This is a genomic window from Paenibacillus aceris (assembly GCF_017874035.1).
GTDB classification, from domain to species: Bacteria; Bacillota; Bacilli; order Paenibacillales; family NBRC-103111; genus Paenibacillus_E; species Paenibacillus_E aceris.
The window spans coordinates 230,687-346,029 of record NZ_JAGGKV010000004.1 but is presented as its reverse complement, the minus strand read 5'-3'; the positions used below and the strand labels follow the sequence as shown (position 1 = coordinate 346,029).

The following is a 115,343-nucleotide window of genomic DNA, read 5'->3' as shown; positions in this document are numbered from 1 at the left end:
TCTGTGGGGGATCGCCGCCATGGTGGCTCCCGCTCTCGGGCCGACATTCGGGGGATATCTGATCCAGAATTTCAGCTGGCGGATTCTCTTTTTCATCAATGTGCCGATCGGGATTCTGGCTGTTGTATTAGGAAAGATTCTCATGAAAGAGTCGCCACGCACATCTGGACTAAAATTTGACACCCCTGGGGCCATTTTGTCCATGATTTTCTTCGGGAGCTTGCTGCTGGCTTTAAGCAAAGGGCAATCGCTAGGTTGGACATCGTTATTCATTGTCAGCCTGTTGTTTGTAGCTTTCTTCAGTTTAGTCCTGTTGATCTGGGTGGAGCTGGGAACGAAGCAGCCTGTCTTGGATCTGTACTTATTTAAAAATCTTAAATTTACAGTTAGCGTTATCGCGGGCAGCTTGGTCATGGTAGGGATGATGGGCGGCACGTTCTTAGCCCCGGTTTATCTGCAAAGTATTCAAGGGCTTACGGCCATGCAGACCGGAATGCTCTTGATGCCGCAATCTATCGCGATGGCGGTGATGATGGCCATTAGCGGGAAGCTGGCGGATCGATTCGGGATTGTTCCTATTTGCATTGCCGGTCTGACCATCCTCGGGGTAACGACCTTGCAATTGCATCAATTGACGGCGGATACGCCGACCGGTTGGTTCAATCTCATATTATCGATTCGAGGCATCGGAATAGGCGTTTGTATGATGCCGTTAACCTCAGCGGGAATGAACGCGGTGACTCCGCAGCAAGTAGGCAACGCCTCGCCGCTTTCAAACGTATGCCGTCAAGTGGCAGGTTCACTTGGGATTGCCATATTTACAGCGATTATGAGCAGTCGCCAGGTCATACATTATCAGCACATTTCAGAAAGTGTGCCGATTGATTCCTATATGGCGAACAGTACGATATCCTCACTTACCGGCGCCATCTATGCGTGGGCGGTAGATATGGCCACAGCCTCGGGTACAGCTACTTCCTACCTGGCCGGATTCATGCAAAAAGAAGCCTATGTCAGGTCAATTGCAGATACCTTTTTTATTTCCGCAATACCGGCTTTTGTATGTATTCCGTTCGTTCTCTTATTTATTACGAGGAAAAAGGCGCCGGTCGAAGTCAAAGAATAACGGCCACGCATGCGAGGCTTAAGATCGAATTATTTTGGGAGGCACAAGACTATGAAGAAGAGATTATCCGTTATCATCAGCGCGTCTATGGCCGCTGCCTTGTTTTCTTCGGTAGCGGCAGTGGCCGCTTCTACTAAATCCTCTTTAGATTTCAGCGATTTGAATCAGCTGGATGCAGGAACAAAAGCTAAATTTGATGCCATGATTTCAGAGGGTATTTTCGATGGCGTGAGCGACAAGGTGTTTGGCCTTCATGATAAAATGAACCGCGCCCAATTCGCGAAGGCAGCCGCTTTGATTTTCGGTTTGAAGGTGGATGCTTCACTAAGCGTCTCCAGCTTCAGCGATGTGAGCACATCTGATCCTGCCAATGGCTATGCGCTTCCTTATATCGAGGCACTGAAAGCTGCCAATCTTACAGATGGGTATGGCGAAAACACGTATAATCCGGCAGGCGAAGTAACCAAAGAACAACTGGCCGCATTCCTGATCCGCGGTTTGAATAAAGAGGCTGAAGTAAGATCGAATTCAGGGGGGAACGACAGTACGGTTTCCAGCTGGGCCAAGGGATATGCCGCTTTGGCTGTACAGCTGAATCTACTCGGGAATCAAAGTGACGGGAGGTTCGGAGGGATTTCGCCTGCAACCCGAGAGCTGTTGGTTACTTCTTCTTATGAAGCGAAGCGCCAGTATGTACCTGGGAGAACTGTTCAAAAAGAACTCCCGGTAGATGAATTGAAAACTTATTCCCTAACGGATCATGCGCAGGCTCAAATCAAAAGTGTTTTTCAAGAAAAAACACCCGAGGGCTGGCGAGTAGGAGCCGTCATCAAATTGAATAACACATCCGGATCTACGATTCGAATCCCGGATTATGAGCTTCGCATCAAAACGGCGGACGGTACGGTTTACACCCTTCAGGCGAGCGCAAGCAATTCTCGTTCCATTCTTCCACAGGGTAATGTCACACTAAGCTATATGACCGATATTGGTATCAAAACGGATGTTGGGTTGACGAATCTTCAATGGGTCGATGTCAATCAAGATGTATATCCTAAAAGGGAGACGCTTCTGGCAGATGCGGCTGTCGACTCCATCGTGTGGCGAGGCAAAGATGCGGAAATAAAAGATCCTGCCTTAATAGGCGATTGGGGAGTGCGGTTTGCCATCCCAGGCGAAACTTCCGCACTGAAGTATTCAGCCGTGAACATGTCCAAGCAGTTTACCGGACAAACTCCGACTTATATCGTGGAGGTTCAGGCGGAGAATCAAGGAAGCTATGCGGAAACCATTCCGGATTTTGTGCTAAGCGGGAAAGCGGGGAGCCAATCCTTTATCGGAAAACGGGTAGAAGAGACGCCGATTTCGATAAATGCGGGTGAGCATAAGTCGATTCATTTTGCGATCACCACCGATACGGATGCGCTGCTGGATGCCTTTTACGTTCTATCGACTGAAAGCTTCTTGAAGCAAGGACAGACTGCGCCGATTCAATATTACACAGGACGCATTGGATTCCGGCTTCCAGTGAACGATGGAGTTACCACAGGACCAGTCGGAAACTCCTACATTTTCGGTACGCCGATGGTATTCAAGCCAATGAATAATTTCATTAATCCGAATCTGAACGTTTCGCTTGAAGAGCTGCACGTAACGAATAATGGAGAAACCGGAAATAAAACGGGATTAGCTAAATTCATGCTGGTCAACAAAAGCGATAAGCCTATTCCGGTTCCAGCTTTCGGAGCGGAGTTAGCCGGTAAAGAGGGCAAAACGTATGCAGGAAGCCGTCAAACGGTCAGCGCACAAGAGATAGCTCCAGGAACGGGGATCGTCGTCAGCTATGGTTTCAACCTGCCATCCACGGAGCAAAATGAGCAATATCAATTGAATGTTCAAGAGCTGTTATCCAATTCTGCCTACAAGTCCACCATTGCCAGCTACAAGGTAAGTATTCAAAACGACAATGATCATAACAGCATTTCATTTTACCCATTCAAGCTAAATTTGAAAAGCTGGACATTGTCTCAGTTGACCACGATAGGTGCAACCGGATTTTCATATACATATAAATTAAATCTGGATATGGACATTGAACGCGATGCGGAAGTCGTGCTCGATACTAACTTTTCCAAGATGAAGTTTGAGCTAGTTGATTCTCTAGGACGTTCCTTGGGTTCGAGTTCTTTCCCTTTTACCGGGACAAATCGCCTGGTGAGCGGCACCCAGCAATTAAGCTTCAGCAATCTTACTCAAGATCAAACTCGAAACAATGTTTCCATTAAAGTGTACGAAACCGTAAGTACTCCAGCCGGTGACGTAGATAGGTTCATTACGGAATTGAAATAGGTTGAGAGATTGGCGTCTTCTATATGAGGGCGTCTTTTTTTGTTGGGGGGAGCTTGTCATTGAAAATGGTTTTGTAAAACCATTCACTCTGCAAAGTTCCTACCCCTAAGCTCATTTACAGCCCCAATAAGTTCCTTACCGATAAAGGTTTGAGCTTCGCGATAGACGGGTTCAAGCACCTGCTGCCATTCAGCACGTTCATCTTCAGTAAGGATGTGGATTTGTAGTTGGCTCATTCTTTTGAGTTCGTCCCATTGTTTTTGATTGATGGATATCGCATTCTGATTCGCCCATATTGTTGTTTCCTGCATGGCCTCCGTGAGGGCCTCTCTTTGTGCGGAGGTTAGTGAATTGTTCCAAAATGACCTGTTCATGAGGACGCCATAGCCTAAAAAAGCATGATTGCTAAGAGTCATATACTTTTGAACCTGGTACAGTTTCTTTGAGTATATGTTTGAAATGGAATTTTCACCGGAATCGACATCACCGGACTCCATGCTGCGATATACCTGATTAAATGGGATAGGGTAGGTTCTTGCTTTCAGCTGCCGGAACTGGGATTCAATGACTTTGCTGGGTAAAATCCTGAATTTCAAATCGTGAAAATCTTCAGGATGAATAAGCGGTCTTTGATTCGAAGTCATCTGCTGAAAGCCGTTTGCCCAAAATCCGAGGCCGACCATTCCATTTGACTCCAATTTTTTTTGCAAAATGGACCCTATTTTACCGCGAAATGCTTTCTCGACGTCTTCTTCATTGTGGAAGGCAAAAGGAAGGTCCATAACCATCCACTCCGGGACGACCTCGGATATATTGGAGAAGCTGGGTGCTATCATCTGTACGCTGCCTCGCTGCAAAGCCTCCATCTCATCGGTTTCATTATATAAGCTTCCATTAGGGAAAAGCTCTACTTTGATATGGTCATTCGTTTTCTCTTTCACGATTTGAGCGAATTTCTGCGCGGCGAGTCCTTTAGGTGTATTTTCGGCGACGACGAAGCTAAAACGGATAAGCGTTTGCTCGTTCAGTCCGGTTTGTTCATCGTCATAAGCATGGGGACCGCTATTAAATTGAGAAGAGAAGCCGATTCCTACTGCCGTTAGGAGGCCAGCTATAACAAATAAGGCGATTCCCGATATCGTTCTCATTCTTACCTCCGTTTGCCTCTGAAGTATAAAATCAGTTTAACATATTGTATGATGAACTTAGAAACAGCCTGTTTGAAGAAGGTGAAACGTGTTGCTGAAGATGAAGGCGCTTCGCATGAATTGGAAAATAACGATCCTGACTTTCGGCATCGTTTTGTTTGCGATATGTATTGGCGGCATTATTTTGATTGGACGGGTCGTGCACTTACAGGAGGAAGAATTGGGGCAAAGACTGCTTGTCACTGCTAGAACTGTAGCGCAGCTTCCCTCTATTATAAGCGGGGTGTCAACAGGAGGAAACCGCCAGGAAATTAATCCAATCGCTGAACGGATCCGAATTATTAATGATGTCGATTATATCGTTGTGATGGATATGGCGGGCATTCGTTGGTCGCACCCTGCAAGCAGTCGAATCGGAGAGGTGTCACAGGGAAGTGACGAACACTCGGCTTTTGCAGAGCATACGTATTTATCCAAAGCGAATGGGGAGCAGGGAACGGCGATCAGGGCTTTTGTCCCGGTGATGAATGAAGAGCATGAACAAGTTGGCGTCGTGCTTGTCGGAGAGTTGGTGCCTGGTCTTGCAGGCGTAATTCTGGCTATGAGAGGACAGATTTATGTAACCGTTTTGCTGTCTTTGCTGTTTGGAGTCTGGGGTTCATGGATGCTGTCGCGGCATATTAAAGAGCAGATGTTTCAATTGGAGCCAGAGGAAATCGCTCAGTTGTTAGTGGAACGTACGGCTACTTTTAACGCCATGCATGAAGGAGTCATTGCAATTGACCGCTGGGAGAACATTACGGTATTTAACGATAAAGCCAAAAGCATGCTGCAGATTGTCGGTGACGTTCTGGGACGACCTATCCGAGAAGTGCTTCCGGACACCAGACTCCCGGAAATTTTGCAGTTGAATCATCCTATCTTTAACCAAGAGATTTATGTCGGCGGTATGCAAATTTTTAGTAACCGTGTGCCTATTAAGCTGGGGCATCAAACGGTAGGCGCTGTGGCTATTTTTCAGGATCGGACGGAGGTTACGAAAATCGCAGAGGAACTTACCGGCGTCAAAGCCTTTGTCGATGCGCTTCGGGTACAGAATCATGAATATATGAATAAGCTTCATACGATAGGCGGACTGATTCAGCTCGATCACAAGCAGAAGGCGCTGGATTATTTGTTTCAAACGATGGAGGCGCAGTCTGAACTAAGCGGTTTTGTATCCAGTAAGATCGCAGATGAAAATGTGGCGGGATTATTAATCGGGAAAATCAGCCGCGGCAAGGAATTGGGAATCGAGGTGCGTCTGGATCGGGGCAGCCGCATGATGCGGTTTCCAAAGCATTTGGACCATCATGATGTCGTTGTTATCTTAGGGAATTTGATTGAGAACGCATTCGATGCCTTGAAGCATCAAGAAGAGACCAAAGAGGTTTTTATCAGCTTGGAGCAGGATGATGAGGTTCTGTCTATTCTGGTCGAGGATAACGGAAGCGGGATGGATGAGGAAACGAAGCAGCATATTTTTGAACGGGGATATTCAACGAAATCCGGCGGGAACAGAGGAATCGGTTTGTATTTGATATCGAACATAGTGAGTAAGTGCGGTGGGCATATGGGAGTGGAGTCAAAGCTCGGACAAGGGACAAGCATCATGTTGACTTTTCCGATGATCAGAGGAGAGAGGGATTCTAATGTTTAAAGTCGTGCTGGTTGAAGATGATCCGATGGTACTTGAGGTGAATAAACAATTTGTGGAGCGTGTTCCCGGCTTTGAGATTATTGGAACGGCATCGAATGGAACGGAAGGTGCGGAGCGGGTTCGTGAGCTGCAGCCGCATCTGGTGATTTTGGACATTTATATGCCCGGGCAGAGCGGAGTTGAACTTCTTCAGCAAATTAGGACTGAGCAGTTGGATGTGGATGCGATGATCATAACCGCTGCGAATGATATTCCAACCATTCAGCGCATGCTTCATCAAGGAGCGGTTGATTACATTATGAAGCCTTTTAAATTTGAGCGGGTCAAAGAGGCTTTGGAAAATTACCGGATGATGAAAGAAAGGCTTAATAAAGATGTGAAAATGTCGCAAGCGGATCTGGATCAACTGCTGCGCGTCAAACACCAAATGCCGACCGCTGGCATTCCGTTAGCAACGGGGGTAGACATGGAACTGCCGAAAGGTCTGCAGGAGCTGACCATGAAGCAGGTGATGCTGTTTCTCATCCAGAAGAAAAAGCCTCTGTCTGCCGAAGAAGTGGCAGAAGGGGTAGGATTAGCCAGAGTGACGGCGCGCCGGTACTTGGAGTATTTAGAAAAGAGCAAACGTGTCAAGCTTGATCTGGAATATGGCGGTATCGGGCGACCTGTGAACAGGTACGTGTGGGTGGCGGAAACATAAATAATGAAGACCAAAAAGACCATAAGTAACAATATGGTCAAATTCTTCACGTCCTGTATTGAAAGCGATATCATGAAACCTGTAAGCGATTCTATCGTTTAAATCTGGTTTTGAGGTGTAGCCCCATGTCGATTCCTTCGGGAGTGAATACAAGTATTATTTTGCGTCTAGAGCTGGATAAGGAGCTTGCTTCGTTCGGCAATATCGCGACTGCGATTAGTGACGCCGGTGGAGATATTATTGCCATTGATGTCGTTAGAACGGATAAAAATACGACGGTTCGGGATATTACGATTAATGTTTACGATAACAAACATACGGAACTGATCACCGCGGCCATTCATACGTTGGCCGGCGTGAAAGTTGTTCATGTATCGGACCAAACATTTCTCCTTCATTTGGGAGGGAAGATCGAGACAAGTCCGAAATATCCGATCAAGAACAGGGATGACCTTTCCAGGGTGTATACACCGGGTGTGGCCAAGGTCTGTATGGCTATTCATGAGAAGCCGTCGCTGGCGCACACACTGACGATCAAGCGGAACACTGTAGCGGTTGTATCGGACGGAACGGCTGTTTTGGGACTTGGCAATATAGGCCCGGAAGCGGCGATGCCTGTCATGGAAGGTAAGGCGATGTTGTTTAAGCAGTTGGCTGGGGTGGATGCTTTTCCAATCTGTCTGGCGACGCATGACACGGATGAAATTGTAAATATTGTGAAAGCGCTGTCTCCTACATTTGGCGGGATCAATCTGGAGGATATTTCGGCTCCTCGCTGCTTTGAAATTGAACAACGTTTAATTGAAGAACTGGACATACCTGTTTTTCATGATGACCAGCATGGAACAGCAGTTGTCCTGCTGGCTGGATTATATAATGCCGTAAAGCTTGTGAACAAACGTCTGGAGGATTGTAAAGTTGTGCTTTGCGGTGTCGGGGCGGCTGGAACGGCTTGCACCAAAATGCTAATGGCCGCAGGCGTGAAAAATATTATCGGTGTAGATCGCCAAGGCGCGATAACGAGAGACGGTGTATACGACAATCCGTTTTGGCGATGGTACGCGGAATCCACAAACCCCGAGCAAATCCGCGGATCATTGTCGGAGGTCATCGAGGGTGCGGATATCTTCATCGGTGTATCCGGTCCTGGTCTCCTAAAGAAAGAGGATGTTGCCAAAATGGCTAAAGACGCGATTGTCTTTGCAATGGCGAACCCTACGCCGGAAATTCTTCCTGAGGAAGCAGAGCCGCATGTTAGGGTGATGGCGACTGGCCGTTCTGACTATCCGAATCAGATCAACAACGTGTTATGCTTCCCAGGCTTATTCCGCGGGCTGCTGGATTGCAGAGCTTCAAGAGTGACGGAAAATATGAAGCTCGCCGCGGCGAAGGCCATTGCTTCTGTCGTAGGAGAAGACGAATTGAATGAATATTACATTATTCCAAGTGTTTTTAATCAGTCTGTTGCCGAGAAGGTTAGAGAAGCTGTCATTCAAGCCGCATATGAAGATGGCGTTGCGAGAAGGCGCAGGGAGAAAGTTCAAGCATCGCAATAAACAACCGAGGAGGTTTCGAATGGTATGAAACTTAGAAAAAACTTGACCTTGCAAGTACTGATCGCGATTGTGCTTGGCATTCTTGTTGGGCAATTCTTTCCTGGGCAAGCAGGGAATATGAAAATGCTCTCAGACGTTTTTGTCAAAATGATCAAAATGGTGATTGCCCCGATCGTGTTTTTCACTATCGTGATTGGTTTTGCCGGCATGGGGGACATGAAGAAAATCGGCCGTATTGGCGGTAAGGCGCTGCTCTATTTTGAAATTGTTACAACTTTTGCGATGGCGATTGGCATTGCGGTCATGTATATTTTTCATCCGGGTACAGGTATGAGCACTAGTGGCGTTAAGGTAGAAGACGTTGCCAAATATACCAAGGAGGCTGCAAGTACCAGTCACGGCTTTCTGGAATTTGTATTAGGCGTTGTTCCTGATAACGTGATGGCCGCTTTCTCGAAAGGCGAAATGCTGCCGGTTCTATTTTTCTCCGTGCTGTTTGGTCTGGCGATGGCCGGTCTTGGCGATAAGTCGAAGCCTATTTTGAACTTTTTCGAAAAAATGAATGAAATCTTCTTCCGTCTCGTTGCGATTATTATGAAGTTTTCTCCGATTGCGGCATTCGGTGCAATGTCGTACACGATCGGCAAGTTCGGCGTACATTCCTTGTTCTCACTGGGCAAAATGATGGGATCCGTCTATGTGACCATGGCTCTATTTATCTTTGTTGTGCTAGGTGCCATTTGTAAAATGTATGGGTTCAGCCTACTGAAGCTGCTAGCCTTTATTAAAGAAGAATTGCTGCTTGTATTAGGAACCTCTTCGTCTGAAAGTGCTCTGCCAAGGGTCATGGAGAAGCTGGAGCGGTTCGGTGCATCCAAGCCGGTTGTTGGGCTCGTCGTACCTACCGGTTACTCCTTCAATCTCGATGGGACTTCCATTTACTTATCAATGGCTGCCTTATTCATTGCTCAAGCTTATGGCGTTCACCTGGATTGGATACAGATCCTGACACTCCTCGGCGTATTGATGCTTACTTCTAAAGGTGCAGCAGGAATTACGGGTTCGGGCTTCGTTACTTTGGCCGCAACGCTGGCTGCCATACCGAATAACGTTATTCCGGTGGAAGGCATGGCGCTTCTTCTCGGGGTGGATCGTTTCATGTCGGAAGCTAGGGCGATTACGAACATTATCGGTAACAGTGTGGCGACGATTGTTATCGCCAAGAGTGAAAATCAATTTAATCCGGATGCCGCTCACCAAGAATCCCCTGAAATGGCCGTTGATGCCTTGGAGCTACCGGGAAAACCAGCATAATAACAGGATTACTCAAGCTATCCCACGGTCAAAAGTCGTTGACCATAGGGATGGCTTTTTCAATAAAAATGAATTTACCCCCTATCTATCATCAGATTAACTATCACATATAAAAGCTTTTATCCATTAAAATGGTGATAGGGTCAAAGGATTGAAAGGAGTGTTTGGATGTTTTGGACAGTGGAGAAATTGCATGCGCGCATTCATGAGCTGGAACCGTTTCGCTATCGGAATGAAATGGTTATAGATACTTTTCGAATTAAGCAGGATGCCGAAGGAATCATTGGAGCGTATCCGTCAGAAGATGGCGAGTGGAGCACCATTCGAATAGGAGACCGTTGGAAGGGCCGCGATGTTTACTATTGGCTGGCAGCCGATTTGTATATTCCCGCCGAGTGGAAAGGAAGAAAGGTGCTCGGCCGTTTCAGTCTTGGACAAACGGGGGGAGGAACGAACAGCGGTTTCGAATCGCTTCTGTTTTTGAACGGTGAGCCGTATCAGGGCGTGGACTCGAATCATGAGGAAGTATTTTTGCCCGAAGCGTTGATTGGTTCGAAGCTGCAGCTTCGTTTCCGATTGTGGTCTGGGTTAGGCGGTTACCAAAACTACCGTGAAATGGAAAGCCGGCTGGAATCGGCCTCCGTGTGCTGGCTGGATGAAGCATGCGACGATTTGTACTATACGGCCAAAGCTTTACTGGAAACGGTTCGCATTTTGGATGAAAACCGTCCAGAACGGCATGAACTGCTGACTATCCTGGATCAGGCATTTCTATTACTCGATTGGTCAAGGCCAGGGAGCGATGACTTTTACAGCTCAGTTGCCAGAGCTCAGGAACAGCTTCAAAAAGCATTGTCTGCGGTGCCAAAGCTGCACTCGGTAGTGGTTCAATGTATCGGGCACACACATATAGACGTCGCTTGGCTGTGGCAGTTGAAGCATACTCGGGAAAAGGCTGCCAGATCATTTTCCACCGTACTGCGCTTGATGGAGCAGTATCCGGAGTACATCTTTCTACAAACGCAGCCACAACTCTATGAGTACATCAAGTCAGATTATCCGCAAATTTACGAGCGAATCAAAGAGCGTGTCCATGAAGGAAGATGGGAAGCCGGAGGGGCAATGTGGCTGGAGGCTGACTGCAATCTAGCTTCCGGGGAATCGCTTGTCAGGCAGCTATTGTATGGAACCCGATTTTTCCGTGATGAATTCGGTGTTGAATGCAAGTATTTGTGGTTGCCGGACGTGTTCGGCTACAGCTGGGCGCTGCCGCAAATATTGCGCAAATCAGGCATTGAGTCATTTATGACGACAAAAATCAGCTGGAACCAATATAACCGGATGCCTCATGATACATTTAAGTGGCGGGGGATCGATGGAACGGAAATATTGACGCATTTCATAACGACACCGGATCCCGGTTCAAGCGAAGGAGCCTTCTACTATACGTATAACGGGCAAGTTACGCCATCATCGGTGCAGGGGATTTGGGACGCTTATCGCGATAAGGCTCTAAATTCTTCTTTACTGCTTGCTTATGGGTTCGGTGACGGCGGAGGCGGCGTCAATCGCGAAATGCTTGAGATGAGGCGCAGGTTGGATACAATACCTGGTATTCCTGCCGTGAAGACTGGGCGTGCAGACGACTATTTTGAACAATTGCAGCAGCGGGTTAGCAGCTCAAATTCCTACGTGCACACATGGGACGGCGAGTTGTACCTGGAATTACACCGTGGCACCTATACTAGCCAAGCTCACAACAAGCTTATGAACCGTAAGTTGGAGTTGTTGTATCGGGAAACGGAATGGTTACAGGTGATGAGCGGTATTTTGCGTGTTAGCGGCGACGCCGTGAATGGGGAGAGTACGCTTCCTCTGCATGAAGGCTGGAAAATCATTTTGCGAAACCAATTCCATGATATTATCCCTGGTTCCTCGATTCGAGAGGTCTATGAGGATAGCAGGGCTGAATACGCCGAAGCGCTTGCAATTGGTGAAAAAGCATGGAATCAATCCGCATCGTTATTGGCTGGGGAAGGACATGAGCGTGAAGTGCTTGTGTTCAACAGCTCTCCGTGGGAACAGACGGATATTGTATGCTTGCCCCAAGAAACAGGAATGAAAGTGAAAGAAGTGTGGTTGGATGCTTTAAATCGTCCGCTAGAGACTCAAGTTGTAGATGGAAAACGGTGGGTTAAGGTTGAACGAATTCCTTCGATGGGTTACGCCGTAATCCACCCCGTGGAATGCGTGGATACCCCAGTGCAGATGCTGGAGGAACATACATTCCTTAAGCTGGATCATGGTTTAATATCGCCTTTTTATGAAATCGAATGGAATGCCATTGGTCAGATTGAACGGCTCTATGATCGCATTGAGAACCGGGAAATACTCGCTGAAGGTCAAAAAGGCAACCGGTTTGACGTGTTCGAAGATAAGCCGAAAGGCCGGCATGAGGCGTGGGACATTGACATTTTTTATACGGAGAAAAAGCAGGAAGTAGACGGTTTGACCCGGATCGAAGTGACGGATATGGGTGTTTTGGCGGCGATCGTCCGTTTCGAATGGTCATATAAGGATTCTACCATTATGCAGGATATGATTGTCTATGCGCATAGCCGTAGAATAGATTTCCGGACCCGTGTCAATTGGAACGAACCGCGAAAACTGTTGAAGGTTGCATTTCCCGTGCAAATTCGCGCGACGGAGGCGACGTATGATATCCAATTCGGCAATGTAAAGCGACCTACGCATTGGAATACGAGTTGGGATTATGCGCGGTTTGAAACGGTCGGCCATCAATGGGCTGATTTGTCTGAACGTGGATACGGTGTCAGCCTCTTAAATGATTGCAAATACGGTTATGACATCAAAGACAATGTGATGAGACTTACGCTGATTAAGTCAGCTATGGTTCCTGACCCTACGGCTGATATAGGGGAACATACATTTACGTATTCGCTGTTTCCGCATGCCGGCGATTGGTACGATGGGAAAACGGTGCAATCCGCATGGTTGCTTAACAATCCGCTTACGCACGCGTATGGAAAGCCTGCTCAGAGCTCATTCAGCTTGTTCCGTCTTTCCCGTGATCATGTCATGATGGATGCGGTTAAAAAAGCCGAGGATCAAGATGCGGTCATTTTACGCATACACGAGTTCGCAAGCATCAACGGACAAGTGGAAATTTTGAGCGATGCGTCCATCAAAGCTTGGCAGGAATGCGATCTTCTGGAACGTCCTCAAGGAGACAAGCAGTACGGCTCTTTGATAGCCGTTCAGATGAAGCCTTATGAAATCAAGACATTTATCGTCCATTTTAAATAAGAGGAAATGTGAACAAGCCCACAACGATGTTGTGGGCTTGTTTGCGTTAGTCAAGTGTCCTTCCAGCTCCGCAGCAGACGCTGAATACAGTTGATTTGTCATACGGACATAGTTGAATTACCACTCTCGCATTCGAGCGCGGTTGTAATATGCTTAATCTACAATAAGCTTAAGGAGAAGATGTATGATGCGCAAAAGGAATTCCCTCTTCAATTCCGCTGCGCTTATCACTCGGATCTGCGTTTAGGGACCCTTTGAGGTAGTTCGATTAAGTAAGCTTAAGCACACTTTACTTGGCTATTCATCCAACCCTATGCAGGAAGAGGGGGTATACGTGGAAAAGAACCGTCAGGGTGGACTGACGGTTTAGGCGGGGGGAGCGCAGTGAAATGCGCCGCGCGAGAAGACGAAAAAGGCCCTCTCGTTAGCCGAGATGGCCAGGAATTGCTATGAGACGTCCGAAAAGGCCGTCTCGTGAATAAAACCCTGCCGCACAAAGATCTTTCGACAAACCATCCATAAATTGGATGGTTTTTTGTTTTTCTTCAGGCCTATTATCCTAGGAAGATTACGTGATCTTCCTGGTTTTCACATATTTTTCACATTTAGATCACACTTCTATCATCAATGTCAAATATGGTGAGAGAGAGTATTTGCCCAAATGAATTGAAGCAGACGGAGGTTTCCATCCCATGAGGAAGTACAGTTCACTCAAGAGTACCACAATCATCGCAGTCGTTACCGCGATAACCGTCACCATAGCGGGTTGCAGCGCACCAGCAAGCACCGCTAAACCAGGGGCAAACGGACGATCGGGAACACGTCAGATGACAGTAGAAACACAAGTTGTTAAATTGTCGGACATCGGTGGCGGGCAAGTATTTACTGGCTCGATCACGCCGGCTTTCACTACGAATCTTTCTTCCAAAGTGAATGGCCGCATTACTTCTCTTGATGTTAACATCGGGGATAAAGTGACAGTCGGACAGGCTTTAGCGCACATTGATACCACCGCGCTTCAGCAATCCGTCGAGCAGACCAAAAGCGATTTTGCTTTAAGTCAAGTGCAGTACAACAAAGTGGTGAATGATCAGGCGAACAGTCTGGCTTTAGCCCAGAAAACGCTAGCCGTTCAGCAAGCCGCTTATGAGAAAACAATTAATGATCAGAAGAATGCTGTAGCTCTAGCGCAAACGCAATTAAATAATGCGATTACGACACAGCAAAACTCTATTGAAACGGCTAAACAAGGGGTTTCTACTGCGCAGGTAGGGTTCAGTAAGGCACAAGCTGATGCGGCTACCGCAGTGACTGTCGCGCAGACGAACCTGAATTCACAGTTAGATAGCTTATTAACAACACAGAATAATAATATAGATACTTCTCAACTGAGCGTACAACAAGCTGTTGCTGCCTACAATACGGCTCTTCAGTCTGGAAAAGACGTAGACAGTGCCTTCGCCAAGCTGCAAACTACGCAGCTTGCCTTGCAGCAAGCGCAGCAGGCTCAATATAAAGATACACAGTCGGCGCAGCAATCGTTGACGAGCTTGCAAAATGCGTTGTTGACTGCACAAAGCTCGCAAGCTGTGCAAGTTGCGCAGGAATCCTTGAATTCAGCGCTATTATCACTTGCTAATACGCAAGCGACCGCTTCAGCTCAGCTTGATCTCAGCCGTACCCAGCTGGCACAAACACAATCCTCTCAGGATATTTCCAAAAATAGTGCGGAGGCTGCGCTCGAGCAATCTAAGCAACAGCTGAAATCAGCCCAATCTACGGATTCCTTGCAGGTAAGTGCTGCTCAGCTTCAGCAAGCTCAAACTAAGTTGAATATTTTAAGTGAACAGCTTCAAGATGGTGTGTTGACGAGCCCCGTTTCAGGGTTCGTAAGCGCAATTTTGGTGCCAGTCGGACAGAATGCGGGGCAGGCTGCCGTCATGTCTATTTCTACTGTAGATCCATTATTGGCAACCGTAAACGTATCCGAAGCATCCATTGGCAAAATCAAAACCGGCTCACCGATGTCGGTTAAAATTCCTACGTTGAATAAATCGTTTGATGGAACGGTGTATACGATTCATCCAACCATGGATCCTACTTCCAAATCTTTTCTGGTAGATATTAAAATTAAGGATGATAACCATGAAGTATTGCCGGGCATGTTTGCGGAATCCTCACTCAAAAGTGAAGGTAAACAATCCATTGTTGTACCTGCAGATGCCGTGCTCAGCCAACCAAGTGGTAATGCGGTATACATAGTAAAAGACGGGAAAGCGTCGAAAGTGCTTGTAAAAGTTGGTGTGATGACCAGTTCATCCTTCGAAATTACTAGCGGGCTGAAGGTTGGAGACGAGCTTGTGGTTAAAGGGCAAGAACTGCTTTCTGATAACGTTCCGGTTCAGATTAATCAACCAGGACAAGAAAATGGAGCAGGCAAAGGCCAGGGGCAAGCCGGTCAAGGCCAGGGCCAAGGCAAAGGAGGAGCCCAAGGGCAAGGTGGTCAGAATGGCCAGAATGGCCAGGGGCAAAGTCAGGGACAAAGTAGAACTGGCGGTCAAGGCGGTCAAGGTGGCCAAGGACAAAGCAGAAACGGCGGCCAAGGACAAAATGGGCAAGGCACCCAAGGTAAGGGAGCTGACCCAGCCGGGGCAAAGCCAAGCGGCAATGGCGCTGACGCAGCAGCTCCGAAAGCGGGGGCTGGACAGTGAAATTAGCTAATTTCTCCGTTCATCGTCCTGTCACCATCTTGATGATCATGATTTCGCTCGTGATCGTAGGCTCGATTGCGATTCCACTGTTACCCGTGGATCTTTACCCGAATCTGGAAATTCCATCGGCAACTGTATCGGTCTCTTGGAGCGGCGCATCGCCAGGACAGATTGAACAACAAATTACGAAGCCGATTGAGAATGCGATGGCTACCGTCACAGGAGTAACGAGTATATCCTCTAACTCTCGTACGGGTTCAAGTAACGTTACACTGCAATTTAATTACGGAACGAATATTGATCAGGCAACACTAACCATGAGGGACAAATTAGATCGTGTCCGAAGGCAGCTTCCTACGGATGCGGATGCACCGGTCGTTTCACGTGTTGATCCGAACAGTACACCGATCATGACATTAGCCTTGTATGGCAAGACCGATCTGGTCACATTGCGCGACATTGCTGACAATATTGTGAGTCCTGATGTTCAGCGTTCGGATGGCGTTGCATCGGTTGGCGTCACCGGCGGACGTGTCAGACAAATACAAATTCTTGTAGAACCAAGCCGATTGCAGCAATACAATATCTCTTTCAATACGTTGGTTTCAGCGCTCGGTAATGATAATTCTTCCACAGACGCCGGACTTGTCAATAAAGGTAGTCAGCTAGTGCCCTTGCATATTGACGGAGAGTTTAAGTCAACAGCTGATATCGGCAAAGTGCAAGTACAGCTGGGTCGTGGACAAACGATCGCTCTAAGCGAACTCGGCACCATTATAGATACTTATCAAGATGTTACGCTAGAAGCGCGTAAAGACGGAGAAGTCAGCGTTTCTCTCTCTGTCCTCAAGCAATCGGACGGCAACACGGTTTCCGTGTCGAGCAACATTCAGAAGTCGCTTCAAGATATTCAAGCCAAGCTTCCTGAAGGTATGCATATCGCGGTACTGAATGATTCTGCCAAGTTTATTCGCGATTCCTTACGTACCGTTGTTGAGCATACGTTGCTTGGAGGCGTGTTCTCAGTCATCATCTTGTTGTTCTTCTTGCGTAGTGCAAGAGCGACGCTAATTATCGGTGTCGTTATCCCGATTTCAATCATAAGCACATTTAGTATGATGTATTTCGGTCATCAAACGATTAACACCATCACGCTCGGCGGGTTGGCACTTGGTCTCGGTTCACTGGTAGACTTCGCCGTCGTTGTCTTGGAAAGTATTTTCCGTAAACGACATGAAGGCTTGTCTCCTGAAGAAGCCGCCAAAGTGGGAACGGCCGAGGTGGGTACAGCGGTTATGGCTTCGGCGTTAGCACAAATTGCGGTTTTTGCGCCGACTGCTTTCATCAGCGGCTTAGTCAAACAATTTTTCTGGCCGATGGCACTGGTTGTTTGTTTCTCTCATATAGCCGCATGGTTTGCAGCCGTTACTTTGGTGCCTATGCTGGCTGCGAAAATTTTGCGTCGCAAGGTCGATGAAGAGCTGCCAACTGGTAGAAGCTTTAATCCTTTCGTTTGGTTCGGCAGAGGTATGGAGTTTATCACAAAGGTATATGGCAGGCTGCTACGCTGGTCCATGCTTCATCGTTGGGTCATTATTTCCATTACAGTTCTACTATTTGCTGCCAGCGTATACTCGGTTCGTTTTGTAGGCAGTGAATTAACACCCAAAACCGATCAAGGGCAAGTCAATTTAAATATTAACCTCCCGCAGGGGACAGATTTCGCCGTGACGAATCAAGTGGCTGCTACGCTAGAGACGAGATTGAAAGATGTGCCGGAAATAGACACAGTCTTTACTTCAGTCGGATCGGCCGGCGGCGGAGCCTTCCAGTCAGCGGCAACGAATACGGGCAGCATTCAAATTAGGTTAAAACCGCTCAGTGAAAGAACGAAGAGTACCGATCAAGTTGCTGAACAAATCCGTACGCTCACAACGGGCTTTGCGGGAGCGCAAATTGGTGTGAGTGTTCCATCGGGTGTGCGTCTGCCAGGGCTTGGCGGAGGCGGTAACTTTGGTGGCGGTGACATTCAAGTTAATTTATCCGGACCGGATTTAGCAGTCTTACAAAAGCTGGGCGATCTCGTCGCACAGGAAATCACTTCCGTAGAAGGCACACGCAATGTGCAAAATACGTTAGACCGATCGATTCCGCAATTTAATTTAACGATCGATCGTGATGCAGCAGCCCATTATGGTGTTTCGTTAAGAGACGTGATGACTGCTTTGCGCACAGCTTATCAGGGAAGTGTGGCTACACAGTTTAAAACCGCCAGTTCGCAAATTTCTGTACTTGTGAAGTATCCAAATGATTTTACGAACAAGCTGGAAAATTTCAACAATGTGACGATTAATACGGCAAGTGGTACGATCGTCCCTGTCAGTCTCATTGCAAAGGTTGAACCGGGTACAGGTCCTGCGCAAATTCGCAGACAAGATCAAAACCGTGTGGCGACCGTGCAAGCTTCCATATTTGGGGCTTCCGTTGGTGAGGTATCGGCACTCGTCAAAGAGAAAATTGATGCGATTCAACCACCGGACGGTTATCAAGTTACGATGGGCGGCCAGCAGGCTAGTCAGAATGATTCTTTTAAAAGCTTATACTTAGTTCTTATTCTATCCGTTGCTTTGGTGTACATGGTTATGGCTAGTCAATTTGAATCGTTATATGGCCCGTTCATTATCATGTTCTCACTACCGCCAACTTTTATTGGCGCCATACTGGGACTTTTGGTCACACATCGAACGATTAATATGAATTCCATCATCGGGATGATTATGCTCGTGGGAATTGTCGTGAATAATGCCATTGTTTTAATTGATTATACGAATCAATTGCGAGCCAAAGGTATGCCGTTATTCGATGCCCTTATTGAAGCGGGTAAAGTACGCTTGCGGCCTATTCTGATGACTACAGCGACTACCGTCCTAGCGATGCTGCCGCTTGTTATCGGGTTTGGCGAAGGAGCGGAGACGCAGGCTTCCATGGCAACTGTTGTAGCATTTGGTTTGACCTTATCCACTCTAGTCACGCTAGTATTAATTCCTGTTGTTTACACATTGCTGGATAGTTGGAAAAATGGCATTACCAAAAGATTTAAACGCAAACCTGCAATTGCTCAGGAGCAAGGGACTACAGCTTAGGTATAGGGGTTTATGAAGATAGCTTCCTTATGGAAAGCTTTAAGGAGAAGGAACATGAAAACAGTGAAACGTAACGTTACTTTTTGGCTGCTAGGTTTTCTGCTTTTTAGTTCCTTTACAGCTTTCTCGGTATTTCCCGGGAAAGTTTTTGGGGAAACTAACAGCCCTATTACCGTCACTTCAGATATGAACCCTGCTTCGATTCAGCAAATTCGGGGCGGGAAAGGTTTTACGGTTATTTTGAAGAAAGACGGTACCGTTTGGACATGGGGAAATAATCTTCGCGGTAAGCTGGGCGGAGGTCTGAGCAATCGCAATCAAGCAACACCAATCAGCGGATTGTCCGGCATTACGGCAATTGCGGTTGGTTCGGCTCACTCCTTAGCACTCAAATCGGATGGCACCGTGTGGTCTTGGGGGGAGAACACATTTGGGCAGTTAGGCGACGGATCAACGCTTGATCGGTCAACACCTGTTCAGGTGGCAGATCTTACCCATGTTACTGCGATTTCCGCAGGTAATTTTCACTCTGTTGCGATCAAAGACGATGGAACGGCATGGAGCTGGGGAGACAATACGTACGGTCAACTTGGAGACGGTACGAATACTACCCAAAATAAACCCGTTCAAGTAAAAGGTAACATCGTTTCTGTGAAAGCGATAGCGAGCGGTGCTTACCATACTTTGGCCCTTGATCAAGACGGCGTTGTATGGGCTTGGGGCGATAATTTCTTTGGCGAGCTTGGTTATGGCTATGATCAGAACCGATTGAATACGCCTATTATGGCTACTAACTCCAACTGGCATATTACACAGATTGCTGCCGGGTTCGATTTTTCATTAGCTCTTAAGGATGACGGTACCGTGTTAACTTGGGGACTGATTGATTCGGACCCAAGCACGATGTATAGCGCTGTTACGACGAATACGCAGGATGAACATAAGTTCCCGGTACTTATAACGGGACTCGATCACGTGGCTCAAATAACGGCTGGAAGTTCGCATGCTGTTGCTTTAAAAGATGATGGCAGCGTCTATACGTGGGGGAACAATACCTCAGGTCAGCTGGGCATAGGAATCGGATTTGATGGAAAAACATGGAATCGTATATTCCCCGACCATGTCAATGATCTGCCCGAAATCACTGGAATAGGGGCAGGTTCCAATTTCACTTTTGCTATCGATAAAGAGAATAAGCTTTGGGCATGGGGGAACAACAGTTACAGCCAACTCGGCGACAAGACACTGAACAACCAGGCAACCCCAATTGAAACGCAGGTGAACGAATGGCTGAATCCTCCGGTGCTAAAGCCGGGTGAAGGAACGGTTTTGATGAAATCTCCTAAAGTACAAACCCTTACAGCGAGTGAAAGTGATACATTTATTATCAAAAATAATCAGCTGTACGGTTGGGGCAGCAATACGTTTGGTCAATTGGGAGACGGCACCCGTACCTCTGTCATTTCTCCCAAAGCTTTAAGTCTAGATGGGATCGCTGCTATTGAAGGCGGTGATGCGCACATGGTTGTCGTCAAGCAGGATGAAACCCTGTGGACGTGGGGACAGAACTTCTTCGGTCAATTAGGCGACGGAACGACGACACCAAGCACGGCACCTATTCAAGTGAAAGCATTGAACGGTGTTGTATCCGCAGCTGCGGGAAGCAACCATACGCTTGCGCTGCTTAATAATGGTTCCGTTTGGAGTTTTGGAGACAATACGTATGGGCAACTGGGTCATGACACAACAGCAGCATCAAATCAAATTGTCCAGCTATCTAATATTGTTGCTATCGCTTCAGGCGCTAATTTTAACTTGGCCTTAGAAAATACCGGGAAAATATGGGCCTGGGGAGATAATACGAATGGTCAGCTAGGAGATGGGACGCTTGCCAGTAAGCAGCAACCTGTACAAATATCTGATATTGCTGGTGTTATCGCGATTGCAGCCGGTAAAAACTTTGCACTTGCTCTAAAGGATGATGGCACTGTCTGGGCATGGGGATACAATGCCTTTGGACAATTAGGCAACGGAACAACGACCAACCAATCGAAGCCAGTCCAAGTGACTGCATTGCCTTCTGTAAAATCCATACATGCAGGCTCCTACCACAGTCTAGCGATTGCAAAAGACGGGAGTGTATGGGCTTGGGGCCAAAACCTTTTTGGTCAATTAGGCGATGGTACCAAGAGCAATCAAAATAAACCGGTACAAATTAAGGGAATAGTCAAAGCAGATGACGCTGCCGCAGGCGGGACTCATAGCGTGGTGAATGGAGTGGATGGCACTCTCTGGACATGGGGTGGCAACTACACGGGCCAACTTGGGAGCAATTCCTTAACCAATCGCAGTCTACCTGCAGTCGTTACTGGGCTAGGCGCTTCTTTCAACGACTTGGAAGGACACTGGGCGAAGGAAAATATTCTTCAAGCAGCGGAAAAAGGGATTGTGAATGGCTATAGCGACGGCAGCTTTCTTCCTGATCGCGTCATTACAAGAGGCGAATTTGTGAAGCTTGCCGTTACGGCTATGCATCTGCCTATTGCTTCAGATAACGCAGTCGGAGTCTGGTATCAACCCTATATCGATGCTGTCCAAAAGGCGGGAATTCTTCAAGCAGGGGACCTGCAGCAAGGCTGGGATCTTCCCATTACCCGTCAGGAAATTGCCGCAGTTGCCCTTCGTGCGGTAAGCCCGGATTTGCAAAAAGCTAATACCGCTATTGCTCCGGACTTTGTGATGAGCGAAGCAGTAAACAAAGGGATTTTACAAGGTTTAAGCGGCGGAAGGCTGGCGCCGGATGAGGCAACGACACGGGCGCAAGCGGTAGTTGTCATCGAGCGTATCGGTAACATTATGCAAGGCTTGACGCTGCCGGTTGATCCGCTAGCTGTCGGACATTAAGGAAAGAAGAACTAAATAAAATCAATGAGGCTGCCGCGGGATTCAACCGGCAGTCTTTTTTTATATGTTTGTAGGGGAACTACAAGCCCTATTTTGCCAAAAAGATCCTTCTGTGTGAGGGAGAGGGAACTAGGGACCGCTATTTCACCGTTTTGACCCGTATTTGGACGATGGTGGTTGAATAAGAGCCTGTAGTTCCCTCCAACCCATGCGATTACGCTATTTGCTTATATAAGGGAATGGAGTTCCCCTACGCACTCGAAACCATGAAATATCCAATAATGAATCGAAAAATGCCGATTTTCGTCGCTGAACTAGTCCGTTAGACGGATTTTGACGAACGCAGGGAGGGGAAAGGTCTCATAGGTAGAAAAAGGTAATTGACAAACTATTTTACACTAATGATGGAGGTGAAGCGCTTTGCTGCGACGCCCCGTGCCCATTTTTATCCAATTGCTGGCAGGGATGTTTTTGATTGCCGCGCTAGCTATAGCGCTTACAAATTTACTTAATTACCGGATGACCTCTCAGATCGTGCTCAACCGAACCGCAAGCTATACCCAAGAATCCGTGGAGCAGCTATCTGCCAAAATCGATGTCCTTTTGCGCCAGTATGACCAGGTCTCGCAAATGGTCGCGTTCGATGAGAAAGTGCAGGCTGCACTCAAAGCGGCGCCACCGCCGCAAGGAGTTGATATCGATGCTTCGATAGGCCTGAATCGCTATTTGGCTGAGAAAATACGCTACATTGCCGGGGATATGCTTCTTCATTTATTCGACCGCAATGGGCATGCGTATTCTTCGAATGAATCGCTGCAGCTGTTCTGGCGGCTGGCCGACGATGTAGCAGCGGTAAGCTGGTACAGTAAAATGGAAGCGCTTGACGGACATATGCTGTGGGTATACGGCCCCGCCTGGCGTGATGGGGAAATCCCGGCGATCATTGGTGCCCGAAGGCTGAAAGATCCCTCATCGCTGACACCGCTCGGGGATGAGTTTGTCGTATTTCCCGTGGACAAAATCAACCGCATAATCGGCGAAACGGGCCAACGCATCGAACGGAAGGTGCAGGTGATGGATTCCATCGGCAACATTGTGTATTCCACAGTTCCAAGAGAAATCGGTACGGCCGCAGATGTTGGGCTCTTCAGCAAATTCGGGAGGAATGCCCAGCCGTTCTTCGAATGGAAAACAAGGGAAGATCAGCGTCAGGTGCTCGTGACCTATGCCAAATCGCAGTACAGCGGCTGGACGACAATCGCCTATTTCAAGCCCGAAGCAGTGAACAGCGAGGCTTCCCAAATTTGGGCTCATGCCTTGCTCACCATGGGTGCGGGCATCCTCATTGCGTTAGTTTTTGTTACCTACTTTACTTGGACGCTAACGAAGCCTATCCGGCTGCTGGCCGAAGGGATGAACCGACTGCGCAAGGAGGGGGTTAAGCCGATTGCAAAGCCATTTGCCAGCCGTGAAATCACACGGTTATACGCCAATTACAATGCGTTGGTGGAAGAGCTGGAGGAGGTCGTAGAGCGGCTGTCGGAGCAGCAAATCACCGCCCAATGGGCGCAGTTGGTTGCCCTGAAAGCGCAGTTCCGGCCTCACTTTTTATACAATTCGTTAAATCTGATTTACTGGACCATCGAAGATGAACGGCCGGAACAGGCGCAGGCTATGACTCTGGCGCTTAGCGAGTTACTCCGTTATAGCGTCCACCCGTCTACGGATCTCGTGACGCTTGGAGAAGACTTGGAACAATTGGACAGGTATTTGCTCTTGCAGCGCGCGAGGTACGGCGAGAAGTTTCAAGTGAACATCGAGGTGGAAGAAGGATTGGAACAGCAGCGGGTTATTCGGCTCGTGCTGCAACCGCTGGTCGAAAATGCTTTCCATCATGGCTTGGAGCAGCAATCGGATGGCGGTTGGAAGGTGCGCGTGCGGATTTACCGGCAAGACGGCATGGTGCTTTGTTCCGTTGAGGACAACGGCGTAGGCATGACGCAAGAAGGGCTGCAGAAGCTGGAATTAGCCATTCATCAGGAGCAGGGCTTCGAGAAACAGGGACGGGGTATCGGGCTAAGCAACCTGCATAAGCAGTTGCAGGCGTTCTTCGGTCCGAACAGCGGCATCCGCCTCTCCAGAAGCCCGCTTGGCGGGCTGCAGGTCATGCTGTCGTTGCCGCTTCAGGCTACAGAGATGATGGCGGTTCCGCCGATACTGTCCAGGAAAGGAGGGGGCGGCGCTGCTTAATTCCCGACATGCAAGTCATCTTGCCATCCGGTTCTTAGCCGGGATTATGGTTCTCCTCTTGCTGACTTCATGCGTCCCCGAAACGGTTGTGCCCAGTTTGGGTGAAAGCTCGGCAAAAGTCGTTAAACTGCGGGTTTGGCTTTGGCCGGGCAGCGGGCTTGAACGGCTCATTAAGAAGTATTCAGCAGGGCATCCCGAAGTGGATGTGGAGGTCGTAACCTTTCAGTTCGACGATGTTTTGCCGGGTCTGATGACGTCTTTCGCCACCAAGGCGGATACGCCAGACTTGGTACTGCTTGAAGCGTCGCAGTTGAATCAAGTAAAACGCTTCAAAGGTGAATTCTATAATCTCTATGATTACGGAGACGAGAGAGAGCACTATTTGGATTGGAAATGGCGTCAGGGAGAGAGCAAGGACGGTGGCTTCCTATTTGCAATGCCGGTCGACATTGGTCCTGTCGCTTTAGCATACCGTCGTGACTTGTTCCAGAAGGCAGGGCTCCCGACGGAGCGGGAGGAGGTCGCGAAGGAGTTGGACAGCTGGGAGAAAATGGAGCAAGTTGGCTTAACCATCAAGAAGCAGACGGGAGCTTTCCTGTTCGATAATTTGGCCAATCTGTTTATGAGCTACTTGAACCAGTTCGACGGCCATTATTTGACGCCGGTAGATCACGAACTAGATCCGCATGTGAAAGAGGCATGGGACCGGGCTGTCCACTTCCATAAGATGGGGCTGAATGCTGGTCTCTTGTCGCAATCTACAGCATGGGCGGAGGCAGCCGTGAACGGCAAGTTTGCAGTCGTCTTGGCACCTTCTTGGCTTCACGGAGCGTTCAAGAAGGTTGCACCCGCTACGTCGGGAGCATGGGACCTTACCCGCGCGCCCGGTCTTCCCTCGAATTGGTCGGGCTCCTGTCTGGCGGTTCCCCGGACGAGCCGCAATGCCCAGGCGGCGTATGCGCTCGCACAGTGGTTGACGGCACCGCAGCAGCAGCTGGACAATTTCATCGGCAGCGGGAATTTCCCGTCCACACCGGAGTCATACTCGTCACGGGAGTTTCTGGAGGTGCGGGATCCCTTTTTCAACGGAGCGCCGGTTGGACAAATTTATTCCTACGCAGCACTTCGTTACAAAGCGGCCTACGATGATTTCGAATATGCAGGGATCGAACGAATAATCAAAGACGGATTGCGGCGGGTTGAGTCCGACGGGGCAGATCCGGAACGTACATGGGAACATATCGTCGGCCGAATCAGGCAGATGAATTCAGGAGGTTGATGTTGATGTTTACAGTGCTTGTAGTCGATGATGAAGCGAATGTGCGCCAGCCGGTTTGCCGAACCCTCTCCCGCTTCGATGGGGTCGGTGAGGTGCTGGATGCTTCAAACGGGCTTGAGGCGATGGCCGTATTAGAGCAGCGGAACGTCCAGCTCCTTATCACGGATATCCGGATGCCGGCGGCAGATGGTCTGCAGTTGGCGGAATATGCCCGGGAGAATTCTCCAGAGACAGATGTGTACGTGCTGACGGGACATGCGGAATTCGATTATGCTCAAAAGGCGATGCAGCATGGGGTTACTGCTTATTTGCTCAAACCATTATCCAAGGTAAAGCTCCAAGAGGTATACATTGCTTCGTATGAAAAACACCGCCGGCGGTTGGAATCTGAGCAAGTAAACGTTATCCGGGAAAGAGCGCTACTGGAGAAGCGTCTGCACGATCTGCTCCAAGGCGTGCCCGTTCCGACCTTCGACGAAGGTTTAATTCCTCCATACGAGAAGGTGATGCTGGTTTCCTTTTCGACGAAGGACTTAAGGTCGCTGGGTGAAGCTTCAGTACGGTATTTTATCCGGGAGTGCGCCCATGAGGCATTCAGCCGTTTGGGAACGGCTGCGGTATGTTTGGAGGACCGTCTTATTACCGTTGTGCTGTTTACGGAGCGATGCGATCAAGAGGCTTGGGAGAGGGAAGTGCAGGAGACATCGAAGTGGATGGCGGCCAAGCTGCGGATCGAGGTGAAGACAGGGTACGGGGGTGCGACGAGGGACATCGGGGACCTTAGCATGATGTATATCCGCAGCATGATGAGCCTTGGCTTCACGGAAATTACGCGCAAAGAAAGCAGTGGCGACTCGTTCCCGCCTATCATCCGAGCGCTTCTCGGATATATTCATAAAGAGTACGCTGGAGCGGCGAACCTATCCGATTTTGCCCAGCAGTACCAAATCAATGCCAACTATTTAAGTAATTTGTTTCATCAAGAAACGGGAATGACCTACACCCAGTATTTAACTCAACACCGGCTGACAGAAGCGAAAAAATGGCTGCGTGAAACGAATTTGAAGATTTATGAAGTATGCGAAAAGGTGGGCTACAAGGACCCTGCTTATTTCAGCCGGATCTTCAAAACGATCGAGGGTATCGCCCCAGGTGTTTATCGGTCCGCTGACGGAACTTTCCTAATTTAAGTCCAAGAAATCGAAGATGCGTTACCTATACGGTACGGCTACCCCTGTTTATACTAAATGTAAGGGCTTTCTTTAAAAGCTCGAATCGTGAAGGGAGCGTTAATCGATGAAAAACGTGTCGAAGAGTAAGGCCTTAGGACTGCTAATGGCTTCCGTCCTCCTTCTTAGTGCTTGCAGCAATAGCGGAGGAACGTCGGGAGCCGTAAAAACGGATGCAAAAGCAAGTGATGGCAAGAAGGTTCAACTGCAAATGTGGTTTTGGCAGGGGGCTACTTTCGAAAAAATCATACCTGAGTTCAACCGCACGCATCCGAACATCGAGATCATTCCACAAATTTACAAATGGGAAGACGCGCATAAAAAGCTTCTGACTGCCATGTCGGCCGGGTCAGGAGCTCCGGATATCGCGATGATCGATATTTCGCAGATGGACCAGTTCCTGAAATATCCGGATAAATTCAACGATTTGAATTCCTTTGGCGCCAAGGACTTGGCAAAAGACTACCTCGACTGGAAATGGAAACAATCGATGGTTGGCGATAAACAGCTCGGGCTGCCGACAGACATCGGCCCTATGGTGCTGTACTATCGGCAGGATTTGTTCCAGCAAGCCGGGCTGCCTTCCGAGCCGAACGACGTCGCAGCCAAAATCAAGACGTGGGACGATTTCCTAGCTGCAGGCAAAACGCTTAAGGAGAAAACCGGGGCCGATATTTTATCCAATCCGAACGAGCTATTCGGGGCCATCCGCGATCAGGGGGATGAATTATACTTCGATAAGGACGATAAGCTGATCATCGAAAATAATCCGCAAGTGAAGAAGGCGCTTGAGTATTTTAAAAAGGCACGCGATATGGGCATCGCTGGAACTTACGACCAGAAGAATGCGCTGCAGGAGTATTCCGCAGCCCTCAACTCCGGCAAAATTGCCACGTACATTTCTGCGGCTTGGGGCCGGGGACACGTCGAGACGCGGGCTCCTGATACGAAGGGCAAATGGCGTGCTGCCAAAATCCCGGAAGGCACAGGCAACATGGGCGGATCGTTCCTGCTCATTCCGAAGGAATCGAAATACCCGAAAGAAGCTTACACTGCTATCAGTTGGCTGAATTCACCACCGCAGCAGCTGGAGGTATTTAAACTTTCCGGTAACTTCCCGTCAACGCCTGCCGTCTACGGGGACAAGGCTTTCACGGAAACAGGATATGAATTTTGGGGCAACCAGAAGCTTGGCGTGCTGTACTCCGAGGTGGCTAAGAACGTAAAAGTGCAGCGTAAAGGTCCGAATTATCAAACCGTTGCGGATATTATTGGTGACGGCATGCAAGCCGTAGCGGTGGATAAAACAAAGGATCCGGATAAAGAGTTTTGGGCACTCGTCGAAAAGGCCAAAACGAAATTAAAGAATAAATAAAAGCCAGCAGGTGGTGGCGATCTCGTTTCCTTTAGCCCAGGATGGTGAAGGAAGCGGGAGTGCCACCCTGTAGGTATCATCTGATCAGGATAGGATGTGGAGCCGGTGAAAAGATTCAAAGCCCATCTGGCGCCCTACGTAATGATTTCTCCGTTTTATATTTTATTTATTGCGTTCAGCCTGTTTCCCATTCTGTTCTCGCTGTACCTGGCGTTTCACTCATGGGATGGGCTGGGACCAATGGAGTTTGTAGGGCTCCGCAATTTTCGGAATTTGCTGACCGACGATCCGGAATTTTGGAAATCGGTAGGCAACACCTTCGTGATTTGGTTTTTATCTACCGTACCGCAGCTATTTGCTGCGCTTGTGATCGCATTTCTGCTAAATGCAGCGTTTATGCGATTTAAGGATTTTTACCGTGCGGTTTATTTTCTCCCTAATATTACTTCGATCGTAGCGGTTGCGATTATTTTCGGCTCTTTTTTTGGAAGCCAATTTGGTCTCATCAACGGGCTGCTGCAGGCGGTCGGTCTACCCCGAATAGAATGGATCAACGATCCGTTCTGGGTTAAGGTAGCCATTTCACTCATGGTGATCTGGCGCTGGTCCGGCTATAACGCAATCATTTATTTGGCCGGTCTTCAGAGCATTCCCCATGATTTGTACGAGGCTGCTACGATAGACGGAGCTAGCCGGACGCAGCAGTTCATAAGCATTACGCTTCCGCTGCTCAGACCGATCATTCTGTTTACCGTCATCCTGTCAACGATCGGCGGCATGCAGCTATTCACAGAACCGCTCATTTTGGTCGGAAATACGGGTGGAGCAACGAAAGAAGGGTTGACGCTGGTGCTTTATCTGTATAATCAGGCATTCGGCAATCAAATGTTCGGTTATGCTTCCGCAGTGGCCTGGATGCTGTTCCTGATCATCGGTATTTTTTCGTTCGTGAACTGGAAGTTCGTTTCGAGAGGGGAGGGCGTTTGATGATTGAATCGTCTTCCAAGGTGTCTATAGGCCGGGTAATTACGGCTACTTCGGTGAAAAAGACGAGGGCGCCAGGTACGTTTTGGCTCCATTTTGTCATGGTGATCGGAGCAATTCTGTCTCTATTCCCTTTTTATTGGCTGCTTGTCATGTCCACAGCGACAACGGCGGATATGTTTCGCTTTCCGCCTCGGCTTCTGCCAGGGGACCAGCTGCTTGTTAATATTGGGAAGGTCCTCGAGCATGTAGGCTTTTTCCGATCATTCGGGAACAGTCTTCTCGTAGCGGGAACGCATACGCTGTTGGTTCTGTTCTTTTGCTCCTTAGCAGGGTTTGCGTTTGCAAAATTCCAGTTTCCCGGAAAGGCACCTCTGTTCTTTTTCCTTCTGGCCACGATGATGGTGCCTCAGCAGCTGGGCTTAATTCCGCAATTCATTATCATGCAAAAGCTGGGCTGGATCAATGATCTCAAGGCGCTCATTGTGCCTGGGGCGGCAAGTGCTTTCGGTATTTTCTGGATGCGGCAATATACGGCGTCCGTCGTGCATGACGAGCTGATCAATGCAGGCCGAATCGACGGCTGTAACTCCTTCAACCTCTATTGGCGTGTTGCACTTCCTGTGCTGCGGCCAGCTCTTGCGACACTAGGGATCATTACCTTTCTAGGTTCATGGAACGATTACTTGTGGCCGCTTGTCGTTATTTCGGTACAGGAAAAGTTCACGATCCAGATGTTGATTGCCTCGATGAACGGGGTGTACAGCACAGACTACTCAATGGTCATGGCCGCTACCCTGATGGCTACTATGCCGCTTATCCTTGTATTCTCGCTGTTCAGCCGACAATTTATAGCCGGGCTTATGCAGGGGTCGGTGAAGGATTAGAAGTAATATAGGTAAGTTAACAGCTCATATCAGATTAACTCGAATTATCAAGGCTCATCCTTCGGATGGGCTTGTTTGTATTCCTTTTGGCTGAATCAACTATAACAATGGCGGAATAGACAATGATAGTCGCTCGAATGTTCGATAAGATAGAACTGGAGGAGGAGAATAAGTGGATTGTCGAGAATAATTATGCTACCCCAGATAAGGAATGAGCCGAGCCGATGCTTAAGACAAAGATGTTTCTATCTTTCTCAATCGTTTCCCTATTTATTGTCGGGATTACATGCGGCATTTTCTACTACAAATATACGAACGATATCCAAGATCAAACCTTCTCGCTATCTTCCGTTATATCTAAGCAATTTTCCGAAATGGTCGATTTATATATGCAAAATATTGAAGAGCTCTCCTTGGCCGTATCGATCTCCCCTGCGGTACAGAATGGCCTCTTGGATTACAGAAGAGCGACAAGCTCGTTAGATAAGGAAATTATCGGCTATAAGCTTAATCCGTTTCTATTTGATTTTTCCTACCCCAAACCCTACGTGCAAAGCATTTCTATCCACACCCCAGACGCATACATGTATGATTACACGAAACTGGTAGAACAGAGACCCTATGAACCTTATTCAGCGGAACAGCTGCTGCAATTTAATCAATCGCTAGAAACGAAAAAGTTCCTACTTCGCCCCTCTATCGGTGGAGAGGGCATCGGAGAGCCTGAACAACGAATTGTTTCCTTTATTCGGCGCATTAACAGGATTCCGACACAGCAGGTGATTGGTTTTGTCAATATCAACATTAATGTCAATGCCATCAAAGCGCTCGAATTGGCCAAAAATAAAGATAATGAGTTCGACAGCAGCATGAGTATGTTATTGGTAGACGAGCAAGGCGAAATTATTTATGACAATAAAAACGGGATAAATGCCTCCGTCATTCAAAAGTTCGACTTGAATTTGTTTCAAAACGGGCTTTCGGAAGGTGAACTGGTGTGGAAAAACAAAAGGTATTTCTACTCCTACGAATTCTCGAACTATACAAGCTGGAAGACGGTCGTGCTATTTCCCAAGGACATCGTTTTACTTAAGCAAAAGCGAATTCAGGACATTATACTGGCAGTCGGTATGCTTACAATGCTGTTAATAGCTTTGGTTTCCTACATTTTATCGCATCAAATAACAGTGCCGCTGCGCAAGATGATGCTCAGAATGTCCAGCGTGGAGCTTGGCAATTTCAACGAACGGATGGATTATAAGGGGAAGAACGAGCTTGGGAAACTGAGTCGAATGTACAACCTGATGCTTGACAGCATTTCCCGGTTAATTCATGAGGTCTACGAATCCAAGCTGGCCGAGAAAAACGCACAGCTTTCCGCGCTGCATGCCCAAATTAATCCGCACTTTTTGTATAATACGTTGAACATTATGAAGTCGATTAGCCGCCTTAGAGGAATTGAGGAGGTTGCTGAGATCTCCGAGTCATTGGCCGGCTTGTTTCAGTACAGCATGAAGAATCTGCACCATCCCGTGACGCTGCAAAGGGAAATGGAGCATATCAGCAATTACTACAAAATTCAGCAGCACCGATTCGGTAAACGTTTAGGGCAGCTGGATGTAGATATCTCAGAATCGCTTCAGCAAGCTCAAATTCTAAAGCTGACGATCCAACCCCTCATTGAAAACGCAGTCGACCACGGCCTGCAAAAGATGAAATCAGGCGGTTGCATTCAGGTAAAGGCTGAAGAACATGAGGGAAATCTTCTTGTAAGCGTAACCGACAACGGGGCAGGGATTCAAGCGTCCAGGCTTCAATCTTTGCAAACGGCGCTTCATTCAACCAGTGCACTTCATGGCTTGCATGACGCTGTCGACGGGATTGGTTTGCTCAATATTCATCAGCGGCTACAGCTTTATTACGGCCCAGGCTCTGGACTTACGATTAGCAGCACGCTAGGAGGAGGTACCAAGGTAATCGTAACAATGCCTTTACGACTTGTCGAACAAGAGGAGGCCGATGGAACGAGATGAATATTTTTTTGGTAGAGGACGAATATTGGGCTCTGGCGGAGCTTGTGGAGCTTTTCAAGGTTTATGAACCGGAACATAAGGTATACGCCTTCGATAATGGGGAGGACGCAATGTTGGCTGCAGATACGATCCATCCCCATCTTGTTCTGACTGATATCAACATGCCCGGCATGGACGGGCTGTCGCTCGCAGAGAGGCTGAACCAAAAAGATGCATCCATTAAAAAAATTATTGTAAGTGTTCACGACCAATTTGAATACGCACGTAAAGGAATGATTTTCGGCGTCGCTGATTTTTTGGTTAAGCCTGTTAAGAAGGAAATGCTTTACAAGGCTGTTAATCAAATGTTGGAACAGTTGACACACGAAGCTAAGCAATCGGAAGAATGGCTTCATGGCTCATTGGCACAAATGCTTCTGACACCGGATCAACTCGTGCATCCTAAGCTGCGCCGGTTTTATTCCGAAGTCTATTATATGGTGTTGATTCACCTGGACGAGGGAGCAACCTGCAGGAGCTGGAAGGAAACGGGCTGGGATCTCGTAAAGCTAAAAAAAGCGTTGATCGAGGGCAGTGCCGCAGAAATTCACGGAGTGGAGCTGGATTGCCGACAACGGGTATTCCTAGTCGCGGAGACACAAATGCGGGAGGAAGACGTTCAAAAGCATGTGGTTTCCTTGTTCGAGCAATTACTGCATCCGGCACATCATGTACATATCGCTTTTACGAAAAAACCAGCCTCTCAATCGCTTTATGACTCCGTTAGCAGGCTTCATCAACAGCTGAAGGATTGGCGGTTGTTTGGAATGCCGAGCTTGGTTTTTTCCAAGGAAAGTAAAACAGATGCGGATCTAACCGGAGCTTGGGATCGCGTTAGAGTGCTTGAAACTCATTACAAAAAAGGGGAGCTGGCTAAGGGGAAAGCTGCTCTGCAGTGCCTCTTAAAGGAGCTTCGGCATAAGGAAGTCACCAGGCGTCAGCTCGCGCTGTTCGCAGGTGATATGCTTTTCTCCCTAAAATTCAATAAGTACGGCACCCGCAGCGGCAGCGTCGGTGTTCGCGATCTTTATGAGGAACCCGGTTTGCTGCAGCACATATCCGGCTATGAAGAACTGCTGACTTGTTTGCACGAAAAGATTGTAAGCCTCTACGGGGAGGATGAGCTGAAAGATATGAGCCCGAAAGGGCTCATTCCCGTGCTGTTGAAGATCATCCATCATCAGTATCAGAGTTCGCTCTCGCTTCAGCAGTTTGCTGCAGAACATCATGTAAGCTTAGGGTACTTATCCCGCATGTTTAAAGCGCAAACGGGCTTAACCTTCTCTGAGTACCTCACGGAATATCGCATCCGCAAGGCGAAAGAGCTGCTAAGCGGCGGGATCGAACGTCTGCAGGACGTCAGCCGCATGGTGGGGTACGAGGATCCGAAACATTTTAGCGCGCTATTTAAGAAGCAGGTTGGGGAAACACCGATGATGTTCGCGAAGAAAAGGACAGAGAAATAACTTTTTACACTGCATGCTATGTTAAAAAGCCGAAAGACTCCGGTCAGCTGGTCGCTTCTTTTGGCTATTGGTATTTGTAAGCGTTATCAATAGGAAAAATCACCCCCCTGTTTCAGTTAAATTCATCTGTATTCCAATAGGAGTGAATTTCTTACAATTAGTATGTAGCTCGGTGAAGGCGCTATCGTAAGCGGTCAGACCGAATTTAACACCGGAGCAACTTCCGGGGAACCCGGGCCCTGGGAGTAATAAGAGCATAGATAAATTGTACAAGTTTCGAGCTGTATCTCAAAGGGAGGTAATAAGAATGAATGGAAACAGGTTTCTTGCCTTACTTTCTTGTACCGCTTTACTGTCTGTTGTCGTAGCGGGGTGCTCCCAAGGTTCATCTTCAGGGGTAGCGGCTCCGACCTCAGGCGAGACCAAAACGTCTCAAACCGATACCAAACCCGCAGAGCTCAAAACGCTCACCCTGCTTACAGGAACGACAGGAACAGCTTATCCGGCGCTGCAGGTTGTTGCCGCTGAGGCCGAGAAGAAACTGAACATTAAAATCAAGTTCGATATTAAACCGGACGGCACGGAAGGCGATAACCTGGTGAAAACGCGACTGGCGACCGGAGAGATGTCGGATATTCTTTTTTACAACTCAGGGTCGTTGTTTCAGGCACTAAACCCGGAAGAGAATTTCGTGGATTTGACGAAAGAACCGTACATGGAGAAACTGTTGGATTCCTATAAGCAAACCGTCAGCGCGAACGGGAAAGTATTCGGCGTACCCGGCGGTTCCTCCAATGTAGGCGGTATTCTATATAATAAGCGCGTGTATAAGGAACTCGGACTATCCATTCCGAAAACTTGGGCGGAATTTATCGCGAACAGCGATAAGATCAAGGCGTCCGGTAAAACGGCGGTCATTGGTTCTTACAAAACGACATGGACTTCCCAATTGTACGTGCTAGCCAATCATTATAACGTCCAGGCGCAAAATCCAACCTTCGTTCAGGATTATACGGCCAATAAAGCCAAATACGCGACAACGCCGTCTGCGCTGCGTGGTTTCGAAATGACGGCCGAAACGTTTAAGAAAGGCTACATGAATAAGGATTTCCTTGCTACCACGTATGACAACGCTTTGAAAATGTTGGCGGAAGGTACAGGCGTCCAATACCCGATGCTCACCAGCGCCATTGATGCGCTAGCTCAAAATTATCCTGATAAGATCAAGGATATTGGCGTATTTCCGGTTCCAAGCGACAATGCCAGCATTAACGGCTTTACTGTATGGTTGCCGAATTCGTTGTACATCAACAAGAAGAGTAAAAACGTTGATGCAGCCAAGAAATTTCTGGACTTCCTCATCTCGCCGGAGGGCATGAAGCTGTATATGACTAAGAGTAAAGCGAACGGGCCTTATGTAATCAAAGGGATCAATGTACCTGATGACGCTTATGATGCAATCAAGGAAATGCAGAGCTATTTCGATGCCGGCACCACAGGGCCTGCCCTTGAGTTTGTGTCGCCGGTTAAGGGACCGAACTTGGAAAGCCTGTTGATTGAGGTTGGGACCGGTCAAAAATCAGCGGCGGACGGAGCCGCCGATTATGATAAGGACGTGAAGAAGCAGGCGCAGCAGTTGAACCTGCCAGGCTGGTAAGAACAGGATACCGATATCCCGGTCCTGCTGAATAAAGGCAGGGCCGGCTTTAAGGGAGAGAAGCGGATGACCTTATCACAGAAGAAAATGTATTCCATGCTGTTTCTGCTGCCGGCGTTCATCATTTATTTTGTCTTTTACTTGCTGCCGACTATTATGTCGCTGTTCTTCAGCATGACGCGCTGGACGTTGACGAAATGGACATATATTGGTTTTGAAAACTACCAGATGTTTTTCGAGGAAACCTCGCTTAAGATCGGCTTTAAGAACACTTTGATTTTTGCAGTTGTGACCTGCGGATTGAAGGTGATTCTTGCGCTGCTGCTGGCAACTTTGCTGACCTCGAGAATTTGGTTCAAGGATTATTTTCGTTCCATGGTGTTTTTCCCAACACTTCTCAGTACGATCGCTGTCGGGATCGCATTCAGTACCATGATGCATCCTACACAGGGGGTAATCAACAACGCACTGGCCCTGCTTGGTATTCAGGGGCCGGATTGGCTCGGAAATACGAAACTGGCTTTGTTTTCTGTCGCTTTCATCGACGTATGGAAAGGCGTAGGTATCGCAACCGTCATTTATATCGCAGGAATCATGTCGATCCCGCAGCATTATTACGAAGCTCTGAAGATTGACGGAGGCAATGCCTTCCGCAGTTTCTGGCATATCACGCTTCCACTCAGCAGACCGGCGATGAACTCGGTCATCATTTTATCTTTTATCGGCGGTTTGCGCACGTTCGATCTGATTTGGGCAACGACCCGGGGCGGTCCGGGATTCTCCACGGATTTGATCGCCTCGATCATTTACAAGCAATATCAAGCGGGCTTCTATGGATTGGCAACGGCGGGCAACGTAATCTTATTTATCGGGATTTCCGTACTGGCCTTCCCGCTGTATATGTTCTTGAACAAACGGGAGGTTGAGCTATGAACAGTGCGGTGGGTAAATCTGTGGCAGGTGCAGTCGAGCGTCGCGGCAGCGCGAGCACCATGGTAGGAAAATCGCTTGTGACCCTTATACTGCTTGTCCTTTCGACCGTAATTTTTTGGATTCCGTTCTACTTTGTTATCATCAATTCCTTCAAATCCGGCGCCCAAGCTGCGGACATGACGATGGCCTGGCCGGATACTTTTCACGTGATTGACAATTATTCCGCTGTTTTATTCGCTTCGGATCATATGCTCATCCGAGCTTTCTACAACAGTACTCTGCTTACGGTTTTATCTCTGGCAGGGTTGGTGTTCGTAAGTTCACTGGCGGGCTTCGTGCTGCAGCGGCGTGAGAAAAGCCGGGGGACGGCATGGCTGAACTTTCTGGTGCTCGCCGGACTCATGATTCCGCCGGCTGTTGTGCCTACGATTTGGGTACTGAATTCGATAGGCCTGTTCAAGACGCTGCCAGGCCTGACACTGGTGGAAATTGCTCTGCACTTTCCTTTTTGCGCTATTTTATATAAGGCGTTTACGGCTACGATACCGAGTGATATCGACGAGAGCGCATTTATTGACGGCTGCGGTGGCTTCAAGCTGTTTACACATATCGTTTTTCCGCTGCTGAAGCCGGTCTCCTCGACGATCATTATTATCACATCGGTCGGCATCTTCAACGATTTCGTCAATCCCTTATACTTTCTGCCGGGAGCTGAGAACGCAACTGTCCAGTTAACGCTTTACAATTTCATGAGTATGTACCTAACGAATTGGAATTTGCTTTTTGCAGACGTCGTGCTGATCTCGATTCCGCCACTCGTTCTGTTTTTGTTCTTCAATAAACGTATTATTGCAGGAATGACGGCAGGAGCGGTGAAGGGATAGAAAGATTCGATGGCGTCAAAGAAGCCATGTCACGGGTGATTAAATGCAAGATCTAATCACCTAATTCCTGAATTCTACTTGCTGTGCCCTCCCCCAAAGCGCTCCGTCTTTTATCACAAAAAGAGTATGATCTTCGCTGTTAATCGCTCTATTTGCCTGGTTTTTTGATTTTATTCGGGGACTTTAAATAAATGCTGTTGAGTATGGTAACTTCGACGGTAACTTCATGGTCTAAATTCAAATACCAATGTTGTTTCCAATCTTTTATCTGCTCATCGCTCATCTTTTTTCGAAAAAGTTGTCCAATGCCAAGCGTATCCGCCCCTTCCTTTTTCAGCTGAGTTATTAATTTATGGGCTCTTTTCTCAACCGTTTCTTTGAGCTTCGTTGCAATCTTTTCTTCAGATTCGGAATTTTTATTTTCTAAGATCTCTACTTTCAACTTAATATGACTCTTAATTTGGGGTCCTGAGGCAGTCCAAACGGTGTTATGCCTTATTTTCGCTTGCTTAATCATAACACTGCTCTGATCGGCAACTTCAATGGTACCGCCCGTATATTTTTCGTGAAATATATTGTCAATTAATACTTCTTCCCTGGAGATTTCACCGACCATTTTATCTACACGGATGATGGCTGAGCCTTCAAAATTATACAGGGTGTCCGTTCCTTTTGTAAGAATGGGAATCGACATATCTTGCGTATAAGATTTGATATCCCGGTATGCTTCCCATAAGCGCAATATCGTCGTTTCAGGTGTCCAGCCAGCCTGTTCACTGAAAAAATCATAGGACGAAAGTTCGGGATTAGCGTTTAATTGGTGATGGATAACTTCGTCGAAGTTCCCTTTAGCAATGGCTAACAGCCCTTTGATGGAAATATCGTTTGCCTGTATGGCGTAATCAATAATATCACCAATATCTTTTTCCGCTGTTTCTTCGCAGATAAGAAACAGCCGGATATGCAGGAGATCGATACTTTTTTCTGCTTTTGTCCGAATATTGTCAATCGCATTGGTAATTGTCGCGGAACTGCTCTCCATGTATTGCGAGCCTTTCTGTTCAGGACTCGGTATTTGCAAAATAATCCGGTAGTTTTGATTTTTCTCCTTGCATACCCCCATAACAACGGGCATAAGCCGTTTATTGATATCTTTCGTATCCCAGCAGCCGGTAAGGAGAGCGCTTAAGAAACATAGCAGCAGTATAACCGGTATGAATGAACGACGGATCAAGCAGGATTCCTCCTATACCTCAAACTCATGAGTATGATGGCAAGCGGTATACCGATAATGCTGTAGAAGCAGAGGAAGGTATTCAAGACTGAAAATTTCGCCAACGTATCTATATTATCTAAATAACAGCTGAAGCTATACGATAATACGCCGACCAGGAGGACAGCAATCCCCCTTTTTTTCTTCAAAAATAGCTTTTCAATCAGCGTGGCCATCATCCAAAAAGTTACTGCCATTTCTACCATTGAGATGGCGATCATGGCTATCACAAAAAAAGTGGGGAGCCAATCAAAGACAACCCACTCCGTGTCAACCGTATCCGATGTCAATACATTCGGGTAGCGAAAATAAATAATGGATTCCTGACCGAAAATGAGCATGGGCACATAGACAGAGGATATCGCAAAAATTAAAAGTATCCCCAAAATAGGAGCTGCTTGACGGAATGAGAATTGACGCTTCATCTTAACCCAACCTAAGAATAAGAAACCGCTATGCGCAAAAAAAGCAGAGTAAAACATCGGCCTTTTGAAGAAACTCAACCGAGTCTCATAAATGGGATATAGGTTATCGAAATCGAAATTACTCATCGCACTTATCAATGAGAAGATAACCATAGGAAGCACACAGATGAATACGACTATCCCCCCTCTGGAAATCGCTTCGTAGCCTTTCCATGCGATGTAAAGGGGAATGACATAGAGCAATAAAATGAAATACGTCGGGGTTTTGGGCAGCAAAAAGATACTGATGGATTCCATTTCATAGCTGTGCGTAATGTTCAAATTCAGAAACAAAAAGACCAGCAAAGGAATAAGGAGAAGCCGCGCAATCCATGTTCCCGATGCCATTTTACATATATCTACAATATCCTTTTCGGGAAAAGCAGAAAGCCCCTTCAAAAAGATCCAAACACAACAAAGTTCCACAAGAAAACCGACAATGATGGGTTCCCAATGCCCTGCGGAAGTTGCTTCAATCATTTTTACAGGATAGATATAAAAATACCTCGAGAGATGAACGATAAAAAACATCGTTAATAGGGCTCTTTTGCTCATTTGAATTTCCCTCTTTTGGTGGAAAGGCTCAAATATGGCACCTCAAACGTTGTAATCGTACCAAGGTAAAAGCAAAACAAAACAACGGACGACATAAGGCCGAGAATGCCATACAAAGCACTAAACAAGATTACGACATACTTGTACAACCGAATGGAGACTGTGTTCATATAAGTGCCCATTGTAAAATGTGCTATGGTCGAGCCAGCTACGACAATAATTAGAAAGTAACTGACTAGTCTGGCCTGAACGACAGCTTGTCCCAGAATAATCCCGCCGACCATCGTAATGGTTGGGCCAATGCTTTTGGGAAGACGTATGCTCGCTTCGATGACCATTTCTATAATGAACAGCATCATCAACAATTCAACGAGAACAGGATAGGGAACGCCCTCCCGCGAGTTTGTGATCGATACAGCCAATTGGATACGCAAAAGTTCAGGGTTGACTGAATTCAGAACCACATATAACCCTGGCATGGTAATGGCGATGATTAAACTCATGATACGAATAATTCGGTATAAATACATAAACAAGGGAGGTTGATCTTTATCCGTTTTTACATCCCAAAAGTCCGATACAATGGAGGGAAAGGAAAGCGAGAACGGAAAATGATCCAAGAAGATGATCACTCGGCCATCCATCAAATTGTGCTTGGTTGTGGAAGGAAGCTCAGAAGTTAAATACGTTGGAACAAGACTGTAGCTTGGCTGTTTGAGCGCTTTCAGCAGTCCTTGAACATCAGAAATATCCATTCTGGCGTTTTCAGTTAAATAGTTATGGATGAGCTGAACGACCTTCGGGTCGGCTTGCCCTTCCACATATAGCACAGCAACTTCACGAGGGAGCGCAGCCCCTAGGGTGTAGTTCTGGATATGTAAATCTTTGATTCTCATGATTCTGCGAATCAGGCCTATGTTACCATTTATGTCTTCCGTAAAGGCATCTAGCGAGGTCTGAATCGGATTCTCCGTTTGTGCTTCCCCAATACTTCGACTGCTGTTGACCGAAGAGGGCTCAATGACAATGTTGTCGCAGCCTTCTTGGGGGAAAATAATCAACATCCCTCTTAATATGGCGTTTATAAGCTCGATTAAGGGTACATTTACCATAGCTGAAGGGGATAAGGCGATCTGATCGATCGGGTTATTCTGGTCATGCAGATGCGATATTCTGGTTACTAGTGTGTCAAAAGTTTCTTTATACTGAACGAGTGTGCCTAAATAGCATACTTGGACCTGGGTTTGATAAATAAGGGCTTCCTTGCTTACGAAATCAGAATGTTGTTCAAAAGCTTGTTCGATATAGGCTAGTTTTTCTCCCCTTGTCGAGGTGTTCATCTCTCATCTCGCCTTTTACATGTATTTTCCTTTCTCTTAATATCCTCCATTTATGTGGCGATTACTCCAAATTCATACAAATTTTCGAGTTCGCTTATTTCTATTGCGGGTTTACTACCGCGGTTATGAATGCGGCTCTTATTAAACGTCATGCAGTTCCCGCCGCGTACAGTATCGGAGTGGATAAGTGCATTTTTAATGCATTTGTACAATCCCCACAAGCAGCCAATCATATGATGATTACAGAAACATGCATAGGGGGGATTGGATTGAAATTCAGCTTTTCCATCCGGACACAATTTCGTTTTGTGGCAAAAGATCGTACGTTAAGCTGCATTCTAGCCAGTATCGCGAGGCAGCACGTTAACTTAACCGCACTTGTTGTCATCAAAAAACATAACCGCATGAATAGTATCAGGCTCGTAGTCGGTTCACCCACCGCGGAAAGCGCGAGCGATCTTCGTATCGTCCGAAGCGTATTAAGATCGTTTGGTGTTACATTCCAAGAAGAGAAAGTGGTTCAAGTCAGAAATATCGTCCCCAATGTGCCAGGTGTGTCCAACAGCATCTACGGTGCACTTTGGTGCAGAGTCAAGGTGAAAGCCGTGTATGATGGCGAGCAGAACGCCTCATTCCTCAATGTTTCCGATGTGAAAAAAACGATACGGATCCTGTCGCAAAAAAATGTGCGACAATGCCCGAAAAATTGCCGTCGCTGCGGTTAAAGCTTGATATGCTCGTTAGATCGGAAAGAGGCTGTCCCTTTTGGTAAATTACCTTAAGGGCAGCCTCTTATTTGGTATGTCTCTCCTTAACGTTAACGGATCACAATGGAATCACAGCATTTTTTCCAAACCTTCGTATCTCACGTTCCACGAACCATCCTGTGGAAATCCCGGTGCATGAGTTTCCGGTCCGTTTTCCCAACCGGCTGCCATCATTGCCACGGCGCTTAACAGGCCCCCGTTGCCGGGGAGGTACACCGTTAATGGTTTTCGCTGGTAGTTGTGGCCATTAGGGAGAAAGGTGTTGGTGACTTTGTCAATCAAGAGGGTATCTACGGCTAATTGCGTTTCGCCAAGTCTTGCCGACGTCATGGCCACCATCGGGTAATCCCACCCCCATGTCGCATCCCAGTTCCATTCCTTGATGACTTCGTGAAGTGTCCTGAGCATCGTTTCGCGATCTACCATGTTGCCGGGGAGGATTCCCAGCGGAGCCAGCATGGTAGGGTGATCTTTGGTGCCGTTGCCGCCTGAAAATGTATCGGGAGCTGTTTCCGCAGCGACATAAAGTCCATCAACTTCAGGGAGTTGGGACAAATGATTAAGGACATGCTCCCATTTCTCTACCCTTGGGAGTCCTAGTCTGTCCCTCCATGCAATGGCTGTGGATAGTCCGAAAGCCCAGTAAGACAACTCGAAGGTCGGATTCATTGTCGTTGCATGATCGAATATTTCTTGTGCAGGGGCTACGGGCGGACCCAGCACGTACCGCTGCTGCTCTTGATCCCATTCTGCAAAAGAAGCCATGAAAGCAGCGCTATCGAAGACAATCGTCGCGTACTTCTCCAATGTTTCTTTCGTGCCTTTGAGTTTATAGATCAGCTCGGCATAATAAATGGGATGTGGCTGCTGCCAGATGAGAAAAGGCTCAATGTAGCAAGGACCATTTATGCCGTCCGGTGCAACGCATTTCGGCCATCTTGCACCTTCGTATCCCTGGGAAGCAGCGAGATTTCGGGCTTTATCTAAAATGCTGCTATACCATTCCAAGCTGTTTGCCAAGTAATCTGCCCGATTCCAGAGTGCGAAGTGGACGGAATGCCACCAGTGCATTTCCAAATGAAATTTACCGGCCCAGCTATTATGGGTAAGACCGGATTCCGCCGGTGGCAGCGAGCCGGATGATTGTATAGCCGTCAAATACTGCGAGAGCACGATTCTTCGTTCAAGCTCGTGAGCCCTCGTATCTTTGCTGTCAATAAGTTCGATGGTTCCACCTGAAGTCCAAAAGTTTTTCCAATGCTGCTCAGAGCTGGCTATGACCGATTCGAAAGCTGGCAATTCGGTTTCGGTTGCCTCCGGTGTAAACCTGAAACGAAGCTCGAACTCATCGTGGTCCGGTGATGGGGTTAAAAGAAGTAAATGTTGGTCTTGCTCATCACGGGTCAAGGAGCCATTCGACCAAGCTGCCGTTAGCGTATATGAATCTTGATCCAATTTCCGCTGGATTTGGGCGAAGGTGCTGCTGGAGCTCGGGATTTCCGTTTCATGCCGAGAGGATTTTTCCCAATCGACGCCTGCGAACTTCCAAGTCCCGTAAGGGAAACGAAAGACAATCTGGATATGTCCCTGTCGAATCAATTTGGATTTAACGCGAACGGCAATCAAATCCTGAGTAGGATGACAGCAGGTCGTGACAGCGGTTTTATTGCCGCCGATTGAAAATTGGCTTTCAATGACACCTTTCCACAAGTCAAGCACCTGTTCTATTTCCTTTAAGTCGTCAGCAGAGGCTTCCTCGCCAGAAGGCAACAGTAAACGAAAACTAACCATACCTAAATGAAGTTTGTGAGGATTAAACTTGAGCCACTTGTACTCCTCGGTAATTTGACCAGGTGGCATATACGGGAACCCGACACTTCTCCCGCCGAAGGTAGGGTAATAAGTAAGCGGGAATTTTTCCACTTGATAGTCATTTGGATTTGGGTGTGTATGCCACGCCCAATTGGAGAAGTTACCAAGGGGCACACCACCGTCGCTATAAAGGGTTGGAAATGTTTGCAATCCGGTTGCATCAACCGTAAAGGCATAATTCCCGTTGCCTACGGATAGGGAAGAAAATTTATCGAAGCTGGAAATGACCGGATTGTGGCGTTGGACTAAAGCTTTACGATCTATCATTGCAGCACCCCACCCTGGAAAAGTTAATAAATCTGGTCTCATTTTCAAACAGCGCTTCAAAAACATAATTGCCCGAGCCTACGCGCACGACAACATGACTGTCCTCAAGGGCAACAATCTGAATGGTCTCTACATCCTTAACCGATTTTCCGCTTTCGAGCAGTGTATCCACGGATAAAGAAGGAACATATAGTTCCGCCACACAATTTGTTGGAATGGTTACCTCAAGCGTCAAACGATGCGCCGCATTGTATGTCCATTTGACGCGCATCTGTCCGGCTGGCAACCGGTATTCGGCTGCCGATTCGCTCAGGCCTTGAAGTATGGCCGGTCGGATGGATAGCTTGTAGCTTTCGAAATCGGAATCATACCGATAATGGATGCCTGCCAATCCGCTATAGAGCCATTCTTCCAAATGGCCAAGCATGAAATGATTCTGTGATTTGCCGACGGTCGGACCGTCCCAAGCTTCCGTCAACGTTGTCGCACCTTGCATGATTTGATATCCGTAGCTAGGGTGATCGGTTTTTTGGCTCATGGCATAGATCAAGTCGGAACGGCCGCTTTGGAGAAGTGCAAGCAGTACGTAGCGGTGGCCAATATCGCCTGCTGTCGTATGATACCCGTGCAATGCAATGTCTTTGATTAAATGGGAAAGAACAGTTTCCCTATACGGATCGTCAACAAGACCTAGAACAAGCGGTATGGCGTTGGAGCTTTGACTACCAGTAGCATATTGCTTCGTCTTGTCATTGAAAAAAGTATCGTTAAATGCTATTTTGATGTTTTCACGCAGATTAGCATAATGGATGGCATCTTCGCTGTGGTTCAAAAGATTTGCGATTTGTGTAAACACATCGACGATATGATAAAACATGGCCGTTTCGGTGTGCGCAACCGGCGTGTTTTGAACGAAACCAGGCGGATTTTCGCCGACATCGTACCAATCGCCGAGGCCGCTATGTACAATCAACTGATCGGAGTTGGCGGTTATATAGTCGATATAGGCTTTCATTCCTTCATAATGCTCGGTCAAAATTCGGTGATTGCCGTATAGCTGCAGCAAATTCCAACCTGTGAGAACATAGGCGGCACCCCAGGATACGGAGTCCCGGAAACAATGCCATTTCTCAGAGAAGACGACATATTCTGGCGCGGTCGTCGGTACCATACCGTTCGGAAGCTGGGAGTCACGGATGTCTTCCATCGTTTTAATGAACAACTGCTCGACATCATAATTAAAGGCAACGGAAGGACCCATCAAATGGACTTGTTCGAGCCATCCTAGCTTTTCCCGGTGCGGGCAATCGGTAAATATGCTCTTCATATTGCTTAGGATTGCTTGGTTAATGATTACATGCGTACGGTTTAACAGCTCATTGGAGCACATGAAATTTCCATGAACTTTGGTGTCCGGATATATCATGCGGCCCTCCAGTCCGAGCAGAACGGGGGTATTGTAATCGTCTGCTTCTGAATGGACGGGCACTGCGCCTTCGATCTGCACATATCGGAACCCGCTATAACTGAAACGCGGCGACCATTCTTCCTCGTCAACGTCTCCGCTCATGATATAAGTAAACTTGTTGGGCGAACCGGTCCATTTCTGATTAATCGTGCCGTTTTCCTTCAGCAATTCGGCAGGGGACAGCGTAATTTGCGCGCCTTGAGGGCCTTTTACGCGGATGCTAACCCATCCTGAGAAGTTTTGTCCGAAATCAGCCACGTACACGCCGGGAAGCGGCGCAGTAATAGTCGCAGGCTGGAACGTTTCCATCACTTTCAATGGGGGAATCGCATGCGACTTCAATTTTCCTGCCGGCCGTTTCACTTCGACGGCTGGTTTCCATACGTCGAGGGAAGTAAGTCCAGGCTGATCCCAGCCCGCTATCAGGCGGCGAGCATCGAAATCTTCGCCCCCATACATACAGGAAAAGAGAATAGGCCCCGGTGCACAATCCCAATTCCTATCACTGTTAATTTGGACTACTGTGCCGTCGGTATGTGTGATTTCCAGCTGTACGAGACATCGAGGTGTGCCAAAAGAATGCTTGAATTTACTGTAACGGCCGCCAGTCACATTGAAGAATCCGTTGCCCAGCATAACGCCAATCGCATTTAGACCCTCGTTCACTTCCTCCGTCACATCATAGACGCAGTAAAGACAAGTCTTGTCATAGTTTGTCCAGCCGGGCTCCAGAACGTTGTCGCCAACCTTGTTTCCGTTGAGCCGAAGCTCGTACTGTCCAAGCCCGCATATATAGGCTCTGGCTTTCGCCACAGGTTTGTCGAGGTGGAATTCCCGTCTGAATAAGGGAAGGGCCGGCTTCTCTACCGGCTCGTTGTCAAATTGAGCGATCCAATGCGCGGACCAATCATTGTCCTGTATCAGACCCATTTCCCACCACGAAACAGGACTCTCGGTCATTTGTCCAATTTGATCCCAAACTTGCACCTTCCAATAATACCGAAGCCGTGATTGAAGCGGGGGGCCTTCGTATAAGATATGAACATTCTTCTTGCTGAAACGCTGCCCGCTGTCCCATACACTGCCTTTATTCACCTGTAAGTCTTCCTCGCTATACGAAACGATGATTCTGTAGGCAGTCTGCATTTGCAAACGTATCGGCGCATCGGCAAAACTCCAGCCGAATGCTGGCTGGAGGACATCAATCCCGAGGGGGCAGCGCTTGCTTTCTACAAACATTTCATCCACTTGCATCGGTTTTGCCCCCTTTGTCATCGTGATTGCGAATCAATCGGTTGTGATGTTGCAACGCTGATGGTTCGGAACTCTTTCCCGTAGTTTTTGGTTGCATCGCCTTCTCGATACCGCCTGCACGAGCAGTAAAAGTGATAAAGTACGCCCTGATGCGTAATGACTGAGGGCTTATGGGCGAAAATAGAGTCGATACTGCCTTCATCGCCAACACGAATGATTGGTTCAGGATATTTTTCCCAATGTAAAAGATCACGAGAAAGGGCAATTCCTTCCTGTGCTTGTTTGTAGTTATAGCCAAAGTAATACATGATCCATAGGTCGCGGTCCTGGTCATGCAGCACGCACGGATCGCTGGCAAATCCTGAATCCCATCCATCTGGCGTAACCTGTAGGACAGGGTTATGTTCGTATCGCTGCCATTGTTTTAAATCCGTGGAGAAAGCGACGCCCGTTTGTTCGATCCAGCGCCCCTTATTACTGTTTTTGGCATTGTAAAACAAATAAAACTTGCCTTCATGCTCAACAAGACACTCTTTGTAGAGGCCGCCTTTTTCCCAATCGGTGCCTTCTTCTGGCGTTAGGATCGGCTCTGGACACCGGTGCCATTCGAGCAGTTGTTCATCTTCTGTCCAAGCGATGCCAATTTTAGCTGAACCTTCCTCATAGCCTGTTTCTGGATAAGCATGATAAACCAACCAATATTTGTTGTTCCATTTTTTCAGTACCGGGGGAGCATCCAGACGATTTTCTTTCATGATCCAGGTGCCTGCGATATTAACGGAATCCCAGGATGAACGCTCATTTCGTTTCAGAATGACACTTAAATGCTCCCAGTTCGTGAGGTCATGACTTACTGCCAATGCCGTTTGATAACCAATTCCGTCAAAACCCACATACATCATGTAAAACATGTCGTTATGTTGAAAGACGAACGGACAATCGACCGCACGCTCGTCGAAGTGACCCGGAACCCCCGAACCGACAAGAACCGGACTGCCCAATTTATATGGAGTGAGATAAGGCTGTATATGCAACATGGCACGCTCCTCTTCATAAGAAAATCCTATAGCAAGCTCAATATTCAGATTACAATTAAGCGCTTACTTGCTGTGTGGGGTATTGAACCCGATATATAGGTCAATACGATCTTCAGATCCCGGCAGCATTGACATGACGAAATAGCGGGCGTAGGATGAGGGGGAAATTCAGGCAGTATAGCTCGAAAGGAGGGGCTTGTGTGAGGGGTAATCACGGTTTCGCGCCTTTTAAGTTCCAGACAGCCGGCAGCATTGTCGCCGGACATGATGCAATAGCCGAACTGGCTCCTAGACTAAAACAGTACGGAGATTTCAAGCATGCGGTGATCGTAACGCAACCTTCACTGAAAGCGATGGGGGTCATTGATCGACTTGAAGCCGATCTATCGCAGGCTGGAATATCCAGCAGATGTATAACTGACGTGAAACCGGAACCGACGGTCGATAATATTCAAAAAGTATTTGGCGACATCGCCGCCGAACCTGTTGATTTGTTCATCGGGATTGGCGGTGGGAGCGTTCTTGACGCAACGAAACTATTTTCCGTCCTACTGACCGATCCCGTGGATGTAAGGAGTCTCATTGGGACGGATCTTGTCTCGAAGCCTGGGATCCCGACCGTATTGGTTCCGACAACTTCAGGCACCGGTTCAGAAGTGACACCGAACGCAATCGTGACGATTCCGGAACAGGAACTGAAGGTGGGCGTTGTAAGCAGGCACTTGCTGCCTATGATGGTCATTATCGATCCTGCGCTAACCGTAAGCCTCCCGCAACACATCACGGCTGCGACTGGAATGGATGCGTTTACACATGCGCTGGAATCCTATATATCCACGAAAGCCAACCCTATTAGCGATATGTTTGCACTGGAATCGATCCGTTTAATTTCCGGCAGTTTGCTCCAAGCTTATCATCATGGATCCGATCTTAAAGCAAGAGAACATATGCTTCTTGGATCGATGTATGGCGGAATGGCGCTTAGTTCGGCTGGCACAGCAGCCGTGCATGCATTAGCCTATCCGCTTGGGGGTAAATTCAATATTACGCACGGCGTTGCGAATTCGATGCTGCTGCCGCATGTCATGGCTTTTAATATGGATGCCATACAGACCCGACTCGGTCATGTTGCCCGTGCAATGGGGCTGCAGGATGGCGTAGCGTCAGGAAATGACATCTCGGAAGCGGTCAATCGGCGTATATTCGAGTGGACGGCTGAGATGCGTATCCCGCAAAATTTGCGAGCATTCGGTGTAACCGATGCTGATGTAGATGATTTGGCAGTTGCTGCTTCCAAAGTGACGAGGCTTTTAAATAATAATCCAAAATCAATGAATTTGGCTGAAATTCGAGCTGTTTACCGTAAACTGCTTCCCTGACTGCGTGTCCCAGAATTCATGAAAAGCAGCGGGTAACTTCGCTCCCGCCTAAAGAAGGAGAGATGTAATGGATCGTTTATTACAACCGACAGGTATCATTCCGGCTATGGTTACACCGTTCGATGCTTATCATCAGATTGACGAAGCTGCTTTGCGGCAATTAACGCGCCGATTGATCAACGCAGATGTGCATGGATTGTTTTGTCTCGGTACGAATGGGGAGTTTTTCTCCATGACCTTTGAGGAAAAACTGCGAGTCGCCGAAATTGTCATTGAGGAAGCGCAAGGGAGGCTTCCGATCTATGTGGGTGCCGGATGTGCAAGTACGAAGGAATCGATTGAATTGGCGGTACGATTGGAACGTATGGGAGCAGATGCTTTATCTGTCATTACACCGTATTTTTTGACGTATACCCAGCAGGAGCTGCTCGTTCATTTTCGAATGATAGCGGATGCGACGGAACTTCCTGTTCTTCTGTATAACATCCCGGCAAGGACTGGCAATTCCCTGCAGCCCCAAACCGTGAAGGAGCTTAGCAAAGTGCCTAACATTGTTGGGATCAAAGACAGCAGCGGCAGTTTTGATACGATTTTGCAATACCTGGAGTTGTCTGGACCGAGCTTCTCTGTATTGGCTGGAACGGATTCACTCATTTTGCCGACATTAATGGCTGGAGGACACGGAGCTATTGCGGCAACAGCCAACGTATTTCCAGAGATCGTGAAGTCCATCTACGATTTGTGGAAACAAGGGAATCTGGTGGAAGCCGAACTGCAGCAGCGTCATCTGCGAGCTTTGCGCAGCGCGTTTTCGTTGGGGACACTCCCTTCCGTTCTGAAGGAAGCGATGTGCATGATCGGGCTGCCTGCAGGGCAACCTCGATTGCCGGTACAACCGCTGAGCCCATCGGCGCAAGCCGAACTTAGAAAAGTAATGGATGCGTATTTGGAAGAAGTCGCTTCGACAAAGCAGGAAGAAAGGAGCTGAGGAAATGGCTGTAAATATGCCAAGAGGCGTTTGGCCAACCATGGTGACGCCTTTCACCGATACAGGCAAGGTGGACTATGGTGCATTGGAGCAACTGATTGAGTGGTACATTGACCAAGGCGTACATGGTCTGTTTGCGGTTTGCCAATCAAGCGAGATGTTTTATTTGACTTTAGAGGAGAGAGTGGATCTTGCTCGATTCGTCACGAATCAAGCAGCTGGCCGGGTTCCGGTCATCGCTTCGGGCCATATTTCCGACCTGTTCGAGGAACAGGTAGCGGAGATACAGCAGGTTGCAGAGACGGGGGTTCAGGCCGTTGTGTTAGTCAGCAACCGATTGGCAGGGCCTGAAGAATCGGATGACATATGGTTCGAGCGTTTGTTGAAATTGCTAGAGAGAGTCCCGTCTGTACCAATGGGTATTTATGAATGTCCTTATCCGTATAAAAGGCTTCTGAGCCCGCAGCTGCTAAAGCGATGTGCGGATACAGGGAGATTCGCTTTTCTCAAGGATACCAGCTGCGATTTGGAGCAAATTGCCGCAAAAATTGAAGCGGTGAAAGGGAGCTCGCTCCAAATTTTTAATGCCAATTCCGCAACGCTGCTCGCCTCCTTACGAATGGGTGCGGCGGGTTTTAGCGGCGTTATGGCCAACTTTCACCCTGATATTTATGTGAGTCTGACCGAAGAGTGGAGCGCGGAGCCGGCAGCGGCGGACATGCTGCAATCGTTCGTCGGGGCGGCATCATTGATTGAGCTGCAGATGTATCCTGTCAATGCGAAATATCATCTTCGCCGGAGAGGCTTGCCAATTTCGCTGCACTGCCGTTCCAAAGATGCAAGTGCTTTTAGAGAGAACCATAAGCTTGAAGTGGAGCAGTTGGATGCGATGTACCGGTTAATGAAGAGGGAACTTGCTGAAATGATTTGAAATTGGGGGTATTATTGTGCTGTTCAAAAGGAAGGACAGAATCGTGTTTATCGGTGATAGCATTACGGACAAAGGGAGGAAGAAAGATCCATTGAAGCTTGGGTCGGGTTATGTTCGCCTTATCCATGATTATCTGACGGCTTCTTACCCGGAGTTAGGGCTTAAAATCATCAATGAGGGCGTATCTGGAAATCGTGTCATCGATTTGGAGAAAAGATGGACGCTTGATGTGATTGATCATCAACCTCAGTGGGTTTCGATTTCAATAGGTATCAACGATGTGTGGCGCCAACTGGATTCGCCCAATAACGAGCAGGTATATCCCGAGAAATTCGAGGAGGTATATCGCAGCCTGCTGGAGCAGACGAAGCAAATACCGGATTGCCGAGCGATCTTAATGGAGCCGACGGTCATCAAAGAGTATCCCGATGCCACGGGGAATAGGCTGCTAAAGCCTTATGTGGACATCGTTAATCGGCTGGCGGAACAATACGATGCTGTCCTTGTCCCTACGCATCTAGCTTTTGTGGAATTTTTGAAGCTGGAAACGGGTCAGGATCTAACAACGGATGGCGTACATATGAATTCGTTGGGAGATATGCTAATGGCCACGACATGGCTGAAAGCTGTTGAAGGGCGTTGAAAAGCATTCAGCGCGCGCGTGTCCCTGCAACGTAGAAACATCGTAGGAATGCGCACAGCTCGTCGCTTGCGGTTGCAACGATGCCAAACAACGCTAGAGGAGCACTCAATGAGAGGGGCGCGAATCTAACGTTGTTTGGCATTCTGGCAAATGCGGGAAAGAGAGAAGGAAGCATGTGAAGCGCGTCACCTATATATGTGATGAATTCAGCCTATAATGGGCTGCTTGCTTTCTTGTAAACTGATCATGAGTTGAGATCAGCGCTGCAGAAAAGTATCGTCATTTTGAGGAGTGAAGGCATGAGACTGGGGAGCAAGGTAGCCGTTGTTACCGGCGCGGCTTCCGGAATCGGAGAGGCAATCGCCAGGAGATTCGCCGAGGAGGGCGCCAGTGTCATTGTGAATGACATCTCGGAAGATGGGGAACGGGTTGTTGAAACGATCGTAAACGCGGGTGGGAAGGCTGCTTTTATATGCGCCGACATTCGTGCTGAGAGCAGTGTGATCATGCTGATGGAAGCTGCCAAACGCCACTTCGGGGGCCTTCATATTTTGGTTAACAATGCTGGGGTGAGTTGTTCGGCAAACGTTTTGACAGCTGATGATGACAATTGGGAGCATGTGATGAATTTGAATTTGAAGAGCGCATGGTACTGCTGTAAGCATGCCATTCCCATGATGTCGGAACAAGGGAGAGGCAGCATCATCAACATTGGATCAACCCATGTTTTCCGAACGCAGAAAGGGCATTTTCCCTATCATTGTTCTAAAGCAGGCATGGTGGCCATGGCTCAAGGCATCTGCGTCGACTTCGCAGGTAAAGGGATACGCGCCAATACAATCAGCCCAGGGTACATCGAAACACCGCTAGCTGAACAATACTTGCAGACATTTTCTAATCGGGAGCAGAAGCTGAGTGCCATGCTCGCGACACATCCGATCGGACGTTTCGGGAAACCCTCCGACGTAGCGAATGCAGCCCTGTTTCTTGCTTCCGATGAAGCAGAGTTCATTGCGGGTGTTAATCTCGTTGTGGACGGAGGCAGGTCTGTTCTGCAGACATTCGATTAATCATTGGGAAGTACAAGGGGGTAAACATAATGACATACGAAATAGAACAAACAACCGGAGACAGCGAATGGTTTACGCACGACAGGTTCGGTTTGTTTATTCACTGGGGACTATATTCACTGGCAGCTAGACATGAATGGCTGCAGTCCCGGGAGCGATTGAGCGGAGAGAAATACCGTAACAAATATTTCAATAAATTTGATCCTGATTTGTATGATCCAGATTTGTGGGCGCAGCTCTCTTATGACGCGGGTATGAAGTATGCGGTGGTAACGACCAAACATCATGAAGGATTCTGCTTATGGGATAGCAAGCTGACCGATTATAAAGCTCCCAACACCCCGGCTGGCAGAGATTTGATCAGACCTATGACGGAGGCGTTCCGCCAGCGCGGCATGAAGGTAGGCTTTTATCACTCGCTTATCGACTGGCATCATCCGCATTACACCATCGACACGAAGCACCCTTTACGATTTGATGAGGAGGCTATCGCTGAAAGCGCGAACAAAGATTTCTCACTCTATCGCGAATATTTGTATGGGCAAACGAAGGAATTGTTAACCGAATACGGCAATGTGGACCTTTTGTTTTACGATTTCTCTTTTCCTGCGGAGAACGGATTGCCCGGTAAAGGAAAGGAAGATTGGCGGAGCGGGGAGCTGATCAAGCTGATTCGCTCGCTGCAGCCGAATATCTTATTGAATGATCGCTTGCAAATTGGCGGAGATATTACGACGCCTGAGCAGTATTTGCCGACCAAGTGGGTTCAGATTGACGGTAAACGTGTCGTTTGGGAAACGCCGCATACATTTAGCGGTTCCTGGGGATATCACCGGGATGAAGAATCCTGGAAAAGCGTAGATATGTTGGTCAAAATGCTGATTGATGTCGTGAGTAAAGGCGGCAATTTGCTGCTGAATGTAGGGCCGACCGGGAGAGGCGAATTTGACGAGCGGACGATCGACCGTTTAAAAGGAATCGGCGAATGGATGAAGCGCCACAGCCGTTCGATTTATGGTTGTACACAGGCGCCGGAATCGATTGAGTGTCCGCAAGATTGCCGTCTGACCTATAATCCGGAGACGAATCGATTATATGTGCATGTATATAGTTGGCCTTTTAAAAGTATTCACCTGCACGGTTTGGCCGGTCAAGTCGAATATGCACAGCTGCTAAACGATGCATCCGAGATCCGTTATAAGCAAGGCCTTGTCAATAGCGGTATTGATAACGGAGCTTATAAAGAAGGAAGAGATGAGAGCACGCTAGTCTTGTCGCTGCCTGTAAAGAAGCCGGACGTCGCTGTGCCGGTCATAGAATTGTTTATGAAAGGAGGGCCTAGATAACAATGAAAGACGTTACGCTTGGATATGATCGTAACTCTGCACCGCGTGTGGCATATGGTATCCAACAACTGAGAGAGGCGCTCCAAAAAGCCGGTTATTCGGTGCATGACGCAGAAGTACCTTGGACGTTGGAAAACTACAGGTCCGTGCAGGGATTGAAAATATATATTGGCAACCGCCAGGAATCAGACTTTGTACAACAATTGGAACAGCGTGAGGTTTTGTTGTACCACACGGAAGCTCCGGAGGGAGAAGGTTTTTATTTGGCCTCTTGTCCCGGCAGCTTAACGGCAATCTCCGGAGGAAGCGATTCGGGCGTTTTGTACGGCTGCTTGGAGCTTGCGCGCCGAGTCAGTGACGCTCAGAGGCTGCCTAGCGACATTGCTTATGGAGATGCACCGCGTTTTTCATTGCGCGGACCTGCGATCGGACTGCAGAAGACGACTGTAGAACCGCCACGTCAGACGTATGAATACCCAATTACGACGGACCGCTTTCCATGGTTTTACGACCGCTCTTTATGGCGGGATTTCCTGGATATGATGGTTGAACAGCGGTGCAACGTGGTCTATTTATGGTCCGGTCATCCCTTCTCTTCACTGGTTAAGCTTGCGGATTATCCGGAAGCGCTGGAAGTGACAGAAGAAGAGTTGTCGCTGAACAGGGAGATGTTCCGCTGGCTTACCGAAGAAGCGGATCGTCGGGGGATATGGGTCGTATTGAAGTTTTATAACATCCATATTCCACTGCCATTTGCGCAGAAACACGGTCTAAAGCTGCATCAACCGAAGCCGCTTCAGATAACGAGTGATTACTATAAAAAATCGATCGCCGCTTTCGTTCAGTCATTCCCAAATGCCGGGCTGATGGTTTGCCTTGGCGAAGCGCTTCAAGGGCAAATTTATGGCGCCCAATGGTTTAATGAAACGATTCTTGCAGGATTGTTAGAAGGGCTGAAAGATTCGAACGTGAAGGAAAAACCGCCGATTATTTTGCGTTCCCATGCCATTGAGCCGCAAAAAGTCATTGAGGCTGCACTTCCGCTGTACCCGAATTTGTATACGGAAGCCAAATACAATGGCGAATCATTGACTACCTATACACCGCGAGGCAAATGGCAAGAAACGCACAATCGTTTAGGTTCCCTGCAGACGATTCATATCGTCAATGTTCATATTTTGGCTAATTTAGAGCCATTCCGATACGGCGCCCCATCCTTTATTCAAAAATGTATGCAGGCTGCTAAGTACCGCTTGAAGGCAAACGGGCTTCATCTGTATCCCTTGTTCTTCTGGGATTGGCCGTATGCACCCGATCGCGCAGAGAAGCGGCTTCGCCAGTTGGAACGCGATTGGATTTGGTTTGCTGCCTGGTTCCGGTATGCTTGGAATCCGGATCGCGATCCGGCAGCTGAGCGGAACTACTGGATCGACACGCTTGCTAAGCGATTCGGCAGCCGTGAAGCAGGCGAAGCGATCCTAGATGCCTATGAAGCTTCTGGAGAGTGCGCGCCCAAATTGCTGCGCAGGTTCGGAATTACCGAAGGCAATCGCCAAACGATGAGCCTTGGGATGACGATGAGCCAACTCACGAATCCTGAAAGACATATGCCATGGCCGGATTTATGGGAATCGCAGTCCCCGCAAGGTGAACGGCTGGAGGAATATGTGATCAAGGAATTGAGTGGCGAGCCTCACATCGGGGAGACGCCGGTGGATATTATGACCGATGCGCAAAGACATGCGCAGGACGCGGTACAGGCAATCGAACGGGCTCGAAGTCTAGTGAGTATAAACAGCGATGAATTTGAAAGATTGACCGGCGATATGTCCGCAATCCGCCATATGGTGGAAAGTTATGTCCACAAAATCAAGGCAGCGATCCTCATCTTAACCTATAAACACTCGGTCAAAGGGGAGTATTTTAACCGTCTCGATTTGCTGGAAGAGGCTGCGGCAGAATTGGAACAAAGTTTAGCTAGATATCGAGATCTGACAACGCTTACAGAAAAAACGTACTTATTCGCTAACTCTATGCAGACTCCGCAGAGGAAAGTTCCGATTCGAGGCGGTCTTGATTTCAGGCATTGGAGCGCTTGTTTACCGGTGTATGAAGCTGAGTTGAACGCTTTCCGCAAACATTTGCAAGAACTGAAGACGGGTACGCTGCCTGAAGCTCTAAAGAATCTGAAAGCACCGATCGTTCGCTATCAAGAGGCGCCGTTTCACCTATTATCTGAACATGCCGAGATGTACGTGGTGGAAAAAGGGGTGGAAGTTTTCTCAGACGGTGACATTCACATTGTTGGCTGCGCAGAAGAGCTGAGCGGGCTCACCGGCATTCGTTTTAGCCAGAGGCAGGCAGGCTTGCACGGATTGGCCATCGAGATTGAACTGCAGCAGGCGTCGAAAGTGCTGATTGGCTATTTTAATTCAAAGGATGAGCAGTGGCTGCAAGTGCCAAGCCTGGAAGAAAACACGCATGCGGACGACAGGGGCGGTTATGCGCCGGTATTACGCAAAGGGCTGCGCTTATACGCTTATCCGTCTGTGAATATCCACGCCTTTCAATATGAAGCAGGCAGGCAAACGCTTGATTTCGGCAAAGGGGCATTTCTAGTCCTGGGCGTTATCCCTGCCGATCAGGAAATGCGTCAACGTGATGTTGAACATAAAAACGACGGTATCGATACGTTGGATTGGCTGTACGAATAGATGTGGGGGGATCAGGATGTCAGACAAAAGTACGACATTATGGTATGCGCAGTCAGCCAAGAGTTGGTTCGAAGCGCTCCCCGTAGGTAACGGTCGTTTCGGCGGAATGGTATACGGCGGCACGGACCGGGAGCGCATTCAAATGAACGAGGATTCGCTTTGGTCCGGTGAGCCTGGAGAAACGGTCAACACCGAAGCAATCAACCATTTGAATCATGTGCGTGAATTGATCTTTTCGGGCAAGCATGCCGAAGCAGAGGAAGTCATTGAACGGCACATGGAAGGGCCGGAGATCGAGTCGTACTTGCCGCTTGGGGATTTGGATCTCATTTTTGATGAGGCCGGCGGCATATCGGATTACCGAAGGGAATTAAACTTAACAGAAGGCATCGCTCGTGTGCGGTATTTGCAGAATAACACGGTCTATACAAGGGAGCTGTTCGTCTCTGCGGTTGATCAAGTCATGGCGTTTCGCTTGCACAGCGAGCGTAACATCAACGTAACAGCATTACTGAGCAGTCCGCTGCAGTATCAAGTCAAGAAAGCGTCTTCGAATCAGTTGATTCTTACTGGACGGAGTCCCATACATGTGCTGCCCAATACGGTAAAGTCGCCAGATCCTGTACAGTATGTGGAAGGAAAAGGCATCGGTTTTAACGTTCGATTGCTCGCAATGACAGATAAAGGACGGGTTGAGGTTAGCGGAGGGCGGATTCGCGTAAGCGGGACGGGAACCATCACATTCCTGCTGGCCGCCGAAACCAGCTTCCGTGGGTTCGACCAGGATCCCTCCTCTTCCGGCGATCAACCGTTAGAGTTAAGCGAAGAAAGGTTGGAGAGAGCAGCGGCACTCGGATATGACAGATTGAAGGAGAGGCACTTAAACGAGCACGCTGATCGCTTCTGTAAAGTTTCTCTCGATCTTGGCGGTCCGGATAGAAGTGATATACCGACAGATGTCCGCATTCAAGCCGTAAAAAGCGGTACGCATGATCCCGGTCTTGCCGCTTTATTTTTTCAATATGGCAGATACTTGCTGTTGTCCAGTTCAAGAAGCGGTACGCAGCCGGCCAATTTACAAGGCATTTGGAATGACAACATTCGCCCCCCATGGTGCAGCAGTTGGACGACAAACATCAATATAGAAATGAACTATTGGCCTGCGGAAGTGGGGAATCTTGCGGAATGCCATGAGCCTTTGTTCGATCTGATCAAAGACCTGCAGCATACAGGCCGTAAAGCAGCAAGTGTCCACTATGGCTGCAGAGGCTGGACGGCGCATCATAACATCGATCTATGGAGAACTGCGACTCCCGTTGGCGGATCGCCAAGCTGGGCGTTTTGGCCAATGGCTGGGACTTGGTTATGCCAACATCTCTGGGAACATTACGCTTATAGTCAGGACGAATTGTTCCTCAGGCAAGCCTACCCGGTGATGAAAGATGCAGCACTGTTTGGTTTGGACTGGTTAGTTGAAGCGAAGGATGGCAGTTTGGTTACTTGTCCTTCCACGTCGCCGGAAAATTTCTTTATCACTCCTGACGGTCAGAAAAGCAGTGTTACACAAGGCGCAACGATGGATGTGGCGCTGCTCAGAGGTTTATTTGACCACTGTTTGAAGGCAAGCCGTATTTTAGCGGATACGGACCAAGCCTTTATAGGGCAATTAGAGCAAGCGATATTGCAACTACCGCCGTTTCGAATAGGAAAGTACGGACAGCTCCAGGAGTGGGATGAAGATTTCGATGAGTTCGAGCCGGGACACCGACATACCGCACATTTAGTCTCTCTTCATCCTTTAGGTCAGATCACGCTGCATCAGCACCCCGAACTTGCCGCTGCCTGCAGGAAAACACTCGAACGACGTATGGAGCACGGGGGAGCCCATACAGGCTGGAGTTGCGCTTGGATGATCAATTTATGGGCACGGCTCGGAGATGCCATGCAGGCGCACCGTTTTGTGAATGAACTGCTTGCCGGTTTGCATCCGAACATGATGAATGCACACAGGCATCCAAAAGTGAAACAAGATATTTTCCAAATCGATGGAAATCTGGGAGGCGTTTCGGGGATTGCCGAAATGCTGCTGCAAAGCCATGGAGATGGCGTCCAATTTCTACCTTCTTTACCACGGAAATGGATGTCTGGTCATGTGAAAGGACTACGGGCACGAGGAGGCTTTGAAGTAGATCTGGAATGGGAGAACGGCAAGCTGCTGCGAGCATGCATCACGTCAACGACTGGTAAAGAGTTCCAGTTGCGTGCGGCGGAACCGGTACGTGTATGGCAGAACGGGCAAAGTATCCCATTGAGGGTCATTGAACCGAGCGTTATTGCGTTTGGAACAAAAACGGGAGAATGCTATGAAATTGTTCCAAGGAGCGATAAGTGATGAGATATATCAATCAAGTCAAGGAATTCATTTTTGAGGATGAGAGGCCATTCTTAAGCTGTCACGCTTCTACGCTTGAGCTGCTGCCTAACGGAGATATCCTTGCCGCATGGTTTGGCGGTACGAGAGAGAAAGCCGGTGATGTTGCGATATGGATGTCACGCAGAATAAACGGCAGTTGGGCAGCTTCTATAAAAGTAGCCGATCAGGAGGATATTCCGCATTGGAATCCTGTACTGTATCGCAGGGAAGATGGCACTCTTTTCCTGTATTATAAAGTCGGCACTTCCATTGCCGAGTGGGTTACGATGGTCATGCGTTCATCGGATGACGGATGCACATGGTCGTCTCCGGTACCCTTAGTTGAAGGCGACAAGGGCGGCAGAGGACCAGTCAAAAACAAGCCGATCGTTCTGTTTGACGGAACGATCGTCGCACCGGCTTCGCTCGAACCGGAATGGGACGCCTTCGTTGATCTCTCATGTGATGGCGGCGAAACATGGACTCGCAGCGAAACGGTTCCTCTGGATCACAGCGTATTGAGCGGGAAAGGGATCATTCAGCCTACGTTATGGGAGTCCGAGCCGGGAGTCGTGCACATGCTCTTGCGCAGTACGGAAGGAGCCATTTACCGCAGTGATTCGACGGATGGAGGAAGAAGATGGTGCCAAGCGTATCCGACAGAGCTGCCCAACAATAATAGTGGAATTGATTTGGCAAAGCTGGACAACGGCACGCTGGCGCTCGTGTATAATCCGACTCTCCCGGAGCCCGGGAAGAGTAAGGGGCCGAGAACACCTCTCGTTCTGCGCCTGTCTGTTGATAATGGTCTAACCTGGGAGAACGAGCTTCTTCTTGATGAAGGGGAGAAGCAATATTCATATCCAGCGATCGTTGCGAACGGTCTAGATTTGTATATGACCTATACATGGAGAAGAGAACGCATCGCCTTCCAAAAAGTGTCTTTATGCATATGAGCAGAAATGCCCTATATTCTGGGAATAATAACACTACTATTCTATTATCACTTTGTTATATATTAATAAGGGTTAAAATTGGCGAATTTTAACCTTGATAGAGGAGGATTCATTCTGACTGCTTATCAATTGAACGATCAACTGCGTGCAGGGAGGAAAACGCTTCGCACGCATCCCGGCGCTTTGCTGCTGGGTCCGACGGGAGCGAAGCTATGGGCGGATTATTTGGATCCTGTGCCTGGATTTTCCGGAAGATTCGATTTTATTCATAAAGTTAACATTCCTTTGTTGTTCAAGATAGAGAATAGTTTGACGAAGAGTTTTGAACCGTGCCGAACGGAATGGTATCCAAGCTACTTGCTTATGACATACACGGATCATCGGCTTTCTCTGGTGGAAAGAAAGTTTATTTCATGGAATGATTGCGCCGTATCTTGTCAAACCTGGACGAATCACAGCAGTGAGGAGCTTGTCTTGCGGTTAACTACGTACGGCGATGCGTACCATACGCGCAGCGGAAATTACCTGCAAGCCCTATATCCGATAGAGCATTATAGTTTTGATGTAGCAGGTGCGATTGCTGTTAGCGATCCGGGGCTCTTTGAGGAAGTGCGTTTGCAACCGGGACAATCGGGTACGTACATCATCGCGGCTTCCTACGGCATATCGGGTCATGACGCCATCGGCATGCTGCAAGCGAGGGCAGCGGCTTATACGGAATGCGGGTGGACAGCAGATCAAATTATTGAGAAGCAGTGCGAGGAGTATCAGGAATGGTTTGAACATACTCCGGCATTTACTAGCAGCGATTCCCTGCTCAACAAAACTTGGATTTACCGCTGGTTTCTGCTTCGGCATAATTTAGCTGATCCGCAATACAGGCATTTGAGCTATCCGTTGTTCTATGAAGGAAGGTCGCACAAGAAAAGTAAAGAGCCCTTTAGCAAAGGGGGCTGGGAATTCAGTAAGCTGATTAACTTGTCCGTACCGCTTCATATTATGGATGCCAGGTGGCACCATGAACTGCGTTACGGTGAAGGACCGCTGCGTAATATGGCAGCATCTCCGGCGGAAGGAGGCCAATTCAGTTGTCTGACAGTCGACACGGTCATGCATGCATTCGCCAACTTCTCTTGTTGGGCTGCTTACCAGTTATACCTCGTGCACCGCAACAGGGATCTGATCGCTGACTTGCTGCCTTCATTTAAAAACCAAATCTCGGAATCCATTCGCATACATGGGAACGAGAAAGATCATTTAATGATCGAATATAAGCATACACGGACCGGAAAAGAATATCAGCCGAGTTACTGGTATTTCCATGACTTCCCTAAAAATCCGAAGGATAAACAAACGTATACCCATCTCAAAAGAGTGGATCGCACGGTTTATCACTATTTGAATACGTTGGCAGTAGCCCATATGTGCGAAATCGTTGGCGACTCCGAAGCGGATAGCTACCGCCTAATGGCAGACGGCATCAAGAAGGACATTCTTGAGAAAATGTGGGATGACGAAACCGAATTTTTCTACGATCTCCATTTCGAAACTGACCAAAAAGCATTCGTAAAAAACATTGTTGGTTTCTATCCCGCTTGGGCACAAATCATCGATGAGCCCTACAATGGGATGATCGGTCATTTATTCAATGAACGTGAATTTAATACGAAGTGCCCGTTTCCTTCTGTCTCTGTGGATTGCCCGGCCTATTCAAAAGATGGAGGCTGGATGGGCCATTTTGTGAAAGGCCGTAACGGTTGTGTGTGGGATGGTCCGACCTGGCCTTATACGAATTCAATCGCGCTTGACGCGCTCGCTAAGGAGAGCAAACGCAGCGATCATCAATATGATTCGTTTTTCGCTCACTCGCTGCGTGAGTATGCATTTCTGCATTTTATGAAAAGAGACCTTACCCAGCCCGGTCTTGTTGAGCATTACAACAGCGCAACAGGCGAACCGCTAAGTGATGAGCAGGAATATAATCATTCGTTCTTGATTGATCTGATGATTACGCATGTAGCCGGTTTCACGATCGAAGCGGATCGAATTGTTTTGGATCCCTTGGATGTTGGTTTAGATTTCTTCTCTCTAGACCGAGTGAAAGTCGCAGGAGCTGAATATCGGATTACATACAGGAAACCGAATGTGAATTCAGATGTACCTGATCTTGAGGAAGGCTATAGTCTCTATGTGGATGGCGAACTAGTTTTCAGCAACAATACACTTTGCCGAGTTGAGATTCCTTTACAGGAACTAGCGGGTAAGAGGGGGGCGATCTTATCATGAGTAGATTTAATGGTGCTGTTCGCGAGGGCGGAACAGATACAACGATTCAAGAGGCTTATCTACCAGTCTTTCATTCAAATGATAATCATGCGGCTAATTTGTTGGAATTGGACAATGGCGATTTGTTGTGCGTTTGGTTCTCCGGCTCTGGAGAGGGAAATCCTGATACCAATGTCGTAATGTCGAGACTGCCGGCAGCATCCAAACAGTGGCAGGAACCGGTCCAACTATCTGAGGATCTTGAGCGGTCCGAACAAAATCCCGTTCTGTTCCAAGAACCGAATGGCAAGCTTTGGCTGTTTCATACGTCGAATGAACCCCACAATCAGAAAACGTCCAGGATCGTTTACAGAACCTCGGAGGATCGGGGTCATACATGGAGTTCTCCTGAAGTTCTCTTTGACGGACTGGGCATCTTCTTAAGGCATCCCCCTCTTGCGCTAAAGAACGGCGATTGGGTCCTGCCGGCTTATTATTGCAGGCTGGAAGGCCATTATAGCGTGGTGTTGATAAGCTCTGACGAGGGTGCCACATGGACGGAATATGAGGTGCCTGACAGTATTCATCGTGTTCAGATGAGCATTGTGGAGCTGGACAATGGTAAGCTTTATGCCATGTTCCGCAGTCGTCAAGCAGACCGAATTTATACGAGCGTTTCTGAGGACTACGGGAAGAGCTGGTCTAGCCCTGAGAAGAGCGAACTGCCGAACAATAATTCATCCACTCAGCTCGTCAGGCTGCATAATGGTCACTTAGCGTTAATTTATAACAATTCTACCATGGAGCGAGATCAGTTCCGGTGGGTCCAGCGAAAAGGCGAATTTCGTAAAAAGCCGCTTCGCACGCCGCTTACAATGGCTATTTCGGAAGACGAAGGCAAGACATGGCCTTATGTCAGAAACGTGCAAATGGCAGATTTAGAATATAAAGAGTCGGAAGTCGGGTACTCCTACCCTTCGATTATCACGACTCGCGACAATCACATTCATCTTGCTTTCTCTTATCTGCGTAAAGGAATCAAGTACATCCGTATGCCGATACACTGGGTAAGAGAAGGGCAATAGCCAAGTTGTCATGCCGGAGCAGGGGGCGCGCTTTAGCGCGTTCCCGTTTTCTTCGACTTGCACCAGATTCAAATACATGAATACGTAGATCACAAATACTTGTAAGAGCAGGTGACGACTATGAATGGAAGAATCGATAATTTAAGCGGGGATTTATTTTTTGAGAATGATTTGGATATTTTTCTAAACCGTGAATTGGAATCGTTTACAACTTTGCAGCATACGCACGATTTCGTTGAAATTAGCTTCGTTGGCGAAGGATGCGGCTATCATTACATCGATGAAGAGGTTATTTACGTGAAACAGGGCGATTTGTTTGTCATTCCGATCGGCACGTCTCACGTGTTTCGGCCCTCCTCTCCGAAGCAGGATAAAATGCTTGTTATTTATAATTGCATTTTCCGCCTGGAGCTGCTTGATAAATGGAAGCATCTGCTGCAGCAAGATTCTGTCACTTACGATGCCATAAATAATCCAAGCCAATGTACGGCACGTTGGTTGCACTTTCAGGATAAACACGACACCTTCTCCTTAATCGTCCAAAACATGTACAGGGAATATTTAAAAAAGAGCGCAGGTTACGAAACGGTATTGACAGCGCTTTTAATCCAAATGCTGGTGCTGCTTCAACGTTTTGAGATGATCAATGAAACGGAAACCGCTTCATTTCGGATGTTCGATGAGGTCGTTCATTTCATCAAATCCCGGTATACGCATAATCTTACGGTACAGGATGTGGCAGATTATTTTTTCCTAAGCGCCAGCCATTTTCAACGTTTATTTAAAAAGTCGACCGGGTTATCGTTTACACAGTATTTGCAAAACGTACGTATCCAAAAATGTTGTGAACTGTTGAAATCCACCGATATCCCGATCTATCAAATTGCCAATCAAGTGGGATATCAAGATATGAAGTTTTTCCATGCCCTATTCCGTAAAAAAACAGGGGTAACGCCAAGACAATATCGTCAAAACTTTCAGGAACTCGATGAATCCGATATTTCTTGTTAATTTATGGAGCTGGCCATTGATATGGAGCAGCTTTTTTTGTTTTATTTTGATCAGAAGAAATGAACTGAAAGCAGGATTCCCCCTATAACTAAGTAATCATCACCTATAATGCGTTCAAAAGGGGAGTGTATAATAAAAAACAAGCGTATTGAAACCGTTATCAACAAGATGTTGATATGACCTATAGGAGGTACTGTCATGGGGCGAATTCTATTAAATCACGTAGAAAAACGTTTTGGTAAAGAGAGAGGGTATGCGGTTAGAGATTTCAATTTAGAAATTCAGGATGGGGAGTTTATCGTTATGGTCGGGCCCTCCGGCTGCGGGAAATCGACCACACTTCGAATGATCGCCGGCTTGGAGGATATTACGTCGGGAGAACTCTACATCGGAGACAAGTTGGTCAACCACTTGCCGCCGAAAGACAGGGATATTGCGATGGTTTTTCAAAACTATGCCTTGTACCCGAATATGAGCGTATATGAAAACATTGCGTTCGGACTGCGGTTGCGGAAAATGGCTAAAAACGAGATCGATCTAGCAGTTAAAAGCACGTCACGGGTACTGGAAATCGAGCCTTTTCTGGATCGGAAGCCGAGACAGCTATCCGGCGGTCAGCGGCAGCGTGTGGCTCTGGGGAGAGCAATCGTCCGCAATCCGCAAGTCTTTTTAATGGATGAGCCGTTATCGAACTTGGATGCGAAACTGAGAGTTCAGATGAGGACGGAGATTATCGGGCTTCAGAAACAGCTGGGTGTCACCATGGTGTACGTGACTCATGACCAGGTGGAAGCGATGACCATGGGGCACCGCATCGTGGTGATGAAGGATGGTGTGATCCAGCAGGTGGATACGCCAAAGCAGATCTACAATAATCCGCGAAATATGTTCGTTGCCGGGTTCATTGGTACGCCGCCGATCAATTTTGTCGAAGGTAAAATTCATGAAGGCAGCGGCGGTTCACTCGAATTTCACACCAACCGCTACTACTTGAGAATTCCGCAGAACCAAGCAGATATGCTCAGAAAGCATAAGAAAGTGGACAGAAGCGTCATCATGGGCATTCGTTGTGAGAATATCCATTTGGATCCAATCATTCGAGACGCAAATCCACATGCGCAAATTACCGGCATTCAAAAGCTGAATGAACTCATGGGAGCGGATATGTATTTGTATTTGGATATCGGGATGCCTAAACTGCTCATCGCCAGGGCACAAGCTGATCACGAGTTTGAGGACGATCAGAAACTTGTTTTGACAATAGATATGCAAAAAGCACTGTTCTTCGATAAAGAAACCACAGAGAACTTGTGGTACTAGAGCTGTGCAGCGGGAGGGATGGAGTTGAAAGCGTTATTTAGAACACGGGCAGTGATGTCCTTCATGTTAGCCCTAATATGCGTGCTGGGCCCGACGCTATCTGCAATGGCTAGCAATAATGGCAACTTGCCTCAAACAAATTCCACGTCTGCCGGCGCGGATGTTACATCGAATACAGCCAAAAATTTGATACCTGCTTATGCTGAAGTGCTTGACGAATGGAAAAAGAATGGTGCCAAAGACAATCATACAGGCAGCATAACGATCAAAGCAGCGAGTATGACGGGGAAATCGAGTAATGCGAACGTCGCTGTAGAGTCCTATGATGGGAAAGACAGCGTATTGGTTTGGAGAGCCAAAGGGGACGAATGGATCGAGTATGATTTGGATGTTGCACAAGGCGGACTGTATGCTATTGAGATGTCCTATCATCCTTTTGTGGATTCGAGAGATCGCAAACCGATTGCGCTCAGCCTTAGTGTTGACGGGGCATCTCCCTACCTCGAATCCAAATCGCTTGAATTGTATCGCCACTGGAAGGATAAAATGCCGATTGTCAAAGATGACAATGGCGACGAAATTCGTCCGGCAGCTGCCGATATCTCAGGCTGGCAAACCTGGGAAATGCGCGATATGTCCGGAGCTTATCTAGATCCGCTCCTTTGGAATTTGACCCCTGGTAAGCATAAGATTCGCTTGTCAGGTAGTGATCCAATGGCGTTAGAGACCATTTCATTCAAAGCGCCTGTCGCTGTTGCGGACTATGAAACCGTAAAAAAAGAGCTGCCGAAGGAAGCGGTTCCTGCAGCGGTTGATCCGATTGTGATTGAAGCGGAGCAGGTCGAGTGGAAGAACGATTCTTCCATAACGCTCGCTTTCGATAACGATATTGCAAACAGCCCTTATGTTCGGGGGAAAATCAGCTACAATACGCTGGACGGAACTCACTGGTCGACGAAAAATCAAGAAGTCAGCTGGAGCTTTCAAGTTCCTGAAGCCGGCATTTACAAAATAGCGCTGCGTCAACAGCAATCATTCGTTTCAAACCGCTCATCATTCCGCACCATTATGATTAACGGCAAAGTGCCCTTCTCCGAGTTGAAGGCCTATCGATTCCCTTATGCAACCAGTTGGAAGGGGAGGGAGTTAGGGAATGAGGAAGGAGAGCCGTACCAGTTTTATTTGCAAAAAGGGACGAACACGATTTCGATGCGTGTCACCCAAGCGCCATTTCTTTCTGTTGCTGCAGATATGGATAGAGCCATTGCGACATTGGTAAAGCTGTCCACCGATCTGCGCACCCTGACTGGCGGGGTAGACGATAAGAACAGAACTTGGGATCTTAAAAAGGATTTACCGGGTTTTGTTGAGCAGTTACAGGAACTAAACGATAAGTTAGCGGCAACCAGAGAACAGTTGATTTCAATTAATGGCCGCTCGGATGCCTTGTCTCAAGGTTTAGTGACCGTCAGCAAGGATATTGAAACGCTTTTAAAGTATCCGGATGAAATTCCTTATGATGCAGGCAGGATGAATAAAATGCAAGGCAAGCTTGCTGAATTGATCAAACAGATTAGCTCACAACCGCTCCAGCTTGACCGTATTTATATCGTTCCGTTCAATAAGCCGCTACCGAAATTGGAAGCGACGTTTACGGAAAAGATAGAAGGCTCGATCATCAACTTTATCAATTCTTTCCGAACCAAAGAGACTACGGAGAGCGCGGATGATCAAGTGCTCAACGTATGGATGAACCGTGGTCGCGATTATGTCAATTTGCTGCAAAGCATGGCGAATGAAATGTTTACGCCGCAAACGGGCATTAAAGTAAAAATCAACCTGCTTAAAGATGATAAGCTGCTCTTATTGATGAATGCGGCCGGGATGGCGCCCGATGTTGGAATCGGTTTGCCGCACGATACGCCGTTCGATTATGCGATTCGCAATGGGGTTTACAATCTGAAGCAATTCCCAGACTTCGATGATGTTTATAAGCAATTCGCTCCGGGCGCATGGATGCCATACTTCTATGATGGAGGCTATTATGCCGTTCCGGAAACCCAAACGTTCTCGATGATGTTTTACCGGAAAGATATTTTGCAAAATCTGGGGTTGAGTGTCCCGGATACGTGGGATGACATGTACAAAATGCTGCCGATTCTTCAGCAGAATGGCATGAACTTTACGCCGGTCGAGCACAGCATCTTTATGCAAATGCACGGTCTGGAGTACTTCAAGCAGGATGGGTCGAGAACAGGACTTAATACGGATAAAGGGTTCGAGGCATTCAAAGCGTGGACGGATTTGCAAAACAAATACGGGATTGATCAAAGAAGCGATAATTTCGTGCAGCATTTCCGCGATGGCTCGTATCCGATCGGTATTGCCGATTTAAATGGCTATCTCCAATTGACTGTTGCGGCACCTGAGCTGAACGGCACATGGGGTGTTGCTCCAATTCCCGGTGTCAAGCAAGCGGATGGATCTGTGGTTAGGTGGACAGGAGGGAACGGCGGCGATCAATTTGCATCGTCGATCTTTAAACACACGAAGAAACCGCAGGAAAGCTGGGAATTCCTGAAATGGTGGATGTCTGAAGAGGTGCAGGAGAAATACGGTCTCGACTTGGAAACGCTCAATGGGGTTACGTTCCGCTGGTACACATCCAACGTCGATGCGTTTGTCAAGCTTCCTTGGAAGGAAGAAGATCTTCAAGCCATTCTGGAACAGTGGAAATGGTTCAGGGAGGTTGCGAAAGTACCAGGCAGCTATTATATGGAACGCGAACTTACGAATGCTTGGACCCGAACCGTCATCGGCGGGGAAAATTATCGGACTTCTCTCGAAACCGCAATAAAAGAAGTAGACAGGGAAATCCAGAGGAAAATGCAGGAATTCCATTTTGTTGATGCCAATGGACAATTAATACGTTCTTTGAATTTACCCGTGATTACAAAGCCATGGGAAGGAGTAGATAAGTATGTTAAAAAGTGACGTGCAAGTGCTTCCAAGAACGCTTCAACCGGTCAAAATCCGAAAAAACAAGCTGATATCGGCGCTGCAAACGCTTTGGGAATATCGGGTCTCGTATTTATTCATCGCCCCGTTCCTGATTTGTTTCATCATTTTTATTTTGCTTCCGGTCTTGTCCGCCCTAGCGCTTAGCTTTACTTATTTCAACGCCATCGAAGCACCTCGGTTTATTGGCTGGGACAATTTTCGGTATATGCTCTCTCAAGATTTAATTTTGATTAAATATGCGCTTCCCAATACGCTTTCATTTGCTCTAATTGTTGGCTCCGGCGGCTATGTGTGCGCCTTCATGCTTGCTTGGTTGATATCGATTCTGCCTGGGGTGTACCGTAAATGGTTCACGCTTGCCATGTATACCCCGTCCTTGGCGAGTCTTGTTGCGATGAGCATTATTTGGACGCCGATGCTCTCCAGCGACAGAATCGGTTACTTGAACAGCTTTTTATTAAAAATGAGTTTGATTAACGAACCGGTTCAGTGGGTAACAAGTAAAGAGCACCTGATGACGTCCATGGTCGTTGTATCGCTGTGGAAAAGTATGGGGATCGGATTCCTGGGCATGCTGGCGGGGATCCTAAACGTAAATCCCGAACTGTATGAGGCAGGCAGATTGGACGGCATTCGCAGCCGTTTAGAGGAAGTCTGGTACATTACAATCCCTTCTACAAAGCCGCAAATGTTGTTCGGTGCCGTCATGGCCATCGTCGGGGCGATTCAATTGTCTTCCATCGGAACGGCGTTGTCCGGCATGAATCCGACCCCGGAATATGCGGGACATATGATCACTACACATATTGATGATTACGGATTAAAACGGTTTGAACTCGGCTACGCGACCGCTTTGACAGTGTGTTTGCTGACCATCGTTTATTTCGCCCAAAAGCTGAGCTGGAAGCTGTTCGGAACGAAGGGAGAAGAATAAATGAAAATCGCAGGGACGTTGCGTCAACTGGACGCGTGGCGCAGGAGCGTGGGGATTCGAAAGCTGAGTCCATTCGAGTTGTTTGCGGCCGTGCTTCTCGTCGCGCTGAGCATCTTCATGCTGCTGCCGATCGTGTACATCATTAACCATGCCTTTAAGCCTTATCAGGAACTTTTCATTTATCCGCCAAACATCTTTGTAAGGGAACCGTCGCTGCAGAACTTTGCGGAGCTGCTTGCAACGACCAAAGGGACGGCGGTTCCGGTCTCCCGCTATTTATTTAATAGCGTAGTCGTCACAGGATTGGCTGTCTTTTTGATCACGATGACAAGCGCAATGTGCGCTTACGCCATCTCCAAGCATAAGTTTCCAGGACATAAGCTGGTGTTTGCAACGATTTTGCTGACACTGGTGTTCGTACCGGAAACGGTAGAAATCCCTAAATATTTGATCATTAGTAAGCTGCACATCTTCAATACTTACTGGGGTCACGTTTTACCGCTGGTCGCTGTGCCGACCGGAGTGTTCCTTATGAAGCAGTTTATTGATCAACTGCCGGATGAACTGCTCGATTCTGCACGGATAGACGGAGCTAAGGAGCTTAGGCTTTTTATCAGTATCGTGATTCCTATGCTGATGCCGGCAGTTGCGACTATTGCGATTATCGCCTTTGACTCAGCATGGAAAGATTCGAGCACATCGACCTTCTATATGCAGGACGAGACGATGAAGACTTTCCCGTTCTATGTGGAAACATTAACGAGCGGTATGGCGAACAGCGTGGCTAGGCAGGGTGCTGCAGCCGCAGCTGCACTCCTCTTGTTTTTGCCAAACTTGATCATGTTTCTCGTTTTTCAAAGTAAGGTCATCGCTACGATGGCTCATTCCGGAATAAAATAGCGAAGGTTCATTTAGGCGAAAAGGAGGGGATTACGAGCCTATGGCAATTGAGCAGAACATGCGGGAAGTGGAGCAATGGGGGCAGTTTGAGCTGACATTGAACGGTCCGGCAGAAGGAAATCCGTACCAAGAAGTCCAATTCTCCGCACGATTTCAATATAAGAACTATACCGTCCAGCCTGACGGGTTCTATGACGGCAATGGCACGTACCGGATTCGGTTCATGCCGGATCGACCAGGCGTTTGGCGGTATGTGACGCACAGCAGCGTTGACGAGCTTGACGGGCATAACGGCGAATTCGTATGCACCCCGCCATCTGTTGGAAACCACGGCACCGTGCGGGTGAAAGATCACTATTTATTCGCCTATGAGGATGGAACGTCCTATATGCCATTCGGTACTACCTGTTATCATTGGACGCACTATCGTAACGAAGAGTTGGAAGAGCTCACTTTGCAGACTCTGAAGAGCTCGCCTTTTAATAAAGTAAGGATGTGTCTTTTGCCCACGCGGGATATGAAGCCTCCGTTAAGTGTTGCTTTCGCCGGGACTTGTCCGGAGGATATGGACAAAAGACAATTTAATCCGGCATTTTTCGCCCATTTGGAAGAACGTATCCGTGATCTTATGCAGCTAGGAATTGAAGCGGATCTCGTGCTGTTCCATCCTTACGATAAAGGTTATTGGGGCGTCGATAATATGGATGCTGATACGGATGCTTTTTACTTGCGCTATGTGATCGCGCGCTTGGCGTCATTTCGAAATGTATGGTGGTCCCTATGCAACGAGTATGATTTCAATAAAAACAAAACGGTCGCAGATTGGGACCGGCTGCTTCAATTAACTCAGCGTTATGATCCTTATCAGCATTTGCGATCGATCCACAACGGTACGAAGATGTACAAATCTTCAAGCTTGTATGATTTTAGCAAGCCATGGATTACACATCAGAGCATTCAACATTGGGATGCGGAGCTGACGACTGAATGGCGTGAAGCCGTTGCCAAACCGATTGTCATCGACGAGATTTCCTATGAAGGCAACAGCTCCAGACGATGGGGTAATATATCCGGCGAGGAATTGACGCACCGCTTTTGGGAAGGCTTGTCACGGGGCGGATTTGTAGGGCATGGCGAATCATTCATTGAACGGGAAACAAGAGCTTGGATATCATCCGGAGGAAAGTTATACGGGGAAAGTACCGAAAGAATTGCATTTCTGCGTAAAGTGATGGAGGAAGGCCCTGCGGATTGGATGCAAGCCGCGCAAGAAGGCACGTATGAGTTGTTGTACTTCGGACGTCATCAGCATGCCTATAAATATTTGGAGCTTCGTCAGGAAGTTTCTTACCGGATTGAAATTATCGATACTTGGAATATGACCGTCTCACCACTCATGGATACGTTCAGCGGAAGCTGCAGGGTGGACCTGCCAGGAAAGCCTTTTATGGCTCTTCGTATTCAAAAGGTTGGATGAACAGCTTATGCGGAAGGAGGAGATGAAACTGGATTTTACAAGGGATGTTGAGCGCTGGGGCCTGTTTGAGCTAACGCTGGATGGTCCCTCTCAGGGGAACCCGTTCACGGACATTCAGCTTTGCGCCCGATTCAATAAAGGACTGAATGAGGGTTATGCTGAAGGCTTTTATGACGGAAATGGCAAGTACCGCATCCGGTTTATGCCGGAGGAAGAAGGACCATGGAGATTCGAGATTTCAAGTTCATCTGGGGAGATGGACGGGTTGAAGGGTGAGTTTACTTGCACTTCAGCTGTGCAATCGACGAACAATCATGGTCCCGTGAGGGTAAAAAACTCCTCATATTTTGAATATGCGGACGGAACACGCTATACGCCTATCGGTACGACGAGTTATGTGTGGCACTTGCAAAGCAGAGAAGTACAGGAGCAGACGCTGCGAACGCTAAGTCATGCGCCGTTCAATAAAGTTAGAATGCTTGTTTTCCCGAAGTCGTACATGCTTAATGAAGATGAGCCTTACCTGTATCCATTCGAAGGTTCACCAGAATCGGGTTTTGATTTTACCCGGTTGCGCCCAGACTATTTCACTCAGTTGGAGAAGCGGGTAAAGGAATTGGCGGAATTGGGCATTCAGGCGGAACTGGTCTTGTTTCATCACGATGACGAAGGACGCTGGGGATTTGACCGTATGCCGCAAGAAGCGGACGACCGCTATGTGCGTTATGCCGTCGCGCGATTCTCAGCTTTCAGCCACATATGGTGGTCATTAGCTAACGAATACGATTTGATGACGCACAAAAAAGTGGAGGACTGGAGCCGGCTTTTTCGGATTGTTCAGGAATGCGATTATGGCGGCCATTTGCGGTCTATTCACAACTGCAAAACATGGTACGACTTCGGTACGCCCTGGACGACACATGCCAGTATCCAGCATGCCGATGTGAAAGTCATATCGGAATGTACCAAACAATACGGAAAGCCTGTCATCATTGACGAATGCGGGTATGAGGGCAATTTGGATACGAGGTGGGGCAGTTTAACACCGGAAGAATTGCTTTGCCGGATCTGGGAAGGCACATGCCGTGGAGGGTATGTGATGCATGGGGAGTCGTATTGGAATGCCGACAAAATAATCTGGTGGTCACATGGGGGAGAACTGCAAGGGAAAAGCATGCGGAGAGTCGAATTTTTAAAAGGAATACTTGACGAAGCTCCTGCTCAATTAACCTATACCAGCGATAGCTACGATGCTGCGACAATATCGGTTCCAGGCGAATACTATTTGCAATATTTTGGTCCTCATCGTTTTGCTTACCGTGAATTTTCATTGCCAGAAGGAACTTACAAAGTGGATTTGCTAGATACATGGAATATGATCGTTACTCCGTTAGAGGGCAAATATGAAGGGCGTTTTCGTATTAATTTGCCTGGAAAGCTCTATTACGCATTACGCATTCAAAAAATTTAGGGAGTGATGCTGATGAAACAAATGCGAAATTCAGCCAAAGGTACAAAGTTGTGGTACGAAAAACCGGCAAGATCGTGGAACGAAGCGCTGCCAATCGGTAACGGACGTCTGGGCGCTATGATATTTGGCAAAGTAAATAACGAGAGATTGCAATTAAATGAGGATTCCGTTTGGTATGGAGGACCCGTTAACGGAGATAATCCGGATGGGCAGAAATATTTTCCGATGGTTCGCCAGCTGTTAATGAAGGGTAAACAAATCGAGGCTGAAGAGCTCGCGCAAATGGGAATGATGTCTATTCCTAAGTCTTTACATCCTTATCAACCTCTCGGAGATTTCCAAATCTACCATGACGGTGAAAAGAAGATGATTTCCAATTACTATAGGGAATTGGACATTGAACAAGGAATCGCCCAAGTAGGCTATTGCCTGAATGATATTCAGCATACTAGGGAGTTATTCAGCAGCGCGGTTGATCAGGTCATGGTAATCCGTATCTCGTGCGATCGGCCGGCCAAGTTAAACCTTCGCATGCATTTGAGCCGACGACCTTTTGATGAAGGTACGCAAAAAATTGCGAATGATACACTCGTGATGAGCGGTGAAAACGGCAGAGGCGGAGTCACCTATTGTGCTGCTGTGAAAGCGGTTCCCGACGGCGGATCGGTTAAAGTTATCGGCGATTTCCTCATTGTTCAAGCGGAGGCCGTTACGATTTATATCGCGGCGCAGACATCTTTCCGCCACTCGGACCCGATAGCCATCTGCACGCGCCAGTTAGAGCACGCGGCAGGCAAGGGGTACGAGAAAGTCAAACGCGACCATTTGGCGGATCATACCCGCAGGATGCAGCGTGTGAAACTGGAGTTAGGCCGGCCGGAAGATAACAGAGAAACGGATTTGCTGCCAACTGACGCCCGATTGCAACGATTAAAAGAAGGCGGGAACGACCTTGGACTTGTTCCTTTATATTTCCAATACGGTCGTTACTTATTAATGGCCTCCTCTCGTCCCGGTTCTAATCCTGCTAATTTGCAAGGTATATGGAATGAAAGCTTCACTCCGCCATGGGAGAGTAAATATACAATTAATATCAACACAGAGATGAATTACTGGCACGCGGAAGTGTGCAACTTGCCGGAATGCCATGAACCGTTGTTCGATTTAATTGACCGTATGCGTATTAACGGCAGAAAAACGGCGCAGGAGGTTTACGGCTGCAGGGGGTTTGTCGCACATCATAACACCGATATGTGGGGAGCTACCCAAATTGAAGGCAATTTTATGCCGGGATCAATTTGGCCAATGGGTGCGGCTTGGTTGACTTTACATCTATGGGAGCATTTCCGGTACGGCCAGGATGAACGTTTCCTTCGCGACCGGGCGTATCCCATTATGAAAGAAGCTGCTGAATTTTTCTTGGACTACTTGTTTGAAGATGAAGAAGGGCGTCTTATTACGGGACCGTCTACTTCGCCAGAAAATAAGTTTATCGGTGCGGATGGCAGTGTAGGATGTTTGACCATCGGTCCATCCATGGATACTCAGATCATCTATTCCTTGTTCCGTGCTTGTATCGAGGCATCTGAACGTTTGAAAACAGATGAGGGGACCCGTCACGAGTGGGAACGCATCCTTCGCAAACTCCCTCCTCCGCAAATCGGAAAGCACGGGCAGCTGCAGGAATGGGTGAAGGACTGGGATGAGGTGCATCCTGGACATCGCCACATTTCCCACTTGTTCGCTCTCCACCCTGGAGAAATGATACATGTGCGCCATACGCCTGAATGGGCAAATGCCGCCAAACGCACGTTGGAGCGCAGACTGGAATCCGGAAGCGGCCATACGGGTTGGAGCCGGGCGTGGATCATTAATTTCTTCGCGCGTTTGGAGGATGGGGAAAAGTCGTACGAACATTTCCGTATGCTGCTGTCCCACTCCACATTGCCGAATTTGTTCGACAATCATCCGCCATTTCAGATCGATGGCAATTTCGGCGGAACAGCTGGAGTTGCAGAGATGCTTCTGCAATCACAGCGCGGGGAGATTAACCTGCTTCCGGCTTTACCGAAAGCATGGGCAAACGGAGAGGTTAGCGGTTTAAGAGCCAGAGGCGGCTTTGAAATCGACATGTCTTGGGAAAATGGCGAGCTGACCCGCTGCGTCATCCGAGCCAATCATAACCAGCCATGCACCGTGGTTTACAGGCGCAGCGAGGTTCCGCTTATCGTGGAATTCGATGGGTTGCCAGTAGAGGCGGAGGCACTGTCTGATAAGATTAGTTTCCAAGCCGAGGCTGGTAAGCAATATGTGCTGACGGTTGGTAAGCAGTCACAGAACGGGCTCATGAAAGAGGCAACGAATATTTAAATAAGCGCTTGCGAAGGTCACCCTAGGGGTGGCCTTTTTGCGTAGATAAGAAAGTATAAGTTTTATACTTTTGCTTCGCATCTGCCTTGACAAACGGGCTCGTCCTAAAAGGACGACGAAGTCGTTTATCCTTGGTTGGTGGCGGGAACACAGGCTGTTACGATGATTTACATCGACGTGCCGGGAAAGGGTGAGAAAGTGCAATTGTGGCGGCATCGTTGTACGGAGCCGCCCTCCTGTTAAAGGTCGATAAACTCATCCGCTGAAACAGTAGATGATAACAGATAGAGGTGGATCCGCTGCTTACCGCGACCCCCTGGGATGAGTATCCCTTTAGCAAGCATGCTGCGGAGCAAGGTGCGCGCTTTTTGCTGTTCTACGTCTAAGGCTGAGCAAATGTCAGAAGGTTTTATTTTTCTATGGTTGCGAAGCGCAGTGCGAATAATCTCTTTTTCTTCTACGTTGATCTTGCCATACTTGCCGGATGTACTGTTTCCAAACCATTTGCCCATAAATTGATGGATCATTTGCTCGCACATCCTGGGTTTGTCTTTCACATCATCGCGGGAGAAACGCAGCAATTTCCAGCCATCTAGCAACATATGATTTTGCCGCACCAATTGATCGGAAAACTGGGGGCGCGTGATTTTTTGCAAGTGCGAGCCGAAGCCGTCTATTTCGATAGCCAACCTAACTTGTCCGCGAAAGAACGCGAAGTCGATAAATCGTGTGCCATCGCGGAAATCCCGGATCTCATACTCAGGCACGAGATGGTCAAATTGCAAGAAGGCAGGCCACCACACTTGTTGCAAAAACAACTTTTCAGCATAGCCGTGCCCTTCCGTTAAGCGCCTCCGCGCTTCGCCTTGTCTAGACTTTACATGGTGCTGCATAAATTTTGAATAGGCTACTTCAAATGTCAAGCTGCATTCCCCCTCATGTAAAATAAAAGCCGCTCCCCGTCAGGATAACCTGAAATCGGGCAGCGGCGTGTGCTTCATAACCATTTGCTTATTAGAGTATTATAACAAATTTGGTACTTTGCTGCTATACATACTGGAATTAAATCTTTTGTTGTTGTACTTCCTGTGTGACAGGGGCAGATGCAAGGCCGCAACGATGATTTATATCGCTGCACGGGGGAAACCACGCGTTCCAGCGAGCAAGGGCCACCCGCAACGATGTTTCTCATCGTTGCGGGGCACGACCCCCATCGTTGCACGCCTGCAACGATGATTTATATCGCTGCACGGGGGAAACCCCGCGTGCCAGCGAGCAAGAGCCACCCGCAACGATGTTTCTCATCGTTGCGGGGCACGCCCCCCATCGTTGCTCACCTGCAACGATGATTTATATCGCTGCACGGGGGAACCCCGCGTGCCAGCGAGCAAGAGCCACCCGCAACGATGTTTCTCATCGTTGCGAAGAATCAACCCCCATCGTTGCTCACCTGCAACGATGATTTATATCGCTGCACGGGGAAACCCCGTGTGCCAGCGAGCAAGTGCCACCCGCAACGATGTTTCTCATCGTTGCGAAGAACCCCCCCCCATCGCTGCACGCCTGCAACGATGATTTATATCGCTGCACGGGAAACCCCGCGTGCCAGCGCCCTACACCCGCCCGAACCAGTCCTCCACTCGTCACAATTCGATCCTTTTTGCCGTTACTTGCCAACGTGGTTGAATCATCCCTACAAAAAAGCATAAACACCCTATAAATGTTTTTCCATCCTCGTGTAATGTAAGAAATAAAGAGGTGTGACTATGGAATTCATTAGACCAGACGATTATTTGCCCAATAAGAAGCGTCTTACCCATATTAAAGAATACGGAATCGGCCTCATCGGATGCGGCAGCATAGCGAATACAGCGCATTTGCCCGCCTACCGTAAGTACGGTTTGCCTATAGCGGCTTGCTGCGATGTAAGCGAGGAAGCAGCACGCGCTACAGCGGAAAAGTTTGATATTCCGTTTTGGACAACGGATGTTAATGAACTACTCGAGAGGGAGGGTGTAGGTGTAATCGATCTGGCTATCCATCCTGAACCGAGATTGGAAGTGCTGAAACTAATAGGGAAAGCACCAAGGCCGGTTTTATGCCAAAAGCCGTTAGCACTGGATCTGGCACAAGCCGAACGACTGAGCGAGGAAGCAAACAGACTAGGTATTATCCTCGGAGTCAACCAGCAGGCTCGCTGGGCCCCGGCGCATAAAGCGCTAAAAACAGTTCTGGAACAAGATCTCATCGGGGAAGTATACAGCATTCATCATTACATGCGTTCGTTCCAAGACCAGGCAGGCTGGTGGTGGACAAATATGAAAAATTTCAACATTGTCGACCATGGTGTGCACTATGTAGACCTCTGCCGGTATTTCAACCCATACGAGGAAGAATGGTCAAGGGTGCATTGCACGACAGCTCAGCTGAACCGGCAAAATGCAATCGACCCGCTCATCTATTCAGCGAATATAGAGTTTGGTCCCAAAGGCGGCAGGAACCCGCTAATGGCATCACTCCATTTTAACAATATTGCCAAGGCAAGCCGCTCGCACAGCAATACTTGGTGGATCGACGGAACGGAAGGAAGCCTTTGGTGCACGCAAGACACGCTGTATATGGCACTAAATAAGCACAAAAACGTTGTTCACGAGATCAAGTTGAAAGGAACCTGGTTCCCGGATGCCTTCGCAGGATCGATGATTGCGTTCATGACGGCTTTGGAGGAAGGCACTCTTCCACCGGTCACGTCAGAGGATAACATCCAAACCGTGGCATTAACAACAGCGATGGTGAACTCAAGTCAGGATGCATGTGTTGTGGAAAGATCGGATTTGCTGAAAGGAAGCGTTGTAGGATGAACCAACTCGGATTTATGAGCTATATCTATATGGGCTGGAGTGCGGAAGCGATGGCTGAAGATGCTCGTAGTCAGGGTATGATGTATGTACAAATTGATCCCAAGCAAGCTATGCAGGTGATGGACGATCAGCCATTTTCACCCGCACGCGCTGAGAAAATCCGCTCGATCTTTGAGAAGCAAGGAATCTCCGTCATCGCTTTGTCCGGTTATACGAATTTGATGAATCCGAATGTTCAAAAAAGGGAAGCTAAACTGGAACAGTTGGAGAGGATGATCGACCTATGTTCGATCTATGGCACTAGGTATATTGCGACGGAGACAGGCAGTCTGCATCCGACCAACGCATGGCGCGATTATGAAGGGAACCGTACCCCCGATGCCTGGGAGCAACTACTGAAAATTATGGATCGCTTGCGAAATCGGGCGGTGAAGAACGGTGCCGTTCTGTTAGCCGAAGGCTTTGTAAACAATGTGCTTGCCAGTACAGAGCAGGCTGTGGATATGAGGGAACGGCTTGGAACGGAAGGTTTGGCGTTCATTATGGATCCTTTTAACTACTTGACGCAAGAAGATTTGAGCAGACAGCCTGAAGCGATGGCGAAAATGTTTGACAACATCGGTGATATTTGTCCAATCGCGCACGCCAAGGACGCGCTTTACGGAGAGGGAGGATTTACGACGCCACGAGTCGGTGCCGGTCAGGCGGATTGGAACGTGTATGCAGAGCTCCTTGCACGCCGGCTGCCGGATGTCCCTTTGATATTGGAACATGCGAAGCCTGAAGAGGTGGCTGACTGTCTTTCAATTATCCGCCGATCCTTTGAACGTGTTGAGGCGAGCTGGGGAGTGAAAAACGCCGGTGAAGCATAAACCGAAACTAGGTATTCAGGGACCGGTTGTAGCGTGGCAGGATCCATGGGCGGGAGACGCCTCAGATCGCATTATGCGGACGGGAACAGGGAGCATCTGTCCCTCGCAGGATCCGAAACCGGAATCTGGCGCATTTGTGAACAGCCTGCGTGAGATGGGAACGGATTTTTACGTGCACCATGTTCTGCCAGGCATCGATCATTGGGAGGTTGTTGCGGATATTACCGCAGCGGGCATGGATATCTGCCTCGGCAACGAATATGGGAATATCAACGGACCTTGGGTGGAAGGGACGAATCGGTATGATATCCCGGACGAAGCGATTGTTGAGGCCTCCACATCAGGACGATGTATCGGGCTCTTGTACGATGAGCCGGAGCATCTGCAAATTAACGCCGCTCAGTACCGGAAAGACGGATGGTTCCCTCACTGGGGCGGCACAGACGGTTTGAATGTAGCGCAGTCACGAAGCAAGGTGGAACAATCCGTCCGAACGCGAACGAATCACGTTCAGCAAGTTGTGGAACGTGCGGGGCTAACCAGCACATCGGTACCTTTAATATCGGAGCAGGTATTTCCTACTATGTTTCACACGTTTGCCAGAGCAGGGATGGACATTTGCCCGAAAATTATGAAGGAGTCCTTCCAATCGCTGCAGATGTCTACAGCTCTGGGAGCGGCGAAACAATACGGAAGGGCGCTATGGATTTGCGCTGACTTATGGGGCCCTGATATAGGCAAGTGGTTTACGCGGTTCCCTGGATTTCCAGGACATTCTCCGCAGGAATTTGAGTCTGCATTAAAGATGGGATATTTCATGGGGCCATCCCATTTATTCGTAGAAAATATCGACGTATTGCTAAAGCATACACCCGAGGGTTTCATAAAGACGGAATTCGGCGAAGTGTGGCAGCAATTCGTTCGAAAATTTATACCTGAACACCCGCTGACTTGGCATCATTCCCAGGCAGATCCCGATATTGCAGTCATTCATTCAGATGACGGCAATTATGGTCAAAATGAGCGACTATTTGGCAATCGAACGCTTCAGACACAAGACATCACGCCAAGCCAGAGCGTGTTCCACATTTGGCATCTGCTTAGCCGGGGGACGATACCGGCCCACGGCAGCTGCATGCATATTCCGGGGTACGACTTTCCGAGACATCAATTGAAGCAAGAGGTTCCGCTTGATCGGTTCCCGCTCGAGCAGGGATATACCGGTAGCGGCGGTAAACGAGTACATCCCTTGTTTTATCCGATGTCGAATGTCCTAGCGTTTGACGACCAAGTAAGTGAAGAACAACTGGGGCAGCCCAAATTAATGATTATAGGCGGCACGACACTTTCAACGAAGACGTTTTCGATTGCAGCTAAAAGGGCAGAGGACGGAGCTGTTGTCGTCATCGCTGATTGGCTCCTGCCTGCGGATTGCCCGGAACAACTAAGGATAAGTGGTAAAGTCGGCTTCGGAAGTTGGATTGTCACAACCGATTTTCTGGCTGATGTAGTGAAAGAGACCGTAGAGCCGTTTCTAGGCGAGAAGCGGTGCTGGACACAGCGTTTCGGATCATCGGAAGTAAGGATGTATCCCCAGGACGAAGAAGGTTATATGTTAGATTTTGAAATCGTGCGGGTATGACGAGGAATAAGGTGGAGATGTGATTGGAGCAAACAAAACGGTTGGATCAGTTCGCGGAAATCGCGTTTCGTGAACATCCCGGAAATAAAGACGAACTGCGGGACATTCCGCCTATATCATATGAGAAAAAATATTTCGCACCTGGGACGGATAAAGCTGATCGTGTTTATCAGCTAACGTTCGATGAACAGCTGGCTCGCTTCCAAGAAGAATTGAAACAGCTTCGTGAAAAATATCGGCCCTATATGCGAAGCTTGGCGCCGGCTGCTTCCTTTCATCGAGATCGTCAAGTATGCAGCCAATTTCAGTTCCGCTATCAAACGCCGGCCGACGCCGATTTTACCCGAGTACTGGACGGGGTGGGGGATTGGGAAGCCGTGACGGTTCCTGATTTCCGTGGACCGACAGGGGAAAATGGCAAATGGACGGGATTTTATCGCAGCGAGTTTGAATATGCTAGCATTCCTGAGGGTAAACGAGTTTACATCGTGTTCAAGGGTGTTGATTATAAAACAACGGTTTATCTAAATCACAAGTGTATCGGCAGCCATGAAGGTTTTTTTGCACCATTTGAGTTTGATGTGACGGACTTTTTACAGGAAAAAAATACACTGGTCGTTGAGGTGCACACCGATTTTCCGATGATGGGAGTCGGCGGTACGAAATTGGATGGTGACAAAATATACGCAGCGACTGGTCCGGGATGGGATGATCCTTACGATGGTTGGAATCACTGTCCGCCGGGAGCGGGCATTTACAATAAAGTGTATTTGGAACAGCGCTCAGAGCTGTTTATCCAGGATGTGTTCGTAAGGCCGGACATTGAAGGAAGCTCTGTAGAAGTATGGATTGATGCCGTGAACACGACGAAGCAAATCATGGAAAATTTTGAGTTGAACCTAGAAATTATTCCTCAAAATTTCGAAGGCCAAGGAGTTGGCCCTATCTCGTTTACAGTGGCGTACGCCGGGCCAGGCATCAATTATTTCCGGTACAAGGTAGATTTTCCATCATTCCAACTCTGGGAACCGGATTCTCCGCTGCTTTATATGGCGCGTATTGAAGTAAAGAACGGCAGCAATTGTAAGGATAGCCAGGATCGCATATTCGGAATGAGAAAGTTTCATATGGATGAGCAGCAATCACCGAAAGGCACGCTATATTTGAACAATCGTCCGATCATCCTTAGAGGCGCCAATGAAATGGGGCACTTGCAGCAGTGTGTCATGAACAACGATTTCGAACAGTTAATCGATGACATTTTGATTGCAAAGATGGCGAATTTGAATTTTTATCGAATCACACAACGCCCGGTGCAGGAAGAAATTTATGATTATTTCGATATGCTCGGCATGATGCATCAATGCGATTTGCCGACGTTCGGATTTATCCGCCGCAATCAATTTGTTGAAGGCGTGAAGCAGGCGGCGGAAATGGAAAGGTTGATCCGCAGCCATCCGTCCTCCGTTATGGTATCGCTCATTAATGAGCCTTCGCGAACGGAAAAAAGACGCAAGGGGCACCGCTTTTTACACCGGAACGAGTTGGAAGCATTTTTTGTTGCATCCAGACAGGCGATATTCGTTGAGAATCCTGACCGTGTCGTGAAAAACGCGGAAGGGGACTATAATCCGCCTACACGTGAAGGGCTGCCCGATTTTCACTGCTATAACCTGTGGTATACGAACAACGGTATTCCTGTTGGAAAAATGTACAAAGGCTATCTTCCGACAATCAGGGAAGGGTGGAAGGCGGGATGCGGAGAGTACGGCACGGAAGGGTTGGATCATGCCGAATTGATGATAAACCGCTATCCGAAGGAATGGCTTCCCGCATCTGAACAAGATCGTTGGCTGCCGAATGTTATCCATGGCTCCCAAACCTACAATCTTCACGGGGATTGGTTTGCCGAACAGCATACGATGCGCGAATGGATTGAGGCCAGTCAGAAGCACCAAAGCCTGGCGACGAAGCTGATGACGGATGCATGGCGCAGAAGGGCGGACAGGGTCGTATCTACCGCCATCCATCTGCTGATAGATGCATGGCCGGCCGGTTGGATGAAAGCGCTTGTCGGTGTCGATCGCATCCCGAAACCAGCGTACTTTACGTACAAGGAATGCTTGGAGCCTGTTCGCGTGAATTTGCGATGCGACCGGTGGAAGGCGTACGAAAGTGAAACGTTGGAAGTTGAAGCTTGGCTTTTGAACGATACAGCCAAAGAATACGGCCTTTGCCGAATCGTTGCAACACTGCGGGACGATGCTAAGGAGTACGGTCATTATGAGATATCCAGCCAACTACCGGTAGCTTCTTCCCTGTATGCGGGTTCCATTCGCTTTTCAGTGCCTGTGGTACAAGATAGGAAGAAATTGTATGTAGATGCGAGTCTGATTGATGAAAACGGAAACACGTTGAACGTTGAACGGTTCGAATTGGAGGCATTTGCAAGATCAAGCCATCAGAAGCCTCAAAAGATCAGATTTCTCGATTCAGCATCTGAACTGCAGTGCTCGCTGCTGAATGTTGCCGGCGAGCGTTATGTCGACGAAGCGCAGGCGGACAGTACGCTTGTTGTATCTTCTCCGGCAGCATTTGAACGTCACCGGTCCTCTGTTCTAGCTAATGTCCGCAATGGCGCAACGGCTGTTTGTCTGCTGAAGCACTCGGATAACGGTGTGTGGGATCTGGATGATACACAGATTCAAACAGTGAAGTTGCGAGAAGTGTATACGCTTTCTATGCAAGTTGGGGATCTCAACATGCAAGGCATACAGCCGGACGACTTTGCTTATCTGTACAATTTGACGACGGACCGGATTGACGGCCTTACCAATTGTCATTTGCAAGGAGAGGGAATTGAACCCATCGTGTTCGCCTATCACGCGCAGAATGAAACGAATGGAAAGCGGAAGCTTCCCGTGGTAGGAATGAAACGGTTGGGGAAAGGTCAAATGTTCTTCGTCTGCATGCCGCTAGCCGGCAGAGTAGGATTCAATCCAACGTTGGACCGCTTTTTGACAGCCTTATTGAGTAAGAAAGGGGAGAGCCTCCAGTGCACGCCATTGTTAGCCGCGATCAGAAGCGACGAGCTGAAGTAGCAGACACGCAAGATGGCATTCAGCTCGTTCTAAGAACGGAGGGGGAGCTCACCCCCTTTTTCACGGGGCAGTTGAATGAGATGCTATGTTATTCCACCGGAAGACCATGGCATACGAACACTCCCGGCCTCAAAGATGTGCGAATGGATGGCGAGTCCGGTTTGATTCGGATCAGCGGTACATTAGAAGAACTGTTTGTCACGCTGAGTCTGGCGTTTGATGAAAATGATCTGTTGCATGTACAGGTAAGTTGGGAAAATCGGAGCGGAAACTTGTTGAATGAAGCAGTTGTTGGCCTCCTCTTCCTGCTTCCGAAGCGGAATCAGGAAAAGGTAACGATTCCGCACATGATTTACAATAACAATCCTTCCTCCGATCCGAACCGAATTGTTCCACGGCTTGGCGTAGGTCCTGGCAAAGGATTCATTTGTGAAGAGCACCGGCTGCCAATTCCTTGTGTGAATGTGGAGTGGGAGGAGTACGGCACGCGATATTTCTCGCTTTTTTCAATCCCGGGTTATGTGGAAACGGATGATGGGCGTGTACATTACGGCTCGCTCGGAGCGATACAGGACGAAAGCCGAACGATTGCCGTCGCGCTTAGCGGCGTTCTGATGTTCAATGGCGAGAAGGACATCTATTATATAGCCAAAAATAGAACGGAATCCTATCAAGGCGGATATATGGATTGGGAACAAGGATACAGCTTAACCAAGGAGTATGCGCTGGATTGGGGGCACGCTCTTCGAACGGGCCATGCCTACCGCGAAATCGTTCGCAAAGGGATGCTGCTGTATAAGCCTGAGGGAAAGAAGCCATTCTCCTTGGAAGAACTGATCGTACTAAAGACCAACGCGATGGACGACCGCTGGAGAATCGGCGAGCATGGCGCCGCCGGTTATGTGAAGTTTACCGATTCCAATGTATTCGGCAACGTTTCCAAGCACCCGCTGCACTATATGTACGGTTGGACGGGGCAATGCTTAAAGCTGGCCTGGTGCGATGCTAAGCTGGGCTTCGAGGAGGGACAGGAAGAGCGAATAGCCAAATGCCTTCGAGCTGTCGATTTCTATTTATCCGAGAGCCGCACCGAAGTACCGGGTATAAGGCATAGTTCGTATCGCCTCGAAGATGGAGCATGGGACGATTTCCACTGGAATAAGCAATCTGTCACTTCCAGCCGGGCTTACGGTGAAACGATGGCTGATTTGGCGGAGATCGCGCTGTTGTTTCGGGAAAGCGGCCGGGAGGTTTCAGCAACCTGGATCGAAGCTCTGCGCGAGTCTGCCGATTTCTTCCTGAAAGGAGCCTTACCTTCGGGCATCTTTCCCTCTGCATGGCTGATGGACGGCAAACCGGCAGATGAGATGATCACCGCAGCAGGGCTCCCGTGCTTGATTGCACTGGTGAAAACGTACTGGATCACCATGGAGAAAAAGGTTTTGGATTTCGCAGAGTCGATGATGCAGCGTTATTACGAGTTGCATGCCGAGACGTTCGAACGGCCATTTGCCCGTTCCACGCTCGATGCCAAGTGTGAGGATAAAGAAGCGGGCATGTACTTTTTCCTTGCTGCTTACGAGCTGTATCTTTTGACCAGGGATGAACGGTATCAAGAATGGGCCGAAATTTCTGCGGACTGGCTTCTAACATTCGTTTATATGTGGAACCCGGCGTACAATCAGGGCTCAGCGTTCCAAAACACGGATTTCAGCGCTGTTGGATGGCCTGGAGTGAGTGTGCAAAATCATCACTTGGATGTGTTTTTTCCGACCTATGAGTTTTGGCAGTTTGGCCGATTAACCGGTAAGACGCAGTATGAACGCTGGGGACGAATGTCGCTAGATGCGATGGGGCAGGGCATTAGCACCAAACCCGGGGAGTGGGGATTTACCGTTGCAGGGGAGCAAGGCGAAGGCTTTTTCCAAACGTATTGGAATCACAGGGGACACAGCAATAAATGGAACCCTTCATGGGTGATCGCGTTAGTTCTGAATAACGCTTTACGTTTCCGGGATACATTGGCATGAAGGTGAGAGATAGGAGGGCGTTTTAATGAGAGAGAAAGAAATGCCGGATTGGGAGAATCTAGAGGTGCTTGGGCGCAACTTGGAACCTTCCAGTACCGGTTACATACCATACGCAGATGCAGAAATGGCGCTTACCTGCGAGCGGGCGCTATCGCCTTACTTTCAATCGCTTAATGGGAATTGGAGATTTCTGTACGCATCGCATCCATCAGAAGCGCCAGATCGCTTCTACGATCCTTCCTATAAGACCGATGATTGGTCGACGTTGCCTGTTCCAGGTAATTGGCAGATGAATGGATACGGACGCCCGCATTATTCCAGCAGCTATTATCCGTTTCCAATTGATCCGCCTCATGTGCCAAACGATAATCCGACCGGCTTTTATCGCAGAAACTTTCATCTATCTGAAGCTTGGGATGAGCGGCAAGTATTTGTTGTGTTTGAGGGTGTTGATTCTGCTTTCCACGTATGGGTGAACGGCGAATTCGCAGGGTATGGGCAGGGCAGCCATCTGCATAGTGAATTTCGGATTACTTCATTGCTGAAAGCAGGCGAAAATACAATAGCCGTGCAGGTGTATCAATGGAGCGACGGTAGCTATTTGGAGGATCAGGACAAATGGCGGCTAAGCGGCATTTTCAGAGACGTATATTTGAAAGCGACTCCTGACGTGCATATCCATGATGTTTCCGTACAGACCAGGTTTTGCGAAAATTTGCATGACGCCGATCTTGACCTCCGAATAGCGCTTAAGTGCTTTTCAAAACGTGCGTCTTACAACCATAACTTAAGCATTTCGCTTTTGGACGAAAAACGTCAACAGATTTATAGCGGAAAAGCCGATGCTTCTATGCAAACTAGTGACAAAATGATCGCCATGCGCATACCAGTCAAGGCTCCACGCAAATGGTCGGCAGAGGAGCCGTACCTATACGCGCTAATTTTAACGCTGGAGGATGAAACGGGGGCCTCGCTGGAATCTGTAAGCGTTTCCGTCGGGTTTCGCGATATCGCCATTCTAAACGGGCGGCTTCTTATCAACGGTACACCCGTTACGCTCAAAGGCGTAAACCGGAATGAGTTTCACTCTGATCTCGGTTTTGCAATACCTTTGGAAGCAATGTTGGAAGATATCCGCCTGATGAAGCAGCACAATATGAATGCCGTGCGCACATCCCATTATCCGAATGATACGCGCTGGCTTGATCTTTGCGACCGCTATGGTCTTTATGTGATCGATGAAGCGGATCTTGAAACTCACGGCTGTCATTTTATTGGCAATGAAAGTCATTTGGCCGAGGATGACCGATGGAAGGAAGCGTTCATCGACCGTGCCCGTCGAATGGTGGAGAGGGATAAAAATCATGCCTCGGTCATCATCTGGTCCCTTGGGAATGAATCAGGGTATGGAGCTAACCATGACGCGATGGCGGAATGGGTGCGTGAAGCCGATCCGACACGTCCGATTCATTACGAACGCGCTAAAGATGCCAAAATCGTAGACATTGTGAGCTGTATGTACCCTTCTCTGGAAGCACTTGTTGCAGAAGGGGGAAAAACGGACGATCCAAGACCTTTCCTTATGTGTGAGTTCGCTCATGCCATGGGGAATGCATCAGGCAATTTGCAGGAATACTGGGACGCTGTTTATAAATATCCCCGACTGCTTGGCGGCATGGTCTGGGAATGGGCGGATCTTGCTGTTCGGCAGCAAACGGAGGATGGCGAAGACTGGTATGCGTACGGCGGAGATTTTGGCGATAAACCAAACAGCGGGCATTTTTGCCTGGATGGAATGGTCTTTCCGGATCGTACGATCAAATCATCGCTGATCGAGTTTAAAAAAGTGATCGAGCCCGTGAAGATAAGTGCGGTCAATATCCAATCAGGCATCGTAAGCATTGAGAATCGCTACGACTTCTTGTCATTGGATCATCTCGAAGGCTCATGGCAGCTGCTGCATGATGGAGAAATAGTGGAGCAGGGGGAAATGCCAAGAACAGATGTGCCAGCGGGAACAGAGGCAACGATTAGCTTACCCTATAGCAAGGCATACGAACAGTTGAAGGGCGAATGTTGGGTCCGAATCCGATTTACTTTGAGGCAGGAGACAAGATGGGCGCTGCGAGGACATGAAGTGGCCTGGGCGGATTTGCCGCTACCCGCTGCATCGTTGAAAGTTGCATCGCAAATAAGTTTGAAGTCAATGAATGATTTGCGCTATACCGAAAAGAATGCGCATGTGCAAGTATACGGGAACGATTTTACTATGGTATGGGACAAAAACTGCGGAACCTTGACCGCATTTGAATATAACGGAACTCCGCTTCTTCAGTCCGGTCCACAAGTCAATGTTTGGCGCGCGCCCATTGATAACGATGCCCGTCAAGCGAAAGAGTGGAGAAAAATGGGCTACGATGCGCTGCAGCATCGTGTGAATGAGTTTTCGATTCTTCCGCATGGAAACCAGGCTGTGCAAATTACAGTGAAATCGACGCTTGGCGCAGCGGGATTAGGCGTATGTATGGAAACCTGGACAGCCTACACGGTTTACGGGTCAGGGGACGTCTTCATGACGGTCCGCACGATTCCGCGGTCAGGACTTCCTCCGCTGCCTCGACTAGGCTTTCAGATGGTCATGCCTGGCGCCTTCGATCGATTAACGTGGTTTGGGCTTGGCCCGCACGAATGTTATATCGACCGGAAGAAAAGCGGACGGCTTGGCGTGTACCAAGGAACGGTGCAAGAGCAATACGTTCCTTATATTAAGCCGCAAGAACATGGCAATAAAGCGGATGCACGGTGGGCTGCCGTAACCAACGCTTTGGGGACTGGCTTGTTTATCGGCGGCATGCCCTTATTCGATGTAAGTGCAAGTCACTATGCCACTGCAAATGTAGCGAGCTCGAAACATACAACCGACTTAGTCCGGTTAAATGAAACGGTCGTGAACATGGATTATCAGCAAGCTCCGATCGGCAATCACAGCTGCGGGGAAGCTCCTCCTTTAGAGCAGTATCTGCTTCATCCGAAGGATACAACGTTTCGTTTGCGGCTAAAGCCGTTTTCTGCAAGAGATGTATCACCCATGCAGCTTAGCAAACGATGGCCTGAGCAAGTTCCATTCGAAGCTGTTAACAGCGTAGCAGCCAACCCACCAACCATGCAGGGGGCGATAAGATGATCAGCCGAAAATTTCCGAAAATTATGTATGGCGGCGATTATAACCCAGAGCAGTTCCCGAAGGAAATATGGGACGAGGATATGAGGCTGTTTCAGCTTGCCGGCATCGATATTGCTACGGTCAATGTGTTTTCATGGGCGCTCAACCAGCCGGATGAGGAGACATACCGGTTTGAATGGCTGGACGAGGTCATGAACAAGCTGCACGAAAATGGCATGTATGCCTGTTTGGGAACAGGGACGGCCGCGCATCCAGCTTGGATGGCAAGGAAATACCCGGACATTTTAACTGTAACCACCGATGGGAAAAAAAGAAAATTTGGCAGAAGACATAACTCCTGCCCGAATAGTCCTACTTTCCGTCATTATGCCGAAAATTTGGTCAAAAGACTGGCGGAGCGGTACAAGGGCCATCCTGCCCTGCTGCTGTGGCATGTGAACAATGAAATCGGGATCCGCTGCTATTGCGATAACTGTGAGAACGCATTTCGGGAATGGCTGAAAGATCGTTACGAAACGCTGGATCGGCTGAACGAGGCCTGGTATACGCGGTTCTGGGGACATACCTTCTATGATTGGGAGGACATCGTCCTTCCCAGCGCATTAAGCGAAGGGCTTTCAGGCGGGAATTCCGACCAAACTGCTTTTCAGGGGATAACGCTGGATTTTTACCGTTTTAATTCTGACAGCTGGCTGGCATGCTACCTGTTGGAATACAACGCGATAAAGTCGGTCATCCCAGATGCGGTGGTAACGACGAATTTCCAAGGAAACGGTACCTATAAACCGCTTGATTATTTCAAATGGGCGCCTTATCTGGACATCGTCGCACTTGATATATATCCGGAAAACCATACGCCCGAAAGCTACATGGCCCTTCGTTACGATCTCATGCGGGGCTTGAAAGACGGCGCTCCCTTTATGCTGATGGAGCAAACGCCGAGCGTGCTCAACTGGAAGACGGTCAATCCGACCAAGCGACCAAGCGTCATGCGGCTTCGAAGCTACCAAGCAGTGGCTCGGGGGGCGGAATCGGTGATGTTTTTCCAACTGCGCCGCTCGCTCGGTGCTTACGAAAAGTTTCATGGAGCTGTCATCGATCATGCTGGGCATGAGCATACGCGCGTGTTCCGGGAATGTACAGAGCTAGGCCAGGAACTGCAGCAATTGGGAAATCACTTGCTGGATGCACGGGCGAAGAGCAAGGTTGCTATATTGTTTGACTGGGATAACTGGTGGGCTGTCGAGCTGGGAGGCGGACCTTCTGCGCATTTGAAATATCTCGATCAAATCCAGAACTATTATGACGCATTTTATGATAATCACATCCAGGTCGATTTCATCCAGGTCGAGACAGATTTAGATCAATATGAGCTCGTGGTAGCCCCTCTATTGTATATGGTGAAACCTGGCTATGCGGAGAAGCTGGGGCAATATGTCAAGAACGGAGGAACCTTCCTCACTACGTTCTACAGCGGTATCGCAAACGAAAATGATTTGGTCACTGCGGGCGGTTATCCGGGCGAATTGCGCAGGTTGTTGGGCATCTGGGTGGAGGAATTGGATGCTTTGCATCCCGAACACAAAAACTCGCTGGTGATGAAGAAGGAATTTGGCGAACTTCGAGGCTCCTATGATTGCGGGTTGCTGTGCGAGGTGGTTCATCTGGAGGGGGCGGAATCATTCGCGAGCTTCGGCAGCGATTACTATGAAGGTTCTCCGGCCTTAACTCGTAATCGTTTTGGCCAAGGTGAGGCCTGGTATGCGGCAACGAATCCGAGTCGGTCTTTTATGCGGCAATGGATAAAATCTTTATGCGGCAGCAAAGGGATTTCTTCACTGCTTGAAGCGCCGCATGGCGTCGAAGTGGTCCAGCGTGAAAAAGCGGATCTGCAGTTCACTTTTGTCTTGAATCATAGCGAACAATTGCAAAAGATACAGATCGGGACGCATGAGCAGAAGGAGCTTCTTAGCGGCTTGAGCGTTAGCGGAGATTTGGAACTTCCCCCAAAAAGCGTCATGATCCTCGAGGGGCAAAAGGAGGCGGGGCTGCGTGGTAGCGTCTGAGCGGTTGCGCCATCATTTTGAAGATCCGCCTGCCGAATATCGGTCCCTGCCATTCTGGGCTTGGAATGATGAATTGGAAGAGGAAGAGCTGAATCGGCAAGTTAAACAAATGCAGGAACAAGGGATGGGCGGTTTTTTCATTCATTCGCGGGATGGACTGGAAACCGTCTACATGGGCGAAGAATGGATGAGGTTGGTTCGCGGAACGGTGGAAACGGCCGAGGCACTCGGCATGCAGGCCTGGCTGTATGATGAAGATCGCTGGCCTTCAGGCTTTGCCGGAGGCTTAGTGCAAGCGCAAGGCGGTGACGCTTTCCGCGCCAAGGGGCTCACGCTGGAGGTGCTCCGTGATGGAACGGTTGATTCCATAGATGACGCCGTTGCTTTGTTCAGAGCTGTTACCCACGAGAGAAACTTGGTTCGCTGTGAGAGACTCAAAGACGGCGCCGACATAGCAGCAGGAAATGAGGATGAAGTGCTGCTCGTCTTTCGCGTCGAAATATCGGAACGGAGTGCCTGGTTCAACAATGAAGCGCCGCCGGATCAATTGAATCCTGAATCGGTGAAAGCATTCATTGACATCACCTACGAAGCTTACAAGCGGGAAGTGGGCAGGCATTTCGGCAAAACTGTTCGCGGCGTTTTTACCGATGAGCCGAGTATCCATGACCGCCATTGCAAGTTTACGGAGGGCCGCGGCTGGATTCCATGGAGCTGGTCGCTTCCCGCCTATTTTCAAGAGAAACGCGGATATGATTTGCTGGACCTCCTCCCGTATTTATATTTCAATGGGGAGCGCTCCGCAGAGGCGCGTCATGATTATTGGCGCACGATTTCGGAACGATTCAGCGAATCTTATTCCAAGCAAATCGGCGAGTGGTGCGGAAACCATGAGCTGGCTTTTACGGGCCATTTCCTCTGGGAAAATAATTTGGGCACAGCCACCCGGGTCTGCGGGGCGGTAATGCCCAATTACCGCTATCAGCACGTTCCGGGCATCGATATGTTGAACGAACAGACGAATGAGTATATAACCGTCAAGCAGTGTACCAGCGTTGCAAACCAATACGGGCGAAAGTTCGTGCTTACCGAAACCTACGGCTGCACGGGCTGGGGCTTCACATTTGAAGGGCAGAGATGGATCGGAGATTTCCAATACGTGCTGGGCGTCAATCTGCGGTCTCAACACTTGGCGCTTTACTCCATTAAGGGTTGCCGCAAGCGGGATTACCCGCCGGTCTTCAATTACAACACAAGCTGGTGGAAATACAATGCCGTCATGGAAAATTATTTTGCCAGACTGTCGTCGGTATTGACGGAAGGCCGCCCGGTTCGCGACGTTCTGGTGCTCCATCCAGCTTCCACGGCTTGGAGTATGGTAGGCACAGCACCTTATGGATTTCCCGCTCGCGGCAAAGATCCGGATGTCTCCGCGGCGAACCGTTACGGCCATGAATTTAACGCTTTTCTTGGCGAACTGCTCAGAGCGCACTACGATTTTGATCTAGGCGATGAAACCATCATGGCGGAGAGCGGCGTCATTCGAGGAGCTCAGCTTGCGGTGAATATGGCGGAATACCGGGTTGTCGTCATTCCGGAAATTCGGACGATGCTCAGCAGCACATTCCGACTGCTGAGGCAATTTCTGAACGCTGGGGGCAGAGCGGTAGCTGTCGGACCTCGCCCGTCGATGCTTGAGGGCAAGGCAACGAGCCTCCTGTCGGAGCTCTATGATCATAAGCATATGATCGTTGTCCAAGACGCCGCAGGGGCGGTTGCTGCTTTGGAGAACATGCTGCCCCGCCGGGTCAGCATTAAGGGGGCAGAGGAAGAGGAATGCTCCGATTTCCTATATATGTTAAGGGATTTAGGGGATAGCATGGCTCTCTTCACCGTCAATAACGACCGCGAACGCAGTCATCGCGTAAGCCTTGCCATCGCCTCGGACGGCGGCTCCGGCCATATGGAAGAATGGCAGGCGCTGACAGGCGAGGTGAAGGCGGTAGCGACTAGCTTCGAATACGGATACATCAGTTTTGAAGATGTATTCGGGCCTGCGGATTCCAAGCTGTACATTTGGCATAAAAAAGGACGTATAGCTAAAACAGAATCGGGTCATGTGGCGAATGAGAAGGCGTCGGTACAGGAGCTCGGTCCAATATGCAAGTTCACCAGGTCGATGCCCAACGTGCTGACACTGGACATCTGCACTTACCGTATCGAGGATGGCGGATGGTCGGAAGAGATGGAAGTTTGGCAGGCTCAAAGAGCCGTTCGTGAAGCTAGGGGTATGAGACAGATATACGGGAATGGTATTGAGCAAAGGTATAAATGGACTCACGAGCCCCATCCGGAGGACGGAAAGCCGGTCGATTTCAAATTTACCTTTCAAGTTTCGTCCGTGCCGCAAGAAGCTGTGTATCTGGTCGTGGAGTCCGCGGAATATTATGCGATCAGGCTAAACGGCGAACCGGTTGCGAATCGGCCGGACGGTTGGTTTCTGGACAGGTCGTTTGACCGAGTGCTTTTATCCGGCTTAAAAGCTGGAAGGAACGAGTTGACTTTATCGTGCAACTACCTCAATCGCATGGAAGTGGAAGATATATATCTGATCGGCCAATTTGGCGTCGATTCTGTTAGAAGCATAACGGTCGAACCGGAGAATTTGATGTTCGGAGATTGGTGTGAGCAAGGATATCCGAACTACTGCGGCAGCATGATTTACCACTTTGACGTCCAGGTGGGAAATAAGGCGGGTAGCCGGTTCGTCTTGGAGCTTGGCGATTACTCGGCAGTCACCGCTGAGGTGAGGGTTAACGGCCAGACTGCAGGGCATGTGCCATGGCGGGCTGCGAACCGCCTGGATCTAACGGAGCGGCTGCATGAAGGCACGAATCGGATTGATATTGAAGTCATGGGAAGCCCTCGCAACATGCTGGGGCCATTTCATCAAGCGGCCGGCGAGACGGCGACAACCAGTTGGGCGTCCTTCCGCAAAGAAGGGCATCATTTTACCCCGGACTATCAGCTGCGCCCTTATGGCTTGTTTGGGCAAATTACATTATACACAGAGAGATGAAAACGGAGGTTTGAGCATGAAAATCCATAAGTGGGGGCTATTTATTACCTTCATCCTCTTATGCGCTGCATTATTGCCTTCATCCGCATATGCCTCGGTGAAATATTCAACGTATACCAAAGATAGCCGGGGTAATCTGATTTGGCTTCAGCCGGCGTACTTTCCGCTTGGTGTCATCGGGCAAAACCTGACGGCGTCAGATCCTAGCAACAGCAAGGTTCTGATTAGTTCACCGATGAAGAATCCGAAAGACATTTTTGTCGATGCGAAAGGTGAAGTTTATATCGCGGATACGGGCAACAATCGAATCGTGCATATGACGGAAACCGGGAAACTATTGCGATACATTACACTGCCGGATAACCCTTTTAATAAACCTGAAGGCGTATTCGTGACTAATGATGGCAGCATATACGTTGCTGATACAGGGAATAAAAGAGTGCTGAAGCTGGACCCCAGCGGCAAGATGGTACAGGAGTACAAACGGCCGGAATCCAGATACATCCCGGAAACGTTTGTTTTCGATCCGGCCAAAGTCATGGTCGATGAACGCGAATTTATGTATGTTGCGGTGCATGGCAGTTATGAGGGGCTTGTCATGATTGATCCGAAAGGCAAGTTTCAGGGCTTCTTCGGTGCAAATGGTACGGCGATCTCTCCTTTAGATGCATTAAAAAGAATGCTTTACACCAAAAAAATGTACGCCAATGAGGTCGCAAAAAGGCCCGAACCGATCAATAGCGTAGCAACGGACAAAAACGGCTATATATTTACGGTGACGGGCGGAACAGCTACGACGAATCAATTGAAAAAGTTAAATGTAAAAGGCGATAATTTACTGCGCAGCTCCTCGAAAGCATTCGGAGAAACGGCCCCATGGGACGTTCCTGCGGAAGGGGTCGTAACAGGTCCTCAATTGACCGATGTCGCCGTAGATCAAAGCGGCAATATGATCGTTGTGGATCAACAAAACAAATATATCAGTCATTATGACGCATCAGGCAATTTATTGTACTTCTGGGGCGGCGCATCGGCGGTCGGTTCTTCCCAAGTCGGTCTGTTAAAAAGCCCTGTAGCACTCGATGTAAATGCCAGGAACGAACTGTTTGTGCTGGACGATCAGGAAAATATTGTGCAAGTATTCCGTTTATCGGAGTTCGGGCAAAAGGTCGATCAAGCCAACCAGCTTACCTTAGCTGGCCGTTACGAAGATAGCGAACAACCATGGAAGGACGTGCTGCGTTTAAACGGTCAGTTCGCCCCGGCTTATCTCGGGCTCGCCAAGTCGGCCTTTAAAAAAGAACAGTATGAAGCAGCGAAAGATTTGTTCAAAGAAGCAGGAAACCAGCAAGGATACTCCGATTCCTTCTGGCAAATCAGGATGCTGTGGTTGCAGCAGAATTTCTCTTGGATTGCCAGCGTGCTGCTGTTCGGCGCCATTTTCTACATCGCGGCAGATAAATTGACAGCAAAGCGGGAATTCCGGACTAGATGGCGCAATCGGCCGAAGAGTCAAAACCGCTTTATCTCGAACATAAGACTTGCACTGCATATCTTAAAACATCCGATTGACGGGTTTTCTGCTATCCACTATGAGAACAAAGGCAGTTACCTGAGCGCAACCGTCGTGCTGCTTGGCGTGTATGCGTCCCTAATCATCAGCCAATTTGCGACCAGCTTTGCTTTTAATCCGAAAACATTTGTGGACATTTATTCGACGTTCACGCAATTTTTCATCGTCTGGATCGCTTGGATTATCGCCAACTACCTCGTTAGTTCGATTTACCGGGGAGAAGGGCGGTTCAAACACATCTTTATCGGCAGTGCCTATGCTCTCTTACCTTACATAGCTATTGGTATTCCCCTTGCCTTCGTGTCTAATGTGTTGACGATGTCCGAGTCATCCATCTACCATTTCGTGGGGAACGCGATGACGGTCTGGATCGGGCTGCTCATCTTCTGGAAAATCCAGAATGTCCATAATTACACGTTTGGCGAAACGATTATGAATGTTTTCCTCACACTCTGTACGATGCTTGTCATCGGTGTGCTGATTTTCATTATCATGGGACTTACCAGCGATCTTGGATCGTTACTTTATCAGATGTACCAGGAGGTGACTTTAAGATGATCCGGATGATCAAAACAAATAAAACAGCCATCATTGTTACCATCCTGATCTTGGCGGCCGTTGCCATCTTCCTGACCCGTGTCAAGATTGAATTTAAAGGCGAGGACCATCGTGTTACGCAGGCTGTGCAGCAAAATACGGCATCCGAAGCTGCGAGTGTCCCAGCTAAGCTGCCAGTGGATTCAGATTTTAAAGAAGTTGCGGATTCTGGGACACTGAAACTGAAAATGGATGAAAAGACCGGGCATTTTATTGTTGAAGACAAAAGAAACGGGAATGTATACCGTTCTTATCCAGACCCGCAATATTGGCCAAAAGAGAAAATTTCCGAAACCTGGAAAAAGCATTTGGCTTCTCCACTCATGGTTCAATATGTGGATTTCTCTAAAAATATTTTGCAGGCAAAGGAAACGAACCTGGCAGCAGAAGGCGGTCGGGTAAAAGATGTTCAAACGATTCCCGGCGGTTTTAAACTTACCTATGAATTGCCGGCTACTGGCTTTACGATTCCGGTTCAGGTAACTGTCGATCAGGACTACGTAGAGACGAAAATCTTAAAAGAAGGCGTAAAAGAAACCAAGATGGGTCTTGTATGGGTCAGGCTGTTTCCTTTCTTAGGAGCCGAATATACAGACGGACAGGACGGATATCTATTTATACCGGATGGTGCCGGAGCCCTGGTGAGATTTAAAAGCAATGATCTGAACGTCAACAAAATGTATGACGAATTAACATACGGGCAAGATATCGCATTTCCAGGGATGAACAACAATCGAAATAAAATTATGATGCCGGTCTTCGGTATGAAATCAGGAACGAAGAGCTTTCTGGCTGTCGTACACGATGGTGATGAGTTTGCCGACATTGTTGCAGCTCCCGCAGGAGTCTTAAGCAACTACAACTGGATCGGAGCGCAAATGAATTATCGTTCAAGCTTCTTGCAATTTACAACGAGAAATACGAACGTGCCTGATTCATGGGGGTATGTCGACTACGATCGGGATCATGTTTTTGGGAGCGATCGTTCTGTTCGTTATTATATGCTGGACGATAAGAAATCGGATTATGTCGGAATGGCAGAGGCGTACCGCCAATATTTAATGAAGGAAAAAGGGGCCAAACCCGTTACTGTCAAAGATCCGAATATTCCTTTGTATACGAATATCGTCGGAGCCGACCGGGAAAAAGGCGTGGTCAGCGACCGGTATCTCAACTTGACCACGACGAGCGAAGGCATGCAAATCGTCAATTCCCTGCATGACAAAGGGATCAAAAATATGTCGCTTACCTTCACGGGCTGGCAGAAAGGCGGTTACAGCTCCTTCGGTCAAACATTCCCTGTCGATTCCCGTATTGGCGGCGACTCGGGCATGAAGGCATTCATCGAACATGCGCACGGGCTCGGTTATCCGGTGTATTTGGAAGCGGAGTATTCCCTTAACAATACAAAGGGCGGCGGCTTCGATGAGAAATTTAATGCCATGGTCAACTTAGCTGGCCGGACGCTGATGCAAAGTCCACTGTTCAATCGGGAGCGGACGCCTGTCGTCAGCGATAAATTCATTGAACAGATGGTGGAAAACGATTTGCCGAAATATAAAGCAATGGGTGTGGACGGACTTGCCGTCGGATTGCTTGGTCAGAGGCTGTTCAACGATTACAACACGGAGTACGGATCGTCCAGAGACGAGGCGCGTAATATCCAGGAGCGTATTTTGCAAAAGATTAAGGATACACTTGGCGGGGTACAGGGGGAGAAATCGAATGTATACGCGCTGCCGCATATCAATTACATCCAGGGCATGGTCTACGACAATTCCTACGATTTGTTTTCGGACGAATCCGTTCCATTCGCTCAGATTGCTACACATGGACTAGTTTCGTACTCATCGGAGTATGTCAATAACCGTCAGGAAGATGTGAACGATTTCTTGCGGGATATCGAATACGGCGCCGCCCCATCGTTCGTCTTCACGAAGGCGGAAACGAAGAAATACGTTAACTCCTATGGCTTGCGTTACTATAACACGTATTATCCGGATTGGGAGAATTTCGCCTCCGATCAGTATAAACGATATAACGAGGCACTCGGAGATGTACAGGATCAGTTTATTACCGGTCACAGGAAGCTGGCCGAAGGCGTAAAAGAAACAACGTATGCAAACGGAAAAAGGATTATCGTGAATTACAATTTGACGGAATACCGGAACGGAGATTTGGTCGTGCCGGAACATAACTTTATTGTCATTCGAGGAGGGGGAGGAGAGTGAATCGTAAAGCGAGACTGAAGTCATCCCTGATCGAATATTTGGAAGGAACGCTGTTTATTGCCCCATGGTTCATCGGATTTATCTTCTTTATGGCGTTCCCGATCGGTTATTCCTTATTTATGAGCTTTCAGGATGTTACGATAACCGCAACGAAGACAACGACCCGCTATATCGGATGGACGCATTACAAGTACATTCTGTTTGAAAATGGAAGCATTTTGTACAACCAACTGCTGCCTTTTCTGCGGCAAGCGCTTTTTATGATTCCGATTATTGTCATTTTCGCCTTGTTAATCGCGATTATTTTGAATCAGAAATTTCCCGGCCGCACGTTTTTTCGCGCCATCTTCTTTCTACCTGTTATTTTGGCGACAGGAGAGGTTGTTAAGGAGTTTCTGACGCAAGGCGAAGGCGATCTTGGCTTTATGTCTAAATTCAACATTTCCGGCCTCATTCAGGCCAACCTATCGGCAACGTGGTCCGACCCGCTGATCTCCATTCTTAACTCGTTTGTGCTCATTTTATGGTACTCAGGCGTTCAAATTATGATCTTCCTCGGCGGTAGACAGACGATCTCGAATTCCGCTTATGAGGCAGCGCGCATTGATGGAGCAGGTCCTTGGGAAACGTTTTGGAAAATTACGCTTCCTGCCATGACGCCGTTCATTTTCCTCAATATGATCTACACGGTCGTCGACCTGTTCACTTTTCCGACCAACCCGATTCTCTCGAAAGTAAGGGAAAGCGAATATGGCCAATATAGTGCTTTGTTTTGGATCTACTTTATGATCATCGCCTTTTTCCTGGCGATCCTATTCATAATCTTCAGCAGGGTGACAAAGTCACATCGTGCGTAATCATCTAACGATTGGAGGGATGAAGCTATGTTTCGTATCAAATTGAAAGAAGAGCAGACCGCTAACATGCTGCACCTGCTCAGCAAAGTCCGGTATGCGATTATCGGGAGAGAAGCAGATAAAGGTCTGCTGTTCAAGCTGTTCATCTACCTGATCCTGCTGGATACGGCTTACATTTATTTGAAGCCGATTCTGCATATGATGGCGACCATGGTCAAAAACGCAGACGATCTGCTGGATCCTGCCGTTAACTGGTTCCCAAGGACGATCTACCTCGGCAACCTGCAAGAGGCTTGGTCGTGGATGAAATATCCGAAAGCCCTTGGCATCTCGCTTGGGTTATCGCTTTCAGTCGCTATTTTGCAAACTCTGTCCTGCGCGGTAACCGGTTATGCATTTGCAAGGCTGAAAATTCCGTTCAAGAGGGTTCTGTTCTTTTTTCTAATGCTAACTTTTATTGTGCCTATGCAGGTCACTATCCTGCCCAATATTATTTATGCCAGACAGCTTGGCCTTCTGAATACGATTTATCCGATTATTGTCCCGGCCTTTTTCGGTCTCGGCTTAAAAGGAGCCTTATTCGTCATCATTTACCGCCAATTCTTCTCCACACAACCGAAGGAGCTGGAGGAAGCTGCCCGTATCGACGGAGCTGGCGTGTTTAAAATCTTTTACAAGGTGATGATGCCGCTTGCCAAGCCAGCAATCCTTGTCGTGTTTTTATTTTCCTTTATTTGGACGTGGAACGACTTCTATTTGCCCAGCATGTACTTATCTGACATTGAAACGGCTCCCTTATCGCTCGGGATAGAGAAAATTGCATCAGCGCTGCGTCAGCAGGCGGAGGCGTATGGCCCGTCAGTAACGGACGAAGCAATCCGGATGTCCACAACGTTCTTAATGATTATTCCGCCTCTGCTCTTATACACTTTCACGCAGCGGTGGTTTGTAGAAGGTGTGGAACGAACAGGTTTGGTGGAGTAGAAGCTTGTTACTATCTGATTGGAACGGAGGCTAAAGGAAATGAAACGTCTTCTCGCACTATGTTTAATCGGCGTTACCCTTGTACTCATCGCGGCGTGTTCGAACTCGTCGCAGAGTGCAAGCGCGCCGGCAGGTCCTATCAAAATGCTCTATCTCAAACGTGGGGAAGGGACTAACGATCCCTATGTCATCTCACATTTTGAGAAGCTCGGCTATACCGTCATTGATATGGCGGATAACGTATTCAAGGCCGAAAGTGTGAAGGGTTATGGGGTGGTTTATGTCAGTCCGACTGTCAATTCCTCCAGAATCGATGCGCAACTTAAAAGCTCGACCGTGCCGGTCGTGTATGCCAAGCCACAGGTGGCAAGCATTTCCCAGCTGACAGGACTGCTGGATTACAATGAGCTCAGCGCGGCGAAAACAGTTCAAATTAAAGACGCCAAGCACCCGCTGGCAGCTGGACTCAAAGATCAAGTTGCGGTTTATAAAAATGAAGGGAAAATCGGATACGCCTTACCGGGCAAAGAGGCTATTACGGTAGTGACAGCGCCTGGGGATGATAAGAAAGCGGTTGTTTTTGCCTATGAGAAGGGTGCGAAAAACATCAGTAACGAGCCGGTGCCTGCACGGCAGGTGTTCTTCTATTTATCTGCAGGGGAAGAAATGAACCAAACCGCTGAAGGCTTCAAGCTTTTGGATGCAGCTATCCAGTGGGCAGCTCAGAACGGGCAAAAATAATCAATGATGAATCCGACAGGGAGGAATTCGGTTATGAAAAAGTTAGGTGCCGCCTTAATCGCTTGTATGGTATTCACGCTTTCCGCTTGCAGCTCGGTCACGAATCATCCGGTATCCGTATCCAACCAACCTTCATCGACGAATACAGCCAAATCGCAGAGCAACGGGAAAAGCGTGCTCTTTATCGGCCAAGAAGGCGGGGGAGACGGCATTGTCATCAAGCGCTTCAAAGAAAAGCACGGGCTGAACGTTACTGTGGTATCCGACAAAGAAGTGACCACTGAGAAAGCAAACGGTTTCTCTCTCATTTTTGTCAGCGAATCTGTCAATTCCGGGAAAATCAAGGACAAATTTGTGGACATTCCCGTGCCTGTCATCTACGACGAGCCGCAAATTTCCGGTGATACGGGCATGACCGACGTCGATATGAACGGCAAGCTTGAAGGCAGCAACGCGGCAAAGACGATTCAAATCCGAAACAGTCAGCATGCGTTGGCAGCCGGTTTGCAAAACAATGTGGATGTCTACAAAGATAACGGGAAAATGAGTTATGCGACACCAGGCAAAGAAGCGATCGTTGTGGCTACCGTGCCAAATGATGAAATGAAAGCGACTGTTTTTGCCTATGAGAAAGGTGCGACGAATGTAAAAGGGAAGACGGTTGCTGCGCGTGAAGTTTTCTTCTATTTGATGACCGGGGAAGAAATTAATCAAACCGACGATGGCTGGAAGCTGTTTGATGCAGCTGTTCGCTGGGCGCAAGAGAGTAAATAATTTCTGCTCTTGAGAAGGAGGTAGGAGATTTTATGAAGCGGCTTTTAGCCTGGTTGTTCATCGTAGCCGTTATTGTAACGAGCGCAGCTTGTTCAACGCCGACGCAAAAAGATGCCGGGACTGCGAAGAAAGCACTTTACGTCGGTACGGACAGCGCGAACGACCGAATTGTCATGAAGCATTTGAAGGAGTTAGGCTACGAAGTTACCCTGCTGTCTGACAAAGAACTTACGCCAGAGCAGGCCCAAAATTACGGATTTGTTTTTGTCAGTTCGTTTGCAGGTTCCCATCGCGTCGCGGACAAATTATTGGGGTCCACTGCGCCCGTCATCTATGCGAATGGCAAAATTTTGGGTCAGGTCGGTTTAGCAAGCAAAGATGATTCGGATTACGGCGAATACACCGGTCGAGCGATTGCTATCAAGGATAGCAAACATGAGCTCGCAGCCGGACTGCCCGGCAGTGTGGATATCTATAAGGATGAAGCCAAGATTAGTTATGTTGTGCCGCAAGGGGGCGTCATTGTTGCTTCAGCGCCGGATAATGACAAACGTGCGGTGATTTGTGCTTTCGAAAAGGGCGATGCGAATATGAGCGGTCAGCCTTTGCCTGCCAGGCGGATGTTCTTTAATCTAACCGGAGGGGAAGAAATCAACCGCACTGACAATGGCTGGAAGCTGTTTGATGCAGCCGTTGCGTGGTCGGTAGGTAAAAAATGAAGACGAACCCTGCAAGCAGACAAAAATTGCATCCAAGGGAAAGATGCAATAAACAACCTATAATGATGGAGAACCCCCCTAATGTAAACGTAATCATTAAGTAATAAAGTTAAAGTATACAAAATTTGATATTTTGATTGGGAGGTTCACAGAGAAAATGAAAAAATTTCTCAAAGCATCGTTAATGATCACCTCGGCATTTGTCATAATGACAGGTTGTACGTCAGAGCCTGCGAGCACTGACAAGCAGCCCGTTGCCTCAGAAAGCAAATCACCGGATAACGAAATATTCATTTATACGGTGTATCCTGCCTTTTACGCAAAAGAAGACATTTGGGAGAAGCAGGTTGGGCAATACCTCAAGAAGAAATTTCCTGATCTCACTTTCAAACACGTACAGTGGGATAATCCTGGCCGGCAGTATAAGGATCTGATTGCAGCCGGAACGGTTCCTGACATTATCATAGATAATGCGCGGATGAATCTGCAGCGTAATATTTTGAAAAATGATTTGCAGTACGACATGACCGATCTCATCAAAAAGTATAATTTCGACACCAGTACATTAAATCCTGCGGCTATGGCGCAGATGAAGAATGTGACGCCGGAAGGGAAAATTTATGGTTTGCCTTTCCAATTGAGCGATTTCGTCCTTTTCTACAACAAAGATATTTTTGATAAATTCGGTGTCGATTATCCGAAAGACGGCATGACCTACGATGAAGTTTATGAATTGGCTAAAAAGCTGACCCGTGTAGAAGGTGAAAAAACGTACAAGGGCTACCAGCAGCATCCTGGTTTGTACATGACTTACAATCAGCTCTCGCTTTCACCGCTTAGCTTAACAGAAGACAAGGCTGAGATGAACACGCCGGGCTGGAAGAAGGAAGTTGACAACTTAAGACGCTTCTACGAAATTCCGGCCAACCAATTTACATCCGTCGATGACTTTCCAAAAGGGAACATGGCGATGAGTGTCCACGTTACGGAAAAGATCGTTCAGTGGTACGAGCAAAATAAAAACTTGAATTTTGATATTGCAGCTATGCCATCCTTTGCTGATGCTCCAGGAGTCAAAGCTCAACCGAATTTGTACTCTGCATACATCTCCAAACAGTCGACGAAGAAAGATCAAGCGTTCCAAGTGATCCAGTACCTGCTATCCGAGGAAATGCAAATCAATTTCGCCAAGGAAGGTATTATCGGACCGCTGCAAACGCCTAAAGTACAAGAAGCGTTCGGGAAAAACTTACCGCAAATGCAAGGCAAGCACACGCAAGCCATATTCTATGGCAAAAACGCCATGCCACCGGCTGCTCGCGCTTCAGGCTTAACTTACATCGACGTACCTGTGCACGGCGTGTTCCAGCCACTGATCTTCGGAGAATCCAAAGACTCTGTAACCGCACTGCGCATGATTGAAGAATCTTCAACGAAAGCGATTCAAACCGAGAAAGCCGCAAAGTAACCGCAGCAATCGGCCCCTCCGACTCCGATAGACATCTGGAGGGGCACTTCATCCCAATATGAAAAGGGGGGAACGCATAATGAAGCGTTTTCTTATGGTGCTGATCATGGTGTTCATGACCATTGCTATCAGTGCCTGCGCATCATCCAAGCAAGCTGCCGACCCGAATGTTTCGATCACACCGGCGCCGACTGTGACGCCAGCTGCGACAACAGCCGCAACGGCGGATGTTTCCAAAGTTTCAGCGTCTCCGGCACCTACGGCTACAGCAACAGCAACAACAGCAGCAACCGCGACGGCAACCGCAACGGCGGAAGCGACGAATACGGCGAGTCCTGCACCGGCAAGTTCGTCCAAGGCTCCGGCTGCGACGGCCTCGGATACTCCCAAGGCAAGCGAACAGCCAGCTTCGCCGCAGGCTGCAGCGCCAGCACCATCTGCTAGTACACCAGAGCCTGCCCAGCAAGCGGAAGTTTCACCGAAAGGAAAGAAAGTGCTCCTCGTTGGAAGAGATTCGGAACCGCTTCCTGCTGAAGATGTTGCGATTGCTGCCCGCTTGAAGGGAATGGGATTCAGCGTAACGCATCTGAGCGACCGTGAGTTAACGGCCGATGCGACGAAAGGTTACGACCTGATCTACGTTAGCCAAACGACCAATTCGAAATTTCTCAAAACAGGCGCAATGAAGGAAGTTGCCATTCCAACCGTCTATGTGAAAAGTCACGGCATGTTCTACCTCGGCTTATCCTCCCAAGAGGAAGGAACGACAGTGAAGAAGCTGAAATCGGTCGAAATCGTCGACAGCAAGCATAAGATTGCTGGCGGTTTATCGGGGACTGTGGATGTTTACACGGAAACCGGCGATAACTTCGGCGTCAGTTATGGTCTCCCAGGCAAGGAAGCGAAAGTAATTGCTACAGTTCCCGGCGATCACGCCAAGGCTGCTGTCTATTACTACGATAAAGGCGCGAAAGGCGATAACGGTTATGAAGTGAAAGCGCGATTATCATACTACTATTGGAGTAATGGCATGCAGGATACATCTACGGATGCTGGATGGAAGCTCTGGGATAACATTGTCTTGTGGACGTTGCAAAATGGTTAAGGTGAGCTGTTAACTCTTAGTCGACGAAGGAGGGAGTTATTTTAATGAAAAGTTTAAAAGTAAGCTTCGCTCTGGCTCTTACACTTGCACTAGCGGCAGGATGTACAAACGAAGCTGCTCCAAGCTCTAAACCGGGCGGTACGGATGAAAAGAATTCACCTCAAGCGCAATCGTCACCGGATAACGAATTGTTTATTTATACCGTGTGGCCGGCTTATTACGTCAAAGAAGATATTTTCCAGAAGCAAATAGGCGATTTTATTAAAAAGAAATTTCCGAATGTCACGATTAAGCATGTTCACTGGGATAACCCAGGCAGGCAGTACAAGGACTTGATTGCAGCCGGTACGATCCCTGACATCATTATGGATGACACCAGAATGAACGTTCAAAGATATTTGATTGATAACGACCTTCAATATGATATTAGCGATTTGATCAAAAAGTATAACTTTGATACGAGTAAATTGAATCCGGCCTTCATGGCGCAAGTGAAAAATTTAACCCCGGATGGAAAAATATACGGGCTGCCGTTTTATAACAACGATTTTGCGTTATTTTACAACAAAGATATTTTCGATAAATTTGGCGTGGATTATCCGAAAGACGGCATGACGTATGATGAGATTTATGAGTTAGCCAAAAAGTTGACACGCGTTGAAGGCGACATCACGTATAAAGGCTTTTCGCAAAATCCAGGTCATTATTTAAATTACAATCAATTGTCCTTATCTCCGTTAAGCAAAACCGAGGATAAGGGGGATATGAGCGACCCGGGTTGGAAAAAGCTTGTAGATAATATGAGAAGATTCTACGATATTCCAGCCAATCAATTCGATACCGTGGAAACGTTCGCTTCAAAGCCGAATATCGCCATGGCTGTCGCAACGGTAAGCGATCATCTGGTCAAGTTCTATGAGGAAAACAAAAACCTGAACTTTGACATTGCTTCTGTTCCTTCTTTAAGTGATGCTCCAAATACGAAATATCAGCCTAATGTATATTCGATGTATATTACGAAGCAATCGAAGAAAAAAGATCTTGCCTTCCAGGTCATGGATGCCCTGCTCTCCGAAGAGCACCAGATCGAGCTTGCCAAAGAAGGCGTTATTGGTTCGCTTCAAACGGATGCGGTCAAAGCGGCTTTCGGGAAAAACTTGCCTCAAATGCAGGGCAAACATGTGGAATCGATTTTTTACAGCAAAAATGCGATGCCTCCCGCTGCTCGTAATCAAGGCTTAGTTTGGTACGATGTTCCTGTCCAAGGCGTATTCCAGCCGCTAATTTTTAAAGAATCCAAGGACTCGGTTACAGCGCTGCGCATGGTGCAGGAGGCGGCCACGAAGTCGATTGATACGGTGAAGGCGGCTAAAACTGAAATTGACAAGGCAGCAACCTCGAACAAGTAATAACCAATTTTGCAAAAAAACAATCCTTACAAATCATATTTAGGAAGGTGATTCACGTGAAAAAATTTGTATTCTCGCTACTATCGATCCTCCTCTTGTTCGCAACGATCCTGCCGCTTGCCTCGGCAGCGGAGGCGGAAACGACAACAGCCGCAGTCAAGAGCGTCGACGATTTCAAAGACTTAAAGAATTTGCCGCAAGACGAAAAGGATAAGTTCGATGCTCTCATTCAAGACGGCGTTTTTAATGGGCTGTCAGAGGACTCGTTCGGAGTGAATGCCCGGATGAACCGTGCTCAATTTGCAAAAGTTGCTGCCATTATTTTCAACTTGGAAACTGATGCATCGTTGACAACTTCTTCCTTCACGGATGTTAGATCCGATGACGCCGCCAACTCTTACGCGCTTCCTTATATTGAAGCTTTGAAGACGGCAGGTTTAACAAACGGGTACGATGCTGAAGGTAAAACTTACAGGCCGGCAGGTGATGTGTCCCGTCAAGAACTGGCAGCATTCCTTATTCGCGGACTAGGCTTGGATGCTGAAGCTCAAGCGGCTACACCAGTTGACGATTCTTCCGTTGATGATTGGGCGAAAGGTTATGTCGCATTGGCGCTTGAGAAAAACTTGCTGACGAATCTGTCCGGTGGCAAATTCGACGGGAAAGCATCGGCTACACGCAAGATGCTGGCTCTTGCCAGCTATGCGGCGAAGCAAATTCTTGCCGGCGGCGCTCCTGAAGAACCGGCAACTGAGCCTAATCCTGGCAATGAGACTGGCAATGAGCCTGCAGCGCCTGGCGGAGAAATTTCTGCGGAAGGCAAAAAGCTTCTCTTCGTTACACGTCAAAGTTCACAAATGACACAGCTTAAAGAGACTCCGGATGATGAGAAAATTATTAATCGTTTAAAAGATCTCGGTTTCAAAGTTACTTGGGTCAATTGTGATAAATTAACGGTTGAAAAAACGGAAGGCTATGATTTGGTATTTGTCAGCAACACGTTGAACTCCAAATATCTTCGTTCCGGTTTATTGAAGGATGTTGCCATACCGACTGTTTACTTGAAAAATCATGGCATGTACTATCTCGGACTTTCATCGCAAGAGGAAAACACAAACGAATATAATATCACCTCTACTTCGATTAACTTGCCTAAAGAAAAGGCGGCGGCTGGACTCTCAGGAGATGTGGACCTTCTATTAACAACTGATAATAAAACGGCTATCGCTTACGGACTTCCGGGTAAGGAAGCAAAAGTGATTGCTACGATCCCTGGCAAACCGAAAGAGGCGACGATCTTCTACTATAATAAAGGATCGCATGCCGATAACGGTTATGAAGTGAAAGCTCGCCTTTCATTCTTCTCCTTTGCCGGTAATTATGATAATGCGACTGCCGATAGTTGGAAGCTTTTGGATGCCCTTGTTTTGTGGACACTGCAAAACGGCTAATAGCTTTGGAACAACAAGTCGAACTCCAGTTTTCGAACTGGAGTTCTTTTACTAACCGTAAAATGTCAAAACAGGAGCGTGAGCAGCTATGATTGCGCAGCAACAACCGAGTTCCCCGCCCCTTATTCAGGCGGAAGGTGTTACAAGAATATTTGGACGCGGCTCCTCTGCTGTTCATGCTTTGCGAGGGGCAAGTTTTAGCATACCAGCCAAACGGCTCATTGCGCTGAGAGGAAGATCGGGTTCCGGGAAAACGACCTTAATTAACATTTTGGGGGCTCTGGACAAACCGACGGAGGGGCACGTGTTTTTCAACGGGAATGAAATCAGCTCATTTTCAGAGAAGAAACGCAACGCGCTCAGGCGCAAGGAGATGGGGCTTATTTTTCAATCCTTCGGCCTCGTTCCTCTGATGACGGCCTATGAGAATGTCGAATTCGGCTTGCGAATTGCCGGCGTAAAGTCTGTGCATTTTAAAAATTATGCGGAAAACGCGCTTGACTATGTAGGTCTGAAGGCAAGAATGAAGCACAGACCGTTTGAGATGTCGGGGGGAGAGCAGCAGCGGGTGGCCATTGCGCGAGCGATTGCGCATAAGCCGGCTTTAATTCTCGCTGATGAACCAACAGCCGAGCTGGACAGCAAAATGGGGGCGCAAGTGATGCGAGTGTTCAAGGATCTCGTGCAGAACGAGGGAATGACGATCATTCTTACGACGCATGATCCTGCCATTATGAGCTTTGCCGATCATGTTTACGCATTGGAGGATGGCCAAATTGTCGATGCGACTTAAGCGAGTCTTGCTGCCGGTGATCGGCACATGTTGTATGGCATGGATGTTAACGGGGTGCTCGCTGCTGCCGGTCGAGGAAGGAGAATTGAAACCGCCGCTTGTCGAGCCCGCCAAGGAGACATTGAGTCTATACGCCGTGAAACGCAGCAATATCGCACAGCAAATTACAGGCGTTGCAACATTTGCTTCGGACAAAATGGATTATTTGTTCTATTCGGAGTCTGGCGCACGATTAAGACAAATTAACGTGAAATTGGGCGATCAAGTAAAAGTCGGTGATGTGCTGGCAACGACGGAAACTTCTGATTTGGATATGAAAATTAAGCTTCAGCAAATTTCCATCGAGAAGCTTAAAATATCGATGCAGCAAGCGATGTCTGAGAAGGATGCCGATGATCCCGATATCCGACTAAAACTGCTTGATATGGAAGGCGCTCAACTCCAATTGAAATCTCTGCAGGATCAGCTTCAGAACTCAAGGCTCACATCGACGATTAATGGGATTGTTACGTTTATCGATACCATCCAGCCCGGCGACCAAGTAGCTGCCTATAAACAAGTCATTACGCTTTCGGATCCGAGACAGATGAAGCTGGTTTACACGGCAGCCAGCCAGAACGATTTGGGCGGGGTTGAAGTGGGCATGGATGTAACCGTCAAATTGAAGGATAAGACGATAGCCGGGAAAGTCGTTCAAACACCTCTTTCCGCACCGCCAAATAGCAATAAAGCGATTCAGGACAAAAACGCCAAGGCTCTTTACATTCAAATCGCGGATTTGCCTGAGGGTGTGACGATAGGCAGCCAAGCCGACATCACGATTGTGACCCAGAAACGGGATCAAGTGATCGTTATTCCAAGAGCGGGTTTGCGCAACTACATGGGTCGCGATTACGTGCAGGTGCTGGACGGCGAGAGCCGCAAAGAGGTGGATGTAGAGAAAGGGATTGTAGCAGCAACGGAAGTGGAAATACGAAAGGGCTTAAGCGAAGGACAGCAGATCATTCTGAACAATTAAGGAGGCTAAGACATTGGCGTTATTTATCATGATCTTGCGCAAAATGATCAATAATAAATGGCTTGAGCTTAGCCTGTTGTTCGGACTCGTGCTATCCGTCGCTTTGGCGAGCAGCATGCCGATTTATACGAGCGCCATTTTACAGAGAATGTTGATCCAAGAAATGCAGCAGCTGCAGTTGGGCAGCAATCAATACCCTGGAATTTACTGGATTTCGGCTGCTTTGTCTGAGCAAGACAAACAGCAAAAGCCTGCCAACATCGCGGAAACCGAACAATTCCTGAAGGAAAAAGAGAGACGTTTTGGCATTCCCGTACAAAATTTCGTCAGCGAAAGAGCGACTCAGCGCTACAATCTAGTTCCTGCGGAGCCAGACAAAATCGATATCAATATCCAAAGATCGGCGGATATTTCTGCCATTGACGGTATGGAAAGCCATATTCGGTTAGTGGATGGACGACTTCCTGCGAAAGAATCGGTGGGAGGCGTGTATGAAGCGCTTGTTGCGCCAGAGGCGCTGACCGAGCTGGGGATGGTACTCAATACCGTGTTTATCATCAAGGATGCCAGTTTGCCGCAGCCAATCTCAATTAAGCCTGTTGGCGTCTTCGATCGTAAGGACTACACCGATATCTACTGGTACAACAATACGAGCAGCTACAAGAACAGTTTTCTTATTGATTTTAATTTGTTCGAAAAAGAGTTCACCGTGGGCGGGAAGCTGAATGTCCAATCCAGCTATTGGTACTTTGCACTCGATTATAAGTTGTTGACGCTGGCATCTGCCGACGAATTTCTATATAACGATCAAGCGATCAATACGTTTATGGATGCTCATTACGACTCTCATAATAAGAACGCTCCAGCGTTACAAACGCTTAGTAATTATTACGTAAAAGAAACAAATTTACGGAAGATGCTATGGTCGCTCAATGTACCGGTCATGCTGATGCTCGCTTTTTACTTATTTATGGTGGCTAACTTGATCACGGAACGTCAGAAAACGGAAATCGCCGTGCTGCGAAGCAGAGGGGCGAGCCGGCTGCAAATCGTTTTTAGTTATGCGGCCGAAGGCCTTGTACTTGGTGCCATCGCGTTTACGGTCGGGCCCTATCTCGGTGCCAAGCTCACCGAATTATTAGGAGCCTCAAGCGGATTTCTTGAATTTGTGCAGCGTGCAAAGCTGGAAACCAAGCTTAGCGAAGATGCTTTCCTTTACGCATTGACGGCCATTGCCGCCTCGCTTGTGATGACATTGATACCTGTTATCCTCGCTACGAGAGTCACGATTGTCGGCCATAAGCAGCAGTCGGCAAGAATGCAGAAGCAATCTTTTTGGCATAAGTTTTTTCTCGATATCGCGATCATCGGCATTTCGCTGTATGGGTTACAAAATTATAAAACGAGAGTAAAGGACATTCTTTCACTCGGATTAAAGTCTGCTGATTTAAGAGTTGATCCGCTTTTATTCCTCATTCCGGCCATGTTTATTTTAGGACTCGGCTTGCTTGTGCTTCGGCTGTACCCCTTGTTTATGAAGCTATTGTATAAAGTAGGCAAAAGATGGTGGCCTCCAACCGTGTATACCACTTTAATACAGGTGAGCCGCTCGATTATTCAGTATCAGTTTATTATGGTATTTCTCATTATTACGATCGCGACAGGGCTATTCAGCGCTAGCGCAACTCGCACGATCAATCAGAATACGACGGATAAAATCCGTTATTCCGCAGGTGCTGATATCGTCATGAAAATCCACTGGGAGAATGATGCGCCGCCAGCTATCTTGTTCGGTGCTGAGGGTTCTGAAGATGACAGCGCGGCTTCGGAAGACGTCTCCGATACGACAGTGAGCCCGCCGCAAAAGGTTCAATATAGTGAACCGAGTTTCTTGCCGTTTACGCAATTTCCAGGTGTCGATCATGCGGCAAAGGTATTTATCCGAAAGGATGCCTCCTTTAATAAAGGCAAGACCTCGGCCCAGGTTGAGCTGATGGGCATCGATACGAAGGATTTCGGCGAGACGGCTTGGCTGCGGGACAAATTGCTTGATCATCATATTTACGATTATTTAAACCTCATCGCCAAAAATCCATCAGCTATTCTAATTTCCAGATCCATAGCGGAAGAATATGGCGTGAAAGTTGGGGATACCATTACGGCTGGCTGGCAAAATGTAGAGCCGGCTTCATTTACCGTGTTCGGAATCATTGATTATTGGCCGTCCTGGAACCCTAATCCGGGAGCAGGAGATACCGTGTCGGTTACGACAAAGTCAGGAACTACGACAAAAGTGAAGAAGCCGATGTTGATCGTTGGCCACTTGGCCTACATCCAGAACAATCTCGCGATCGAACCTTATGAAGTATGGATGAAGCTTACGCCGGAGTCGAGCAGTAATAGCGTATATCAAGCCGTCAGCACTCATGGCTACGAAATTGAATCCGTCACCGATGCGAAACAGGAACAGATTAAGGCGATCAAGGATCCCTTCCAATTGGCGATTAATGGCGTGATGACCTTAGGGTTTATCATCTCGGTAGTCGTTTGCTTTTTTGGATTTTTACTGTATTGGGTGCTGTCATTATCCGCACGAACGCTGCAATACGGTATTTTTCGGGCGATGGGCGTATCTGTTGGGCAATTGATTGTCATGTTGGTTGGCGAACAGGTGATGGTATCGGGCGCAGCGATCCTTATCGGGATTATGACGGGGAATTTAGCCAGCCATTTGTTCGTGCCTTTATTCGAACTTTCCTTCGACCCTTCAACGCAAGTACCGCCGTTTCAAGTCACCTTCGACAGGCGCGACACAGAGCGGCTGTATGGAATCGTAACCGTCATGATCACAATTGGACTTGCGGTTCTGGGACATATCGTTTCGCGAATCCGGATTCATCAGGCCGTTAAGCTTGGGGAGGATTAGCATGATACATTGCGATAATTTGGTGAAGATTTACAAAGTAGCCGATTTAGAAGTCGTTGCTTTACAGGGGTTGGACCTGCATGTGGAGCCAGGCGAACTGATGGCCATTATCGGAAACAGCGGCAGCGGCAAATCAACGCTTCTAAACATGCTTGGAGGACTTGACCGCCCTTCAGCGGGCCGATTGATGGTGGACGGTAAAGATCTACTGGGAATGCGGGAGAAAGATCTCGTGAAGTATAAACGCGAGTCAGTGGGCTTCGTCTGGCAGAACAATGCGCGTAACTTGATTCCGTATTTAACGGCGCAGGAAAATGTGGAACTGCCCATCCTGCTTCGAGGCAAACGCAAACGGGAACGAGCGATTGAATTGTTGGAAGCTGTCGGGCTTAGCCATCGAAGGAACAACAAGTTGAATCAGTTATCTGGGGGCGAGCAGCAGCGGGTGGCTATTGCCATAGCGCTGGCGAATCATCCGAAGCTGCTGCTGGCGGATGAACCGACCGGTTCGGTGGATACGAACATGGCGAACCAAATTCTAGACTTGTTCCGGCAGCTATGCAGGGATCTGGGTCTCACCATTGTTATTGTGACACACGATCCTGCGCTGGCCAAGAAGGTGGATCGTGTCGTTGCCATTCGAGACGGGAAAACATCGTCAGAAATTGTGAGACGCAAGTCGTACGAGCAAGAGCTTCTAGACCAGGAGCAGGGCATTGAAGATGTGCAAGAAGAAGAGTCTCACATCGAATATGCGGTGCTGGACCAAGCGGGACGTTTGCAAATTCCCGCAAGCTACTTAGAAACAATCGGAGCGAAAGAAATGAACAAAGTAAAGGTTACCGTGGAGGACGGCAAAATTGTGATCATGCCTCCTATTAAAGTATAGCGAAGGAGATAACTCGATGATTTCCCAGGAAATGAAACAAATTCCAGATACACTTCATCTTGAGGAACGGGCAGGGCACGTTCTTAGCGCGATTATCGGTATGGCAGATGAGGACTTCGGATATATTCCGTTTTTTGCAGCGAATTTAATGGAGAAACCAGCGTTTTTGACGCATGGAGATTGGGACTACGGCTCCAGCCACGGCCGCTTGGTGGATGCTCTGATTTTGGCGAGGCACATGACAGGAGACCAGCGGGGACGCGACATTGAGGAGCGTTATCGAGCTAATTTCTTGAGCTTTTTCAAGGATGACGGACTTAGTTACCGGCAATTAAATCCTAAGGCGCCTTGGGAGACCAATGCCAATTTAATCGACCAGCGTGCCGTCATCTTGGCATTAACTTCTTGGTACATGTCAACCGGCGATCGCAAGATCAAGCATGTTGCGGATAAACATGTGGCTGCGCTCAAACGAATCGCTGTGAAGGAGAAGGACGTTTGGTACTATCCGGCTTCCGAGTATACAACGAAAGGTTGGCCGTCCACGAACGCGGTCCAACTCCGGCTTGCCCCGGATCCTGCGGCATTTTGCGGACGGTTGGTGATGCCGCTTCTGAAATACTATGAGCTGACGGGGAATTCGGATGCGTTCGAGCTATGCCAGTTTTTCTCGGCGCTCATCGTTCATCGCAGCGGTGTCTTCCATCCTGACGGCAGCTTTAACGATGCGCTTGCCTTCCGCAGCGGACACTTTCATACCCGCATCGGCACGCTTGATGCGCTTGCACGTTTTGGCTGGCACACGCAGGACGCCTCTCTCATTCACTTCGTCAAGAAGAGCTACGATTGGGCGCTGACACGCTGCACGACGTTTGGCTGGACGCCGGGAGACATGCATGAACAAGCCTTCGAGCATGAGACGTGCTCGCTCGTTGATCTAATTTCCACTGGGATTACACTCGCTCGCAGCGGCTACGTTGAATACTGGGGTATTGTAGAGCGTTTCCTGCGTAATCATCTGACGGAATCCCAGCTCTTGAATCTAGATTGGGTCGAGGATGCTGCAGATAAGGCAAATGACGATATTGGCATGAAATCCTACTATAACGTGGCGGAGCGCGCACGAGGAGCTTTTGCCGGGTATTCCGCCCCCAATGATTTTTGCTGTAATGTGAGCGGAGGCAGAGGACATACTAGCGATTTGCAGACGTGCTGTATCGGTTCAGGAACAAGAGGGCTGTTTATGGGCTGGAGCAACACGATCACATCGCATAATGATACCGTCAGCGTGAATTTCCTCTTGAACCGCGGCTCGCGATGGCTTGATGTCAGCAGCTATCTGCCGCACGAAGGCCGGGTGGAGTTGGACATTCATCGCAGCGTGCCGAG

Annotated in this window: 73 protein-coding genes (2 of these 73 running past the window's edge); 65 read left to right on the top strand and 8 right to left on the bottom strand. The window is 48.2% G+C overall.

Annotated elements, in window-relative coordinates; all coding sequences use genetic code 11:
• Positions 1 to 1,126, top strand: partial view of a DHA2 family efflux MFS transporter permease subunit gene (locus J2Z65_RS10440; RefSeq protein WP_167065277.1) — the 3' portion only. Its footprint begins 440 nt before the window's first position; only the last 1,126 of its 1,566 coding nucleotides appear in the window; its start codon lies off the left edge, out of view; its stop codon occupies positions 1,124 to 1,126.
• A 51-nt stretch (positions 1,127 to 1,177) separates the two neighbouring features.
• Positions 1,178 to 3,475 (top strand): S-layer homology domain-containing protein, encoded by a 2,298-nt coding sequence (locus J2Z65_RS10435; RefSeq protein WP_167065274.1) that lies wholly within the window; start codon positions 1,178 to 1,180, stop codon positions 3,473 to 3,475.
• An 83-nt stretch (positions 3,476 to 3,558) separates the two neighbouring features.
• Here the strand turns inward: J2Z65_RS10435 and J2Z65_RS10430 are convergent, their stop codons facing one another.
• Complete coding sequence (locus J2Z65_RS10430) at positions 3,559 to 4,623, bottom strand: DctP family TRAP transporter solute-binding subunit (RefSeq protein WP_167065271.1); 1,065 nt, start codon at positions 4,621 to 4,623, stop codon at positions 3,559 to 3,561.
• A 100-nt stretch (positions 4,624 to 4,723) separates the two neighbouring features.
• Here J2Z65_RS10430 and J2Z65_RS10425 point away from each other — a divergent pair, with 100 nt between their 5' ends.
• The 19 genes from J2Z65_RS10425 to J2Z65_RS10335 all read left to right on the top strand — a co-directional run bounded on the left by J2Z65_RS10425 (position 4,724) and on the right by J2Z65_RS10335 (position 36,993).
• Complete coding sequence (locus J2Z65_RS10425) at positions 4,724 to 6,322, top strand: ATP-binding protein (protein ID WP_167065634.1); 1,599 nt, start codon at positions 4,724 to 4,726, stop codon at positions 6,320 to 6,322.
• On the top strand, positions 6,315 to 7,022 hold the full coding sequence (locus J2Z65_RS10420) for a response regulator (RefSeq protein WP_167065268.1): 708 nt from the start codon (positions 6,315 to 6,317) through the stop codon (positions 7,020 to 7,022). Before J2Z65_RS10425 ends, J2Z65_RS10420 begins: the two co-directional genes overlap by 8 nt.
• 125 nt (positions 7,023 to 7,147) lie before the next feature.
• A complete protein-coding gene (locus tag J2Z65_RS10415; protein WP_167065265.1) occupies positions 7,148 to 8,578 on the top strand; it encodes an NAD-dependent malic enzyme in 1,431 nt (476 codons plus the stop codon).
• A gap of 24 nt (positions 8,579 to 8,602) precedes the next feature.
• A complete protein-coding gene (locus tag J2Z65_RS10410) occupies positions 8,603 to 9,892 on the top strand; it encodes a dicarboxylate/amino acid:cation symporter (protein WP_167065262.1) in 1,290 nt (429 codons plus the stop codon).
• A 168-nt stretch (positions 9,893 to 10,060) separates the two neighbouring features.
• Positions 10,061 to 13,219: an alpha-mannosidase gene (locus tag J2Z65_RS10405; protein ID WP_167065259.1), complete on the top strand. Its 3,159-nt coding sequence runs from the start codon at positions 10,061 to 10,063 to the stop codon at positions 13,217 to 13,219.
• A gap of 692 nt (positions 13,220 to 13,911) precedes the next feature.
• On the top strand, positions 13,912 to 15,930 hold the full coding sequence (locus J2Z65_RS10400) for an efflux RND transporter periplasmic adaptor subunit (protein ID WP_167065256.1): 2,019 nt from the start codon (positions 13,912 to 13,914) through the stop codon (positions 15,928 to 15,930).
• Complete coding sequence (locus tag J2Z65_RS10395; RefSeq protein WP_167065254.1) at positions 15,927 to 19,073, top strand: efflux RND transporter permease subunit; 3,147 nt, start codon at positions 15,927 to 15,929, stop codon at positions 19,071 to 19,073. The genes J2Z65_RS10400 and J2Z65_RS10395 overlap by 4 nt, the downstream gene beginning before the upstream one ends.
• A 54-nt stretch (positions 19,074 to 19,127) precedes the next feature.
• Positions 19,128 to 21,977 (top strand): RCC1 domain-containing protein, encoded by a 2,850-nt coding sequence (locus J2Z65_RS10390; protein ID WP_167065251.1) that lies wholly within the window; start codon positions 19,128 to 19,130, stop codon positions 21,975 to 21,977.
• A 420-nt stretch (positions 21,978 to 22,397) separates the two neighbouring features.
• Positions 22,398 to 24,227, top strand: coding sequence for a cache domain-containing sensor histidine kinase (locus tag J2Z65_RS10385; RefSeq protein ID WP_240159950.1), 1,830 nt, complete (start codon positions 22,398 to 22,400; stop codon positions 24,225 to 24,227).
• A gap of 58 nt (positions 24,228 to 24,285) precedes the next feature.
• Positions 24,286 to 25,506: an ABC transporter substrate-binding protein gene (locus tag J2Z65_RS10380; RefSeq protein WP_240159949.1), complete on the top strand. Its 1,221-nt coding sequence runs from the start codon at positions 24,286 to 24,288 to the stop codon at positions 25,504 to 25,506.
• A 5-nt stretch (positions 25,507 to 25,511) separates the two neighbouring features.
• The gene (locus J2Z65_RS10375; protein WP_167065246.1) at positions 25,512 to 26,696 is read left to right on the top strand and encodes a response regulator transcription factor; all 1,185 of its coding nucleotides are present in this window, start codon (positions 25,512 to 25,514) and stop codon (positions 26,694 to 26,696) included.
• A gap of 106 nt (positions 26,697 to 26,802) precedes the next feature.
• Positions 26,803 to 28,110, top strand: coding sequence for an ABC transporter substrate-binding protein (locus tag J2Z65_RS10370; RefSeq protein ID WP_167065243.1), 1,308 nt, complete (start codon positions 26,803 to 26,805; stop codon positions 28,108 to 28,110).
• A 141-nt stretch (positions 28,111 to 28,251) separates the two neighbouring features.
• On the top strand, positions 28,252 to 29,097 hold the full coding sequence (locus tag J2Z65_RS10365) for a carbohydrate ABC transporter permease (protein ID WP_193581102.1): 846 nt from the start codon (positions 28,252 to 28,254) through the stop codon (positions 29,095 to 29,097).
• A 98-nt stretch (positions 29,098 to 29,195) separates the two neighbouring features.
• On the top strand, positions 29,196 to 29,981 hold the full coding sequence (locus J2Z65_RS10360) for a carbohydrate ABC transporter permease (RefSeq protein ID WP_420850869.1): 786 nt from the start codon (positions 29,196 to 29,198) through the stop codon (positions 29,979 to 29,981).
• A gap of 224 nt (positions 29,982 to 30,205) precedes the next feature.
• Positions 30,206 to 32,014: a cache domain-containing sensor histidine kinase gene (locus tag J2Z65_RS10355; RefSeq protein ID WP_167065234.1), complete on the top strand. Its 1,809-nt coding sequence runs from the start codon at positions 30,206 to 30,208 to the stop codon at positions 32,012 to 32,014.
• Positions 32,011 to 33,519 carry a response regulator gene (locus J2Z65_RS10350; RefSeq protein WP_167065231.1) on the top strand — a complete coding sequence of 503 codons (1,509 nt, stop codon included), beginning with the start codon at positions 32,011 to 32,013 and terminating at the stop codon, positions 33,517 to 33,519. Before J2Z65_RS10355 ends, J2Z65_RS10350 begins: the two co-directional genes overlap by 4 nt.
• A 307-nt stretch (positions 33,520 to 33,826) precedes the next feature.
• Positions 33,827 to 35,176 (top strand): ABC transporter substrate-binding protein, encoded by a 1,350-nt coding sequence (locus J2Z65_RS10345; RefSeq protein ID WP_167065228.1) that lies wholly within the window; start codon positions 33,827 to 33,829, stop codon positions 35,174 to 35,176.
• 66 nt (positions 35,177 to 35,242) lie between these two features.
• Positions 35,243 to 36,109 (top strand): carbohydrate ABC transporter permease, encoded by an 867-nt coding sequence (locus J2Z65_RS10340; RefSeq protein ID WP_167065225.1) that lies wholly within the window; start codon positions 35,243 to 35,245, stop codon positions 36,107 to 36,109.
• A gap of 59 nt (positions 36,110 to 36,168) precedes the next feature.
• Entirely contained in the window at positions 36,169 to 36,993 is an 825-nt protein-coding gene (locus tag J2Z65_RS10335) for a carbohydrate ABC transporter permease (RefSeq protein ID WP_167065629.1), read from the top strand.
• Between the two features lie 148 nt (positions 36,994 to 37,141).
• Here J2Z65_RS10335 and J2Z65_RS10330 read toward each other — a convergent pair whose 3' ends face one another.
• Genes J2Z65_RS10330 through J2Z65_RS10320 form a run of 3 tightly spaced genes read right to left on the bottom strand, consistent with a single transcriptional unit; the run spans position 37,142 to position 40,625 of the window.
• Complete coding sequence (locus tag J2Z65_RS10330; protein WP_167065222.1) at positions 37,142 to 38,227, bottom strand: Ger(x)C family spore germination protein; 1,086 nt, start codon at positions 38,225 to 38,227, stop codon at positions 37,142 to 37,144.
• On the bottom strand, positions 38,224 to 39,285 hold the full coding sequence (locus J2Z65_RS10325) for a GerAB/ArcD/ProY family transporter (RefSeq protein WP_167065219.1): 1,062 nt from the start codon (positions 39,283 to 39,285) through the stop codon (positions 38,224 to 38,226). Before J2Z65_RS10325 ends, J2Z65_RS10330 begins: the two co-directional genes overlap by 4 nt.
• Positions 39,282 to 40,625: a spore germination protein gene (locus tag J2Z65_RS10320; protein ID WP_167065216.1), complete on the bottom strand. Its 1,344-nt coding sequence runs from the start codon at positions 40,623 to 40,625 to the stop codon at positions 39,282 to 39,284. The genes J2Z65_RS10325 and J2Z65_RS10320 overlap by 4 nt, the downstream gene beginning before the upstream one ends.
• Positions 40,626 to 40,894: 269 nt before the next feature.
• On the opposite strand from J2Z65_RS10320, the gene J2Z65_RS10315 reads away from it, so the two are divergent.
• Positions 40,895 to 41,350, top strand: coding sequence for a hypothetical protein (locus J2Z65_RS10315; RefSeq protein WP_167065213.1), 456 nt, complete (start codon positions 40,895 to 40,897; stop codon positions 41,348 to 41,350).
• Positions 41,351 to 41,461: 111 nt separating this feature from the next.
• Here J2Z65_RS10315 and J2Z65_RS10310 read toward each other — a convergent pair whose 3' ends face one another.
• The 3 genes from J2Z65_RS10310 to J2Z65_RS10300 are packed head-to-tail and all read right to left on the bottom strand — an operon-like array spanning position 41,462 to position 47,290.
• A complete protein-coding gene (locus tag J2Z65_RS10310; RefSeq protein ID WP_167065210.1) occupies positions 41,462 to 43,531 on the bottom strand; it encodes a glycoside hydrolase family 65 in 2,070 nt (689 codons plus the stop codon).
• Complete coding sequence (locus tag J2Z65_RS10305) at positions 43,518 to 46,253, bottom strand: alpha-L-rhamnosidase (RefSeq protein WP_167065207.1); 2,736 nt, start codon at positions 46,251 to 46,253, stop codon at positions 43,518 to 43,520. The genes J2Z65_RS10310 and J2Z65_RS10305 overlap by 14 nt, the downstream gene beginning before the upstream one ends.
• A gap of 17 nt (positions 46,254 to 46,270) precedes the next feature.
• A complete protein-coding gene (locus tag J2Z65_RS10300; protein WP_240159948.1) occupies positions 46,271 to 47,290 on the bottom strand; it encodes a glycoside hydrolase family protein in 1,020 nt (339 codons plus the stop codon).
• A gap of 200 nt (positions 47,291 to 47,490) precedes the next feature.
• On the opposite strand from J2Z65_RS10300, the gene J2Z65_RS10295 reads away from it, so the two are divergent.
• From J2Z65_RS10295 to J2Z65_RS10205, 19 genes are all read left to right on the top strand, one after another.
• Positions 47,491 to 48,669 carry an iron-containing alcohol dehydrogenase gene (locus J2Z65_RS10295; protein ID WP_338111780.1) on the top strand — a complete coding sequence of 393 codons (1,179 nt, stop codon included), beginning with the start codon at positions 47,491 to 47,493 and terminating at the stop codon, positions 48,667 to 48,669.
• A gap of 67 nt (positions 48,670 to 48,736) precedes the next feature.
• Positions 48,737 to 49,657 carry a 4-hydroxy-tetrahydrodipicolinate synthase gene (gene dapA, locus J2Z65_RS10290; RefSeq protein WP_167065201.1) on the top strand — a complete coding sequence of 307 codons (921 nt, stop codon included), beginning with the start codon at positions 48,737 to 48,739 and terminating at the stop codon, positions 49,655 to 49,657.
• A gap of 4 nt (positions 49,658 to 49,661) precedes the next feature.
• The gene (locus J2Z65_RS10285) at positions 49,662 to 50,588 is read left to right on the top strand and encodes a dihydrodipicolinate synthase family protein (RefSeq protein ID WP_167065198.1); all 927 of its coding nucleotides are present in this window, start codon (positions 49,662 to 49,664) and stop codon (positions 50,586 to 50,588) included.
• A 16-nt stretch (positions 50,589 to 50,604) separates the two neighbouring features.
• Positions 50,605 to 51,231 carry a GDSL-type esterase/lipase family protein gene (locus J2Z65_RS10280; protein WP_167065195.1) on the top strand — a complete coding sequence of 209 codons (627 nt, stop codon included), beginning with the start codon at positions 50,605 to 50,607 and terminating at the stop codon, positions 51,229 to 51,231.
• 299 nt (positions 51,232 to 51,530) lie between these two features.
• Positions 51,531 to 52,301 (top strand): SDR family NAD(P)-dependent oxidoreductase, encoded by a 771-nt coding sequence (locus J2Z65_RS10275; RefSeq protein ID WP_167065191.1) that lies wholly within the window; start codon positions 51,531 to 51,533, stop codon positions 52,299 to 52,301.
• Between the two features lie 29 nt (positions 52,302 to 52,330).
• Entirely contained in the window at positions 52,331 to 53,647 is a 1,317-nt protein-coding gene (locus J2Z65_RS10270; RefSeq protein ID WP_167065188.1) for an alpha-L-fucosidase, read from the top strand.
• Positions 53,648 to 53,649: 2 nt separating this feature from the next.
• Complete coding sequence (locus J2Z65_RS10265) at positions 53,650 to 56,361, top strand: hypothetical protein (protein WP_167065185.1); 2,712 nt, start codon at positions 53,650 to 53,652, stop codon at positions 56,359 to 56,361.
• A 16-nt stretch (positions 56,362 to 56,377) separates the two neighbouring features.
• Positions 56,378 to 58,753: a glycoside hydrolase family 95 protein gene (locus tag J2Z65_RS10260; protein WP_240159947.1), complete on the top strand. Its 2,376-nt coding sequence runs from the start codon at positions 56,378 to 56,380 to the stop codon at positions 58,751 to 58,753.
• Positions 58,753 to 59,730 (top strand): sialidase family protein, encoded by a 978-nt coding sequence (locus J2Z65_RS10255; RefSeq protein ID WP_167065182.1) that lies wholly within the window; start codon positions 58,753 to 58,755, stop codon positions 59,728 to 59,730. The genes J2Z65_RS10260 and J2Z65_RS10255 overlap by 1 nt, the downstream gene beginning before the upstream one ends.
• A 78-nt stretch (positions 59,731 to 59,808) precedes the next feature.
• The gene (locus tag J2Z65_RS10250; protein ID WP_240159946.1) at positions 59,809 to 62,016 is read left to right on the top strand and encodes an MGH1-like glycoside hydrolase domain-containing protein; all 2,208 of its coding nucleotides are present in this window, start codon (positions 59,809 to 59,811) and stop codon (positions 62,014 to 62,016) included.
• Complete coding sequence (locus tag J2Z65_RS10245) at positions 62,013 to 63,080, top strand: sialidase family protein (protein ID WP_167065179.1); 1,068 nt, start codon at positions 62,013 to 62,015, stop codon at positions 63,078 to 63,080. The genes J2Z65_RS10250 and J2Z65_RS10245 overlap by 4 nt, the downstream gene beginning before the upstream one ends.
• Positions 63,081 to 63,200: 120 nt before the next feature.
• A complete protein-coding gene (locus J2Z65_RS10240) occupies positions 63,201 to 64,091 on the top strand; it encodes an AraC family transcriptional regulator (RefSeq protein WP_167065176.1) in 891 nt (296 codons plus the stop codon).
• Between the two features lie 198 nt (positions 64,092 to 64,289).
• Positions 64,290 to 65,411 (top strand): ABC transporter ATP-binding protein, encoded by a 1,122-nt coding sequence (locus J2Z65_RS10235; RefSeq protein WP_167065173.1) that lies wholly within the window; start codon positions 64,290 to 64,292, stop codon positions 65,409 to 65,411.
• 18 nt (positions 65,412 to 65,429) lie between these two features.
• On the top strand, positions 65,430 to 68,405 hold the full coding sequence (locus J2Z65_RS10230; protein ID WP_167065170.1) for an extracellular solute-binding protein: 2,976 nt from the start codon (positions 65,430 to 65,432) through the stop codon (positions 68,403 to 68,405).
• Complete coding sequence (locus J2Z65_RS10225; protein WP_167065167.1) at positions 68,392 to 69,366, top strand: carbohydrate ABC transporter permease; 975 nt, start codon at positions 68,392 to 68,394, stop codon at positions 69,364 to 69,366. The genes J2Z65_RS10230 and J2Z65_RS10225 overlap by 14 nt, the downstream gene beginning before the upstream one ends.
• Positions 69,367 to 70,266 carry a carbohydrate ABC transporter permease gene (locus J2Z65_RS10220; RefSeq protein ID WP_167065164.1) on the top strand — a complete coding sequence of 300 codons (900 nt, stop codon included), beginning with the start codon at positions 69,367 to 69,369 and terminating at the stop codon, positions 70,264 to 70,266. It begins immediately after the preceding gene.
• Between the two features lie 40 nt (positions 70,267 to 70,306).
• The gene (locus J2Z65_RS10215; RefSeq protein ID WP_193581086.1) at positions 70,307 to 71,743 is read left to right on the top strand and encodes a DUF5060 domain-containing protein; all 1,437 of its coding nucleotides are present in this window, start codon (positions 70,307 to 70,309) and stop codon (positions 71,741 to 71,743) included.
• A gap of 22 nt (positions 71,744 to 71,765) precedes the next feature.
• Positions 71,766 to 73,214 (top strand): DUF5605 domain-containing protein, encoded by a 1,449-nt coding sequence (locus tag J2Z65_RS10210; RefSeq protein WP_167065161.1) that lies wholly within the window; start codon positions 71,766 to 71,768, stop codon positions 73,212 to 73,214.
• A gap of 12 nt (positions 73,215 to 73,226) precedes the next feature.
• Positions 73,227 to 75,584 (top strand): glycoside hydrolase family 95 protein, encoded by a 2,358-nt coding sequence (locus J2Z65_RS10205; protein ID WP_193581085.1) that lies wholly within the window; start codon positions 73,227 to 73,229, stop codon positions 75,582 to 75,584.
• A 239-nt stretch (positions 75,585 to 75,823) separates the two neighbouring features.
• Here the strand turns inward: J2Z65_RS10205 and J2Z65_RS10200 are convergent, their stop codons facing one another.
• On the bottom strand, positions 75,824 to 76,507 hold the full coding sequence (locus J2Z65_RS10200) for a DNA-binding response regulator (RefSeq protein ID WP_167065158.1): 684 nt from the start codon (positions 76,505 to 76,507) through the stop codon (positions 75,824 to 75,826).
• Between the two features lie 843 nt (positions 76,508 to 77,350).
• Here J2Z65_RS10200 and J2Z65_RS10195 point away from each other — a divergent pair.
• From J2Z65_RS10195 to J2Z65_RS10080, 24 genes are all read left to right on the top strand, one after another.
• Positions 77,351 to 78,445: a Gfo/Idh/MocA family protein gene (locus J2Z65_RS10195; RefSeq protein ID WP_167065155.1), complete on the top strand. Its 1,095-nt coding sequence runs from the start codon at positions 77,351 to 77,353 to the stop codon at positions 78,443 to 78,445.
• A complete protein-coding gene (locus J2Z65_RS10190) occupies positions 78,442 to 79,317 on the top strand; it encodes a sugar phosphate isomerase/epimerase family protein (RefSeq protein WP_167065152.1) in 876 nt (291 codons plus the stop codon). Before J2Z65_RS10195 ends, J2Z65_RS10190 begins: the two co-directional genes overlap by 4 nt.
• Positions 79,307 to 80,959 carry a hypothetical protein gene (locus tag J2Z65_RS10185; RefSeq protein ID WP_167065149.1) on the top strand — a complete coding sequence of 551 codons (1,653 nt, stop codon included), beginning with the start codon at positions 79,307 to 79,309 and terminating at the stop codon, positions 80,957 to 80,959. The genes J2Z65_RS10190 and J2Z65_RS10185 overlap by 11 nt, the downstream gene beginning before the upstream one ends.
• 23 nt (positions 80,960 to 80,982) lie before the next feature.
• Entirely contained in the window at positions 80,983 to 84,060 is a 3,078-nt protein-coding gene (locus J2Z65_RS10180; protein WP_167065146.1) for a glycosyl hydrolase 2 galactose-binding domain-containing protein, read from the top strand.
• Positions 84,015 to 86,090, top strand: a complete 2,076-nt coding sequence (locus J2Z65_RS10175) for a hypothetical protein (protein WP_167065143.1) — start codon at positions 84,015 to 84,017, stop codon at positions 86,088 to 86,090. The genes J2Z65_RS10180 and J2Z65_RS10175 overlap by 46 nt, the downstream gene beginning before the upstream one ends.
• A gap of 25 nt (positions 86,091 to 86,115) precedes the next feature.
• On the top strand, positions 86,116 to 89,274 hold the full coding sequence (gene lacZ / locus J2Z65_RS10170) for a beta-galactosidase, LacZ type (protein ID WP_205301065.1): 3,159 nt from the start codon (positions 86,116 to 86,118) through the stop codon (positions 89,272 to 89,274).
• Positions 89,271 to 91,340: a beta-galactosidase gene (locus tag J2Z65_RS10165; RefSeq protein ID WP_167065140.1), complete on the top strand. Its 2,070-nt coding sequence runs from the start codon at positions 89,271 to 89,273 to the stop codon at positions 91,338 to 91,340. The genes lacZ and J2Z65_RS10165 overlap by 4 nt, the downstream gene beginning before the upstream one ends.
• The gene (locus J2Z65_RS10160; protein WP_167065137.1) at positions 91,327 to 94,419 is read left to right on the top strand and encodes a glycosyl hydrolase; all 3,093 of its coding nucleotides are present in this window, start codon (positions 91,327 to 91,329) and stop codon (positions 94,417 to 94,419) included. Before J2Z65_RS10165 ends, J2Z65_RS10160 begins: the two co-directional genes overlap by 14 nt.
• 16 nt (positions 94,420 to 94,435) lie before the next feature.
• On the top strand, positions 94,436 to 96,550 hold the full coding sequence (locus tag J2Z65_RS10155) for a YIP1 family protein (RefSeq protein WP_167065134.1): 2,115 nt from the start codon (positions 94,436 to 94,438) through the stop codon (positions 96,548 to 96,550).
• The gene (locus J2Z65_RS10150) at positions 96,547 to 98,820 is read left to right on the top strand and encodes a DUF5696 domain-containing protein (protein WP_167065131.1); all 2,274 of its coding nucleotides are present in this window, start codon (positions 96,547 to 96,549) and stop codon (positions 98,818 to 98,820) included. Before J2Z65_RS10155 ends, J2Z65_RS10150 begins: the two co-directional genes overlap by 4 nt.
• Positions 98,817 to 99,677: an ABC transporter permease subunit gene (locus tag J2Z65_RS10145; protein WP_167065127.1), complete on the top strand. Its 861-nt coding sequence runs from the start codon at positions 98,817 to 98,819 to the stop codon at positions 99,675 to 99,677. Before J2Z65_RS10150 ends, J2Z65_RS10145 begins: the two co-directional genes overlap by 4 nt.
• 66 nt (positions 99,678 to 99,743) lie before the next feature.
• Positions 99,744 to 100,661, top strand: coding sequence for a carbohydrate ABC transporter permease (locus tag J2Z65_RS10140; RefSeq protein ID WP_420850868.1), 918 nt, complete (start codon positions 99,744 to 99,746; stop codon positions 100,659 to 100,661).
• A gap of 39 nt (positions 100,662 to 100,700) precedes the next feature.
• The gene (locus J2Z65_RS10135) at positions 100,701 to 101,402 is read left to right on the top strand and encodes a hypothetical protein (protein WP_167065121.1); all 702 of its coding nucleotides are present in this window, start codon (positions 100,701 to 100,703) and stop codon (positions 101,400 to 101,402) included.
• A 33-nt stretch (positions 101,403 to 101,435) separates the two neighbouring features.
• Positions 101,436 to 102,176, top strand: a complete 741-nt coding sequence (locus J2Z65_RS10130) for a hypothetical protein (protein ID WP_167065118.1) — start codon at positions 101,436 to 101,438, stop codon at positions 102,174 to 102,176.
• A gap of 32 nt (positions 102,177 to 102,208) precedes the next feature.
• On the top strand, positions 102,209 to 102,895 hold the full coding sequence (locus tag J2Z65_RS10125; protein ID WP_167065115.1) for a hypothetical protein: 687 nt from the start codon (positions 102,209 to 102,211) through the stop codon (positions 102,893 to 102,895).
• A 157-nt stretch (positions 102,896 to 103,052) separates the two neighbouring features.
• On the top strand, positions 103,053 to 104,363 hold the full coding sequence (locus tag J2Z65_RS10120) for an ABC transporter substrate-binding protein (RefSeq protein WP_167065112.1): 1,311 nt from the start codon (positions 103,053 to 103,055) through the stop codon (positions 104,361 to 104,363).
• Positions 104,364 to 104,442: 79 nt separating this feature from the next.
• The gene (locus J2Z65_RS10115) at positions 104,443 to 105,468 is read left to right on the top strand and encodes a hypothetical protein (protein WP_167065109.1); all 1,026 of its coding nucleotides are present in this window, start codon (positions 104,443 to 104,445) and stop codon (positions 105,466 to 105,468) included.
• A gap of 44 nt (positions 105,469 to 105,512) precedes the next feature.
• A complete protein-coding gene (locus J2Z65_RS10110; RefSeq protein WP_167065106.1) occupies positions 105,513 to 106,877 on the top strand; it encodes an ABC transporter substrate-binding protein in 1,365 nt (454 codons plus the stop codon).
• 56 nt (positions 106,878 to 106,933) lie between these two features.
• Positions 106,934 to 108,328 carry an S-layer homology domain-containing protein gene (locus J2Z65_RS10105; protein ID WP_167065103.1) on the top strand — a complete coding sequence of 465 codons (1,395 nt, stop codon included), beginning with the start codon at positions 106,934 to 106,936 and terminating at the stop codon, positions 108,326 to 108,328.
• A gap of 88 nt (positions 108,329 to 108,416) precedes the next feature.
• Entirely contained in the window at positions 108,417 to 109,121 is a 705-nt protein-coding gene (locus tag J2Z65_RS10100; RefSeq protein WP_167065100.1) for an ABC transporter ATP-binding protein, read from the top strand.
• On the top strand, positions 109,111 to 110,139 hold the full coding sequence (locus J2Z65_RS10095; RefSeq protein ID WP_167065096.1) for an efflux RND transporter periplasmic adaptor subunit: 1,029 nt from the start codon (positions 109,111 to 109,113) through the stop codon (positions 110,137 to 110,139). The genes J2Z65_RS10100 and J2Z65_RS10095 overlap by 11 nt, the downstream gene beginning before the upstream one ends.
• 13 nt (positions 110,140 to 110,152) lie before the next feature.
• Complete coding sequence (locus J2Z65_RS10090) at positions 110,153 to 113,065, top strand: ABC transporter permease (RefSeq protein WP_167065093.1); 2,913 nt, start codon at positions 110,153 to 110,155, stop codon at positions 113,063 to 113,065.
• 1 nt (position 113,066) lies between these two features.
• Positions 113,067 to 113,954, top strand: coding sequence for an ABC transporter ATP-binding protein (locus J2Z65_RS10085; protein WP_167065090.1), 888 nt, complete (start codon positions 113,067 to 113,069; stop codon positions 113,952 to 113,954).
• Between the two features lie 16 nt (positions 113,955 to 113,970).
• Positions 113,971 to 115,343, top strand: partial view of a glycoside hydrolase family 127 protein gene (locus J2Z65_RS10080; protein ID WP_240159945.1) — the 5' portion only. The gene runs 361 nt beyond the window's last position; 1,373 of the gene's 1,734 nt are visible here — the first part of the coding sequence; the start codon lies at positions 113,971 to 113,973; the stop codon falls past the right edge of the window.

Bases quoted from the DNA above. Each gene is read 5' to 3' on its own strand.
- J2Z65_RS10150 (WP_167065131.1), top strand. From the start codon at position 96,547: ATGATCCGGATGATCAAAACAAATAAAACAGCCATCATTGTTACCATC.
- J2Z65_RS10265 (WP_167065185.1), top strand. From the start codon at position 53,650: ATGAAAGACGTTACGCTTGGATATGATCGTAACTCTGCACCGCGTGTG.
- J2Z65_RS10365 (WP_193581102.1), top strand. From the start codon at position 28,252: ATGATTTCTCCGTTTTATATTTTATTTATTGCGTTCAGCCTGTTTCCC.
- J2Z65_RS10310 (WP_167065210.1), bottom strand. From the start codon at position 43,531: ATGATAGATCGTAAAGCTTTAGTCCAACGCCACAATCCGGTCATTTCC.
- J2Z65_RS10115 (WP_167065109.1), top strand. From the start codon at position 104,443: ATGAAGCGTTTTCTTATGGTGCTGATCATGGTGTTCATGACCATTGCT.
- J2Z65_RS10270 (WP_167065188.1), top strand. From the start codon at position 52,331: ATGACATACGAAATAGAACAAACAACCGGAGACAGCGAATGGTTTACG.
- J2Z65_RS10130 (WP_167065118.1), top strand. From the start codon at position 101,436: ATGAAAAAGTTAGGTGCCGCCTTAATCGCTTGTATGGTATTCACGCTT.
- J2Z65_RS10085 (WP_167065090.1), top strand. From the start codon at position 113,067: ATGATACATTGCGATAATTTGGTGAAGATTTACAAAGTAGCCGATTTA.
- J2Z65_RS10240 (WP_167065176.1), top strand. From the start codon at position 63,201: ATGAATGGAAGAATCGATAATTTAAGCGGGGATTTATTTTTTGAGAAT.
- J2Z65_RS10155 (WP_167065134.1), top strand. From the start codon at position 94,436: ATGAAAATCCATAAGTGGGGGCTATTTATTACCTTCATCCTCTTATGC.
- J2Z65_RS10235 (WP_167065173.1), top strand. From the start codon at position 64,290: ATGGGGCGAATTCTATTAAATCACGTAGAAAAACGTTTTGGTAAAGAG.
- J2Z65_RS10390 (WP_167065251.1), top strand. From the start codon at position 19,128: ATGAAAACAGTGAAACGTAACGTTACTTTTTGGCTGCTAGGTTTTCTG.
- J2Z65_RS10405 (WP_167065259.1), top strand. From the start codon at position 10,061: ATGTTTTGGACAGTGGAGAAATTGCATGCGCGCATTCATGAGCTGGAA.
- J2Z65_RS10260 (WP_240159947.1), top strand. From the start codon at position 56,378: ATGTCAGACAAAAGTACGACATTATGGTATGCGCAGTCAGCCAAGAGT.
- J2Z65_RS10425 (WP_167065634.1), top strand. From the start codon at position 4,724: ATGAAGGCGCTTCGCATGAATTGGAAAATAACGATCCTGACTTTCGGC.
- J2Z65_RS10350 (WP_167065231.1), top strand. From the start codon at position 32,011: ATGAATATTTTTTTGGTAGAGGACGAATATTGGGCTCTGGCGGAGCTT.
- J2Z65_RS10345 (WP_167065228.1), top strand. From the start codon at position 33,827: ATGAATGGAAACAGGTTTCTTGCCTTACTTTCTTGTACCGCTTTACTG.
- J2Z65_RS10285 (WP_167065198.1), top strand. From the start codon at position 49,662: ATGGCTGTAAATATGCCAAGAGGCGTTTGGCCAACCATGGTGACGCCT.
- J2Z65_RS10430 (WP_167065271.1), bottom strand. From the start codon at position 4,623: ATGAGAACGATATCGGGAATCGCCTTATTTGTTATAGCTGGCCTCCTA.
- J2Z65_RS10110 (WP_167065106.1), top strand. From the start codon at position 105,513: ATGAAAAGTTTAAAAGTAAGCTTCGCTCTGGCTCTTACACTTGCACTA.
- J2Z65_RS10225 (WP_167065167.1), top strand. From the start codon at position 68,392: ATGTTAAAAAGTGACGTGCAAGTGCTTCCAAGAACGCTTCAACCGGTC.
- J2Z65_RS10325 (WP_167065219.1), bottom strand. From the start codon at position 39,285: ATGAGCAAAAGAGCCCTATTAACGATGTTTTTTATCGTTCATCTCTCG.
- J2Z65_RS10355 (WP_167065234.1), top strand. From the start codon at position 30,206: ATGCTTAAGACAAAGATGTTTCTATCTTTCTCAATCGTTTCCCTATTT.
- J2Z65_RS10335 (WP_167065629.1), top strand. From the start codon at position 36,169: ATGGTAGGAAAATCGCTTGTGACCCTTATACTGCTTGTCCTTTCGACC.
- J2Z65_RS10190 (WP_167065152.1), top strand. From the start codon at position 78,442: ATGAACCAACTCGGATTTATGAGCTATATCTATATGGGCTGGAGTGCG.
- J2Z65_RS10275 (WP_167065191.1), top strand. From the start codon at position 51,531: ATGAGACTGGGGAGCAAGGTAGCCGTTGTTACCGGCGCGGCTTCCGGA.
- J2Z65_RS10340 (WP_167065225.1), top strand. From the start codon at position 35,243: ATGACCTTATCACAGAAGAAAATGTATTCCATGCTGTTTCTGCTGCCG.
- J2Z65_RS10230 (WP_167065170.1), top strand. From the start codon at position 65,430: ATGGAGTTGAAAGCGTTATTTAGAACACGGGCAGTGATGTCCTTCATG.
- J2Z65_RS10300 (WP_240159948.1), bottom strand. From the start codon at position 47,290: ATGTTGCATATACAGCCTTATCTCACTCCATATAAATTGGGCAGTCCG.
- J2Z65_RS10195 (WP_167065155.1), top strand. From the start codon at position 77,351: ATGGAATTCATTAGACCAGACGATTATTTGCCCAATAAGAAGCGTCTT.
- J2Z65_RS10370 (WP_167065243.1), top strand. From the start codon at position 26,803: ATGAAAAACGTGTCGAAGAGTAAGGCCTTAGGACTGCTAATGGCTTCC.
- J2Z65_RS10205 (WP_193581085.1), top strand. From the start codon at position 73,227: ATGAAACAAATGCGAAATTCAGCCAAAGGTACAAAGTTGTGGTACGAA.
- J2Z65_RS10120 (WP_167065112.1), top strand. From the start codon at position 103,053: ATGAAAAAATTTCTCAAAGCATCGTTAATGATCACCTCGGCATTTGTC.
- J2Z65_RS10140 (WP_420850868.1), top strand. From the start codon at position 99,744: ATGCTGCACCTGCTCAGCAAAGTCCGGTATGCGATTATCGGGAGAGAA.
- J2Z65_RS10095 (WP_167065096.1), top strand. From the start codon at position 109,111: ATGCGACTTAAGCGAGTCTTGCTGCCGGTGATCGGCACATGTTGTATG.
- lacZ (WP_205301065.1), top strand. From the start codon at position 86,116: ATGAGAGAGAAAGAAATGCCGGATTGGGAGAATCTAGAGGTGCTTGGG.
- dapA (WP_167065201.1), top strand. From the start codon at position 48,737: ATGGATCGTTTATTACAACCGACAGGTATCATTCCGGCTATGGTTACA.
- J2Z65_RS10360 (WP_420850869.1), top strand. From the start codon at position 29,196: ATGGTGATCGGAGCAATTCTGTCTCTATTCCCTTTTTATTGGCTGCTT.
- J2Z65_RS10220 (WP_167065164.1), top strand. From the start codon at position 69,367: ATGAAAATCGCAGGGACGTTGCGTCAACTGGACGCGTGGCGCAGGAGC.
- J2Z65_RS10415 (WP_167065265.1), top strand. From the start codon at position 7,148: ATGTCGATTCCTTCGGGAGTGAATACAAGTATTATTTTGCGTCTAGAG.
- J2Z65_RS10410 (WP_167065262.1), top strand. From the start codon at position 8,603: ATGAAACTTAGAAAAAACTTGACCTTGCAAGTACTGATCGCGATTGTG.
- J2Z65_RS10165 (WP_167065140.1), top strand. From the start codon at position 89,271: ATGATCAGCCGAAAATTTCCGAAAATTATGTATGGCGGCGATTATAAC.
- J2Z65_RS10375 (WP_167065246.1), top strand. From the start codon at position 25,512: ATGTTTACAGTGCTTGTAGTCGATGATGAAGCGAATGTGCGCCAGCCG.
- J2Z65_RS10135 (WP_167065121.1), top strand. From the start codon at position 100,701: ATGAAACGTCTTCTCGCACTATGTTTAATCGGCGTTACCCTTGTACTC.
- J2Z65_RS10305 (WP_167065207.1), bottom strand. From the start codon at position 46,253: ATGCAAGTGGATGAAATGTTTGTAGAAAGCAAGCGCTGCCCCCTCGGG.
- J2Z65_RS10215 (WP_193581086.1), top strand. From the start codon at position 70,307: ATGGCAATTGAGCAGAACATGCGGGAAGTGGAGCAATGGGGGCAGTTT.
- J2Z65_RS10435 (WP_167065274.1), top strand. From the start codon at position 1,178: ATGAAGAAGAGATTATCCGTTATCATCAGCGCGTCTATGGCCGCTGCC.
- J2Z65_RS10125 (WP_167065115.1), top strand. From the start codon at position 102,209: ATGAAGCGGCTTTTAGCCTGGTTGTTCATCGTAGCCGTTATTGTAACG.
- J2Z65_RS10320 (WP_167065216.1), bottom strand. From the start codon at position 40,625: ATGAACACCTCGACAAGGGGAGAAAAACTAGCCTATATCGAACAAGCT.
- J2Z65_RS10400 (WP_167065256.1), top strand. From the start codon at position 13,912: ATGAGGAAGTACAGTTCACTCAAGAGTACCACAATCATCGCAGTCGTT.
- J2Z65_RS10420 (WP_167065268.1), top strand. From the start codon at position 6,315: ATGTTTAAAGTCGTGCTGGTTGAAGATGATCCGATGGTACTTGAGGTG.
- J2Z65_RS10245 (WP_167065179.1), top strand. From the start codon at position 62,013: ATGAGTAGATTTAATGGTGCTGTTCGCGAGGGCGGAACAGATACAACG.
- J2Z65_RS10255 (WP_167065182.1), top strand. From the start codon at position 58,753: ATGAGATATATCAATCAAGTCAAGGAATTCATTTTTGAGGATGAGAGG.
- J2Z65_RS10100 (WP_167065100.1), top strand. From the start codon at position 108,417: ATGATTGCGCAGCAACAACCGAGTTCCCCGCCCCTTATTCAGGCGGAA.
- J2Z65_RS10210 (WP_167065161.1), top strand. From the start codon at position 71,766: ATGAAACTGGATTTTACAAGGGATGTTGAGCGCTGGGGCCTGTTTGAG.